This is a genomic window from Nocardia brasiliensis NBRC 14402 (assembly GCF_000308475.2).
In the GTDB taxonomy this organism is placed as follows: domain Bacteria; phylum Actinomycetota; class Actinomycetes; order Mycobacteriales; family Mycobacteriaceae; genus Nocardia; species Nocardia brasiliensis.
The window spans coordinates 401,359-482,160 of the sequence record NZ_BAFT02000110.1 but is presented as its reverse complement, the minus strand read 5'-3'; the positions used below and the strand labels follow the sequence as shown (position 1 = coordinate 482,160).

The window sequence follows — 80,802 nt, the reverse complement described above, 5'->3', positions numbered from 1 at the left end:
GGTGGCGGAGGCGGCGGTGGCTGCTGCTGCTGCGGTGGTGGCGGCTGCTGCTGCTGCTGCGGAGGAGGCGGCTGCTGCTGCGGAGGAGGCGGAGGCGGAGGCGGCGGAACCTGGGCTGGAGCAGGCGCTCCCGTTCCATCCCTGGTCCCACCCCCATCCGACGCCGGCGGCTTGGGCGTCGTCGGCTGCCGCACCAGCACGGGCCCCACTCCACCAACCTGACCACCGGAACCAGCAAAAACCCGCGCCGGAGCGAGCGCCGCCGCCCCGTCCCCATCCGACGCCACCTTCGGACTGGTCAGCACCCCCACCAGCACAGGCCCCACTCCACCAACCTGACCACCGGAACCAGCAAAAACCCGCGCCGGAGCAAGGGCCGCTGCCCCGTCCCTGCCCGACGCCATCTTCGGACCGGTCAGCAACTCCACCAGCACAGGTTCGGCCGAGCCATCATGAAGCCTGAGGCCATCCGCATACCCGAGGACGCCGCTGCCGGCGAGGGCGAAGAGAAGCCCAACGGCGCCAGTCTTTTCCGCGCGCAGTTCTTGCCACGCCAGGTCTGCCCTCGGCGGCAGGTATTCAGCGACCCTGCCGTCGACCAGCCAATTCCCGGATCGCCCACCGCTGACCGCCGGGGACAGGGACTGCGCTTGCCCTCGCACGGAGGCGTGCGATCCCGCGCCGGCAAACACTTCAGCACCCTGCGACACCGCGATGCCCGCCGAGTCACCATGGGTCCAAGCGACCGCCTGCCCCGGCACGACAGTCGACGCACCATGCGTAGCCGGCGTGAACCCCACCACGCCAGGACCACCCCCAACGGACGCACCACAGCTCAACGCCACGGCGCACAGCACCCCCAGCCCAGCGACGTGTCTCGCATGCCGAGTTCGCGCCTGCCGGGACAGTGCACCGACACGCGCAACGACTGGTGCCAACGTCCCCATCGGCCGTGCTCTCGCTAGGCGTACCTCCGCCGTCGCTTCGGTCAAGTGGTGTGCCGGCGGAGTCCGTCCGGCCGCCCCCTGATGCGTGCGGATCACTAGCATCGTAATGCTCTGTGCGCCAACGCGGAGCCAACTCCGGCGCGCCGCTCGCCGGCTGTCGCGCGCCGGGGCGCGGCGCCGGGGCGCGGCGCATGTTCCGCCCCCTGGACGTTCCCAGTGCATACCATCGAGGTAGCCGGTCCACTGCCCGACTCAGACACTGCGAAGAGGACAATACGAACTATGCACCGTAACGGGCCGACCCAGGATATCGACGAGTCCGAGCTCACCGTCTCCGCGCCGAAGGAGCAGGCGGCGGGTGTCACCGCGGTCGCGGTGTCGCTGCGCCGCGCGGTGGAGGAGATGGGCGTGATTCGCACTGCCCGCACTTTGGCACGGGTCAACCAGGTGCACGGCTTCGACTGCCCCGGCTGCGCCTGGCCGGAGCCGACGGGTCATCGCCGTCCGGCCGAGTTCTGTGAGAACGGCGCGAAGGCGGTGGCGGAGGAAGCCACGCTGCGCACGGTCACGCCGGAGTTCTTCGCCGCGCATTCGATCGAGGAGCTGGCGGGCAAGTCGGGGTACTGGCTCGGCCAGCAGGGCCGGTTGACCCATCCGATGGTGTTGCGGCCCGGCGACACTCATTATTCGCCGATCGGGTGGGACGACGCCTACCGGTTGATCGCGGATCAGCTGGGCGCGTTGGCTTCGCCCGACGAGGCCGTCTTCTACACCTCCGGCCGCACCAGCAACGAGGCCGCCTTTCTCTATCAGTTACTGGTCCGCAGCTTCGGCACGAACAATCTGCCGGACTGTTCGAACATGTGCCACGAGTCCTCGGGCGCCGCGCTGACCAGCTCGATCGGTATCGGCAAGGGTTCGGTGTCGATCGATGATTTCGCGGCGGCGGACCTGATCATCGTCGCCGGGCAGAATCCCGGCACCAACCATCCGCGCATGCTGAGCGCGCTGGCGAACGCGAAATCCGAGGGCGCCCGGATCATCGCGATCAACCCGCTGCCCGAGACCGGCTTGCTCGGTTTCCGGGATCCGCAGACCGTCAAGGGTTTCACCACCGGCGTCGCGATCGCCGACGACTTCCTGCAGATCCGCCTGGGCGGTGACATGGCGCTGTTTCAGGCGCTGGGCCGGTTGTTGTTCGAGGCGGAGGACCGCGCCCCGGGCACCGTCGTCGACCGGGGATTCGTCGACGCGCACTGTGCTGGTCTGGCCGAGTACGAAAAGCAGGTTCGCGCCGTCGATTTCGACACCGTGCTCGCCGCCACCGGGCTGAGCCGGGCCGAGATCGACCGCACCGCCAAGTATCTGGCCGAGGCGAAGAACGTCATCATCTGCTGGGCGATGGGCCTGACCCAGCAGTCGCACGGTGTCGCGACCATCGAGGAGGCGACGAATCTGCTGTTGCTGCGCGGGATGATCGGCAAACCGGGCGCGGGAGTCTGCCCGGTGCGCGGGCATTCGAACGTGCAGGGCGACCGCACCATGGGCATCTGGGAGAAGATGCCGGACACCTTCCTCGACGCGCTGGACCGGGAGTTCGGCATCACCAGCCCGCGCAAGCACGGGTGGGACACGGTCGACGCGATCCGCGCCATGCGCGACGGTCGCGCCGCGGTGTTCGTGGGGATGGGCGGCAATTTCGTCTCAGCCACCCCCGATACCGAGGTGACCGAGACCGCCCTGCGCAATTGCGCACTGACGGTACAGATTTCCACCAAACTCAACCGTAGCCATGTCGTGCACGGCCGGACTGCGCTGATCCTGCCGACGCTCGGCCGCACCGACAAGGATCTGCGTGACGGCGTGAAACAGCAGGTGTCGGTGGAGGATTCGATGTCGATGGTGCATCTGTCCACCGGTCGGCTCGATCCGGTGAGCAAGCACCTGCGCAGCGAGATCGCGATCGTCTGCGATCTGGCCCTGACCCTGTTCGGTGCGGATCATCCGGTGCCGTGGGCGCGCTTCCGCAGCGACTACGACACCATCCGCGACGCGATCTCCCGGGTGGTTCCCGGGTGCGCCGACTACAACGCGAAGGTGCGCGCCCGCAACGGGTTCGTCCTACCGCACCCGCCCCGGGACAGCCGCGAATTCCGTACCAGCACCGGCAAAGCCAATTTCGCGGTGAACGAGCTCACCTGGACCCCGGTCCCGGAGGGCAGACTGATCCTGCAGACGCTGCGCAGTCACGACCAGTACAACACCACCATCTACGGCTTGGACGACCGCTACCGGGGCGTGCACGGTGGCCGCAAGGTGGTGCTGGTGCACCCCGAGGACATCGCGGCGCTCGGCTTCGCCGAAGACGAACTGGTGGACGTGATCTCGGAGTGGACCGACGGCACCGAGCGCCGCGTCGAGGGTTTCCGCCTGGTCGGCTATCCGACCCCGCGCGGTAACGCGGCCGCCTACTACCCCGAGACGAATCCGCTTGTGCCACTGGACCATGTCGCGGCGCGGTCGAATACGCCGGTCTCCAAATCGGTCACCATCAGATTGCAGCGTGCCAGTCATGAGTAGAGTCACCGCCCGCCGCCGGACGCGCCGGATCTCGCCGACCGGGGAGATCCAGCGCCCCGACACCCTGGCCGTCGAAGAGCCGCTGGAGATCCGGATCGGCGGCCGGTCACTGACCGTCACCATGCGCACGCCCGGCAACGACGTGGACCTGGTGCACGGATTTCTCTTGAGCGAGGCCATGATCGGCGTCGCCGAGGACATCACGGCGGCCCGCTACTGTTCGGGCACCGACGACGACGGCCGCAACACCTACAACGTCCTCGATCTCACGCTGCGCAATCCGGTCCCGGTGCAGACCCGCAGCTTCCTGACCACCGGCGCCTGCGGGCTCTGCGGGAAGACCGCCCTGGATGAGGTGCGCAAGAACACCCGCTATCCGATCGCCGAGAAGGGCATCGTGGTGGACCCGCACACGCTCGGCGGCATGCCGGAGACGTTGCGCGGCAAGCAATCCCTGTTCGAGGCCACCGGCGGGCTGCACGCGGCGGGCCTGTTCGCCGCCGACGGCACGGTGCTCGCCGTGCGCGAGGACATCGGCAGGCACAACGCGGTGGACAAGGTGATCGGCTGGGCGCTGCGGCAGAATCGGGTCCCCGCCGCCGATCTGGTGCTCATCGTGAGCGGGCGCGCCTCGTTCGAGCTGGTGCAGAAGGCGGTGATGGCGGGCATTCCGATGCTCGGCGCGGTCTCGGCGCCCAGTTCGCTCGCGGTCGACCTGGCCGCCGAGGCAGGGCTCACGCTGGTGGGTTTCCTGCGCGGCGACACGATGAACGTCTACACCCACCCGGATCGGGTCGTCGCCTCGAACGCCACGCCGATGCCGGCCTGAGCACCCTTGCCCGGCCCGAAGGCCGGCTTTACCGTGACAGCTACGTGATCGGAGCGGTTCGGCGGGAACGGAGAGACCGATGCGGATTTCGGTGGAGGGCACGCAGGAGGGGCTGCGCGTGCGGATGCGGTTCGAGCAGTATCGCCGCCGCCTGCTGGCGACTCGAATCATCTTGGTGGTGTTGGCCGTTCAGGGCGCGATCAGCGGACTGTGGGCCACGGTGGCGCCGCACTCCTGGTACACCAGCTTTCCCGGTTTCGGCATGCGGTGGGTCGCGGCGGACGGCCCCTACAACCATCATCTCGCGGCCGATGTCGGCGCGTTCTTCCTCGCCTTGACCGCGGTATCGATTGCCGCGCTGGTGGTCGACGGCACCAGCGTGGCACGGATCGCGGGCCTGGGCTGGCTCTTCTTCAGCGTGCCGCATGTCGTTTATCACCTCTTCCACCAACCCGAGGGGATGAGCACCGTGAGTTTCACGCTGAGCGTGCTCGCCTCGGCCCTGCTGGTGGCGCTCGCCGCGGCCTGCGTACTACTGCCGCCGCGCGGCGATATCCCGATGTCGGATCCGAGCCCGATCAACGTCCGGTTTCCGCGCCGCAAACGCGGTTAAGACGACAACGCCCCACAGCCCGTGCCGGCGCTGTGGGGCGTTTGAACTGTCTATGCGGTCGTGCGCGGGCTCAGCCGCGCCACCGAGGTAGAGCTGTTCGGTCCGCTTAGCCCCGTCAGTCCTTCAGGGCGTCGAGCAGGGCCGCACGCTGCCGCGCGCCGAGCCCACCGATACGACGATCTTCCGGGATCTCGGCTTGGTCCATCAGCTTGGCCGCCTTCACCGGTCCGACACCGGGCAGAGCCTTGATCACCGCGGCGACCTTGGTCTTCTTGACCAGCTCATCGGAGTCGGCCTTCTTCAGCAGATCGGCGACCGAAACCTTGCCCGCCTTCACCTTGCCGATCAGTTCGGAGCGCGCCTTGCGGACCGCTGCCGCTTTGGCCAGCGCCTCAGTGCGCTGCTCCGCGGTCATGGTAGGCAGTGCCATGTCTCCTCCGCTTCCACTCGTCACTCGAACATCTGGTTGACCGGACCGAGTAAACAGCACTTCACCGGCAGCGCAAGGTCGACACACCGGGACCATTTCGGCGGAGTTAGCGATGAGTTTCCTGGACCGGGGCCGTTGAAAGCAGTAATCGAGCGGCACACAACGGGCAAATGGGATGAACAAGGACTCCCGGTCCGCACACCGAAACGGACGTAACACCGCACCCGACCGATGCGACACAATGGACGAAAGCATCAGCGCGGGATCAAGGTTCAACGGCGAACCACGGGAGATCAACGGCGATTTCCGGCTCCGGGCGCGATCGGTTTCCCCGATCGTCACCGTGTCCCGTCAGCGTTGGTGCCGACAAAAGAAGAGCGACTGCGGGGGCAAGCCAAACTTTGGGGGGACTTCGCGACGGGCCGAAGCGCCGTCGCCCGTTCGACGATTGAGCGGATCCATTGCTTGACCGCCCCCGCAGGCGTCGAACGAGGACGAAAGCAGCGGCGTCCACCGTTGGGTTCTGTCCGAATCAAACCATCGTCAGCGCGTGCCCGGCTTCCTACCGTTCACAGCCGTGACCACTCATCTGAGCACTCCGCTCAACGACATCGGCGACGCCACCGCGCAAGCGGTCGCGACCGACCCCGCGAACGCGCTGGTGGTGTTCCGTGCCGCAGGCACCCCGGAAGGCACCGTGGGCAGCACGATCACCGCGCGCCGGCACGTCGTCCGGGTGGACGAACCACCCACGCTCGGCGGCGCGGACACCGCCGCCAATCCCGTCGAGGTCTACCTCGCCGCGCTGATCTCCTGCCAGGTGGTGACCTACCGCTTCTGGGCCCAGCGACTCGGGATCACCGTCGACGAACTCGATATCCAGGCCGAGGGAGACCTCGACGTCCGCGGCTTCTTCGGCTTGGACGACAGCGTCCGCGCCGGCTTCCAGGCCGTCCGGGTGACCGTCCGGATCTCCGGTCCGGAGACGCCGCAGCGCTACGCGCAACTCCAGCGCTCGGTCGACGCGCACTGCCCGGTCCTCGATCTCAGCACCGGCGCCACACCGGTCGAAACCACCCTGATCACCAACTAGCCACCGCGATAACCCAGGAGCATCGATGACAGAGTCGCTCGACCCGTCCGCGACGTGGAGTTTCGAGACCAAGCAGGTCCATGTCGGTCAGGTCCCTGACGGCACGACCAGCGCCCGCGCGCTGCCGATCTACCAGACCACCTCCTACACCTTCCGCGACACCGACCACGCCGCCGCGCTGTTCGGCCTCGCCGAGCCGGGCAACATCTACACCCGGATCATGAACCCCACCCAGGACGCGGTGGAGCAGCGGATCGCGGCGCTCGAGGGTGGCGTCGCGGCGCTGCTGCTCTCGTCCGGGCAGGCGGCGGAGACGCTGGCGATCCTGAATCTGGCGGGCGCGGGTGATCACCTGGTGTCCAGTCCGCGGCTGTACGGCGGCACCTACAACCTCTTCCACTACACGCTGCCCAAGCTCGGCATCGAGGTGTCCTTCGTCGACGACCCGGACGACCTCGAACAGTGGCGCGCCGCGATCCGGCCGAACACCAAGGCGTTCTACGGCGAGACCATCTCGAATCCGCAGAACCACATCTTCGACATCCGCGGCATCGCCGACGTCGCGCATGCCGCGGGCGTTCCGCTCATCGTCGACAACACCGTCGCCACACCGTATTTGATCCAGCCCTTCGCGCATGGTGCCGACATCGTGGTGCACTCGGCGACCAAGTACCTCGGCGGGCACGGCTCGGCCATCGCCGGCGTCATCGTCGACGGCGGCACCTTCGACTGGACCGTCCGGTCCGGCGAGGAGCCGCGTTTCCCCGGCTTCGTGGTGCCCGATCCCAGTTACCACGGTGTGGTGTACGCGGATCTGGGTGCGCCCGCGTTCGCGCTCAAGGCCCGCGTGCAGCTGCTGCGGGATCTGGGCGCGGCGGTCTCGCCGTTCAACGCGTTCCTGATCAGCCAGGGGCTGGAGACGCTGAGCCTGCGCATCGAGCGACACGTGAGCAATGCCCACCAGGTGGCCGAATTCCTCAGCAGCAGGCCGGAAGTCACCTCGGTGTCCTATGCCGGGCTGCCGTCCTCACCGTGGTACGAGCGCGGGAAGACGCTGGCGCCGCGGGGCGCGGGCGCGGTGATCGGATTCGAACTCGCCGGCGGCGTCGACGCGGGCAAACGTTTCGTCGAGGCGCTGACGCTGCACAGCCACGTCGCCAATATCGGCGACGTGCGCTCGCTGGTCATCCACCCGGCCTCCACCACGCACTCCCAGCTGACCCCCGACGAGCAACTCAGCTCCGGCGTCACCCCGGGACTGGTCCGGCTCGCGGTGGGCATCGAGGGAATCGAGGACATCCTCGCCGATCTGCGCGCCGGGTTCGCCGCCGCCGGATAGCGGCAGACACCCTCGGGCGGGATGGGCGAAACCATCCCGCCCGTTGCCGTTTCGTCCGCGCCGACATGCTGCTACGCTGCCGGAATTAGAACACGTTCCAATTCCGCAGGAGTTCAGATGACCGAGCAGATCCGTGATGTCGTCGACCGGTACGTCAAGTTGGTCGGCTCGGGTCCGACCGAAGCCATCGTCGAGCTCTACGCGCCGGAGGCGACCGTCGAAGATCCGGTGGGCGCACCGGTGCGGCACGGGCACGATGCCATCCGCGAGTTCTACGACATCCTCGCGCCCCTGGACCGCGAGACCGAGTTGCGCACCGACTCGGTGCGCGTCGCGGGCAACGAGGTGGCCTTCCAGTTCACGATCATCACGCGCGTCGGCGGCCAGCGCTTCACCATGTCGCCCATCGACTACATGGAATTCGACGAGTCGGGCAAGATCGTGCGCATGCGCGCCTTCTGGAGCCAGGACGACATGGCCATCGAACCGGAGTGACACGCCGCGTTTTTCGGTGCAATCGACCGCGTGGCGTGTTGTTGGCGCGCGGAATCGACTAGGAAGAGTGGGTATCGGGGCCTCCCGTCCGATACCCTCTCATCGAGCTGGGACCCAGCTCTCGGTGAGCGGGCTGCCCGGCGTCTTGCTATTTGTCGAGTTCCGTTCAGCACATCCACTTTTGGAGCCGCATGCCCGACGAACACCCCATCGACGAAGTCGCACAGCTGGCCAGGCGGGTCGAGCGGGCCCGCGGACGGCTGGCCTACCAGTTCGATCCCGCGCTGACCGATGCACTGGCCGAGGACGAGCTGGAGGCCGAGCGCGAGCTGGCCGAACGCATCCGCACGCAGGAGCGCGGCCAGCGGTGGAAGTACGCCCAGGCCGTGTCCGCCGCGGCCGACCGCGCCCGGCAGACCAAGGAGGCCATCGACAAGGCCGACATCCGCGATCTGCTGATGGCGCGCAAGGCCATTGCCGCGCAACGCCGCGAATCCAGCCCGCACGCCCAGCTGGCGTCGCTGTACCGGCACCGGACGTGGTCGCTGCGCGCGCTGGCCGGCGTGGTGATCGCGGGCATGCTGTGGTCGGCGGTCAACGTGCAGCACAACATCGCGCCGGACGGCGCCGGCGACCCGCTGTACTGGTTCAGCTACCTGGTCGAGGCGATGATCAGCGTCTGTCTGGTGATCATCATGGTGGGCACCACCAAGATCACCGAGTGGGGCGTACTGGACAGTCGCACCCAGGTCGTCGCGGCCGAGGTCGCGTTGCTCGCACTGACGGTCGGGCTCAACACCTACCCGCATGTCCGCGACGGCCGCTGGTTCGACGCCGGCGTGCACGCCGTCGCGCCGGTGATGATCGGCGTCGCGCTGCTCACCCACGACGCCGCGAATTCGCGCTACAGCCAAGCGATCGCGCGCGCCACCGAGCACATCCGCGACAACCCCAACACCCCCTGGCCGCGGGCCGAAAGCGGTCTGCTCAACACCGCCCGCGCGTAATCGCACGAGCGCGGCGAAGGCCGCACGCTCCCCGCACGACTGTTCGGCGGGCAAAACTTTGTCGGGCGAGGCACCACTTCGTGAGCGGGGCACAACTGCTCGACCGCGCACCTCTTGCTGAGCGACGCACCTCTTGTTGGGCCAGGCACCACTTGCTGAACGGGCACCTCTTGCTGAGCGCCGCATCACTCGCTGAGCAGCACACCACTCGCTGGCAGTGAGCTACTGCTCGACCGCGCACCACTTCCTCGGCAGCACACCACTTGCCGAGCGACGAACAAGCTCGCTTGACGACGAACCCCATTGCTGGGCCGCACACCACTCGCTGGGCCGCACACCACTCGCTGGGCCAAACACCACTCGCTGGGCCGCACACCACTTGCTCGACCGTGCGCCACTTGCTGAGCGATGCACCGTTTTGGTGAGCCGCGCACGACTGCTGGGCCGCAGCACGACTTGCTGCGCCGCCCACACCGCTCCGCGATCGCACAGCCGCTCCAAACCTCGGCTGCCATCAACCCGCCCAGCTGGAGCACTTGGCCCACCGCGGCGCTCTTCTGCTGCGCCGCACCCCTATTGAGCCTTCGCACCCTCTACGACCCGCCCCAGCAGGTGCGCGAACACAGAACGGGTGCGGCTACGACACTCGGGTTCGGCGGCGCAGCGGCCGCTGGGCACACGCAGCCCACCCGCCGCGCTCGCTAACGCCTGTGCTGCATCGGGACGGGTAAGGGGCGGCGGGGCACCGGCTCGGATACCACGATCGAGGTGGTGGTCTGGCCGAACATGAGGAACCCGTCGAGCAGTTCCTCCAGTTCGCTGATCGACGGGCCGTGCACCTTCAGCAGGAAACAGTCTTCGCCGGTGATCCGGAAACACTCGACCACCTGCGGGGTGTCGCGAGCGGCCGCCACGATCTTGGGCAGTTGGCCGGGCCCGGGCCGGATGCGCACAAGAGCGGTCACCGGCATGCCGAGCGCGGCCGGGTCGACCTCCATCCGGAAGCCGGTGATCACGCCACTCTGCTCCAGGCGCTGTACCCGCTCGGTGACCGCCGGCGCCGACATGCCGACGCGGCGCGCGAGTTCGGACATGGACAGTCGCGGATCGGCGTGCAACTCGTCGAGCAGGCGCACATTCACCTCGTCCAACAGCCGCGCCCGATCGGTGAAGGCGATGTGGCTGTTCTGCCTTGATTTTCCAGACAACTCACGCCATCTTCCTGGATAGTGCCATTCCGGCCGCGGGTATTTCTTCGGAAGATACTCCGCATGACCGAATCGTCGCGGGGCATCGCACAACGCACGGCCCCACGCGTACCCGCCGTGGCCTACTTCGGCATCAGCGCGGTCTTCCACTACCTCGGTCCCGCCTGCGCCGTGCTGCTGTTCGCCCGGGTGGATGTGCTCGGCGTGGCGTGGCTGCGGATCGTCAGCGCCGCACTGGTGTTCGCGATCTGGCGCAGGCCATGGCGGTTGCTCCGGCACGGCACCTCTGAACAGCGACGGGAGCTGTTCGCCCTCGGGATCGTGCTCGCGGCGATGAACGCGACGTTCTATCTCGCCATCGCGCGGCTGCCGCTGGCCACCGTCGGCGCGATCGAATTCCTCGGGCCGATCGTGCTCGCCGCGATCGGTCTGCGCAACGGGCGCAACATGATCGCCCTTGTGCTCGCCGTCGGCGGGGTCGTCGCGCTGACCGATATCCAACTGGCCGGCGCGCCGATCGGATTCGTCTTCGCGTTCGCCAACTGCGCGCTGTTCCTGCTGTACGTGCTGCTCGGCCACCGGATCGCCAACAGCACAGCGGTTTCCGGCCTCGACCAGCTCGCAGCCGCGATGTCGATCGCCGCGGTGGTGGCGATGCCGTTCTGTCTCGGCGCTGCCGTCCCAGCGTTCACCAGTCCCGTGGCATTGCTCGCCGGGATCGGCGTCGGGCTCTGTTCCTCGGTCATTCCTTACGTGACCGATCAGCTCGCCATGGCGCGATTACGCCGCAACACCTTCGCCCTGCTGCTCAGCATCCTGCCCGCGGTCGCGGCGGTGATCGGGATCGTGGTGCTCGCCCAAGTCCCCACCGTCCAGGAACTGGCCGGCATCGCGCTGATCGCCGCGGGCGTCTCGATCCACCGACAACACGACAACGAGGAGAACTGATGGAATACCGCCGATTGGGCAGCACCGGCCTCACCGTGTCCCGGATCTGCCTGGGCATGATGAGCTACGGCGACCCCGCGTCGTGGGCATGGGTGCTCGGCGAAGACGCCGCCGAACCGATCGTCCGGCAGGCGGTCGAGTCCGGGGTGAACTTCTTCGACACCGCGGACATGTACTCCGCGGGAGTCAGCGAATCGATCACCGGGCGGCTGCTGGGCAAGCTGTTCCCGCGCCGCGACGACTACGTGCTGGCCACCAAGGTGTACTTCCCGATGGGTTCCGGACCGAACGACAAAGGCCTGTCCCGCAAGCACATCATGTCCGCCATCGACGCTTCGCTCGACCGGTTGGGGGTCGACCACGTCGACCTGTATCAGATCCACCGCTGGGACGACGAGACGCCGATCGAGGAAACCATGCAGGCCCTTCACGACGTGGTCGCCGCCGGGAAAGCTCGGTATATCGGCGCGTCCAGCATGTTCGCCTGGCAGTTCGCGAAGGCACAGCACGTCGCCGACACGCACGGCTGGACGAAGTTCGTCGCGATGCAGAACCACTACAACCTCGTCTACCGGGAGGAGGAACGCGAAATGCTCCCGCTCTGCCGCGACCAGGGTGTCGGCGTGATCCCCTGGAGTCCGCTCGCCCGCGGACTCCTCACCGGCTCCCGCACCCGCGGCGGCCACCCCACCACCGCCCGCTCCAGCTCCGACCACATCGCCGCAAACATGTACACCGACAACGACTTCGACGTCGTAGACGCGGTCCGCCATGTAGCCGCCGCCCGCGACCTGCCCCCAGCCCAGATCGCCCTCGCCTGGCTCCTCGGCCGCCCCGGCGTCACCGCCCCCATCATCGGCGCCACCAAACCGAACCACCTGAACGACGCCCTCGACGCCGTGCGACTACACCTCACCGAAGCCGAAATCACCACCCTGGAAACCCCCTACCACCCCCACCCAGTGCTCGGCCACCAGTAGCCCGGTCGTCCTGGTACCCGGGGCCGCCACGAGGCGTGGCCGCCCCGGCACCAATTCGCGATGGCGCAGCCACGACAACTCCGGCCACCACTCAGCGTCACGACCCGCTGCCCCCGCTTCCTTTGCGCCGCACCCTTTCTGAGCCTTCGCACCCCCTACGACCTGCCACAGCCGGTGCGCTAACACAGAACGGGTGCGGCTGCGGCACTTGGTTATCGGCCGCGCCGATCCGGTGGTGGCGCAGCGGCTGCTGCGCATGCGCACCCTCCCCGCGCCACCGCACACCGCCTCGTCATCGGAGTCGAGAGGGATCGCCGCCCGCCGTCGCATGCCGCCGCCCGCCGCCGCGCTCGCTGAGCCGCTGCGCTCTTCTGCTGCGTCGCACCCTTTCTGAGCCTTCGCACCCGCTACGGCCTGCCACAGCGGGTGCGGGAACGCAGAGGGGGTGCGGCTGCGGCGGCACAGTGGCCGCTACGCATGCGTGCACCCCTGCCGCCACCGGCTGGTACGCACACTCACCCGCCGCCGAATGCGCCTGCATTCACCGGTGCGGGCGTGGTTGACTCGTCGGGTGATCGAGTACGACGTGTTGCGCGTGTTCTGTGGACCAGGGGGCGGTTTCGGGAACCGGCTCGGGGTGGTGCGGGACGGGGCTGCTGTGGCGGATGTGGCGGCGCGGCAACGCTTTGCCGCGGAGTTGGGGTTCAGTGAGACGGTGTTCGTCGATGACGCCGAGCGCGGGGTCATCGATATCTACACCCCGACGGTGCGCCTCCCCTTCGCCGGGCATCCGTGCGTGGGGACGGCCTGGCTGCTCGGTGCGTCCGAACTCGTGACCGCGGCGGGCGTCGTCGGTGTCCGCTATGACGACGAATTCACCTATATCGCAGCACGATCCGAGTGGGCACCGCCACGGACGTTGCGCCAGTACGGATCCGCGGCCGACGTGGACGCGCTGACCGTGCCCGAGCCGGGTGAATGGATCTACGCTTGGGCATGGCAGGACGAGCAGGCCGGTCACGTGCGCGCCCGCGCCTTCCCCGGCCGTGGTGACGGTATCGATGAGGACGAAGCAACAGGCGCCGCCGCCCTGCTCCTCACCGCCGAACTCGCACGCCCCCTGCATATTTCGCAAGGTCGCGGTTCGATCATCGCGACCGCACCGCAGCCGGGCGGGCTGATCGAAGTCGGTGGACGCGTAACAGCGGAGTAGGACTCAGATCAACCGCTCCACCAGCAGCAGCCCGCCGATCAAAAGCATTGCCACGCCGGAGATTCTGGTGACGATCCGGGCCGCGGTGGGCCGGGCACGCAGCACAGTCCGAGCCAGCATGCCGACGCCCAAGTAGATCACCGCGCAGCTGAGGGTGTGGATCAATCCCAGTGCGCCGATCTGAGCGGCGAGCGGCCAGCTCCCGGTCCGGTCGGTGAACTGCGGCAGCAATGCCACGAAAAGCAACAGCGCCTTGGGATTCAGGCCGCTGATCCCGATGCCGCGCAACAGGCTCGCGCCCCACGGCGCGGGGTTCTGCTCCCCCGCCACTGCGGTGGGTGCGTTCGACGCGGCCAGCGTCGTCCCGCCGAGCCACATCAGATACAGCCCGCCGAACACCGTAAGTGCCGTCAGCACAACCGGATTCCGATCGACGACCGCCGCGACGCCGGTCGCGACCACCACGGTCAGCGCGACATAACCCAGCAGCAGCCCGCCGACCGCGGGCACCACCGACCGCTCCCGCAGGCCCGCGGCGATCGCGTACGCCCAGTCCGCACCGGGAACCAGGATCAGCAGCACCGACACCGTCCAGAACGCGGCGATGTACCCGACAGCCATACCCAACCCTCTCCCTCGAACAGCGACCCCCAGGAAGGATAGGTGCGATCAACGGGGAGGTGATTCCAACTTTTCGCAGGTGAGCCCCAGATTGTGGAAGAATCTTCCGCATGGATCGGATCGACCGGAAGATTATTGCCGAGCTACAGCACGACGGCCGTTTGACGATCACCGAGCTCGCCGCCCGGGTGCGCCTCAGTCTCTCGCCGTGTCACCGCCGGTTGCGGGAGCTGGAGAAGTCGGGGGTGATCCGCGGCTATCGCGCACTGGTCGACGCGGCGGCCGTCGGTTTGACCTTCGAGGCGCTGGTCTTCGTCACGATGCGGCAGGAGGATCGCCCCACCGTCGCCGCGTTCGAGCAGGCGGTCGCGGAGATACCGCATGTGCTGCAAGCACAGCGCCTGTTCGGCGATCCCGATTTCCTGTTGCGCGTCGTAGCCGCGGATCTGCCTGCGTTCCAACAGCTTTACGACGAGCGCCTGGCGACGCTGCCCGGTGTGCAACACCTCACTTCGACCCTGGTGATGAAGCATGTGGTGCACGAGCGACCGGTGCCGCTATGACGGAAACCGCGCTCAGTACCGGCGTTCGTGTTGCTCCACAGCGTCTTTGGCGTCTTTCAACCCCGCACCGGTGAGCTCGCGGTAGCGCTTGATAGCTTGAATCTTCTTGCCCTGCACCAGAAGGTCATCGATCTCGGCCCAGCTGAACGATACGGGACGCGGAGCGACCGGCATCGCGGGGATGGGTTTGGCGGTGGTCAGGTCGGGACGTTCCTGGATCCCCAGATGATCGAGGATCAGATCCAGCTTGACGTGCAGTGCGTCGATCTTCCGCTCGAGGCGGCGGTGGGCGAACATGCTCGAATCGTAGTGTCCGCCGACGGCGGTCAGGAGGCGAGCACCGCGTCGGCGAGATTGTCCGTGGTGTCGAAGGCGGCGACGTCCCCGCCCGCGGCGAGCAGCCGATTCACGCAGCGCGGGCCTGTGACCAGGCGAATCCTGCGGCCGATGTGCTCGGCCCAGGTCCGGGCCTCGAGCAGCACCTGCAGCCCGGCAACGCCGAAGAAGGTCACCTGGGACAGGTCGATGACCACGGTCGAGGCAGCGTTGCCGAGCGCATCGGTCAGCCGGGAGCGGAACAGCTCAGCGGTGTAGAAATCGACCTCACCGGCGAGCGCACACAGTGTCACTGTGTCGCTGGGCGCCGTCAGGGATACGCGCAGCCGGTCCAAGGGGTCGGGCCGATTCGGCACCGTGACTCGACTCGGTGCCCCACCTCGCTTCGGGATGGTCGCGGCTCTCGCCTTGTTGTCGACGAGGAATGATGAAGTAGCGAGTGTGGTCGACATGAGGACCTCGGTCCTGTCGCGCGCGGCAAAGTGAAGTCCGGTTGCCGGCAAGTTTTTCGCCCTGATGCGACGGTGCCATCCCGAGCTGGGCTGTCTACTCAACCCTCAAACCAGATTACCCAGCGACGACTCGCGATAAACCGAAGAAGCCACCGCGACTCGCGGTGGCTTCTCTCGACGGTACGTCCGTACCGAAGGACTAGGCCGACTTCTCCCGGCGCTCGGTGCGCTGCGCCTTGCGCGGCACGATCGTCGGCAGCACGTTCTCGGTGACGGTGTCGGAATCAACGACAACCTTGGCGACGTCGTCGCGGCTGGGGATGTCGTACATGACCGGCAGCAGCACTTCCTCCATGATGGCGCGCAGGCCACGGGCGCCGGTGCCACGCAGGATGGCTTGATCGGCGATCGCCTCGAGCGCGTCGGTGGTGAACTCCAGGTCCACACCGTCCATCTCGAACAACCGGATGTACTGCTTGACCAGAGCGTTCTTCGGCTCGGACAGGATCTTGACGAGCGAATCCTTGTCCAGGTTGGTCACCGACGCGACGACCGGCAGCCGGCCGATGAACTCGGGGATCAGACCGAACTTGATCAGATCCTCCGGCATCACCTCGGCGAAGTGGTCGGTGGTGTCGACCTCGGCCTTGGAGCGCACCTCGGCGCCGAAACCGATGCCGCGGTGGCCGGTCCGGTCGGAGACGATCTTCTCCAGGCCGGCGAACGCGCCCGCCACGATGAAAAGCACGTTGGTGGTGTCGATCTGGATGAACTCCTGGTGCGGGTGCTTGCGGCCGCCCTGCGGCGGCACACTCGCCTGGGTGCCCTCCAGGATCTTCAGCAGCGCCTGCTGCACGCCCTCGCCGGAGACGTCGCGGGTGATCGACGGGTTCTCGCTCTTGCGGGCGATCTTGTCGACCTCGTCGATGTAGATGATGCCGGTCTCGGCGCGCTTCACGTCGTAATCCGCGGCCTGGATCAGCTTCAGCAGGATGTTCTCGACATCCTCACCGACGTAGCCCGCCTCGGTCAGCGCGGTCGCGTCGGCGATGGCGAACGGAACATTGAGCATCTTGGCCAGGGTCTGCGCGAGGTAGGTCTTGCCGCAGCCGGTGGGCCCGAGCATCAGAATGTTCGACTTGGTGAGCTCGACGACCTCGCCGCGACTGTCGCGGCCCTTGTCGCCGGCCTGAATGCGCTTGTAGTGGTTGTACACGGCCACCGCGAGCGTGCGCTTGGCGGTGTCCTGCCCGATGACGTAGTTCTCCAGGAAGTCCCGGATCTCCGCCGGCTTGGGCAGTTCATCGAGCTTGACCTCGCTGGACTCGGCGAGTTCTTCCTCGATGATCTCGTTGCACAGATCGATGCACTCGTCGCAGATGTACACCCCTGGTCCCGCAATGAGCTTCTTGACCTGCTTCTGGCTCTTTCCGCAGAACGAGCATTTCAGCAGATCGCCGCCATCTCCGATGCGCGCCATCTCGTGGGTCCCTACTTCCTTGTCCGCGTGCAACCGTCGTCCAGGTTGCCAGCTATCTGCCGCCTTGCTTGTCGGCACCACGGCGTGGTCGAAAACGCGTCGACCGGTTCCGGTGTGTACGGCAGTGCTGTCAACCGGGAGCAAAGGTCCCTAGGTTGACCGTACCTGGTGTGTGCGATGGAGGTCGACAACTCGAGCATGTTTCTCCGCCGGGTTGTGCGAGTTCTCACGGCACCGGAGCGCGTTCTGTCATTGCGACGGCCTGTTCGAGCTCCGGCCGCTTGTTCATCGACGCCGGAGACCGAAGTGTTTCGGCGCCGACGTCGTCATTGAAGCAGTCCGGCCGGGCCGCATGCCACCTGGCGTGCTTCCCGGCCGGAACTCCGTGGGGTACAGCTATTCGCGCGCGAATCGCCGCCGGGAAACGGCGACACGCGACGAGATCACTTCTGTGCGCTGAGCTTGCGATAGTCGAACACCGTATCAACGATCCCGTATTCCTTGGCCTCTTCGGCGGTGAGAATCTTGTCGCGGTCGGTGTCCTTGCGGATGGTGTCCGCGTCCTTACCGGTGTGCCGGGCCAGCGTGGTCTCCATCAGGCGCCGCATGCGCTCGATTTCGGCGGCCTGGATCTCCAGGTCCGACACCTGACCCTGGATGCCACCCTCCAGCGACGGCTGGTGGATCAGCACGCGGGCGTTGGGCAGGCAGGCGCGCTTGCCCGGGGTGCCGGCCGCGAGCAGCACGGCGGCGGCCGAGGCAGCCTGACCCAGGCAGACGGTCGCGACATCGGCGCGCACGTACTGCATGGTGTCGTAGATGGCCATCAGCGAGGTGAACGAGCCACCGGGCGAGTTGATGTACATGGTGATGTCGCGGTCCGGGTCGAGCGACTCGAGCACGAGCAGCTGCGCCATCACGTCGTTCGCGGAGGCGTCGTCCACCTGCACGCCGAGGAAGATGATGCGCTCCTCGAACAGCTTGTTGTACGGGTTGGACTCTTTGACGCCGAAGCTCGAGTGCTCGATGAACGACGGCAGGATGTAGCGCGACTGCGGGCCCTGCGGCGCCATGCCGCCGAGTGCGCGTGGGTCAAACTGGTTGGCCATCTTGGTCTCCAAAGTCTCTGTGGGTAAGCGGCTGGGGCGTTGGCACCGGCGAAGAGTCGCCGATCGCGCCTAGTTGTCGCTCACGCCGCCGGTCTGGTTCGCGTGGCTGACGACCCGGTCGATGAAGCCGTATTCCAGGGCCTCCTTGGCGGTGAACCAGCGGTCGCGGTCGGCGTCGGCCGTGACCTGCTCCACGGACTTGCCGGTGTGCTGCGCCTGCAGTTCGTTCAGCTCACGCTTGGTGTGCGCGAACTGCTCGGCCATGATCGCGATATCGGCGGCCGAACCACCGATACCGGCCGAGGGCTGGTGCATCATGATCCGTGCGTGCGGCAGGGCCAGGCGCTTGCCCTTGGTGCCCGCGGTGAGCAGGAACTGGCCCATCGAGGCGGCCAGGCCCATGCCGACGGTGCGGATATCGCACTCGGCGAACTGCATGGTGTCGTAGATGGCCATACCGGCGGTCACCGAGCCACCCGGCGAGTTGATGTAGAGCGAAATATCCTTGGTCGGATCCTCCGCCGTGAGCAGCAGGATCTGCGCGCAGATCTTGTTCGCGATGTCGTCGTCGACCTGGGTGCCGAGGAAGATGATGCGCTCGCGAAGCAGGCGCTCGTACACCGAATCACTGAGGTTGAGCCCAGCAGTCGCGGACGTCATAGCGATCCCTGCCTGATTACTTGTCACGGATACCTGCCTTCTCATACCGGCTCGCTGGCCGACGGCCATCTCTGGTTCGTTGTCACAAACATTAACGAAGCAGGGCGGCACCGAACTCCCGGTACCGCCCTACTTCGCTCACAGCGCAACTTCGCGGCGCTCAGCTGCGCTGTGCTCTACTACTCTGCCTTCGCCGCGGCGGTCTCGTCCGACTCGACCTCGACCACGCCGTCGGCGTCGATCTCCGGCGCGGAATCCTCAGGCGCACCGAACATTTCGGCGGTGTCCACGGCGTTGCCCGCGGAGTCGGTCACCTTGACCTTGCCGACCACGCCCGCCAGCGCCTTGCCGCGACGGACGTCGGCGAAGATCGCGCCGAGCTGGCCCGCCTGCTGCACCTGCTGGATGAACTGCTCCGGTGCCAGGCCGTAACGCTGCGACTGGAACAGGATCCGCTCGGTGAGCTCTTCCTGGCCGACCTGGGTGTTGTCCGCCTCGGCGATCGCGTCCAGCAGCAGCTGGGTCTTCACCGACTTCTCGGCGGACTCCTTGGCGTCCTTGTCGAACTCTTCGCGGCTCGAGCCCTGCGCCTCCAGCGCCTCGGCGAGCTTGGCCTCGTCGTGGTCGAAGCCGTGCACCGCGTCGTGGGTGACGGCGTCGATCTCGGCCTTGACGACAGCCTCGGGCAGCGGCACCTCGACCTGCTCCAGCAGGGTCTCGAGCACCTTGTCCCGGATCTCGCCGGCCTGCTGCACCTTCTTGCTGCGCTCCACCCGGGTGCGCAGGTCTTCCTTGAGCTCGTCCAGGGTGTCGAATTCGCTTGCCAGCTGGGCGAAGTCGTCATCGGCGGCGGGCAGCTCGCGCTCCTTCACCGACTGCACGGTGACGGTGATGACGGCTTCCTTGCCCGCGTGCTCACCGGCCACCAGGGTGGAGGTGAACTCCTTGGACTCACCGGAGTTCAGGCCGATGAGCGCCTCGTCGAGGCCCTCGATCAGCTGGCCGGAGCCGACCTCGTGGGACAGGCCGGTGGTGGCCGCCTCGGGCACCTCTTCGCCGTCCACGGTGGCGGACAGGTCGATGGAGACGAAATCGCCGTCCTGCACGGCCCGCTCGACACCGGTCAGGGTGCCGAAGCGCTGGCGCAACGAGAGCAGCTGCTCCTCGATGTCCTCGTCACCGATGGTGAACGCGTCGACGGTCACCTCGATGCCGTCGTAGGCGGGCAGCGTGATCTCCGGGCGCACGTCGACCTCGGCGGTGAAGGCGAGCTCCTCGCCGTCCTCGATCTTGGTGATCTCGATCTCGGGCTGACCGATGACCTTCACCTGACCTGCGGTGACGGCCTCGCTGTAGCGGCCCGGCAGCACGTCGTTGACGACCTGCTCGAGCACCGCGCCGCGGCCCAGGCGGGCCTCGAGCAGCTTGGCCGGCGCCTTGCCGGGACGGAAGCCGGGGATCTTGACCTGCTTGGCCAGTGCCTTGTACGCGCGATCGAAGTCGGGCTTCAGTTCCTCGAAGGGCACCTCGACATTGATCCGGACCCGGGTCGGGCTCAGCTGCTCGACGGTGCTCTTCACGGACATGCTCCTTGTTCGTCGTCTGTTCTGGTTGAGACGCGATCCCCCGTCATCCCGGACATGCTCCGGGACACCGGCACCCGCCGGGTGGCGAGGGACGCGGCGTACGCATCCCGACCAGGTTAGTTGACCGGCCGGGGCGGGCTGCACTCGGCCGGTCGCCCAGCCCCTACTTTCCGATCGACACGGCGTCGGTGACGAAGACCAGCGTTTCGTTCGGCGCGATCCCGCGACCGCCCGCGCCGTAGCCGAGGTCCGGCGGCACGATCAGCAGCCGGCGCGCGCCCTGCTGCACGCCGACCAGGCCCTGGTCCCAGCCTTGGATGACCTGGCCCGCGCCGAGGGTGAGCTGGAACGGCTTGCCGCGGTCGAAGGAGCTGTCCTTCTTCTGCTTGTTGGACCAGGTGATCAGCGCGTAGTTCATGGTCAGCTGCTGGCCCGGCTCGGCGCCGGGCCCGCTGCCCGGGTTCAGGTCCTTGGTGATCAGCTGCTTCGGCGGATCGCAGTTGTCCGGGATGGTGATCGTCGGGGCGGCGCCGAACTCACCGCTCACGGCGATGTCGTTGGCGGTGCATTCCCGGCCTTTGCTCTGCGTCGGGCCCGCGGCGGCCGAGGTGGCGGCCCGCGCGGCCGAGGTGGTGGAGGGAGCGGGCGACGACTTGTCGTCCGAGCCGCACGCGACCAGCGTGCACGCCGCCGCGGTCATGGTGCCGATCGCGATGATCCTGCCGAGTGTCTGCATGCGGCGGACCCTAGACCACACCGGCCCGAATGTCCGAGCCGACATGTCCGAGTCCCCCGCCCACCGTGCCCCCGCGCACTACGCTGGCCGTGAATTCTCTGTGCGGACTTGTGCACACCGTTCAGTTGGGTATCGCGGCTACTGAGGACCCCGAACACGAGGAGAGGCGGCGCATGACCCACATGGCGAGCGCCGGCGGCGACACCGCCGCCGACAATGTCGAAAGCACCGGCGGCGAGACGGTCGCACCGGAGCCGTATCGGCTGGCAGCCGTCGACGGACCACTCGAGCGCGACGAACTCACCTCGATCGACGCGTGGTGGCGGGCCGCGAACTATCTGGCGGTCGGTCAGATCTATCTGATGGCGAATCCGCTGCTGCGCGAGCCGTTGCGGGCCGAGCACGTCAAACCGCGGCTGCTCGGCCATTTCGGCACCGTGCCCGGACTGAATCTGGTGTGGGTGCACGCGAACCGGGCGATCCGGCAACGCGGGTTGGACGCGGTGTTCGTGGCCGGGCCCGGACACGGCGGCCCGGGCCCGAACGCGTGCGCCTGGCTGGAGGGCACGTATTCCGAGCTCTACAGCCATATTCCGCGGGACGGGACCGGCATGGGCGCGCTTTTCGCCCAGTTCTCCTTCCCCGGCGGCGTACCCAGCCATTGCGCGCCGGAGACGCCGGGCTCGTTCCACGAGGGCGGCGAGCTGGGCTACTCGCTGCTGCACGCCTACGGCGCCGCGCTGGACAACCCGGATCTCACGGTGTTCTGCGTGGTGGGCGACGGCGAGGCGGAGACCGGCCCGCTGGCTGCCAGCTGGCATGCCAACAAATTCGTCAATCCGGCGCGCGACGGCGCGGTGCTGCCGATTCTGGCGCTGAACGAATACAAGATCGCGAACCCGACCATTTTGGCGCGCATTCCGGAAGCCGAACTGGTCTCGCTGCTGCGCGGGTACGGATACGACCCGATCGTGGTCGCGGGCAGCGACCCGGCCGCGGTGCATCAGACCATGGCCGCGGCGGTGGACACCTGCATGGAACGCATCGCACAGATCCAACGGGCCGCTCGCGGCGGCGCCGACGGCAGCAGGCCGGTCTGGCCGATGATCGTCCTGCGCACGCCCAAGGGATGGACCTGCCCCCCGGTGGTCGACGGCGACCCCGTCGAGGGCACGTTCCGGGCCCATCAGGTGCCGCTGCCCGGAGCGCGCTCGAATCCCGATCATCGTGCGGTGCTGGAGCAGTGGCTGCGCTCGTATCGTCCCGAGGAGTTGTTCGACGACCACGGCAGACCGGTCTCGGAACTGCTCGATCAGGTGCCCGAGGGTGAGCGGCGCCTGAGTGCGAACCCGATTGCCAACGGCGGCACGCTCGTTCGCGATCTGAACCTGCCGGACTGGCGCGACTTCGGGGTCGAGGTGAGCGCGCCCGGCGCCACGGCGCACGAGGCGACCAGGGTGCTCGGCGGTTGGTTGCGCGAAGTGACCCGGGCCAACCCGGACAACTTCCTCACCTTCGCCCCGGACGAGCTGGCCAGCAATCGATTACAGGACGTCCTCGACGTCACCGGGCGCAACTGGCAGGCCGAAATCGGCAGTCACGACGAGAAACTCGACCGCGCCGGGCGGGTGATCGAGGTGCTGTCCGAGCACATGTGCCAGGGACTGCTGGAGGGCTACCTGCTGACCGGCAGGCACGGGGTGTTCACCTGTTACGAGGCGTTCATCCACATCGTCGACGCGATGTTCAACCAGCACGCCAAATGGCTCGACGCCAGTGCGGCGGTGCCGTGGCGACGGCCCATCGCCAGCCTGAATTACCTTCTCTCCTCGCATGTCTGGCGTCAGGACCACAACGGGTTCACCCATCAGGATCCCGGATTCCTCGATGTGGTGCTCAACAAGAAGCCGTCGATCGTGCGCGTCTACCTGCCGCCGGACGCCAACACGCTGCTGTCCACCTACGACCACTGCCTGCGGTCACGGCACTACGTCAACGTGGTGGTCGCGGGCAAACAGCCACAGGCGGACTGGCTTTCGGTGCACGACGCCGCCGAGCACTGCGCGCGCGGCATCGGCATCTGGGACTGGGCCGGGCACAACGACGAACTCGGCACCGTCCCGGATGTGGTGCTCGCCTGCGCCGGCGACGTGCCGACGCTGGAGACGCTCGCCGCGGCGGCGATCCTGCGGGAACGGTTGCCGGAGTTGCGGATTCGTGTGGTGAACGTGGTCGACCTGATGCGCCTGCAACCACAGGACGAACACCCGCACGGTCTGCCCGACAGCGAGTTCGACACCTTGTTCACCCACGACCGGCCGGTGATCTTCGCCTTCCACGGTTACCCGTGGCTGGTCCACCGGCTCACCTACCGGCGGACCAACCATGCCGGACTGCACGTGCGCGGCTACAAGGAACGCGGCACCACGACGACACCGTTCGACATGGTGATGCTCAACGACCTGGACCGCTACCACCTGGTGATGGACGTGATCGATCGGGTGCCCAGCCTCGGCGAGCGGGCCGCGGGACTGCGCCAGGAGATGGCGGACGCCCGCTGGACGGCACGAGCCTGGACGCGCGAGCACGGCGAGGACATCCCCGGGGTAGCGGACTGGAGTTGGCCGCAGCCGTCGCGGTGACGGGCTGCCAGACACTGCCACCAGGATGAAACTTCCTTGCGCGGGTTCCCGCGACTGGGCGACGATCGCTGCATGCTGCTGACGATCACCTGCACACCGCCGGACGGCGCCGCCTGGCCGGCGACCGACCTGGGGTTCTTGCTGCACAAGAACCCCGACCGGGTCCAGGCGTTCGAGCAGTCGTACGGCACGGCGCACGTCGTCTACCCGCAAGCCACGGCCGAGCGGTGCACCGCCGCCCTGCTGCTGGAGATCGACCCGATCCGTTTGGTGCGCGGACGTTCCCGTGGCACACCGGATTTCAGCCTCGGCCAGTACGTGAACGACCGGCCGTACGCGGCGTCGTCACTGCTGTCGGTGGCCATCGGCGCGGTGTTCCGCACCGCGTTGCACGGCCGCTGCACACTGCGCCCGGAACTGGCGCAGACCGCGCTGCCGCTGCAGCTCGAATTGCCCGCCGTGCCGTGCAAGGGCGGCGCCGAGGTGGCCGAGCGGATGTTCGCGCCGCTGGGCTGGACGGTGACCGCGACTCCCCTGCCACTGGATCCGGCCTTTCCGGACTGGGGCGATTCCCACCATCTGCGGCTGGCGCTGTCCGGCACGATGCGGCTGGCCGACGCACTGTCGCACCTGTACGTGCTGCTGCCGGTTCTCGATGGGGCCAAACACTATTGGCTTGCCGCCGACGAGGTCGACAAGCTGATCCGCGCCGGCGAAGGCTGGCTGGCCGAACACCCCGAACGCGCCTGGATCACCCGCCGATACCTGGTCCGCCGCCAGTCGCTCGTACGAGCCGCACTCGCCCGCCTCGCCGAAGTGGACGAGGTGGAACCGGAAGAGCTCGACGCCGTCGAGGAGGTAGTGAACGAAGGCGCGGACATCGCGGCGACCGAAAGCGCTGCCGCGCAGTGCGAACCGGCACAACATGATTCGGGCGGGTCGGCGTCCGAGGCGACGGGTGAAGCCGCCTCGCGTACACCGTCTTTGGCGGTGGCTCGGCGGGCGGCGGTGATTGCCGCGTTGCATGAGGTCGGGGCCGGTCGGGTGCTCGATCTCGGGTGCGGTGAAGGCGTGTTGTTGCGGGAACTGCTGGCCGACAAGGCCTTCGGGGAGATCGTCGGCGTCGATGTCTCGATGCGGGCGTTGCATATCGCCGAACGTCGCTTGCGGCTGGATCGGCTGCCCGAGCGGGTCGCGTCCCGCTTGACCCTGCGTCAGGGCGCGCTCACCTACACCGATGCCGAGCTGCGCGGCTACGACGCGGCGGTGCTCATGGAGGTCATCGAGCACATCGATCCGCCGCGGCTCAGCGCGCTCGAGCACGCCGTCTTCGCCGCGGCCGCGCCGCGGGCCGTGCTCGTGACGACGCCCAACGCCGAGTTCAATGTGCGTTACGAGAGCTTGCCCGCGGGGAAATTCCGGCATGCCGATCACCGATTCGAGTGGACCCGTGCAGAATTCGAGTCGTGGGCGGCGCGGGTGGCGGCCGCGCACGGTTACGCCGTGCGCTTCGTGCCGATCGGCCCACTCGACCCAGCAGTGGGCGCGCCGACCCAGATGGCAATCTTCACCACATCGATCCAGGAAGGAGCAGCGTGATGACGGAACTCTCGGTGCCCGAACTGTCGCTGGTGGTGTTGATCGGCAGCACCGGCTCGGGCAAGTCGACCTTCGCGCGCAAGCACTTCCGGTCGACCGCGATCGTCTCCTCCGATGCCTGCCGCGGCGTCGTCAGCGACGACGAGAACGACCAGTCGGCCACCGCCGAAGCCTTCGCCCTGCTGCACCACATCGCGGGCATTCGGCTGCGCCGCGGTCTGCGCACCGTGGTCGATGCGACGAATGTCCAGGCCAAGTCGCGGCAGGAACTCATCGCGGTGGCGCGCGCCCACGACGTGCTGCCGGTCGCCATCGTGCTCGATGTCCCGGATTCGGTGTGCCTGCAACGGAATTCGACCCGGCCGGACCGCGCGGGTCTCGGCGCGCACGTCGTTGTCCGGCAGCAGCGCGAGCTGCGCCGCAGCCTGCGCAGCCTGGAACGCGAGGGTTTCCGCAAGGTCTACGTGCTGCGCGGCGCCGCCGAGATCGAGGCCGCGACGATCGTCGACGAGAAGGCGTGGAACGACAAGCGCGAACTCACCGGCCCGTTCGACGTGATCGGCGACGTGCACGGCTGCCGGGGCGAATTGGAAGCGCTGCTCGGCGAACTCGGTTACACCATCGACCGGGACGAGAGCGGACGCGCGGTCGGCGCGCACCATCCGGCGGGCCGGACCGCGGTGTTCGTCGGCGACCTGGTCGACCGCGGGCCCGATACGCCGGGCGTGCTCCGGTTGGTGATGGGCATGGTGGCCGCCGGAACGGCCCTGTGCGTTACCGGCAATCACGAGCACAAGCTGGTCCGCGCCCTCGACGGCAAGCAGGTGCGGGTCGCGCACGGCCTCGCCGAGTCGCTGGCCCAGCTCGACGCCGAGGACGAGGTGTTCCGTAAGGCCGCGCACGAGTTCTGCCGCGGCCTGGTGAGCCACTACGTGCTCGACGGCGGCAAGCTCGTCGTCGCGCACGCCGGGTTGAAGCAGGAGTACCACGGCCGCGCCTCCGGCCGGGTCCGCTCCTTCGCCATGTACGGCGAAACCACCGGTGAGACGGACGAATACGGCTTGCCGGTGCGTTATCCGTGGGCCAACGACTACCGCGGCACGGCCACCGTGCTGTACGGGCACACCCCGGTGCTCGACCTGCAGTGGGTGAACAACACCCTGTGCCTGGACACCGGCGTGGTGTTCGGCGGCAGGCTCTCGGCGTTGCGCTACCCGGAACGCGAGCCGGTCTCGGTTGCCGCGGAACAGGTTTGGTACGAGCCGGTACGGCCGTTGCAGGCCACCACGATCAGCACCGCCGAAGGCGTGGTGCACCGGGATCCCGGCGTGCTCGATCTGGCGGACGTGATCGGCCGCCGGGTCGTACAGACCCGCTACCACGGCCGGGTCGGCGTCCAGGAGGAAAACGCCGGTGCCGCACTGGAAGTGATGAGCCGGTTCGCGCTCGACCCACGCTGGCTGGTGTACCTGCCGCCGACGATGGCGCCGTGCGCGACGTCGGAGCTGGACGGCTACCTCGAACACCCGGACCAGGCCTTCGCGTACTACCGCGCGGAGGGCGTCGACCGGCTCGTGTGCGAGGAGAAGCACATGGGTTCGCGGGCGGTGGTCCTGGTGGCCCGGTCCGCGCAGGCGGCCCGGGACCGCTTCGGCGTCGACGACGGCGGCACCGGCGTGATCTACACCCGCACCGGGCGTCCGTTCTTCGACGACCGGGACCACACCGAAGCCGTGCTCGCGCGGGTCCGTGCGGCCGCCGAGCGTGCCGGGCTCTTCACCGAACTCGAGAGCGAGTGGCTGCTGCTCGACACCGAGCTGATGCCGTGGTCGGCGAAGGCGCTCGGCCTGCTGCGCTCGCAGTACGCGGCGGTCGGGGCGGCGGCGCGCGCCGCGCTCGACGCCGCCGGGGAGGTGCTGGCCGCCGTGACCGCCCGCGGCTTGGACGTGGGCGAACTCGCGCACCGCACCGGCGCGCGCAGGGACGACGCCGCGGCGTTCACCGCCGCATACGGCCGCTACTGCTGGCCGGTGGACGGCACGGCGGGTCTGCGGCTCGCACCGTTTCAGATCCTCGCCGCCGAAGGCGCGAACCACGCAGTGCGCGAGCATGATTGGCACCTGGAACGGATCGACCGGCTGGTCGCCGCCGATCCCGAACTGTGCGCGCCGACCGGGCGCGTGTTCGTCGACCTGAGCGACGAGCACAGTATCGCCGCCGCCACCGCGTGGTGGAGCGAACTGACCACGGCAGGCGGCGAAGGCATGGTGGTCAAGCCGCGCCAGGCGCTGGCGCGTGGTCCGCGAAAGGACGAAGCGACGACGGAAGAAGGCCGGCTGGTCCAGCCCGGCGTGAAATGCCGTGGGCCCGAGTACCTCCGGATCATCTACGGGCCGGAGTACCTGCGCGAGGACAACCTGCGACGGCTACGGACCCGTGGCCTCGGCCGCAAACGCTCGATGGCCTTGCGCGAGTACGCACTCGGGCTAGAGGCTCTCGACCGGCTGGCCGCGGGTGAGCCCCTATGGCGGGTGCACGAGGCGGTTTTCGCGGTGCTCGCGCTGGAGTCCGAACCGGTGGACCCGCGGTTGTGACGTCCCTCACTCGGCGCTGAGCGCGAGGTGTCCGCACCTCGCGTTCCGGCCCCGGACCCCCTTGCACGGGGCAACTGAAACACGTTACCGTGCGAGTTAGCGGGCTGCTTGCAAGTGTTATACAGCGGGCGGCCCGGCGTACTGGACAAGGGAGTCTGACCATGCCCGCAGCGACCCCGGACGGCGCCTCGAGCACCGGCCGCATGCTGGTCGACGACCGCTTCACGGCCGTCGCCGCCAAGTTCTTCGCCATGTTCCGGCGCAGGCGACAGGGCGGTGGCGCGCTCGCGGTCTACCTCGACGGCGAGCCCGTACTGGACATCTGGGCCGGATGGGCCGATCCGGAACGACGCTGGCGCTCGGACACGATGGCGCTGACCTATTCGACGGGCAAAGGCGTCGCCGCGACCGTCGCGCACCGACTCATCGAACGCGGCCTCCTGGACCTCGACGCACCGGTGGCGACCTACTGGCCCGAGTTCGCGGCGAACGGCAAGGACGCCATCACCGTTCGCGACGTCCTGAATCATCGTGCGGGACTGCAACGCATCCGTGGGCTGGTCGACAGCCAGGGCGCCCTGCTGGATGACGACGCCCTGCTCGACCACGACAGTCTGGCCGCGGCGCTGGCCGCGTCCGCGCCGGATCCGTTGCGGCTGCGCGCCTCCGGCTATCACGGCCTCACCTTCGGCACCCTCGTCGCCGAGCTGGCGCAGCGGGCCACCGGGCGTTCGTTCGCCGAAGTCGTGCACGCCGAACTCGCGGAACCGCTGGGCGACAACGACTTCTGGTTCGGCGTCCCGCGCGCCGAACGACACCGGCTCGCCACTCTCTCGCCGCGGCTCACCATCGGCCGGGTCCCGGTGGACCGGCTGATCGCGCCGTTCGGCGCGCTGCGCAGGGTGCAATCCGCGCACAGCGCGATCTACGACGGCTGGGCCGACATGAGCGTCGGCCAGCGGCCCTACGACGCCGTAATGCCCAGTTGGGGCGGCGTTTTCACGGCGCGCTCGCTGGCGCGGATGTACGGCGCGATCGCCAACGACGGCGTGGTCGGCACCCGCCGCCTACTGCGGCCGGAGACCACCCGGATGATCGCGCAGATGCCGCCGAACAGTCGCTTCGACTACGTGCTCGGCGCGCCACCGCACTGGGCGCTCGGTTATCACCGCGGCATCGTCGGCACCAGACTGACCCGAGAAGCATTGGGGCACTTCGGTGTCGGCGGCTCTGGCGCGATCGCCATGCCAGGCGTCGGCGTCTCCGTCGCCTTCGTGACCAATCACCTCGGCTACTCCGGGATGACGCTGGGCGACGCGCGACTCCCCACGCTGTCCGCCCTCGCCAGGCGTGCGGGCGCCCTCGGCAGAGCCACGGCGGCGTTGCGGTCACGCGGCAGGCCGCAGCGGGCTGATCCGGCTCAGTCCTGCACCGACCGGTAGCGCGGTATCGCCGCAAGGATCGATACGACACCGCCTCGCCGCGGTGTGATCCGTGCCCAGCGACACCGCGAGCCGGACGGTGACCGATTCTCGCCAGCCTGAGTACGATCGACCGTATGGAAAGCGGCCCCGACTCCGTCCTCACCCGGCGCGAACCCGCCGAGATCACGGACAAGCGCCTGCTGCGCGGGGCCCGAACCCGGGAGACGGTGCTGCGGCACGCGGTCGACATCGCCTCGCTCGACGGACTGGAGGGCTTGAGCTTCGGTCGGCTCGCGGCCGAGTCCGGCCTGAGCAAGGCGGGCATCCAGACGCTCTTCAAAACGAAAGAAGCCCTGCAACTCGCCGCGATCGACCACGCACGTGACCTGTTCGTCGAGGCGGTGATCGAACCCGCCCGCACGACGCCGCGTGGCCTGCCCCGGCTGCGGGCATTGATCGAATACTGGCTGGCCTACATCGAGGCGCCACTGTTCACCGGCGGCTGCTTCTGGATGGCCGCACTACCGGAACAGGACAGCAGACCCGGCCCGGTGCTCGACGCGCTGCTGCGCGACCGGCACGCCTGGGTCCGCGTGCTCGAACACGAACTGCGGCGCGCGGTGACGGCCCGGGAGATCGCCGAGCTCGACGTGGAACTCGCCGCGTTCCAGATCGATTCGGTTCTCTGCGCCACCAATACCGCGCTCCGCGTCGGCGACACGGCGGCCATGCGCCGCGCGCGCCGCATTGTCGACGGGTTTCTCACCGCCCCCTGACCCACCCGATCCGGTCAAGCCGACTTGTGCGCCACCGCGAAGATGCGGCGGAACGGGAACCATGTGGTGCCGTCGGGCAAGGCCGGGTAGACGACGCGCAGGCGCGGGGCCAGCTCGGTGCGGAATTCGCGCCAGTCCTCGTCGTCCAGCGCGGCCCGGATCGGTCGCAGCGCCGTGCCGGTGACCCACTCCAACACCGGGTCCGGGCCGTGCATGCGCTGGTAGTAAGTGGTTTCCCAGATATCGGCGACGGTGTGCTCGGTGCTGAGCACCGCCGCGTACCTGGCCGGTTCGGGCACCGCGTCCACCCCGCGCAGCATCGCGTCGGCGAGCCGGGACCGCCAGCGCGCCTCGCCGGCCAGCGCGCGGATCTCCCGATGCGACGGCGCGTCGAAGTTGCCGGGGACCTGCATGGCGAACCAGGCGCCGCGCGGCAACTCGGGCAACCACTCGGCGAGCAGCGCGAGATGATCCGGAACCCATTGCAGGACAGCGTTACAGACGACGACGTCGGTTTCCTCGTCCGGCTGCCAGTCGTGCACGTCGAGCACCTTCGCGTCGATCCCGCGCTGTCGCGCGTCGTCCACCATCTCCGGCGCGGAATCGAACGCGTCCAGGCGCGCGTCCGGCCAGCGTTGCGCGAGCGCTTCGGTGAGATTGCCCGGCCCGCACCCGAGATCGACCACGCGCCGCGGCTTTTCGGCGTCGATACGCCCGATCAGCTCGAAGAACGGGCGTGCCCGGTGATCGGCGAAGTCGAGATACTTCTTCGGATCCCACATACGAACCCTCCTCGTTTAGCAGTACGGGCGTACTTAGTACGATTGTACTGTATTGCTTGACAGGCAGATATGCCGAACCCCTATCACCCCCTATCGGCCGCACCGACAACCGGGCGCTGCCCGAGTACCCGGCATTACGGGCGCTTACACCTCACTCGGCCGACCTGCGCGAGTTCGCTGATGTTGTTCCGGGGCAGCATCTTTCGCGATACGCACAGTTGCGGATAACCCCCGGTCACGACGGCCTTTCGGCGTCTCGGTGTGTGGCAGGGTGATCGGCTATGAAGACGATCCTGATCACGGGGGCCACGTCGGGTATCGGACTCGCGGCAGCGCGGCAGATCGCGACAGGGGGCGATCGACTGGTGCTGGTCGGCCGAAATCCGCGCAAACTCGCCGAGTCGGCGACCGAGGTCCGCACCGCCGGGGCAGGTGCGGTCGACACCCTCGAGTGCGACTTCGGCGAACAGGACTCGGTGCGGCGACTCGCCGATGCGGTGCTCTCCCGGTACGACCGGCTCGATGTCCTCGCGAACAACGCAGGCGGCTACCAGAAGGATCGGACCGTCACCAAGGAGGGCGTCGAAAAGACTTTCGCCGTCAATCATCTCGGCGGCTTCCTGCTCACCGAGTTGCTCACTGAACTGATGGTGCGCAGCGCGCCCTCGCGCATCCTGTTCACCTCTTCGGTCCTGCATTTCGGCGCGGGCCTGGATCTCGACGATCTCGCGTTCCGACGCGGGTACTCGGGCGAAAAGGCCTACAGCCGATCGAAACTCGCGAACATCCTGTATGCCCGGGCGCTGGCTCGAACCCTGGAGGGCACCGGGGTGACGGTCAACGCCTTCCACCCCGGGGCGGTGGCCACCGGGATCTGGGATGACATGCCGTGGTTCGGGCAGCCGCTGGTCGCGCTGGCCAAGCGGCTGTTCATGATCACCGCCGAGGAGGGCGGGCAGGCGCTGGCCTACCTCGCCACCGGCACGGAAGTGGCCGGGGTGAGCGGCGCCTACTTCCAGCACAACCGCATCAAGACGCCGTCGCGCCGGGCCCAGGACGAAGTGCTCGGCCAGCGGCTCTACACGGTGAGCGCGAACCTGGTCACCGCCACCGGATAGGTACGCCACACAGTCAACGACAACGTTGTCGAAAGCCTTAGCGACACAAATAGTTTGTCACCGACTGAGCTGTAGAAAGCAGGGACAATGCAGCGTACGCGTTTCGAGTCCATCGGCTCGTATACTCCGGCCACTGTCCGTTCCACCGAAGAACTGATCGCCGGTCTCGCGGTACCGCGGTCGCTGGATCTGGCGCGGATCACCGGAATCGAACAGCGGCGAGTCTACGATTCCCATCCGGACCGCTACGAATCGTCGTTCGAGCTGGCTTTGCGCGCCACCGACGACTGCCTGCGCCATTCCGATTACGCCGCAGGCGATCTGGACATCATCATCTCGGCTTCGATCACCCGCACCCGCGGGAAGGAAATCTTCTGCTACGCACCGGCGTTCGCGCTGATGCTCGGCAACGCCATCGGCGCGACCGAGGCTCGGCACTTCGACGTGTCCAATGCCTGTGCCGGAATGATGACCGGCGTGCTCGTGCTGGACCGGATGATCAAGGCCGGGGTGGTGCGCAACGGCATGGTGGTCAGCGGCGAGCAGATCACCCCGATCGCCGAAACCGCGATGCGCGAGATCAGCCAACCGTACGACCCGCAGTTCGCCGCGCTGACCGTCGGTGACGCGGCGGTCGCGGTGATCCTCGACGACCAGGGCGACGACCACGACGAGATCCACTACGTCGAGTTGATGACCACCGCGGAGGGCGCCGAGCACTGCCTCGGCATGCCGAGCGACCGGTCGGCCGGTATCGCGCTCTACACCGACAACCGCGCCATGCAGAACGAGTCGCGCTACCGCCAGGGCATCGAGCGGATCGACACCTTCCTGCGGGAGAGCGGAAGATCCTGGGAAACCGAGAAATTCGACTACTGGATCCATCACCAGTTCAGTGCTCCGGCGCTCGAATACCTGGGACAGCTCACCGAGGAACACTTCGGCACTCCGATGCCGCAGGCGCTGAATGTGTTGCAGGAGTACGGCAATACGGCGTCGACCTCGCACTTTCTGGTACTGCACGAGTATCTCGCGCGACAGCAGATACCGAAGGGTTCGAAGATCCTGATGATCCCCGCGGCCTCCGGAACCGTTTCCGGCTATCTCGCCGCGACCGTCTCCCGGCTGGAGGCCTGAGTCATGGCGACCACCATCGTCGCGGCGGCGACGAACACCGATCTGGACACCGGCAGCTATTTCGAGCTGGCGACCCGTGCGGCGATGTCCTGCCTGGAGCAGGCCGACGTCTCCGTCGACGAGGTCGGCATGCTGGTCAATACCGGCGTGTTCCGCGATGACAATATTTCCGAGCCCGCGGTCTCGGCGCTCATCCAGAAACGGGTCGGCATCGGACTCGAATACGAGCCGGGCCGGGTCCCCGCCTTCTCCTTCGACCTCATGCACGGCTCCACCGGCCTGCTGCACGCGGTCACCGCCGCCGAATGCTTCCTGTCCACCGGCGAAGTCGAGTACGCGCTGATCCTGGCCGGCGATACCCATCCGTCGCGGCAGCGGTATGTCGCCGGGTTCCCCTACACCACCGGCGCGGCCGCGGTACTGCTCGAAAGCACACCGTTCGCAGCGGGTTTCGGCCACCTGTACACCAGCCGGACCGACGGCGACGTCCCTCCCAGCGCGTGGGTGGCGCTCGGCGAGGCGGGTGCGAACGGCCGCTCCGCCATGCGCGTGCGGCACGGCGACGAGGATCCGCTCACGCTGGCGGCGGCCGCGGTACGCGCCTGTACAGCCGAAGAGGGCATCGACAGCGACGACTTCGCCACGGGCCGGGCCCTGTTGCTCACACCCGCACCCGCGCTGGGGTTCCGGGCGCGCTTGGCCGAAATCCTCGGGCTCGCACCGGAATCACTGGTCGGCGTGCCCACCGAGGTCGGTGACCCGTATTCCGCGGCGCCGGTGCACGCGTACCTGAACGCGCAGGAATCGGGTGTGCTCGCCGCCGCGGAGACAGTGCTGTTCCTGGCCGCCGACGATGCCTCGGCGGCCTGTCTGCCCTACCGGCAGCCGGTACCGGCCTTCGTCGGCCGCGCTGCCGTTACGGAAACCGAAAGCCCTTGACGTTCGGGAGCTTCCACGGTTTTCCACGCATTACCGGCATTCCGGTGGTCTTGTCGCCGCAATGCCGGGACAGGTCAGGGAAGGCAGCCTAGGCTGTTTGCACCGGCTGGATCAACGGGGCATCCGGACATGCCCCTGCTGCGACGACGCATCGATGGTGCCCTTCCACAGTCGGGCACACTCATCGATGAAGGGACTAGGGCATGCAACGGCCGATCTCGGTACAGAACACCCAATGGTCGACCATCGCGGAATCCAGTATCGGCCAGGCCATGGCGGTGCTCGGCGGGTGCAGCACCGTCGGCCTGATCGCGGAGCTGCTCGCCGTGGACGAGACGGCGGTCCGCACCGTGGTGCGCAGGCTGGCCGCGCGGTCCTCGACCCGGGTGGTGATCGACGATCTGGACGCGGTGGAGCGGCGCCCCCGCGAAATCCCCGCGCCCGCCCATCCGGAACTGCGCTGTCGTGCGGCGGAACTGTTGCACAGCAAGGGATTCCCGGCGGCGACGGTGGCCGACCAGCTGGTCGAGGCCGGCGTCGCCGACTACCCGTGGGCGGCCAGGGTGCTGCTCGCCGCCGCCGACGAGGCCTTGGCCAACGATCAGATCGACCGGGCGGCCGACCGGTTGGAACTGGCCTATCGCGCTACCCGGGAGCCGAGCGCCCGCGGTGCGCTCGCGGTCCGGCTGGTCTGCGTCGACTGGCGCGGCAGCCCGTCGAGCCGGACCCGGAATTTCAGCCGGATGCGAGCGGCGCTGCGCGGCGGCCGGGTGCCCGCCGCACAGTTGCCCGCCGCCGTCATGTTCCTGCTCTGGCACGGACAGACCCAGCGCGCGGATCAAGCGCTGGGACAGCTGAGTTCGTGCCCGCACGACGAACCCGCGCCGCAGGCCGAGTTCCTGCGCGCCTGGCTGCGCTTCACCCACCCGCCCTACGTGCCCCGGCACCAGGGTCTGTTCGCCGACGGACACCTACCCGCCGACGACCGATTACCCGAACCCGCACCCGGGACCGTCGAGCCACGAAGACCGACGCAGCCGGACCAGCGGCCACCGCACCTGCTCGGCGCCGAGTTGCTCACCCGGCTGTGCACCACCCATCCGCTCGACGACACCACCACGCTCGCCCAGCGCCTGCTCACCTGTCATCGACTCGCCTCCACCACCGTGGAAACCCTTGCCGCGGCCGTACATTGCCTGATCTACACCGATCGGCTCGATACCGCCGCCGCGTGGTGTGATTCGCTGCTCGCCGAGGCCGAGGCGCGCAAAGCCCCCACCTGGCAGGCGATCTTCGCCGGTCTGCGCGCGGAAACCATGTTGCGCAAAGGCAATCCGCGTGCCGCGGCCAACGAGGCCGCGCTCGCGCTGAATCATGTTCCGGCCGAACATCTCGGCGTGTGGGTCGGGATCCCGATCGCGGTGCGGGTGCGCGCCTTGACGTCCGCGGGCCGACTGGCCGAGGCCGAGGCACAGCTGCGCAGGCCGGTGCCGCGCGCGCTGTTCGAGTCCCGCTTCGGACTGTTGTACCTGCACGCGCACGGCCACTTCCAGCTCGCCACCGGCCAGCCGCGCGAGGCGTTGCGCACCTTCCGGCGCTGCGGTGAGCTGATGCGCCGCTGGCGGATGGACTTCCCGTGGCTGGTGCCGTGGCGCAACGACATCGCCGTCGCGCATCTGGCGCTCGGCGAAGGCCGACATGCCCGCGCCTTCGCCACCCGCCACCTCGACCTGCTCGGCGGTGCGCCGACCCACCGCACCGGCGGCGTCTCGCTGCGTCTGCTCGCCGCGACGGCCGACCGCTATCAGCGGGTCCGGTTACTGCGCGAGGCGACCGCGATCGCGCGGTCCGCCGGCTGCGATCTCGAACTCGCCACGGTCCTCGGCGATCTCGGCGCCGCGCACCGGGCCGTCGGCGATCACGAGAAGGCGCGCACGCTCGTTCGCGAGGCGGTGCGCATCGCCGAAGCCTGCGGCGCCGATCCGCTGCTGCGCGAGCTGCTCGGCGAACGCCAGCCCGCACCCACGGTCTCCCCGCTCACCGCGACACCCACCGGCGTGGCCGCCCTCAGTCCCGCCGAACGCCGCGTCGCCGAGCTCGCCGCCCACGGCAAACGCAACCGCGAGATCGCCGCTGCCCTGGCCATCACCACCAGCACCGTCGAACAACACCTCACCCGCGTCTATCGCAAGCTGGAGATCACCCGCCGCACCGAACTCACCTTCACCCTCAACGCCTCGAACTCGGTGTCGGCGCCCGCCTGACGATGCACGGCCCCGCAATCCTGGCTCAGCGCTGCCGAGCGTCGAGCCAGTCGGGAACGTGCTGTGCGCTGCGTGGAAACATCTCCAGTTCCTGCTGGAACGCGCGTGGGCCGGGTCGATGGTCCCAGTCCGGCTCGTGGTCCCAGTCGTATTCCACGTTGTACTTTCCGTTCACCACGAGGTGGAACCGGGCAGAGGTCCACGTGCCCTGCCATGGCCGGTACATGTCGCGGCGCAGCTCGCTGAAGAAGGTCACCGCTTGCGGGGCCTGCCACTCGATCGACTGACCGAGCACGGTGAGAACCTGCGCCCGCGTCTCCACGTACTCGCCGACCGACCGGAAGTCGATGAACAGCTGCTGCCAGTCGCTCGGCAACCGGTGCAGCAGATGATCGCGGTAACTGCCGAGCACCATCGCGACGAGCTGCATATTGAGCGGTATGAGCTCGGTGATGTCGGTGGCGGTGTTCTTGTACCGCCCCTGCCATTTCGGCAACCGATCCAGCAGCCACTCCGGCGTGTACTCGAGTTCGCGCGGAAACCGCTCGAGTTCTTCGATATACGTCGCCGCATCGACGGCAAACGGCCAGTCCGGCTCGTAATCGGTGTTGTACGAGCGGAAGAACGAGCCGGATGAGTCGATGAGGAACCTGGCCGACAACCATGCGCCGCGTTCGGGATCGCGCTCGTAGTGTGCAACCTTGATGGCGTCCAGCAGCGGCGCCAGCTCGGTCGGCGCCGCAAGCGCGGTCGCCCCACCGTTGTCCGGCAGCACCGTCAGCGACAGTTCGTGGATTTGCCCGCTCGAACGCGCGATCAGATCTATCCGGCGCCAGCCTGTTTCGCCGACCAGGTCGACCAGTCGGTTGCCGAGCTGCTGGGTGAGATCTTCGAGATCACGTCGCGCGTCCCCGGCAGGTGCCGCTCCGCCCGTCGATCGAGCGAGGTGGGCCAGCCAGCCGCGCACCTGGTCGGTGAGGTCGTGCTCGACGCCGTAGACACGTTCGGAGTCCGCCAGCACACGCGTATAAGTGGCGATGGCGTCGTCCATCCGTCCGGCGTCCTCGTACACGCGTGCCAGGCTGTTGCGCATGGCTACCGGATCGGAATGGTCCGGGCCGACGATCCGGCTGTATTCCTCGATCGCCTTGGTGTGCAACGCGATCGACTCATCGAAACGTCCGGCCGCGCCGTAGGCGCGAGCCAGCGTGTAGCGAACCAGGATCGTCTGCGCCTGCGCCGCACCGAACACACGCTCATGCTCGGTCAGCGCCGTCTCGTACGCGGTGACCGCCTCCTCGATTCGCCCGGCCGCGGCGTACGAGCGCGCGATGCTCAACTGCGTTCCGAGAGTGTCGGGGTGGTCCGCCCCCAGCTCGCGACAGCGCATCTGCAGGTTGGTCTCGCGCAACTCGATAGCGCGGCCGAAGCGATCGGCGGACTCGTACGCGTCGGCGAGAAAGTCGTGGTAGCCGACCGGATTGTCATGAGCCGGACCGAAGAACTGTTCACGCGCGGTGAGCACAGCAGCGTCCAAGGGAATGGCGTCATCGACCCGACCCACTTCCCGATAGCAGTTCGCGAGGCAGGTTCGGGTCGTGATGGTGAGGGTGTCCCCGGCGTCGAGCACCCTTTCGCGAGCGGCGAGCGTCGCTTCGAAATGCGTGATGGCACTGTCGATGTCACCGATGGCGTGATAGGTCTGGGCCAGTTCGTGCCGGATCGTCAGGGTTTCCGGATTGTCGGCGCCCTGCGTCTGCTCGGCCCCCGCCAGCAACACTTCGTACAGCATCGCGGTGGTACGATCCGCCATCGGGTTACCGAGCGCGATATCGACGAATTGCTGTGCTGCATAGAGTAATTCGGTATCAGCTTCGACGCGTTGGGCGGCGAGGGCAGCGGTCAGCGTCGCGCGTGCGGTGACCGAATCCGGTTCGGCCGCAATGTCTCGCAGGTCGATTCCGGGGTAACGGTGACCGATCAGCCGCCGCAGTTCACCGTATGCGTCGAGCACCGCCGCGGTGGTGGTGCCCGGTTGTCCGGCAGCTCCGGCCGCCACGGCGGTCGTGATGATGTCGATGGGATGCACGTCTCGGGTTCGAACCTTTCCAGCGATAGCGGTCGGACGCCGCCTCGCTTGCCGATGGCGCGGAACAGATATCGAAATCGTGCGCGTCGCGGCCAGCGGCCTCCCCTGCGCGCCGACTCTAGGTGCGCAAGAGATCGTCCGCAAGACGGCGGCAACCCCGTGCGGCTTCCCGAGTAAGGCCGTCGGCGCGGCTGCGGCCGATCGGCACTCGGCGCCCGTGCGGCGAACGCGGCTGCGCCGTGGAACCCGACGAGTTAGCTGGTGAGATGTCCGCACACCCGGGTGACGTAACCCATGAAAAGCCTCCGCTCATCTGACAAAATGTGCCAGGAGGGCATCGCATGCCATAAAGGTAAGGCCTGTCACATGATCTACCATCGAGTGATGCAGCGCACCGTCGATGGCGATACCGGGGACGGCCCGCCAGACCTGCGGGCCCGCCGCCGAGCCCAGACGCAAGCCGAAATACATTCGGCCATACTGGAACTGGCCATCGAGCACGGCTACGACCGAGTGACCGTGGATGACATCGCGGCCCGCGCGGGGGTGTCGCCGCGGACGTTCTTCCGCTATTTCCCGACCAAGGACAGCGCGATCGCCCACGACCGGTGGGGTTTCGGTCGTGCGATTCGGCGGATGGCCACGACTGCCGCAGGCCGCACGTTGCGCCTGTCCGATATAGAAAGCGTCTACCGCGGCCTCATCCAGGATCTCGTAGACGATCAGCAGGCCACCGACGCCCTCCTGCGTACCCACCGCGTGACAGCCGACTCCGCACAACTGGCCGCGGCGACCTTCGCGGCGTTCGACACGGAAAACCGGGCCGTACTCGAATTGCTGGCCGGGCACACCGATCTCGCCACCCGCTCCCGCGCCCGCCTACTCCTTCTCGTGGCGCAAGGAACCATGACCGCGGCACTGGCCGAATGGACCGACCGCCACGAAGCAGACAAGGCCACACATGCCAGCGCGACCGACCTGCTCGGCATCTACACCCGTCTCGCCGCCGAACTCCGCACCCCCGAAGCCCTGTCGTAGACGCACCGACCCGCGACCCGCATCGATCGGCTAGAAGAAATGGTCGGGGTGACAGGATTTGAACCTGCGACCCTCCGCTCCCAAAGCGGATGCGCTACCAAGCTGCGCTACACCCCGTGTCCCTCGCGGCGGGTGATCGGCCGCCGCCGAGGCTGAATCCTGTGTGGAGCGGGTGACGGGAATCGAACCCGCACCATCAGCTTGGAAGGCTGAGGTTCTACCATTGAACTACACCCGCAGGCATACGACATCTATGGGATCGCCACGATGTCGTGTGCGTTGAGACTGTACCGAACCCGGCTTCACAAATGCCAATCAGCCCCCCGCGCAGTGCGATCACGCGGGTGCCGGGACCGGTGGTCGTCGCAACGCCCCGCAGGAGTCTCGCACGGTACCGCCCCGGTCAGCGCGGGGCGCGCAGAACAGAACTAAATGAAATTAAAAGGGATCCCTTCCTTGAAACTCGGGCGTGTCGGACCGGAAACGGGGAGCATATGGTTCGCGTGACGACTCCTGTCGGGGGGAGCCGTGGCCCACGGGGTGGCCATTTGTCACGCTCGACCGGTCGCGGAGAGGATGCCACCCATGGGGACATCACGACTCGCCGCAAGGGCAGCAGCAGTTTCTTGTCAGCTGCCGCCGACCGCCGAGTGTGCTACTGGCAGGAAAATCCGGCCCAACACCCTTACCGGGTCGAAGACTCGCGCATCCTCGGCTACTCCTCCGGCTACTTCGATGTCGAGGTCCGAAACATGGATCGGCGGCCGGCGAGCCCGGCCCCACGGCATCGAGGCATCGCGAGGGGTCGCGGGGACCCGTTCGGCGTGGCGCTCCAGCGTGTCGCCAGCGCGTCCTGGCGCGACTTCACAGCGAACGAAATCCTGGTGTAACACTGGCGCGACTGCTGCGATCACATACCCGATCGCCATTCGCGAGGGATCGAGAACACGTTGTAAAACAGCGTTTTTCGATGCCGGGTGGCTTGCTAGGATCCTTTTTGCCGGACGGGGGTATCTGGAAAGGGGGCGGTGAGCGTGCACCGAGCGAGGTGGACCCAACCGCGTAGCAGTGCGAAGGATCGGGGTGAAACCGGCACCTGTGCCGGCGCCGTGCCGCAAGGCACCGACGTTACCTGCGTCGGGTGAGTTCGATGTCGATCGATATCGAGCCCCCCGTCGCCGCGATGGCCCGCGCCTGGGCCCGTGCGGTGTGCGCCGAGCCGGGTTCCGGCGCGGCGCCGCAGCAGCTGGAACCGGTACTGATCGAAATCGTCGACCGGCTGCTCACCCTGGCCCGGTCCGAGCCGTTCCCCGTGCCCGAGGCGCGGATGCTCGGCGCCCGGCTCGCCGAGGCGCCGTTCGACCGCATCCGGATGCTCGCGCAGGCCACCCGCTGGCTGCTCGGCTTCCCCTCCGGCGCGCCGGGTTCGCTGGTCGCCACCCGCTGGCCGTTCGTCGCGAGCCAGGCCATCGACAGCTACGCCCAAGCGCTGCAGGAACGCGCGCTGGCACAGCAGGAACAGAATCTTTCCGCGAAGGTGTCGCTGCGGGTCCAGGAGATCGCGGCGCTACAGCATCGGCTCCGGCACGAGGCGACCCACGACGCGCTCACCGACCTCGCCAACCGAACCCTGCTCCAGGATCGGGTCCGGTTGATGTCCACCGACCCGAACCGCGGCGTCGGCCTGCTGCTGATCGACCTCGACCGTTTCAAGCAGATCAACGACGGCTACGGGCACGCGATCGGCGACGAGGTACTCGTCGAACTGGCCAACCGGCTACGCGAGGTGTGCCCGCCCGACACCGTGATCTGCCGGTACGGCGGCGACGAATTCGTGCTCGCCGTGAATCCGCCGCACAACACCCTCGGCGACCTCGCCCATCGGATCGTGGCCGCGCTGCGCGACCCGGTCTGGTCGACGGCCGGCCCGGTCCCGGTCTCGGCGAGCGTCGGCACCGCGTACTGCCCGCCCGGAAGTTCCTGCGATTTCAGTGATCTGCTGCGTCGCGCCGACCGCGCGATGTACTCGGCCAAGACGGCAGGCGGACGTCGCTTCGCCCTCGCCGACGAACCGGAGATCGACACGGCCGTCGCCGGATAGGACGGCCGTGTCTACTCAGTCAGGCTGGCAGGTGGGGCACCAGAACAGGTTTCGGGCCTCCATGACGGCATGGCGACCGGGATGCCGCAGCGGCGGCAGGCGGATACCTCGAGTCACGCGATCGCGCAGAAGACGGCTGCGAATGCGGTCGCATACCGTTCGTTGGTCTGCTCGGTGTTGACGCTGATGGTTGCCGCGGTTCCCGCGCTCGTGGCTATCGCCATCGTGCTGAAGCCAGGAATCCCGCCCGAGTGCCCCCACGCCTGTTTCACTTCGTTCCCGCAGGGCACCTCGAAACGGACCAAGCCGAGTCCGTAGGTCATCTCGGTGAAGGACGGCATCGGCATCGCATCTTCCATCTGCGCGAGTTGCGCTGCCGGTAGCAGTTTGCCGGTGACCAGAGCGGTGAAGAACCGGTTCACGTCGGCGCCAGTAGAGATGATCGCGCCGGCCGCCCCCGTCCATGCCACCTCGGCGTCGGTGGCATCGACCCACTTGTCGTCGATCTTGCGATAGCCCCGCGGGTGCGGATCGCGTAAGCCGGTGTCACCGCGCGACGGAATGTAGCTGTCGCGCATGGCGAGAGGTTCGAAGATGCGGCTGCTGATCTCGGCGGCGAACGGACGGCCCGTGACGTGTTCGATCAGCATCGCCAAGAGCGCATAGTTGGTGTTGGTGTACCGGAACTGCGCTCCGGGCTCGAACTGCGGCGGCATACTCGTCGCGATACGCACCAGGTCGGCCGGTGTGAAATCGCGATAGGCCCTGCCGTCGGTCGTCTGATCGAGTTGCTGAGGCAGCTTCTCGGAGCCGCCTTCGGGGGCAAAGTCCGCAAGGCCACTGGTATGCTGGAGCAATTGGTGCACCGTGATCCGGTCGCCGTCATTGCCGTTGCCATGCACCACGCCCGGCAGATACCGCTCGATCGGAGCCTCGAGATCGACGGAGCCCTCGCCGACGAGTTGCATCACCGCCGTGGCAGCGAAAGTCTTTGTGACGCTGCCGATTCGAATGTGAGCCGCGTCCGCATATGGTGCGCCGGTGGCAAGGTCACCCGCACCGGCGGTGAAGGTGTGCTGTCCGTCCGGTCCACTGATAACTGCCTGCGCGCCGGGCATCCCGGAGCGGACCAGATCGGTCAGTGCGTCGGCAACTCGACTAGACATCGATGCGTCAGCACTCCGATTCGCTGTGCTGTCGGCCGCTGTGTTTTCATCGCAACCCGCCGCGACCAGCATCGCCGCGGTGAAGACGATGTACCGGCCACGCCCCCGAAATATGCCCCAACCCACTCTGTTGAACCTCTTTCCACCAGATGACCGATTTCCTGCTCGATCTGACGGTAGAGGCGGGGTCCATCCATGCCTATCCGGTGACGCCCGGAATTCGCTGTACCCCCAGGGTGGTACTTCTAGGGTTACGAGTGCCGGTGATCGGTCGGCGGAGAGGGCGTGATCAAGCCGCTCTCGTAGACGGCGACGACGACTTGCGCACGGCTGGACAGACCGAGTTTGCCCATGATGCGCTTGACGTGGGTTTTGACGGTTGCTTCGCTGAGTCCCAGGTGCTGCGCAATCTGGGCATTGGTCAGGCCATTGCCGATCAGCCGCGACACCTCGGTCTCGCGAGGAGTGAGAGCGTTCAGTCGAGGGCCGGCGACGGCCCTGGTCCGGTGCCGGTGTGCATAGGTTTCGATCAGTCTGCGCGTGATGGCGGGCGAGAGGAGTACGTCACCGGCGACAATGGCCTGCACGGCGGTGATGATCCGCTGTGTCGGGGTGTCTTTGAGCAGGAATCCGGACGCACCGGACGCGAGCGCTGCGTAGACGTATTCATCGAGGTCGAACGTGGTGAGGACGATTACCTGCGGTCGATCGTCATGCGGAGCAGCCAAAAGCTCTCGGGTGGCCGCGATCCCGTCGAGTACGGGCATCCGGATGTCCATCAGGATCACATCCGGGGAGGTGCGGTTCGCGAGCTCGACGGCCTGGCGACCATCGGCGGCGGCACCCACGATCTCGAATCCGGGTGCGGCACTGAACAGGGTGACCAGACCGGTGCGGATGAACGTTTGGTCGTCAGCGATGAGTACGCGGATGGTCATCGGACCCCGTTCGTCGGCAGTCGCACTTCGACAGCGAACCCGCCACTCGTGCGCGGGCCGGCGGTCAGGACTCCGCCGTAAAGCTCGGCGCGATCACGCATGCCCGAGATACCTCGGGGCACAATGGAGCTCGTCGATGCTCGGCCCGCACGACCGTTGTCGATCACCCGCACCGTCAGCGTGTGCTCGCCGTAGTCGAGGTAGATCCGGGCCACCGCGGGCCCGGCGTGTTTGAGGACGTTCGTGAGCGCTTCCTGCGCGATGCGGTAGGCGCACAAGTCTATTCCCGGCGGCAGGGACCGAGCGCGCCCGGTGCGGATGAGTTCGATGGGCAGACCAGCCGCACGAGTGCGGTCGGCCAGTTCACTCAGCTGCGCCAGTCCCGGTTGCGGGTGGTGGTCCGCAGTATCTCCGGGGTCGGTCCGCAGCACCGCAAGCATCCGTCGCATCTCGGCCAGCGCCTGGCCACCGGAATCTGCGATCGCGGTGAGCGCCGTACGTGCGGCCCGCGGATCGGAATCCAGTACGTACTCGGCAACGCCGGCTTGCAGGGAGATGACCGATATGTGATGGGCGACAATATCGTGCAGCTCCCGCGCGATCCGCGCCCGCTCCTCAGCGGCGGCCTGCGCGGCGCGAAGGTCGGCCCCCTCGGCCCACCGCCGGAACGCGTCGCCCAGTGCCCACGCACCCACGGTCTGCAACACCGCGTTCAGCACATCCGGCCAGCTCAATCCGGCCGCCGTAGGCAGGTAGGCGAACAGCGCGGCGGCTATCGCCAGACCCCAGATGGCCGCTGCAACCCTGGTGGGCCGATGCTGCGCCACGCTGAACATCCCGACCAGCAGGCCGATCCCGTAGAGCGGGAAGTCCCCGCCATGGCCCAACAGGAGATAGGCGACCACCGCACCGCTGATGATCAACATGCATGTCACCGGCGCAAAGCTGCGCACCACGATCGGCGCTGTCGACAATGTCGCCAACATCACCGCCGGCCAACTCATACGATCCGTGGTCGGCATGCCGACCACGGTCAAGGCTGTCAGTGTTACCGCGAGCAGCATGTCGATCAACAGTGGCCGATGATTTGCCAGCACTTGCCTCACGATAGCCATGCCGACGTGTAAGCCACCATCGGCGGAACCTCAGCGAGCCTGACAGGCCGGGCACCAGAACAGATTCCGGCCCTCCATCACCGCATGCGAGATGGGGCTGCCGCACAGGCGACAGGGTTCACCGGCGCGCCGGTAGACGTAGGTACGGGGACGGTCGGCAGCGTACGACGGTGCGCCATGGTCGTGTTCGGGGCGCACCACGTGCATCAGGCCGCGGCGAACGCCGACCTTCATCAACTCGACCAAGTCGAGCCAAACAACGTCCCACTCGGCGCGGGTCAACGACCGGCCGGGGCGATACGGCGAAACATTATGACGGAACAGGACTTCCGCCCGGTAGACGTTGCCGACGCCGGCGACCACCTTCTGATCCATCAGCAGCGCGCCGATCGGCCGCTGCGAACGGTGCATGCGGGCCCAGGCGCGCTCGGGGTCGGCACCACGCCGCAGCGGGTCGGGACCGAGCCGGTCGGTCAACGCCGAAACCTCCGGCGGCAGCAGCACTTCGCAGGCGGTGGGACCGCGCAGGTCGGTGCCGAAGCCGGGCTGCCCGTCGGGCGCGCCGAGCATGCGCATGCGTACCTGCCCGACGGGCTCCCCCATGGGCAGCTCGAAATCGTAGAACTTGCCGTAGAGGCCGAGATGCACGTGCACGACCAGGCCCGAATCGTAGTGGTGCAGCAGGTGTTTGCCCCACGCCTCGGCCTTGGTGAGCAGATGCCCGTCCACCTGCGCGGCGCCGGCGGCGAACTTGCCCTGCGGGCTAGACACGCGCACCACACCGCCCGCGAGCCGCCGCTGGTGCAGCTTCGCGAGACGGTGCAGCGTATGTCCTTCAGGCACAGCCGGTCTGCGTCAGTACGCGGGGACCGCCGGTGCGTCGCCGGACTTCTCGTACTCGGCCAGGATGTCGATGCGACGCTGGTGGCGCTCCTCTTCCGACCACGGGGTCGTGACGAACGCGTCCACGATGGCGAGCGCCTCCTCGGTGGAGTGCATGCGGCCGCCGATACCGGCCAGCTGAGCGTTGTTGTGCTGACGGGCCAGCTTGGCGGTCTCCACGCTCCAGGTCAGCGCGCAGCGGGCGCCGGGCACCTTGTTCGCGGCGATCTGCTCGCCGTTGCCGCTGCCGCCGAACACCAGTCCCAGGCTGCCGGGGTCGGCGACGGTGCGGCGGGCCGCTTCGATGCAGAAGGCCGGGTAGTCGTCCAGCGCGTCGTACTCGAGTGCGCCGCAGTCGACCACCTCGTGGCCCGCCTTTTCCAGATGATCCTTGACAAGATTCTTGAGTTCGAAACCGGCATGGTCGGCACCGAGGTATACGCGCATGGCAGGCATTCTGTCAGGCGGCTCGATTAACACCGGGAGCGGCTGCCGCGAATCGAGAGATACGCCGCGAGCGACCGGCAGACCGAGGTCTGCGCGCCGTCGCGGCACCGCCTGTTCCCAGCAACTGAATAGAGTTCATTTCATGCAGCCGCACGAACCCCAGCCCCCACAGACGGGCCAGCAGGCCGACCCGTATGCCTCGGCCGGGTGGGCGCAGGTCCCGAACACGCCCTACGGCTCCCCGCCGAACCCCGCTCCCTACGGCCCGTACCCGGGCGCGCCGGTACCGCCGCCCCAGCAGCAACCGCGCGGGCTTTCGCCCTACGGCATGCCCGCCCGGCACAGCTGGGAGATCCCGATGCTCGTCGTGATCGTCACGCTGACGGTGATCGCCTACGCGATCGCGGTGCTGCTGCTGGTGACCGGCAGCATCGACCAGTACGTGCTGCTGCTGGTCTTCGCGCCGGTGCTGTTGTGGGTGGGTCGCGGCATCACCTACTCGACCCAGCGGGTCAACGGGGTGCGCATGTCGCCGACCCAGTTCCCCGAGGGGTACCGGATGGTGGCCGAAGCCGCCGCCCGCTTCGGCATGGCCAAGGTGCCCGACGCCTACGTGGTGCTCGGCAACGGGCAGATCAACGCGTTCGCCAGCGGGCACGGCTTCCGCCGCTACGTCGCGGTGTACAGCGACCTGTTCGAGATCGGCGGCGCGGCACGCGAACCCGACGCGCTCGCGTTCATCATCGGGCACGAGGTCGGGCACATCGCGGCGGGCCACACCTCCTACTGGCGCCAGCTCGGCATGTTCCTCGTCCCGTTCCTGCCGTTCCTGGGCAACTCGCTGATCCGCGCGCAGGAGTACACCGCCGACAACCACGGCTATTGCCATCGGCACACCGGCGCGCCCACCGCGATGGCCACGCTGGCCGCCGGCAAATACCTGAACACGCTGGTCGGCTTCGATGAGATGGCCGACCGGGCGGCGCAAGAAAAGGGCTTCTTCGTCTGGGTGGTCAACGCCATGTCCTCGCACCCGGTGCTGACCTGGCGGATGTGGGCGCTGCGCGACCGCAGCAGGCACGGCAAGCTCTGGTTGCGCCCCAGCCCGCCGGCCGCGGCCGCGCCACCGGTCTATCCGAGTTCGTACGGCCAGACTCCGGCGTTCCCACCGAAACCGGTGCAGTAGCGGACGAGTGCCGCGGAACGCTCCGCGGCACTCGCCGAACTACTCAGTCGAACTCGGGCTCCTCGTTGCGCGTGCGCTTGAGCTCGAAGAAGTGCGGGTAGTCGGCCAGCGTCACCGAGGCGTCCCACAGCTTGCCCGCCTGTTCGCCACGCGGGATCCGGGACAGCACCGGGCCGAAGAACGCGGTGCCGTTGATGTGGATCGTCGGCGTGCCGACATCCGGGCCGACCTTGTCCATGCCCGCGTGATGGCTGGCGCGCAGCGCGTCGTCGTAGTCGGTGCTCTCGGCGGCCTGCGCCAGTTCGGCGGGCAGACCCACCTCGGCCAGCGCGTCGGCGATCACCGCGGCCAACGACTCCTTGCGCGAGTCCCGCTCGTATTCGGCGCGCCGGTTGTGGATCCGGGTGCCCATCGCGGTGTAGAGCGGCAACAGCACCTTGTCGCCGTGCTCCTGGGCCGCGGCGATGGCGACACGCACCGGTCCCCAGCCAGTGGCGAGCAGTTCTTTGTACTGCTCGGGCAGGCCCTCTTTGTTCTCGTTCAGCACCGACAGGCTCATCACGTGGAACCGGGCCTCGATGTCGCGGACCTGCTCGACCTCGAGAATCCAGCGGGAGGTGATCCAGCACCAGGGGCACAGTGGATCGAACCAGAAATCGGCAACATCCTTCGCGGAGCCTTTGTCACTCACGGCGGGTCCTCTCGAATCGCAGGCTTATCGGGGCGGTGTCCCCCCAACCGCTACCTCCAGCAACCACGGCGGGCGCCGATTCGTTCCCGCCCGCCGCGGCGTTTTCCGCCGATGCCGTCGCCGGCCCGGTTAGGGTTGATCGCCAGGAGTCCAGTTCCCTCTCGACAAGGAGTCCGCCATGAGCTCGGGGCAGCGGTTTGTCATCGTCGGCGGCGGGCTCGCCGCGGCGAAGCTGGCAGAAGCATTGCGCGCCAACGACTTTCCAGGGTCGGTGACCATGATCGGCGCGGAGGAGCACCTGCCCTACGAGCGACCACCGTTGTCCAAGGAACATCTGCTCGGCAAGAAGGCGCTCGCCGAATTCACCGTCGATCCGGCCCAGTGGTATCGCGACCACAATGTCGATCTGCGGCTCGGCACCACGGTCACCGGCCTGGACCCGGCCGCGAAGACCGTCGAACTGCCGGACGGTTCCACCGTCGCCTACGACAAGCTGGCCCTCGCCACCGGATCGACGCCGCGCACCCTGTCCATCCCCGGCGCCGACGCGCCCAACGTCTACACGCTGCGCACGATCAACGACTCCGACACGTTGATCGAACTCTTCGCCAGCGCCGCGCAACGGATCGTGATCATCGGGGCGGGCTGGATCGGCCTCGAGGTGGCGGCCGCCGCCCGCGCCGCCGGTGTCGAGGTGACCATCGTCGAGACCGCCGAACAGCCACTGCTCGGCGCGCTCGGTCCCGAGATGGGTGCGGTGTTCGCCGAGCTACACCGGTCGCACGGAGTCGACCTCCGGCTCGGCGCGAAGATCAGCGAGATCACCACGCGGGAAGGCATCGCGACCGATCTGGCCACCGGCGTGCAACTCGACGACGGCAGCACCATCGAGGCCGAAGCGGTGCTGGTCGCCGTCGGTGCCAAGCCGAACGTCGAGCTGGCGGAAGCCGCCGGGCTCGCGGTGGACGGGGGCGTGCTGGTCGACGAACATCTGGTCACCAGCGACGCGGACATCGTCGCGGTGGGTGATATCGCCGCGCAGCAGCATCCCGTGCTGAACCGCCGGATTCGGGTGGAGCACTGGGCGAATGCGCTCAACCAGCCCGCCGTCGCGGCCGCGACCATGCTCGGCAAGCAGGCGAGCTACGACCGGCTGCCCTACTTCTTCACCGACCAGTACGACCTGGGCATGGAGTACACCGGTTACGCCGCGCCCGGCGACTACGCGCGGGTGGTGACCCGCGGCGATGTCGCGGGCCGCGAGTTCGTCGCGTTCTGGCTGGACGGGGACGATCGAGTGCTCGCGGGCATGAACGTGAATGTGTGGGACGTGACGGATCGGATCAAGGAACTCATCCTGGATGGCGCCCCGGTCGACCCCGACGCGCTCGCCGACACCTCGAAACCCCTGTGATACGGACACCCGATGAAATACATGTTGCTGAAGACCTACAACACCCCCGCCTACTGCGACACACCGATCAACGAGTGGTCCCCGGAAGAAATCCAGGCGCACATAGACTTTCAGCGCGCCCTCGGCGAGCAACTGGCCAAGTCGGGTGAGCTGGTAGACGCGCAGGGGCTCGCCGGTCCGTCCGAAGCCCGCATCGTCAGCTCCGACGGCCGGTCCGCGCCGATGGTGACCGACGGACCGTTCCCGGAGACGAAAGAGTTCTTGGCCGGGTATTGGATCGTGGATGTGGAAAGCCCGGAGCGGGCCTACGAGATCGCCGCGCAAGCCTCGGCGGCCCCGGGTCCGGGTGGTAAACCGATCGGCGAATACATCGAGGTGCGACCGGTCATGCACGCCCCGGCCACCCCGCAGTGACCAACCGGCGAGCGGTGCCCGACGACACACCGCTCCCGGCGAGGGCCGAGGACCTGTTGCGCGAGTTGGCGCCACAGGTCCTCGGTGCGCTGGTCCGCCGTTTCGGCGATTTCGACACCGCGGAGGACGCGCTGCAGGAGGCCATGCTCGCCGCCGCGACCCAATGGCCGGTCGAGGGGCTGCCGGACAACCCACGCGGCTGGCTGATCCAGGTAGCACAGCGTCGGATGGCCGACGCGGTGCGCGCCGAGGTGGCCCGGCGACGCAGGGAGACAACGGCATTCGAGCGGGCGGTGCCCGACGCCATGCCGGTCGAGCAGGACGACACGCTGGCCATGTTCTTCCTCTGCTGCCATCCGGCGCTGTCCACGGCCAGTGCCGTGGCGCTGACGCTGCGCGCGGTGGGCGGGTTGAGCACGGCCGAGATCGCGCAGGCCTTCCTCTTGCCGGAAACGACGATGGCGCAACGGATCACGCGTGCCAAGAAGAAGCTGGCGACGTTGGACCGGCCGTTCGCCGGGTCGGATACCGCGGAGTGGCACGAGCGGCTCGGCGCGGTGCTGCACGTGCTGTATCTGATCTTCAACGAGGGCAATACCAGCACCTCGGGCCCGGACTTGCACCGAACGGACCTGTCCGGCGAGGCGATTCGGCTCGCCCGCGCCGTGCACCGGCTGCTACCGGCGGATACCGAGGTCACCGGCCTGCTCGCGCTGATGCTGCTGACCGACGCCCGGCGCGCGGCCCGCACCGGCACGCACGGCGAGTTGATCCCGCTCGCCGAGCAGAACCGGGCGCTGTGGGATCGCGCGCAGATCGTCGCGGGTGTCACGCTGACGACGGGCACGCTCGCCGCGGGACTCGACGGGCCGTACCAGATCCAAGCGGCCATCGCGGCGTTGCACGCGCAGGCACGGTCCACCGAGGACACGGACTGGCCCAAGATCCTCACCCTCTACGAACTGCTGGACAAGCTCTCGGACAATCCGGTGGTGACCCTGAATCGAGCGGTCGCGCTGGCGATGGTGCACGGGCCGGCGTCCGGTTTGGAACTCGTCGCCACCCTCGACGACCAGCTCGCCGACAACCATCGGCTCGACGCGGTCCGCGGCCATCTGTACGAGATGGCCGGCGACCCCGCCGCCGCGATCACCGCGTACACCGCGGCCGCGGAACGCACGCACAGTGTCCCGGAGCACCGCTATCTGACGCTGCGCGCCGCCCGGCTGCGGCACGCGTGAGCCGACATGCGCCGCCGCCGAGTGTGGTTCGACCGGCGGGTGGGGGCAGACTGCGAGGGTGACGGATAAGACCAGTGCCGGTGTGCTGCTGTTCCGGCGGACGAACGGCGAGACGATCGAGGTGTTGCTCGGGCACATGGGTGGCCCGTTCTTCGCGCGGAAGGACGACGGCGCGTGGTCCATCCCGAAGGGCGAGTACGAACCGGAGCTGGAGGACGCCAGGGCCGCCGCGAGCCGCGAATTCCACGAGGAGCTCGGGCTTTTCGTGCCACCGGGCGACTGGATCCCGCTCGGTGACGTGCGCTACGGCAGCGGCCGGGGCAAGAAGACCCTCACCGTGTGGGCCGTCGAGTCCGACCTCGACCTCACCGACATGGCGCCGGGCACCTTCGAGATGGAATGGCCGCCCCGCTCCGGCAAGCAGGCCACCTTCCCGGAAATCGACCGCGCCGACTGGTTCGACCTCGCCACCGCGCAGCACAAGCTCGGCACCGGCCAGCGGCCGTACCTGGAACGTCTGCGCGAGCATCTCGCCTAGGGCCTGTCTCGAAGTCGGGCCGAGCCGAACCGTGGAGGCGCCGGATGGGACTTCGCGACAGGGCCTAGGTCCAGGGGTTGCCGGTGATGAGTTCGTAAGCCTCGCGGTACTTCTGGCGGGTGGCCTCGACGATGTCGGCGGGAATCTCCGGACCCGGGTATTCCTTGTTCCACCCGGTCGAAGTGGACCAGTCCCGAACGAACTGCTTGTCGAAGGAACGTTGCGGACGGCCGGGTTCCCACTCGGCCGCGGGCCAGAAGCGGGACGAGTCGGAGGTGAGCACCTCGTCGCCCAGGGTGAGTGTGCTGTCGTCCCAGCCGAACTCGACCTTGGTGTCGGCGACGATCACACCGCGCTCGGCGGCGTGCGCGGCGCCGCGCGTGTAGACGTGCAGGGTCAGCTCGCGGAGCCGCTCGGCGACCTCGCGGCCCTCCTGGTGCACCACGTCGTCGAAGGTGATCGGCTCGTCGTGCCCCTCGGACGCCTTGGTGGTCGGGGTGAAGATCGGCTCGGGCAGCTTGTCGCCCTCGCGCAGCCCCGGCGGCAGCACGACACCGGACACGGCACCGGTCTGCTCGTACTCCTTCAGCCCGGAACCGACCAGGTAGCCGCGGGCGATGCACTCGACCTGCACCATCTTCAACGGCTTGACCCGGATCCCGCGCCCGGCGAACTCGGCGGGCACATCGGTGGCGGAGATCACGTGGTTGGGCACGTCGGTGAAGTAGTCGAACCACCAGTTGGACAGCTGGGTCAGCATCGCGCCCTTGTCCGGGATCGGGGTCGGCAGCACCACGTCGTAGACCGAGACCCGGTCGGACGCGACGAGCAGCAGGGTGTCGCCGTCCTCGTAGAGGTCGCGCACCTTGCCGGCGTGCACATGCTTCACTCCGCAGCTCCATTCCTGGATAGGGTTCTGGAAAAAAGTCCCGCGCGGGCAACCTTACCCAGGTGGCATCGTGGGGAGCGCCCGAGTAGTTCTTCGAACCCGAAGGAGCCTTATGTCCGCACCGAACCTGACTCGTGACCAGGCCATCGAACGCGCCTCGACCGTGTCGGTCGAGAACTATCGCATCGACCTGGACCTGACCGACGGTGCCGGCAAACCGGGCGAACAAACCTTCTTCTCCCGCAGCACGGTCACCTTCACCGCGACGCCGGGCGCGAGCACCTTCATCGACCTGGTCGCCCGCGGTGTGCGCTCGGCGGTGCTCAACGGCACCGCGCTCGATGTCTCCGGCTACGACGAGTCCACCGGTATCACGCTGCCCGATCTCGCCGCGACCAACGAACTGGTGGTGGAGGCCGACTGCGAGTACTCGCACACCGGCGAGGGCCTGCACCGCTTCGTCGACCCGACCGACGACGCCGTCTACCTGTACTCGCAGTTCGAAACCGCCGACGCCAAGCGGATGTTCGCGTGCTTCGACCAGCCCGACCTCAAGGCGACGTTCGACGTGCACGTCACCGCAGCGCCGGACTGGAAGGTCATCTCCAACGGCGCCGTCGTGGAAACCCTTGCGGCAGAACCGGGTAAGCACATCTTCCGCACCACCCCGCGGATGAGCACCTACCTCGTCGCGTTGATCGCGGGCCCCTACGCCCAGTGGACCGACGTCTACACCGACGACCACGGCAGCATCCCGCTCGGCATCTACTGCCGCGCCTCGCTCGCCGAGCACATGGACGCCGAGCGGCTGTTCACCGAGACGAAGCAGGGATTCGGCTTCTACCACAACAACTTCGGCGTACCGTACGCGTTCGGCAAGTACGACCAGCTGTTCGTGCCGGAGTTCAACGCGGGCGCGATGGAGAACGCGGGCGCGGTGACCTTCCTGGAGGACTACGTCTTCCGGTCCAAGGTGACCCGCGCGTCCTACGAGCGCCGGGCCGAGACCGTGCTGCACGAGATGGCGCACATGTGGTTCGGCGACCTGGTCACCATGAAGTGGTGGGACGACCTGTGGCTGAACGAGTCGTTCGCGACTTTCGCGTCGGTGCTGTGCCAGGCCGAGGCGACCGAATACACCAGCGCCTGGACCACTTTCGCGAATGTGGAGAAGTCCTGGGCGTACCGGCAGGACCAGCTGCCCTCCACCCACCCGATCGCCGCGGACATCCCCGACCTCGCCGCGGTCGAGGTGAACTTCGACGGAATCACCTATGCCAAGGGCGCTTCGGTGCTCAAGCAGCTCGTCGCCTACGTCGGACTGGAGCCCTTCCTGTCCGGTCTGCGCGCCTACTTCGCCGAGCACGCCTACGGCAACGCCACCTTCGACGACCTGCTCACCGCGCTCGAAAAGTCTTCCGGCCGTGACCTTTCCACCTGGGGCGCGCAGTGGCTCAAGACCACCGGTCTGAACACCCTGCGTCCCGACTTCGAGGTCGACGCCGAGGGCAAGTTCACCTCGTTCGCGGTGGTCCAGGACGGTGCCACGCCGGGCGCGGGTGAACGCAGGGTGCACCGGCTCGCCGTCGGCGTGTACGACGATCAGGACGGAAAGCTGGTGCGCACCAAGCGCGTCGAGCTCGATCTGGACGCCGCCGAGCGCACCGACGTCCCCGAGCTGGTCGGCGTGCCGAGCGGACAGCTGGTCCTGGTCAACGACGACGATCTGACCTACTGCTCGGTGCGCCTCGACGCGGGTTCGCTGGACGTGCTCATCAACCGGATCGCCGATATCGCCGAACCGCTCCCCCGCACCCTGGCCTGGTCGGCCGCCTGGGAGATGACCAGGCAGGCCGAACTGCGGGCGCGCGACTACCTCGCGCTGGTGCAGCGCGGCGTCGGCGCCGAAACCGAAATCGGTGTGGTGCAACGACTTCTGATGCAAGCCAACCTCGCGCTCAGCAGCTACGCCGACCCGGAATGGGCGGCGAGCACCGGCTGGACCGAGTACGCGGACCGGCTGCTGGAGCTGGCGCGCGAAGCCGCGGCGGGCTCGGATCACCAGCTGGCCTTCGTCAACGCGCTCACCGGCGCCAAGCTGTCGGCTTGGCACACCGAGGTGCTGCGTGAACTGATCGACGGCGATCCGGCCAAGGTCGGGCTGCCCGGCCTCGTGATCGACACGGACCTGCGCTGGCGCATCGTCATCGCGCTCGCCATCGCGGGCGAGATCGACGCCGACGGCCTGGCCACCCCGTTCATCGACCAGGAACTGGCCAACGATCCGACCGCAGCGGGCAAGCGTCAGGCGGCGACGGCGGCGACCGCCCGGCCGATCGCGGAGGTCAAGGCGCAGGCGTGGCGCACGGTGTTCGAGGACGATTCGGTCTCCAACATCACCACGCGCGCGATCGTCGCGGGCTTCGCTCCGGTGGGTCAGGCCGAGTTGCTCGCGCCGTACGTCGAGCGCTACTTCGCCGAGGTCGCGCAGGTGTGGGAGCGTCGCTCCAGCGAGGTCGCGCAGACCGTGGTGGTCGGGCTGTACCCATCCTGGGACGTCAGCGCCGACGCGGTCGCGGCCGCGGACAAGTTCCTCGCCGGTGATCACCCGCCCGCACTGCGCCGCCTGGTCACCGAGGGCAAGGCGGGCGTCGAACGCGCCTTGCGTGCCCGCGCCTTCGACGCGCAGTAGCAGTCGTGGCCCCCGCCCGCCGGGGCGGGGGCCTTCATCATTCAGCTGAACGCGGCGGTGTTGGCGGCGGCCCAGCTCGCGAAGGTGGTGGCGGGGCTGCCGGTGAGATCCGCGACGGCAGTGGTCGGTTCGGGCTGCCAGCCCAGCATCGAGCCGGTCGCGTCCACGTACCACTCGGCCCCGTCCCCCATGCTGCGGGCGAAGATCGCGATCGCCTCCGCACGGGACACCTTTCGTACCGTGAGGGTCCGTCCGAGTGCCGTGCCGATCTGCTGGATGCGCTCGGCGCGGGTGAGCGCCTCCGGCCCGGTCAGCTCATAGGTCCGGCCCGCGTGACCGTCGGAGAGCAGGACCGCCGCGGCGACGCGCGCGATATCGTCCATCGTGATCGGCGTGCTCGCGACCTCGGGGAACGGATCGAGGATCTCGTCGGACGCGCGGATCTGATCTGTCCAGATGGTGGAGTTCTCGATGAAGTCGCCGGTGAACAGGTGCGTCCAGTCCAGACCCGAATTCTCTACGGCCGTGGCGATCGGCGTCCAATGCGCTTCGCCGGAGAGATCCACGATCTGCCCGACGCCCGCCTCCTTCGCCAGTGCCACCACCTCATCGATGGTGTCCAGCAACGGTGCGAGGTACATCCGGTCCACCCCCTCGAAGGCGGCGGGCAGAGTGGACACCCGTCCGAGATAGCCCTCGGCGACTTCGACACCCGGGGGCAGCGCCGCACGCGCCGGGTTGTTGGTGAGCGCTCGCACGTTGTGCGCCCCGGCCGCGACGAGGTGGTCGACGACCTTGCGGCCGATGTTTCCGGTGGCTCCCGTGACAAGAATCTGCATATTCCCAAGGTGCGCGAGCGAGGCCACGACCAACAAGCCCAAGTTCTTGTGCTTGCCGAAAAAAATCGGACCGCGTCTGCGCACCGTGGAGTGGGCAAACGAAACCGGCGCGCACACCCTGCTGAGGTGTGCGCGCCGGAAGAACACGCTCGTGCTTTCGCCGTGCCGCGCCGGCGGTAAGGCTCAGGCGCGGTGGCGGTTTCGGATTGTCAGCGGCCGATGGCGGCGGCCATCACGCGCACCGCCGAAACCAGCCCGTCGATCAGCTGGCCCTGCCGGAACGAGCTGAGCGCGGCGGTGACGCCGAGCTGGCAGACGCGGTCGTTCGCGCGGTCGGCGACCGCGCGGCCGGAGCGCACCTCGATCGCCTTGTCGTTGGGCGAGACCGCGATGAGCACCGAAGCGGGCGCCTCGGGGGTCGAGGGGAAGATCGCATCCGCGCCGGCTGCCGGGTCGGTGCCGAGATCGCCGATGTAGATGTTGAACCGCACCTTGGTCGCGCGGGTCGCCTCGGTGAGCACGTTGTCGATGGCCAGCCGCTCGTCATCGCTGAACGGGGCTTCCTTGAACACGTCACCGGCCTCGTGCACGCCGGACACGCGTCCGCTGCTGGTGACGACGTACCCGTGCGGCAGGTCGGCCTCGACCACCGCGGGCCACTTAGAACTTGCCACTTGCCCGGCCTCCGATCAGCTCCGCCTTGGGGGCGTCGATGGCCGCGTGGTGACCATGCGGCTCCGCATGCCCGCCGTGCGCCTCCTCTGCCCTTTCGTGATGAACCGCCGAGGTCACCTCGTCGGTCGCACTCCACAGCACCGGCGCCGAGGTCCACTGCTGACCGAGGTCGTAGTGGGCCGGCTTCTCACCAGCGAGTGGCTTACCGAGATACGACAATCCGGCGATGGCGCCATAAATCACCAGCGGGATGCCGCCGAAGATCAGCACTGTCTCGAGAATGCTCACAGTCCAACGGTAGACGATGCTGTGTAGTAGTTCGCCTTCTGGTCGTCCCGACCCCGTCGTGTCGAGCGACGACGCGCCGAGGGCGGGCGGTTTGCCCGCCCCCGGCCGCGCGCTCAGCTGCGCGGACCACGGAAGCGGATGCGGAGAGAGATCTCCTCGGGTCCGCAGTACCGCCATACCGCGCGGAGGATCGGCCACGCGGTGCGCGCCGCGAACAGCGCCGCGCTACCTGCCATCGTCGTTTCCAGTCCGTCGTCCGGCCAGCCGTGTCCGGCCAACTGGGTGAACGTCGCGGCCGTGAACGCGCTGCCCGCGACCAACCGGAGGTCGACCTTGGCTCGTCGTGTCAGCGCACGGAAGGTCGCGGGCCGCTCGACGACCATCGGCGCGGGGAGTGGCGCCAACGGCGGCTCGTGACCGCAGCTGTGCTGGTCCTCGGCGTGAGCCCCCGGTTGCGGCTCGGCCGGTGGCAGCGGCACTACCGTGGGGTGCACCTGATCTGGGACGGCGCCGAGGCGCTCGGCGTCGTCCGCGGGATGTCGGTGTGAATTCAGCATCTCTGTGTTGTTCTCCTCGTGTGGCATCCGTGTTCCAGGACCGCGTCAGCCCGCCGAACAACGGACTCGTGAATCTTCAGGGAATGTGACCAGCACACAACCAAGTGCACGTTCGAATTACCGGCGAACCCGATCCGCAAGTTTGTCGGAGTTCGCCCGCCTCGCCGGACCGGAAGGCGATCACGAGCATAACTAAAAACGGCCGGGTTTCAACGTTTGTTTTGAACCGTTCCTACTGGACCGTTCCGAACCCGGAGAGAAGTGTTCCAGCGTTGACCGGATCCGAATTGGACGTGACATCGAGTCCGACTATTCCAACGAGGTGCGGGCTTCAATTGGAATTCCCCAACGATTCCAATTAACTCGTGCTGACAACCTAAGCAAGGCAGCGCGGTCGACTTCAAGACCATTTGGACTGGTCCAAAATTGGCGTTTACCAGTGCTTTTGGAAGCTGGGACCGGGATGGACACATCCAGGACAGCACTGCCGCACACATGTCAGGGTTGTTCCGACCCCTGGTCCGTGGTTCACTGGACGGCGAGTTGAGCGCGGCGATCTCCTCGCGCGCCGACTCCCCCCGGACTCAAACAGGGAATGTGACCGAGAATCGGGGTGAAACCGGTGGGCTTCCGTCCGCAAGCGGAGGTCCACCCTCAGCATTCCGGGCTCGGTCTTATTTATGCCGGATCGTCCGGTTCCATTGAAACTTGAGTGGGAGAATGGTCGGCGGGGAATAATCGGGCACGATTATGATCGGGTGGAAGTATTTCGGGTGGGTGCGATGGGTTTCCCGGGCGGGGTGTTGCGTTTGGGCAGTTGACTGCCGGAGAGAACGTTGCGCTGGGGAGGTGGGCTACCGGAGAGAACGTTGCGTTGGGGTGGTGGGCTGGCTGCCGAAGTTTGCCAGCTCAGTTTGTTGTTCCTGCCGCGGGAGTTACATGGATAGTGCTGGGCGCGTCAGGTGGCCTTCCCCGCTGTAGGCGCAGGTCAGACGCGCGGTGTCTCGTCCCCGCGTGGTCGCCTGGCTGTGGTGCCGTTCTCGAGCGTCCCTCTCGGGGGCGGGTGGGGCGGTCTGCGGGGGCTTTTGGGATCCGCACCAGTTCTCGGACGCACACCAGTTCGTTGGATCGCTACCAGGTCCCGGACTCGCACCAGTTCCTGGAATCTCCACTAGCTCTCGGGATCCCCCACCAGTTCCCGGGATCCCCCACCAGTTCCCGGGATCCCCCACCAGTTCTCGGAATCCGCCCCAGTTCCCGGAATCCGCACCAGTTCTGGGCGATATGAAGGGTTCAGATCCCAAAACTGGTGCAGCTGTGGGGTTTCCGAGTGTCGACCCGCACCAAGCTGTCGCTTGGTACATACCCCACTAGTTGCCCCGCGTTCTCGGCGAGATCCTCTGCGCGCAACAGCACGACCCGAGGCTTCACAGAGCTTCCATACGCTTCACAGCAGCTACAACCCCTGTGAACCGTATCGAAACTCTGTGGACCTCCCACCTATCTGTCGCTTGGTCCAGACAACCCAACCTCCCCCTATCCCACGCCGCTCGAGCCGCAACCACAGCCAGTCGACCACCCCGGAACGAGACACCACGCACCTGACCTGCACCTACAGCCGGGTACGGCACACGAAGCGCCCAGCATGATCCGGGTGCAAACCCGGGAAGGGCTACACATCACTGGTAGCCCACCACACCTAAAACCCATACCGCCCAAACGAACTCGACGCCCCCGCACAACGCGCCAACCTGGGACGGCTACGCCCTCACGGGTAGCCCCCGCACTTAAAACGGGCTGAGCCCAACCAAACTCGGCACATCAGTCCGGCGCGCAACCTGGACGGCCGCACCGGCACGAGAATCGCCACTCCCCAAAACCTCCACCGCCCAACCTGACTCAGCGCACCAGTCGACGCACCCGACCATTGACGTGCAACACCATCACAGGTAGCCGCTACGCCCAAAACGGTCGGCAAGTTCGAAGAATGGCTTCGAGCATCGCATGAGTCGCACCGAGTCGGCGCGGTCCGAGCGACGCCGAGCTGCCCGCAGTCACCGCGGCCCAAGCGACAACGAGGTACCAACCAAGTCACCGCGGCCCGAGCGAGGCCGACCTGCCCAAAAGGCCACCACCCAACCGCTCCACACGCCACACGAACTGGGAAACAACGAGTTTCGCTCACGCGACTCCGGTCTTCCGCCGCTTGACGTCACCACGCAAGCGACACCGTGCCCGACCTGGCACCCACTGCACCACAGGGGGACTCGCCGCTGCCGCCGCAGTCCAAGCCTCGCGAAGCTGCCACCGGAGTCTCCACACGCACACGAACTGGGGCTCAAAGGATTCCTCCCACACGGCTCCTGGCCTGAGCCGCCTGACCCAACGCGCTCGCGATGTCGTCCCCGATCTGGCCAGCACCAGCTGCGCCGCGATCGCGGACTCGCCGCTGCCGACGCGGTCCGAGCCCTGCGAAGCTGCCGCTGGAGTCTCCACATGCCACATGAACAAGGGCACACAGGGGATTCCGCTCATGCAACTCCCGGCCTCGGCCGCCTGACCCACCGGGCCAACTGTGCCGAGCCGGACCTGGCCAGGAACAATTGTGCCGCGGTCGCAGGATTCGCTGGTGCCTGGTCGGGCGCGGTGGGCAAACACGCATCCAGGGGATACACCGGCTCACACCGCGGATCCCATGCCGCGGTCATTGGCGAGAACTCGACACCACCCCGAAAGTTGGCTGCAGCGAACAACTCTCGGGAGCTGAGCGGCAGCACTACCCCGCGCCGCGTGACCTGTTCCACCACCTCGATCACCATCGCGACGACCTCGGCCGTTTCCGGACTCCGGTTGTGTCTACCGCTGCGACGTTCGCCGAGCCGGTCGATCCGCATGAGACGGCCCGCGTCGTCGTGCTCGACCATCGTCACCGCGCTCACCAGCCCGTAACCCGTTCGAGCCGGGACCGCGGACACCCGCCACGCGGCGGCGTACACTGCCGGATGCAAATCGGTGACCGCACGGGTACCCGCAGGCCCCAGATGCACCAACTCCCCACACTCGCCGTAGATCCCGAGCAAGCCCGACTCGGTGAACACGATGTCGCCCGGTCGCACCGCCAGCCGCCGCAGCGCGACCGCCATCACCGGCAACTCGAACCTGATCTCGGCGGGCAACGGCAGGTCGATCGCCTCGAACGCCGCACGCACCAGCCACCCTTGCGACCCCTCATACGGAAACACCAGCCGATCAACCGCCCGCAGCGCCGCCAACCCCGGCACCGCCGCCCGCCCCGCAACCTCGACCAGCCGACTCGCCGCCCCCATCGCCCGCTCGTAAGCTGCGACAACCTGTTCCGTCGAACGTGCCCCCTCCGGCTCTCCCACCAACCCCGAACCCGCTGGCTCTTCCGCCGACCCCGAACTGTGCGGCTCTTCGTTCGACCGCGAACCCTCCAGCCGTTCCGTAGACCACCGCCCTTCACGCTCGTCCGCCGACTTCCAGCCCTCCGGATCGACAGGATGGGGCGGCGCAACGTCGGCATAACTCGGCACGACGTCGGCGGCGCACAGCGCACCCTCAGCAGCGCACGACGCAACGTCGGCGCGGCACAGCGCACCGTCAGCAGCGCACGACGCAACGTCGGCAGGGTCGGAAGCGATGCTCACCGGCCGCAGGGGCCGGTCCGGGAGCTGGCGGTTGGAGTCCGGACGAGCCCCGCTCGGGAGGTCCGGCCTGTGCTGCAGGGGCACCGACGCCCAGGTGATGCGGCGCGTCGTGCGGATTTGATCCGGTTGTACCGGTTGAGGATTCGGGTTGCCGGTGCCGAGCAAGAGTGCCGTGCCGCTGCCTGCATACAGGGCGAGGCCGCCGTCGTGTCGGATGAGAATGTCGCCTGGTTCGGCCTGGTTCAACGGCACCGGCACTCCGGCTTCGGCCTGCTCTCCGGCCCGCGTGTGCAGGGCGATGCCGGCTGCGTCGTATGCCCGGCGCACCAGGCTCGCTGCAGCGGTGTGATCGTCGTGCCGCACACCACTTTCGAGTTCCGCATGCACCATCCGCAAGGCCATGCGTCCCGGTGAGATCCGCACGCCCGAATCCCGCACGGCACTGCCCACCCAGCGGCCGGAGCGGTCAGTCAGCGAGACATCGGTCGCTCTGCGGCCCGGCTGCCACTCCTCCGCCGGGAACGGCTCGTACACCGCAGGCGACAGCAGCGTGATGAACTGCTGGCCGACCGCAGCGAAACCTGTTCGCGGCGTGCATGATCGCGCCAATCCGTGCCATAGACCCGGACGGTCGGGCGTGCCGAGACCGGTGCCCTCCGGCCTACCGTATTCCGGTATCCCACTGATCTGCGTGGTGGCGCTCGCGGATCGCCCAGGTGCGTGGTGGCCCAGGCTTTCCGGCGGGGCCGGTTGCTGCTTGCGCGGTCCGGGCTTGCCTGCCTCCGGATACCTGCGTCTGATCTCCGCGCAGCGCTCGACCGCGAACCGCACCAGCTCGGGCGCGAGGCCGCAGTGCACCAGATACCGTTGCAGGAGTTCAGGTTTGGGGAAACTCAGGTAGTCCGGGGCACCGGCGTAGTTGTACACCGTCTGTTTGCCGGGCCGGCCCGCGCAACGTTTCACGATGTCCGCCCTGGACCGTCCCGAGTCGCGCTGCGCCGCCGCGGTCATTGCCAGGAACTCGACGCGCAGTTCCGGGTAGGCGGCCGCGTCGAGGTCGAGGGTGCAGCCCAATTCGGCGCCGAGCCGCGCCAACTCGGCGCTCAACGCGCCGAAAAGCGGTCAGTGACACCTGAATCCGGACGTAGCGCATGATCGAGCCCCGCGAAACGCCCAGCTCTCCGGACAAGACCGGTCACGTCAACTCCTCAACCTGTGGAACGGGGGAGTTCGCGGGCCGCGAGCCGATCACCTCGATCAGTAACTCCTGGGTCGGGATCCATCACCAGATGGGTTCCCGCCCGACGAGCTTCGCGTGCCCCGCGAACCCCCAAAGCATTGTGGGTGCAGCCCAATTCAGGGACTTCTGCGACGCAGTGCGCTACCAGCCAGTTACGGTTGGCGCGGCCCCCCCACTGCACCAGGGGCTGCCACCAGTCTCCCACTCCGGAACGTTCCTCGGCCACCCTTCGCGAGCAAAAATCACAAATGTGTAACTACGCGCTCAACGAACGCGGCGCTCACCCAGCCAAATGCCGTCGACCAGCGGTTTACCTCCGATGAACGGACCACCGAACTCGGCCCGAAATCGACCAACGGTGTCCAAATGGACAGATATGTTGCACGCCAACGCAAGTATCCGTGCATTGCACACCCTCCCCGACACTGCACACAGTGCAACCTCTTCTGAACCGATCGATCAACACCCCCAGGCTGGACCCCCATACCGAGCACGGCACCCTTATCAGCAACAGCAGAGCGATCGACACTCACGGCAGATACGCGCCCCAGAAGGCTGGACGCTAAGGCTGCAACACCCAGCGGGAAGGCAACCCATCCGCGACGGAACGGCCGCCGAGCACACCTCGGCAGACAGCCCGTATCAAAGCAGTTTGTCGCTGTAATCGACTCCCGTACAACAGATCTCACGCAGAATGCAGATCGATCACAGCACCGAAATCAGCAACGCACTGCGCCCTGGGTCCCCGCCCTCCTTCCTTCTAAAATGCGAGCGACGTCGGGAGAGCAGGCCCTTCTGCGAGCAGACCGCCGTGAACGAGCGTCCCGTCTACGGCACAACCTTCGTCCCATAGGCGGACTGTGTCCACGATCCTGGCCGCCGCACCACGCCGTTCCCGTCAGCCACGCACGCCGCGGCGGCAAATCAGGCTACGTCCGCAGCGTGGGCTGCGGCACCACGCAGTCTGCGTCGGCAACGCACGCTGCGTAGACGGTGCGGGCCACGTCCGCCGCACGGGTTGGAGCCGCAGTGTGGGCCACGGTACCAACGCATTTCGCGTAGAAAACGCAGGCTACGCGGACACTCAGGCACCGTCGCAAATCCAGGCCCCCGCCGAGGGTGCAGGCTGTGGTAGCAACATGACCCTCGCCCCTCGGGCGGAACTCGACCGCGGTGTCGGCTGTGGCCACGGCGGAGGCTGCGGCGGCAACGCGCGCTGAGGTAGCGGGGCAGGTCGCGGCAGCGGTGTGGGCCGCGGCGCCACTGCAATTCGCGTCGGCAATGCACGATGTGTCCACGGTGCGGGGGGCGCCGAGAATGCAGGCGTCGCAAACGGCGACCACGTCGAGGGCGGGGGTTGCGGCGGCAGCATGACCTTCAGCGCAGGGGCGATCTCCGGCGGAAGCGCAGGCCCCGCCGGCGAACCGGACGGCGCCGGCCAGCCGGGCCCCACCTGCTGAACAGACCGCACCCGCGAAGCAAGTTGCGTCGGCACCCCAGGCTGCGGCGGCAGCGTGACCCTTGTCGCAGGGGCGATCTCGGGCAGAAATGCTGACCGCGTCCGCGTGCCAGGTCGCATCGGTGATTGGGGCCCCGCCTGCGGTGCAGACGGCGGCGACGCTCCGGACACCATCCACGATGCAGATCCCGGCGACGCTCCGGGCCCGACCGACAGCGCAGACCGCGGCGGAACTCCCGACCCCATCCACGATGCAGATCCCGGCGACGCTCCGGATCCCACCGACAGCGCAGACGGTAGTGGTGCTCCGGACACCGCGGGTGGCACAGACTGTGGCATCGGTGCGGGCTGGGGCAGCAGAACAGGCGGCGTGGTCTGCGGTCTCGGAGTTGCACCGAGGGCCGCGCGGGCGGCGCGGGCCAGTGCGGTGGCGGTCGGAAAGCGTTCGGCGGCAACCTTTGCCATGCCTCGACGGATTACGGCGTCCATGGCGGGTGGGACCGTCGGCCGCAGTGTGCTGGGGCGCGGCGGCGGGTCGGTCAGTTGGCGGTGGATCACCTCGCCTGTGGTCGCGGCGGGAAATGGGGGTAGACCGGTGAGTGCTTCGAAGAGCACTCCGGTGAGCGCGTAGATATCGGAACCCGCGGTGACGGAGGTGGCCGTGAAACGCTCCGGTGCTCGATAGGCGCAGGCCTCGACGTTGGCTCCGGGCCCGGAATCGGCGGCCGGGTGGGCGATTCCGAAATCGCTGAGGTAGGCGGCACCGCCAGGGGTGAGCAGGATATTGGCCGGTTTCACATCGGCGTGGACCAGCCCGACCGCGTGCGCGGCGTCCAATGCGGCGGCTATCTGCTCGATGACGGACACGGCCTGTTCCGCGGTGACCGGACCGCGCCGCAGCACGGTGTGCAGGTCGGTGCCGTCGATCAAACGCGTCGCGGCGAACAGCACACCGTTGATCACGCCCCAGTCGTGGATCGGGACGATGTACGGCGCGGCGAGCTGTGCGGCGAGCGCGGTCTGCCTGCGAAAGTTGGCCTGGTAGGCCGGATCCAGTGCCACCGCCTCCGACAGGAGTTTGACCGCGACCCGCCTGCCCTGGACAGTGTCGAAAGCCTCGTAGACCTCACCCATCCCGCCCTTGCCCACGAGCGACCGCAGGCGATAGCGCCCGAACCGTGCCCCGGTGCGCCGCCCGAGCGACCGCGGGCGAGCCGCGAAAGGCTGCTCGCCGCCGCCTTTGGCAGCTTGTCTCCGCTCGTTGTTGATCCGGTCGATGATCTCGTAGGCGGGCACCGGGCGACGCTCCGGCTCCGGGCCGAACCCGACGGAATCCGCCTGCACCGAACCGGGTTTCGGTGCCGACGTGATGCCGACCAGCAGCTCGTGCATGTTGCGCGCCTGCGGCCTGCGCCGAGGCAATCTCGGCAGCGGCGGGGTCGAGATGTCGATCAAATCCCTCGCGGTCAACGACGGTTCCCCGGCACCTGCGCCGCGCGTTGCGGATTCGCGTGGCGTTGTCGGCGCACCGGTCTCGTCTCCGTGCGGCGGTTCCACCAGCGCGGCGGCGGCGTTGCCGAACAGGTGGACCAGGGCGGCCGTGGTCAGGATGCCAGCCAGTACCGCCCCCGACACCGGGTAACCGGAGATACCGACCCACCCTCCTGCGGCGGTGCCCATCACCACGCAGACCGTGCATTCCATCGGCACGTCGGTGAGCAGGAGACGCACTCCGCGCATGCTCAACGACGCGAGCCACCAGCCGGTCCACACCAGACCCACAGTCCCGGCGACCGTTCCGGCCGCCACGGAGTCACCGGCATGCGGGACGACCGTCGCGATCGCCGCCACCGCCACACCCACCATCGCCACTGCCGCAGGCGCATTCGCCAGCCGGTGATATGCCGTGCGGCGGTTCCGCTCGACGGCACCCAGCCCCACCATGACCAGCGCGCACAGTAGTGCCACCAGATATGCCACGGTCACCGGCCCGGCCAGCGTCCGATCCGGGCCGGCGAGCGCGTGCAGCACCACGATGATCAGCGCGGCCGACCCGAGCACCGTCAGAACCGAGCTGACCTGCCACGATCGGCGCGCACACCGCGAATCCTCGCGAACCGAACCAACTTTTGCACCAGGCTCCGCCCCCGCGCCCGATGCCGCACTGCGGTCGGCGACCAATTCGTGCGCGTGATCGAGCGCAGGCTGTTTCACTGTGGACGCGGCGCCAGTCCACGTCGGACGCGTCACCGAAGGGCCAGGCTCCGCCGACACCTGCACAGAACTCATCGACGCAGACGCAGAACCCGTTGGCACCGGAGTGACCAACGCTCGCCCTCGACCTGGCCCGACCTGCACAGAACTCGCCGGTGCCGGAACGGGATCCGCCGAATTGTGCACAGCACCACCCGAAACCTGCACAGGAACCGCCGCCACTGGCCGGAAACCCGGCGACAGCTGCGGACTCTGCGGCGACACCGAACCCGGCGGTCCGGGCGCATCGATCGGCGGCAGCTGTGCAGAATCCGACGGCGCCGCAACCTGACTTGTCGGCATTTGCACGGCACTCGGTGGGACCGAATCGGGACACACCGGTACCTGTGCAACAGTCGGCGACACCTGCAGAGGGCCTGCCGACATCGCCACCGAACCGGTCGAACCCTGCCCACGACCCGAAGGCGTCGACAAGGGCGCAGGGCTCGCCGGCACCTGGTCCGGCGGTACCTGGACACGGCCCGGCCACGCGAATGCACCGACAGGCGGAACGTGCGAAGAATTCGGCGGCAGCTGAGAAGGTTTCGGCGGCACCGCGATCAGACTCGCCGCTTCTTGCACAGGGTCGGCCAGCGCCTGAACAGGATTCGGCGACACCTGCACAGGGCTCCCCGACGTCGCGAACGGACCTGTCGGCTCCCGCCCACGTCCCAGCTGTGCCGACACGGGACCGACAACATCCGGTGTAGAACTCAGCAGCTCCGACACCACACTCGCCCGCGTCACAACCGGACTTGCCGACCCGCGCCCCGGCTGCGACGGCGCGGAACTGACCGAACTCGGCAACGCCGACGCACAGTCCATCGTCACCGTCCCTGAGCCCACCTCGCCACCCTCCTGCGCGACTTGGACTTTCACCTTCTTCGGCGCAGGCGGGGTGGGCTTGGCACGTGCCGCGTCGAGTCGCTCCCACAGCGCCAGTACGTGGACGAGCTGGTCGGGGGTGAGTTTGCAGTAGCGGAAGATCGCCTCGACTTGGACGCGGTTGCGGGGCAGCGCGGTGTAGCCGGGTCGCAGCCAGTTGTAGACGGTGCTGCGGGAGATGCCGGCGTAGGAGCTGAGCTGGCCGGGGGTCAGGCCGGATGCGGTATGTGCGGCGCGCAGGATCGCCAAGAACTCCTCGGGGGTTTCCGCTTCGAGCTCGAGGGCATCGAGGGCTTCCCGGACTGCGGTGGACGTCGCCGTGTTCACCGGTCGCGATGCCGATGATCCAGGGCTTCGGGCGATGCGGCGCACCGCCGTCCGGCCGTCGCGCCGACGTTCGTGGATAGCAGACCGTCGATGGTCACGAGCACTCCTCAAGTCCGGCAAGGAGTTCTGCGGGCGGCGGGATCGCGGCCGACCGCGGTACGCGGCGGGCCACGATGCACCGGTCGAGCGAAGCGATCTTCCTGCGTCACGGACTCCACGCTGTGGTTCACGAATACGTCAGTCGAAGGCAGCGCCAATTCTTTCACGGTTCGACCGACCGTATCCAGCCCTATTGACCCGAAGATGCCCCCGCCGAACACAATTCATGTACAACTCGGTCCAAACGAGGGCCCTACCTGCAGGTTCATTTATTATCGCGCACCGTCCACAGAGTTCATTGGACCGTAGATGGACGCGTTTGGAATTCCAACAAATCCATTGTTACCCAGTGATTTTGCAATTGCATTTGCATTCCCACTCGGCTGTGCATACTCGATCGCGACCATCAAGCCCGGTCGTGCAGGGTGACCTGATAACCGTCGGGATCGGCGAAGGTGAAGGTCCGGCCGAACGGCCCGTCGATCGGTGCGGCGACAATCGTATGCCCGTCGGCGACGAGCGCATCGTGGATCGCTTGGACATCCGTGGCGTGCAACCAGATCGCGGCCCCGATGCCGGGCTGCGCCACGGAGGCGAGATCGGTGCCGGGAACGAGGTCGCGGAGTGCGAACGCGATCGGCTTCGTCTCGAAGACGACCGCGTGCGGCGGTCCGGCCGCGGAGCGGACGAGGCCGAGGTACTGCTCGTAAAACGCCTGCGACGCCGCGAGGTCGCGCGCTTGGAGCGAGATGAAGTCGGGGCCGGTGACGGGCATGATGATGCTCCTTCGTTGTGTGTCAGTCTTCTGACACGACTCAACCTATGTCAGAATACTGACATGAGTCAAGACGGGGTCGACCTGCAGACGTCACTGGGCTACCTGTTGAAAGAGGCATCGAGTGCGCTCCGCACGGCGATGGAGGAGGTGCTGCGCCCACTCGGAATGAGCGTGACCCACTACTCCTGCCTCGAGCTGCTGGCGCAACGACCGGGCCTGTCGAACTCCGAACTCGCACGGGGCGCGTTCGTCACCCGGCAGACGATGAACGTGCTGCTCCAAGCTCTGGAACGCGACGGCTACGTGACCAGGCCCGCGGCGGCGCCCGTCGGCAAGGTGCTGCCCACACGGCTCACCCCCCGTGGACGGCGAAGCCTCGAGCAGGCGTCCGCCGCGGTCCGTTCCGTCGAACTCAGAATGCTGGCCGGGCTGAGCGACACCGAGCAGTCAGGCGCGTTCCGGATCTTGCAGAGCATGATCCATTCCCTGCGCGCGGGCGACGCGACGAATCGCTAGACCAGCCAGGCCGCGGCGTTCGGCGGAAGGTGACCGCCGTCGAGCGGGATGCTGGCCAGCAGCACGTCGCCGGGCGGCAATTGGGTCGGCGTGTTCGAGGCGTTCAGCACACAGACCAGTCCACCCGGGCGGCGGAAGGCGAGACAGCCGGGCGGGCTGCCGTACCACTCGATCCGGTCCCCCGCGAACTCCGGCCGCATGCTGCGCAGGTCGATGGCCATCCGATACAGCGACAGGGTGGAACCGAGTTCTTCCAACTGCGCCTCGACCGTCTGGTCCGCCCAGCCGACCGGCATCGGCAACCACGGTGTGCCGGTGGTGAATCCGAACGGCGGCGTGTTGCCCTCCCACGGAATCGGCACCCGGCAACCGTCGCGACCGCGTTCGGTGTGCCCGGACCGCTCCCACGCCGGATCCTGGAGCACTTCGTCCGGCAGATCGTCCACGTTCGGCAGGCCGAGTTCCGCACCGTTGTAGATGAATACGGCTCCGGGCAGGGCGAGTTCGAGCATGATCATCGCGCGGGCCCGTGCCACCCCTTCGGGGCCGCCGCCGTACCGGGTGACCTCACGTTTGATGTCGTGATTGGACAGCGTCCAGGTGGGCACGGCCGCCACCGGAGCGACCGCGGCGAGCGAATTGTCGATCGCGTCGCGCACGCTGTCCGCGTCGAACGTGGTCTCGGCCAGCCGGAAGTTGAACGCCAAGTGCAGTTCGTCGGCGCGGACGTATTCCCCGAACCGGACGTTGTCGTTGACCCACACCTCGCCGATGGACACCGCTTCGGGGTATTCGTCGAGCACCTTGCGAATACGGCGGTGGATCTCGTGCACCGCCGGATTGTTGAAACGCAGATCGTCGTCATCGTTGACGAGCAGCGCGGAGGTGACCTTCGCCATATCCGGCAGGCCTTCCGGCTTGGCCATCCCGTGCGCCACGTCGAGCCGGAAGCCGTCGACGCCGCGGTCCAGCCAGAAGCGCAGCGTCTTCTCGAAATCGGCGGCCACCTCGGGGTTTTCCCAGTTCAGGTCGGGTTGCTCGGACGCGAAGATGTGCAGGTACCACTGGCCGGGCCTGCCGTCGGACTCGCGAACCCTGGTCCAGGCCGGCCCGCCGAAGATGCTCGGCCAGTTGTTCGGCGGTTCGTCACCATTAGGCCCGCGGCCGTCGCGGAAGATATAGCGGGCCCGCTCAGGACTGCCCGGCCCCGCCTCGAGCGCCGCGTGGAACCACGGATGCTCGCTGCTGGTGTGGTTCGGCACCAGGTCCATCGTGATCTTGATCTGGCGGTAGTGCGCCTCGGCGATCAGCTCGTCCATCGCGGCCAAGCCGCCGAACATCGGATCGATATCGCGCGGATCGGCGACGTCGTAGCCACCGTCGGCCATCGGTGACCGCATCACGGGGCACACCCACAGCGCGTCGACGCCCAGCAGTTCCAGATAGCCGAGCTTGTCCCGGATCCCGCCGAGATCACCGACGCCGTCGCCGTCGGAATCCGCGAAGGAACGGGGATATACCTGGTAGAACACGGCCGACCGCCACCATGGTTGGGTGGTGCGATCCACCGTCGCCGGCCCGGCTGGTGTATCAGTCACACAGCCAATAGTGCCAAAGATCTACGGTAAAAACCCTTAGGCGGAGCAGCAATCTCGACTTCGGGCAAATTGCCAGCGAGCGCGCGAACACTCCGGCCAGGACGGGAACTACCTCGGGCCGTAGGGGTGGGCGCGCGAAACGACCTCACCAGGGTGCGTTCATCAGCGAATTCGCCGCCATCTCCAGGTAGTCGAGTAGGGCCTTACGATGCTCGTCGTCGAGCAGCTCGGGTTCGATCTCGGCGACGGCGATTCGCATGCACCGCAGCCACGCGTCGCGCTCGATCGGCCCGATCACGAACGGATGGTGCCGCATCCGCAGCCGCGGATGACCCCGCTCCTCGGAGTAGGTGCGCGGACCGCCCCAGTACTGCTCGAGGAACATGCGCAGCCTGCGTTCCGCGGGGCCGAGATCCTGTTCGGGGTAGAGCGGGCGGAGCACCTCGTCGGCCGCCACCTCGCGGTAGAACGAGGCGACGATCCGCCGGAACGTTTCCGCCCCGCCGACCGCCTCGTAGAACGACGTCGTCGGCTCGCCCGCCGTTGCCGCTGCTGCCTGCTCGCCCGAAGTCATAGACCCTCTCGATTCGCTGGATGCGCCACAACCATTGTGCGGCCTCCCGAGCCCACCGTCACCTTGCCCCCATCCCGGAAGCCGATAACTCCTCAGCTGAGCACCGGCGCCGGCAAGTGCGGCCTGAGCGCTCCGTACTGGGCCTTGAAGCCCGCCCACATGGCCGTTTCCGGCGGTGGAAAATCGCGGAGCGGTGGCTCTTCAGCCACAGTTAACCGGACATTGTTGAAAATCACCGTGCAATGGCCGTCGTTCCATGGTCAACTGAGTGGCAATCTCTGCCGAGCTAACAGCATGATCCTGCCAATCATGAAATTGAGGTCCAGATGAAGCAGCGGCACAGCGCCAGGTCACACGAGGCGCGGACACACCGACAACTCCAGCCCGCCGACGTCCACAATCGTGGGTCGGGGGCTACTCCGCTGCATATCTTGTCCGATCATTATCCGGGCGCGCATCACGGTCATTCCGATCATGCGCACCGCTGCGCACCGCCGCCCAGTGAGACTCCGAGCTGGTTGAAGCGCCGGGTGCTGCTGCTGAACGCCACCTACGAGCCGCTCACCGCCCTGTCCGCGCGCCGCGCGATCGTCCTGCTCATCTGCGACAAAGCCGACACCGTCCACCATGACGCCGAAGGTCCGGTAGTCCATTCCGCCGAATCCGCCGTGACCATTCCCTCGGTGATCCGCCTGCGCAGTTATGTCCACGTGCCGTATCGGGCCCGTGTCCCGATGACCCGCGCCGCCCTCATGCATCGCGACCGCTATCGCTGCGGTTACTGCGGAAGCAAAGCCGAAACCATCGACCATGTGATTCCGCGCAGCCGGGGCGGCGAACACTCCTGGGAGAATTGCGTCGCCAGCTGCGCGCCGTGCAATCACCGCAAGGCCGACAAACTGCTGAGCGAACTGGGGTGGACGTTGCGTTCGCCGCTCGTCTCGCCGAAGGGTCCGCACTGGAGGTTGCTGTCCACGACGGCCGATCTCGACCCGGTCTGGTTGCAGTACCTCGGCGAGGGCGCGGCCTGACCGCCCCGTAATCGGCGAACCCGCCAGTGGCTCACGGGTATTCGTTCACCAGCACGGCCCAGGTGCCAGGCTCGAGCGCCTCGAAGACGTGCGGCAGATCGCCTGGATACGAGGTGTAGTCACCAGGGTGCAATTCGACGGGCTCGTCGGACAGGCCGACCAGAGCGCGGCCGGCCGCGAGCAGGACGTGCTCGACCACGCCCGGCATATGCGGGTCGGAGCTGCGCGCATGCCCCGGCTCGGCGGTCACCCGGAACAGGTCGCGGCGCGAACCCGGCGGACTGGCCGCCAGCAGCGTGGCGCGATAGTCGGAACGTTCGGCGGCCAGCACCGGGCCCTCCCCCGCCCGGATCACCTGGACCCGCGGCCGCGGCGGATCGAGCAGGCGCGAAAACGGCATGTCCAGCGCGACGCACAGTGCCCAGAGGGTCTCGATGCTCGGGTTGCCGGTGCCCGATTCCAATTGCGACAGTGTGGACTTCGCGACCCCGGCGCGGCTCGCGACCTCGGTGAGGGACAACCCGGCCCTGGCGCGTTCGCGTCGCAGCGCGACCGCGATCATCGCCTGCGGCGTCGTCACCGTCGGTTCGTCCTGCGCCATCCCCAACTCCCGTCACGTAGCAGACCGCTCAACAGAAAACCATATTGACGAACCGGACGACCATGTTCACTATAAACAACATGCGTTCGATATGGCGAACACTCGGCCGGGACACGTGCACCGGGATCGCGGCGGTGGTCCTCGCGGTCTGGGTGATCGGCGTCTCGTATGGCGCCACCGCAGTGACCAGTGGCCTACCGGCCTGGTTGCCCATCGCCCTCGGCTTCATGGTGCTGGCGGGCGGCGCCGAGTTCCTGTTCATCGGGATCGTCGCGGCGGGCGGCAGCCCGATCGCGGCCGTACTCGCCGGACTGGTGGTGAATGCCCGGCACCTGCCGTACGGACTGTCGGTGCCGGACGTGGTCGGGACCGGCTGGCGCCGAATGTTCGGCGTGCATCTGATGAACGACGAATCCGTGGCGATGGCTCTGGCCCAACCCGATGCCGAACGTAAGCGTGCGGCCTACTGGGCCACCGGTTTCGGCGTGCTGCTCGCCTGGCCGAGCGGCGCCGCGATCGGCGCGCTGATCGGGTCGGTCGTGCCCGACACCTCGATCCTCGGGCTCGACGCGGTGTTTCCCGCGGTACTGCTCGCGCTGGTCATTCCGTCGCTGGCGGACCGCGCGACGTTGCGCGCAGTGCTGGTCGGTGTGGCTCTGGCCCTGACCAGCGCGCCCTTCCTGCCCGCCGGAATGCCGGTGCTGGTGGCACTTTTGGGCGTGCTGGTAGCGATACCGCGACGAGACGACGAGACACCCGCGCCGGAGCAGGCGGTCACGGTACCCGAACGCACATTCACGAATTCGGAGGCGAAGTGCGAATGATGCTGGTGGCCGGAATGTTCGCGCTGGCCGCGGGCACCTTCGCGTTCCGCTGGGCCGGGCCGGCGTTGCGCGAACGTATTCGCTTCCCCGCGCGAACCGTTCGCGTCCTCGAGGTCGGCGCGGTGGTGCTGCTCGCCGCACTCGTGGCGGTGACCGCACTACCCGCAGGGACCGGTCACCTCGGATTCGCTTTACCCACAGGCGTTCTCGTCGCCGGAGTGCTGGCCTGGCGCAAGTTGCCGATCCTGGTGATCATCCTCGCGGCCGCCGGGACCACCGCGCTGCTACGCTTCCTCGGCGTCGCCTGATCGACGAGATCCGTTGCGCACCCGAGCATTCGGTGCCCCGACTGCTCGGGTACGCGCGATCAGCTCGGAGACAGGGAGATACCGCCGCCGAGGCGACGGGCGACCGAGCCGTAGCGAGCGTCTATGCGCAGCCAGGTGCGGCTGGCCCGGACCCGGACGATCTCGGTGGGCATGATCCGCCGAGAGTCCGCCTTGTCGCCCGAATGCGGGATGAAATCCATTGCGGTGAGCGCGAAGACGACCCGCATCGGAACCTGCACCTGGGTGCCCGCCCCGGACACGGTCAGCACCGTCTGGTCGAGCAGCGAGGCGGGCGGGCCGTGGCTGCTGCCGTGCTCCTTCGCCAACTGCGCCCCTTGCTCGGCCAGTTCGACCAGGGTGCGGGCCGGAACGTCATCGATGTGCGCGAAACCGTCCGGCGGCGGCAGCGCCCCGCGCCAGGCGGAATCCATCGAGTACCCGAGATCGATCGGCAGGCCGGAGCCCAGACCGGTCAACACCAGCTCGGCGTCGACGGTGACATCGTCGACCCCGAGTTCGGCGACCACGGTGCGCACCGCGAGCGTCTCGAAACCCGTTGCCACCCAGGCCGAAACGTACTGCGCCCCGCGGCGGCGGATACGTACCACCGCCGCGGGGTCCAGCCGCACGGACCGAGTCAGGAACGTCGCGAGATTCTCCCGCTCCGCCGGATCGGACACGTGCAACACACGTTGTTCTGACATCACGACTGTGCTGGATCAGTCGTTACGCCATTGCGCGAGATAATCCCGCTCGTCATCGGTGAGCCTGCGCAACCGCTGCGCCTGCATGTCGAACGCGGCGATCTGCGTGGATGCGATCACCGCCGGCGGCGAGTCCGGGGCCGCGGCGGCGGCCCGCACCTCGTAGCCGATGGTGAAGTCGACGGCCCGCAGCTGCTCGATCCACATGGCGATATCGAGCGGGGTGTCCTCGTGCCGCAGCTGACCGCGGTAACGGACCCGCAGGTCGGCGAGGACGCAGCCCGTGCCGAGCGCGGCGGTCGGCCGGCCCGGCTCGAGCAGCCACGGGATGCGCGCTTCCTCCAGCAGGGTCACCATGCGGGCATGGTTCACATGCTGAAAAGCATCCATGTCCGACCACCTGACCTCGACCTGGGTGTGGAAACGCTTGGGCAGCACGGCTTGGCCGCCCTGCGCCTTCCCGTGACCGTTCAACGGACTCGTCACCGTGCTGCTACCTCCGACTGGGCGCCCACCCCGCTCACCATGCTTCGCACCTGCCGCGCTGCAACCGACAGCGTGGCGAGATCGTGGGTTCCGGACTCGAACAACTCCGACAGTGCGGCACGGGCACGCCCGAGCCTGGACTGATTCTTCGACTCCCAGTATGCAATCTTCTCGTCGGCGCTCTCCTCCGGGTCTCCGGCGGAGAGCACGTCCAGGGTCAGCGAGCGCAGCGAGGCGTACATGTCGTCGCGCAGCGCGAGCCTGGCCAGCGAGTGCCAGCGGTCGCCGCGTTCCAGGTGGCTGACCGCCTGCAACAACCAGTCGATCTTGAGGTGCTCGTTCAGCGCGTAGTAGAGCGCGCCGACCTCGTCGCCGTCCCGATCGGTGATATCGGCGATATCCACGATGTCCAGCAGCGGGAACAGGTTGAGCAGCCCGAACACCTCGGTGGCCAGGTCGGTCGGCGCCCCGCGTGCGATCAGCTCGGCCGACTGATCGGTGAGCGTCGAGACGTGGTGCCCGCGCAGCCAGCCCGGCACCTTCGGCGCCAGTTCCTGCACGTCCCGGCAGTACCGGTTGATCTCGGCGCCGACCGCGATCGGCTGCGGCCGGTTGCTCAGGAACCACCGCGACGCCCGGTCCAGCGTGCGCTTGGTCTCCAGTTCCAGCAGGTCACGCACCGATGTGGTGGCGTCGGCCGCCCGGATCCGCGCCCACATCTCCGGCAGGCCGAAGATCTCGGTGGCCGCCGCGAACGCGCGCACCGAGTCGGTGGCGGTGGCGCCGGTCTCCTCGCTCAACCGGTGCGCGTAGGTGATGCCGCCGTAGTCCACCATCTCGTTGACGATCATCGTGGTGAGGATCTCGCGACGCAGCCGGTGCTTCTTGATCGCCGCACCGAACCGGTCGCGCAGCGGCGTCGGGAAGTAGTCCGGCAGCCGGGTGGTGAAGTACGCGCTGTCCGGCAGGTCCGTCTGGAGCAGGTCCGCCTTGAGCGAAAGCTTCACGTGCGCCATCAGATTCGCCAGCTCGGGCGAGGTCAGGCCCACACCCTCCTCGAGCATGCGCTGCATCTGCGCCTCGGAGGGCAGCGCCTCCAGTTCGCGGTCCAGGCCGCGACGCTCTTCGAGATCGTCGATCAGACGCATGTGCACGTTCAGCATCTGCGGCGCGTCGGTGCGCGAGATACCCATCAGGAAGTTCTGCGCCACATTGTCTTCGAGCACGATCTGCGCGACCTCGTCGGTCATCGAGGCGAGCAGCGGGTTGCGATCCGGCTCCGCCAGTTCGCCGCTGCTGACGACACCGTCGAGCAGCACCTTGATGTTGACCTCGTGGTCGGAGCAGTCGACGCCCGCCGAGTTGTCCAGCGCGTCGGTGTTCATCTTGCCGCCGTTGCGGCAGAACTCGATCCGGCCGAGCGCCGTCGCACCCAGGTTGCCGCCCTCGCCGATCACCTTGACGCGCAACTGGTTTCCGTTGACCCGGACCGGATCGTTGGACTTGTCGCCGACGTCGGCATTGGATTCGGTGCTCGACTTGATGTAGGTGCCGATGCCGCCGTTCCACAGCAGCTGCGCCGGAGCGAGCAGGATCGCACGCACCAGCTCGGGCGGCGACAGCGATTCCACATCGTCGCCGAGGCCCAGGGCCTTTCGCGCTTGCGGGCTGATCGGCACCGACTTCACCGTACGGTCCCAGACGCCGCCGCCGGCACTGATCAGCTTGGCGTCGTAATCCGCCCACGACGAGCGCGGCAGCTGGAACATGCGCTGCCGCTCGGCGTAGGACGCCGCCGTGTCGGGGTTCGGGTCCAAGAAGATGTGCCGGTGATCGAACGCGGCGAGCAGGCGGATGTGCTCGGAGAGCAGCATGCCGTTGCCGAACACGTCACCGCTCATGTCACCGATACCGACGACAGTGAAATCCTCTGTCTGCGTGTCGATATCCATCTCCAGGAAGTGGCGCTTGACGCTCTCCCAGGCGCCCTTGGCGGTGATGCCCATCGCCTTGTGGTCGTAGCCCGCCGAACCACCGGAGGCGAACGCGTCGCCGAGCCAGAAGCCGTAGCGCTTGGCCACGTCGTTGGCGATGTCGGAGAAGGTGGCCGTGCCCTTGTCCGCGGCGACGACCAGGTAGGTGTCGTCGCCGTCGCGACGGACCACCCGGGCCGGCGGCAGCACCTTGCCGGTGGCGCGATCGACGTTGTCGGTCACGTCCAGCAGGCCGGAGATGAAGGTCCGGTAGCAGGCGACGCCCTCGGCGCCCAGGGCCTGCCGATCCGCGACCGGATCACCCGTGGCGGCCGGCGGCTGCTTCACCACGAAGCCACCCTTCGCGCCGACCGGGACGATCACCGCGTTCTTCACGGCCTGCGCCTTGACCAGGCCGAGCACCTCGGTGCGGAAATCCTCGAGCCGGTCGGACCAGCGCAACCCGCCGCGCGCGACCGGACCGAACCGCAGGTGCACACCTTCGACCCGGGGCGAGTACACGAAGATCTCGAACTGCGGCCGCGGCTTGGGCAATTCGCTGATCTCGCGCGGCTCGACCTTCATCGACAGGTAGTCGCGCGGCATGCCCTCGGCGTCGGTTACGTAGTAGTTGGTACGCAGCGTCGCCCGGATCAGGTTGAGGATGGCGCGCAGGATGCGGTCGGCATCCAGGCTGACCACCTCGTCGATCCGGCCGCGCACCTGGGTCTCGAGTTCGGCGGCGTGCTCGGCCGAAACGGTGTCCGGGTCGAACCGCGCACCGAACAGGTCGACGAACAGCCGCGCCACATCCGGATAGGTGAGCAGCACCCGGGAGATGTTCGCCTGGCTGTACGGGAAGCCCGCCTGCTGCAGGTATTTCGCGTAGGCCCGCAGGATCGAGACCGCACGCCACGGCAGCCGGGCGCGCAGCACCAGCTCGTTGAGGCCGTCGGCTTCGGCCCGGCCGTACCAGGCCGCCTCGAACGCCTCGGTGAACCGCTCACGCAGGCCGCGCACTTCGGCCTCGAGCACCGCGGCGCGCTTGGACGACTCCAGCAGTTCCGCGTCCAGGTCCCGGTCGAGCGCGCTGCGCAGCAACTCCGGGCGGGCCAGCAGACCGAAGTCGTAGATCCAGCGCTCGCCGCCGCTGCTCGGGTCGCCACCCGGCTGCGGTTCCAGCTCCAGCTGGTAGGGCCGCTCGTCGACGACCTCGACGCCGAGGCTCTGCAAGACCGGCAGCACCTGGCTCAACGAGATGCCCGCGCCCCCGACGTAGAGGGAGAAGCGCCAGCTCCCCGGATCCGAGCCCGCATTGCGGTACAGGTACTGGTCGATGCCGCCGTCGCGCAGGTGCTCGAGCCGGACGATATCGGCCAGCGCGCGGTCGGCTTCGAAATCTTCCTTGTAGGCGTCCGGGAAGGCCACGGCGTAGCGCTGCACCACCGCCGGGTCCAGCATCGTCGAGGTGCTCACCTCGTCGTTCAGGTGGTCTTCCCAGGTGCGGCTCGCCTCGGCGAGCAGGCCCTGGATGCGCAGGCGGTTGGCCTCGGAGGTGTCCGCCGCCGGTGCCGCCGCGTAGCGCGGGGCGCCGTGCTCGGCCGCGGGCATGCGCACGGTGAAATACACACTGGCCAAATCGCTTTCGGCGACCCGGGCGGAGTAGTCGATATCGACACCGCCCAGTTCCCGAACCAGGATCTCCTGCATTTCCAGGCGCACCCGGGTGGTGTACCGGTCACGCGGCAGGTAGACCATGCAGGCCACGAAGCGGCCGTAGCCGTCGGCGCGCAGGAACAACCGCACCTGCCGGCGCAGGCCGATGTTCAGCACCGCCACGGCGGTCTTGCGCATCGTGTCGTCGTCGGAGGAGAACAGCTCGGTGCGCGGGAAGGACTGGATGACCTCGAGCATCGCTTGCCCGGAGAAGGAGTCCAGATCGAACCCGCTCTCCTCGATCACCGAGCGCACGCGCCGCTCGATCACCGGGATGTCGAGCACGTTCTCGTGCACGGCGGTGACCGTGAAAACGCCGATGAACAGGTGCTCGCCGACGATGGTGCCGGACTCGTCGAAATCGGCGACCCCGATGAAGTACGGGTAGACCGAGCGGTGCACGGTGGCCGGGACCAGACCCTGGGTCAGGATCAGCAGCGGCCGGTCGAGCGCGTTGATCGGCACCTGGAAATCGGTGCCGACGTCGGGCCGCAGCACGCCGAGGCAGGTGCCGGGCAACGCGTTGGAGGATTGCTGTTCCTGGTCCGAACTCAGCCGGTAGCGGGCGTACCCGAGCACGGTGAAGTTTCCGCTGGCCAGCCAGCGCAGCAGGTTCGCGGTGTCGATCAGGTCGGTATCCGAGAACGGCGCCTTGCCGGACTTCGCGGCCAACTCCAGGTCCTCGGCCAGCTTGCTCTGGACGTCTTTGATCGCTTCTGTGTCGCCGATGACCTGGCGCACGTCGGCGATCACATTCGGCAGGCCGGATTCGATCCGGCTCAGCTGCGCCCGGCTGGTGGCCGGGTGCAGTTGCAGATGCATCCACGACTCGCGCAGTCCGGCCGTGCCGTTGCCGTCCACCTCGTGCGGGGCGGCTTGTTCGAGGCGTCCGTCCGCGTCGCGCTCGACCTCGAAAATCGGATGGATAACTTCGCTCACGCTCACGCCGAGCCTGCTCAGCGACGCGGTGACCGATTCGACCAGCAGCGACATGTCATCGGTGACGACCTGTACCGCCGCGCCGAGGCCGGAGCTGTCATCCGGGTGGTACACCCGTACTAGTGCCCGGCCGGCCGGACGGTGCATGGCCAATTCCATGTGCCGCCGGAAGATCTGTGTGATGCCGGTGATCGCGCAGTCCACATCGCCAGCGTCGACGTGGCGGAAATACGCCTCCTCGAGGGTCGCCAGTTCGCCGCGCAGTGCCTGCGGCAAACCAGCGGCCCACGCCGCACTGGACAATTCGGACGAGACCGTCATTTTTTCGCCAACTCCTCGGATTCGGTTCCGTAACAAAGCGACGCCGGTCCGAGAGTAGCTGTACGTCGAAGACGCGGGGGTGAAATCCCTTCCAATCCTGGGGTGTTCACCACAACCGCCGTGTTCGCCACGCGATTGCCGATCTCGAACGGATGATCTCGGCACACAGCATCGTTCGGACCCACGAACGTCAGGTGTGCGCGACAGGTGCTTTCCGCGGCGGCAACGGGGCCGAAGCACCTCGGTTCAGCTCGGCCACCACCTCGGCGGTGCGGACCGCCGACTGCTCGAACTGCGCCTTCGCATTCACGTATCCCACCCTAGCGAGATCCGCGCGGGTCGTGTGCGCGGGCCGGTCGCCGTTGTGCCGGATCCGAGACAGTGCGTTGGGAGTACTTTCGGTATCACTCACCGGGGTAGGTGCGCGGCGCACCTACCCCGAGACGACCGGTATCAGTCGCGAGTGAGCTTGCGGTGCGTGACGCGGTGCGGGCGAGCCGCTTCGACGCCGAGGCGCTCGATCTTGTTGGCCTCGTACGCCTCGAAGTTGCCCTCGAACCAGAACCACTTGGCTTCGCTGTCCGAATCGCCCTCCCACGCGAGGATGTGGGTGCAGGTCCGGTCCAGGAACCAGCGGTCGTGCGAGATGACCACGGCACAACCGGGGAACTGCTCGAGCGCGTTCTCCAGCGAGCCGAGCGTTTCCACGTCCAGGTCGTTGGTCGGCTCGTCGAGCAGGATCAGGTTGCCACCCTGCTTGAGGGTCAACGCCAGGTTCAAC

Annotated in this window: 66 protein-coding genes and 2 tRNA genes (1 of these 68 only partly in view); 33 read left to right on the top strand and 35 right to left on the bottom strand. The window is 67.7% G+C overall.

Annotation, left to right across the window (positions count from 1 at the left end):
* Positions 1 to 1,229: 1,229 nt before the first annotated feature.
* The 3 genes from TY25_RS38420 (at position 1,230) to TY25_RS38410 (ending at position 4,969) form a co-directional block, all read left to right on the top strand.
* Positions 1,230 to 3,527, top strand: coding sequence for an FdhF/YdeP family oxidoreductase (locus TY25_RS38420; RefSeq protein WP_042264774.1), 2,298 nt, complete (start codon positions 1,230 to 1,232; stop codon positions 3,525 to 3,527).
* Positions 3,520 to 4,356 (top strand): formate dehydrogenase accessory sulfurtransferase FdhD, encoded by an 837-nt coding sequence (gene fdhD, locus TY25_RS38415; protein WP_042264772.1) that lies wholly within the window; start codon positions 3,520 to 3,522, stop codon positions 4,354 to 4,356. The genes TY25_RS38420 and fdhD overlap by 8 nt, the downstream gene beginning before the upstream one ends.
* Before the next feature lie 79 nt (positions 4,357 to 4,435).
* The gene (locus TY25_RS38410; protein WP_052383475.1) at positions 4,436 to 4,969 is read left to right on the top strand and encodes a hypothetical protein; all 534 of its coding nucleotides are present in this window, start codon (positions 4,436 to 4,438) and stop codon (positions 4,967 to 4,969) included.
* Between the two features lie 115 nt (positions 4,970 to 5,084).
* Here the strand turns inward: TY25_RS38410 and mihF are convergent, their stop codons facing one another.
* On the bottom strand, positions 5,085 to 5,399 hold the full coding sequence (mihF, locus tag TY25_RS38405) for an integration host factor, actinobacterial type (protein ID WP_029895202.1): 315 nt from the start codon (positions 5,397 to 5,399) through the stop codon (positions 5,085 to 5,087).
* Between the two features lie 577 nt (positions 5,400 to 5,976).
* On the opposite strand from mihF, the gene TY25_RS38400 reads away from it, so the two are divergent.
* The 4 genes from TY25_RS38400 (at position 5,977) to TY25_RS38385 (ending at position 9,333) form a co-directional block, all read left to right on the top strand.
* Positions 5,977 to 6,492, top strand: coding sequence for an OsmC family protein (locus TY25_RS38400; RefSeq protein ID WP_172595769.1), 516 nt, complete (start codon positions 5,977 to 5,979; stop codon positions 6,490 to 6,492).
* 25 nt (positions 6,493 to 6,517) lie between these two features.
* On the top strand, positions 6,518 to 7,831 hold the full coding sequence (locus tag TY25_RS38395; RefSeq protein WP_029895205.1) for a bifunctional o-acetylhomoserine/o-acetylserine sulfhydrylase: 1,314 nt from the start codon (positions 6,518 to 6,520) through the stop codon (positions 7,829 to 7,831).
* A 117-nt stretch (positions 7,832 to 7,948) separates the two neighbouring features.
* Positions 7,949 to 8,326: a nuclear transport factor 2 family protein gene (locus TY25_RS38390; protein WP_042264770.1), complete on the top strand. Its 378-nt coding sequence runs from the start codon at positions 7,949 to 7,951 to the stop codon at positions 8,324 to 8,326.
* A gap of 191 nt (positions 8,327 to 8,517) precedes the next feature.
* Entirely contained in the window at positions 8,518 to 9,333 is an 816-nt protein-coding gene (locus TY25_RS38385) for a hypothetical protein (protein ID WP_042264767.1), read from the top strand.
* Between the two features lie 701 nt (positions 9,334 to 10,034).
* Here the strand turns inward: TY25_RS38385 and TY25_RS38380 are convergent.
* Positions 10,035 to 10,541: an Lrp/AsnC family transcriptional regulator gene (locus TY25_RS38380; RefSeq protein WP_172595768.1), complete on the bottom strand. Its 507-nt coding sequence runs from the start codon at positions 10,539 to 10,541 to the stop codon at positions 10,035 to 10,037.
* Between the two features lie 63 nt (positions 10,542 to 10,604).
* On the opposite strand from TY25_RS38380, the gene TY25_RS38375 reads away from it, so the two are divergent.
* The 3 genes from TY25_RS38375 to TY25_RS38365 all read left to right on the top strand — a co-directional run bounded on the left by TY25_RS38375 (position 10,605) and on the right by TY25_RS38365 (position 13,682).
* Positions 10,605 to 11,489 (top strand): EamA family transporter, encoded by an 885-nt coding sequence (locus TY25_RS38375; protein WP_042264763.1) that lies wholly within the window; start codon positions 10,605 to 10,607, stop codon positions 11,487 to 11,489.
* Positions 11,489 to 12,469: an aldo/keto reductase gene (locus tag TY25_RS38370; RefSeq protein ID WP_042264761.1), complete on the top strand. Its 981-nt coding sequence runs from the start codon at positions 11,489 to 11,491 to the stop codon at positions 12,467 to 12,469. The genes TY25_RS38375 and TY25_RS38370 overlap by 1 nt, the downstream gene beginning before the upstream one ends.
* A 571-nt stretch (positions 12,470 to 13,040) precedes the next feature.
* Positions 13,041 to 13,682 (top strand): PhzF family phenazine biosynthesis protein, encoded by a 642-nt coding sequence (locus TY25_RS38365; RefSeq protein WP_042264759.1) that lies wholly within the window; start codon positions 13,041 to 13,043, stop codon positions 13,680 to 13,682.
* A gap of 3 nt (positions 13,683 to 13,685) precedes the next feature.
* On the opposite strand, the gene TY25_RS38360 is transcribed toward TY25_RS38365, so the two are convergent.
* Positions 13,686 to 14,303, bottom strand: a complete 618-nt coding sequence (locus tag TY25_RS38360) for a LysE family translocator (protein ID WP_042264756.1) — start codon at positions 14,301 to 14,303, stop codon at positions 13,686 to 13,688.
* 110 nt (positions 14,304 to 14,413) lie between these two features.
* On the opposite strand from TY25_RS38360, the gene TY25_RS38355 reads away from it, so the two are divergent.
* Positions 14,414 to 14,866, top strand: coding sequence for an Lrp/AsnC family transcriptional regulator (locus TY25_RS38355; RefSeq protein WP_014982585.1), 453 nt, complete (start codon positions 14,414 to 14,416; stop codon positions 14,864 to 14,866).
* 12 nt (positions 14,867 to 14,878) lie between these two features.
* Here TY25_RS38355 and TY25_RS44360 read toward each other — a convergent pair whose 3' ends face one another.
* The 7 genes from TY25_RS44360 to TY25_RS38320 all read right to left on the bottom strand — a co-directional run bounded on the left by TY25_RS44360 (position 14,879) and on the right by TY25_RS38320 (position 21,225).
* Entirely contained in the window at positions 14,879 to 15,163 is a 285-nt protein-coding gene (locus TY25_RS44360; RefSeq protein WP_043673487.1) for a ribosomal protein bL12, read from the bottom strand.
* Positions 15,164 to 15,192: 29 nt separating this feature from the next.
* On the bottom strand, positions 15,193 to 15,654 hold the full coding sequence (locus TY25_RS38345) for an STAS domain-containing protein (protein WP_236639176.1): 462 nt from the start codon (positions 15,652 to 15,654) through the stop codon (positions 15,193 to 15,195).
* A 199-nt stretch (positions 15,655 to 15,853) separates the two neighbouring features.
* Positions 15,854 to 17,134 (bottom strand): ATP-dependent Clp protease ATP-binding subunit ClpX, encoded by a 1,281-nt coding sequence (clpX, locus tag TY25_RS38340; RefSeq protein ID WP_042264750.1) that lies wholly within the window; start codon positions 17,132 to 17,134, stop codon positions 15,854 to 15,856.
* 443 nt (positions 17,135 to 17,577) lie between these two features.
* Positions 17,578 to 18,243, bottom strand: coding sequence for an ATP-dependent Clp protease proteolytic subunit (locus TY25_RS38335; protein WP_014982581.1), 666 nt, complete (start codon positions 18,241 to 18,243; stop codon positions 17,578 to 17,580).
* Positions 18,244 to 18,312: 69 nt separating this feature from the next.
* Positions 18,313 to 18,903: an ATP-dependent Clp protease proteolytic subunit gene (locus TY25_RS38330; protein ID WP_014982580.1), complete on the bottom strand. Its 591-nt coding sequence runs from the start codon at positions 18,901 to 18,903 to the stop codon at positions 18,313 to 18,315.
* 179 nt (positions 18,904 to 19,082) lie between these two features.
* Entirely contained in the window at positions 19,083 to 20,483 is a 1,401-nt protein-coding gene (tig, locus tag TY25_RS38325) for a trigger factor (protein WP_042264952.1), read from the bottom strand.
* Between the two features lie 169 nt (positions 20,484 to 20,652).
* Complete coding sequence (locus TY25_RS38320; RefSeq protein ID WP_042264748.1) at positions 20,653 to 21,225, bottom strand: FKBP-type peptidyl-prolyl cis-trans isomerase; 573 nt, start codon at positions 21,223 to 21,225, stop codon at positions 20,653 to 20,655.
* A 182-nt stretch (positions 21,226 to 21,407) separates the two neighbouring features.
* Here TY25_RS38320 and TY25_RS38315 point away from each other — a divergent pair, with 182 nt between their 5' ends.
* The 5 genes from TY25_RS38315 to TY25_RS38295 all read left to right on the top strand — a co-directional run bounded on the left by TY25_RS38315 (position 21,408) and on the right by TY25_RS38295 (position 30,260).
* A complete protein-coding gene (locus tag TY25_RS38315) occupies positions 21,408 to 23,867 on the top strand; it encodes a phosphoketolase family protein (RefSeq protein WP_370466236.1) in 2,460 nt (819 codons plus the stop codon).
* A gap of 72 nt (positions 23,868 to 23,939) precedes the next feature.
* Positions 23,940 to 25,466, top strand: coding sequence for a 3' terminal RNA ribose 2'-O-methyltransferase Hen1 (locus TY25_RS38310; RefSeq protein WP_042264746.1), 1,527 nt, complete (start codon positions 23,940 to 23,942; stop codon positions 25,464 to 25,466).
* Positions 25,466 to 28,060, top strand: a complete 2,595-nt coding sequence (locus TY25_RS38305) for a polynucleotide kinase-phosphatase (RefSeq protein WP_042264743.1) — start codon at positions 25,466 to 25,468, stop codon at positions 28,058 to 28,060. The genes TY25_RS38310 and TY25_RS38305 overlap by 1 nt, the downstream gene beginning before the upstream one ends.
* A 161-nt stretch (positions 28,061 to 28,221) precedes the next feature.
* The gene (locus TY25_RS38300; protein ID WP_081869370.1) at positions 28,222 to 29,502 is read left to right on the top strand and encodes a serine hydrolase domain-containing protein; all 1,281 of its coding nucleotides are present in this window, start codon (positions 28,222 to 28,224) and stop codon (positions 29,500 to 29,502) included.
* Positions 29,503 to 29,618: 116 nt separating this feature from the next.
* A complete protein-coding gene (locus TY25_RS38295; RefSeq protein WP_042264741.1) occupies positions 29,619 to 30,260 on the top strand; it encodes a TetR/AcrR family transcriptional regulator in 642 nt (213 codons plus the stop codon).
* Between the two features lie 14 nt (positions 30,261 to 30,274).
* Here TY25_RS38295 and TY25_RS38290 read toward each other — a convergent pair whose 3' ends face one another.
* Complete coding sequence (locus TY25_RS38290; protein ID WP_042264739.1) at positions 30,275 to 31,042, bottom strand: trans-aconitate 2-methyltransferase; 768 nt, start codon at positions 31,040 to 31,042, stop codon at positions 30,275 to 30,277.
* Positions 31,043 to 31,323: 281 nt separating this feature from the next.
* Between TY25_RS38290 and TY25_RS38285 the strand changes: the two genes are divergently transcribed.
* The 4 genes from TY25_RS38285 (at position 31,324) to TY25_RS38270 (ending at position 36,500) form a co-directional block, all read left to right on the top strand.
* On the top strand, positions 31,324 to 32,160 hold the full coding sequence (locus TY25_RS38285) for an SDR family oxidoreductase (RefSeq protein ID WP_042264738.1): 837 nt from the start codon (positions 31,324 to 31,326) through the stop codon (positions 32,158 to 32,160).
* 87 nt (positions 32,161 to 32,247) lie between these two features.
* Complete coding sequence (locus TY25_RS38280) at positions 32,248 to 33,297, top strand: 3-oxoacyl-ACP synthase III family protein (RefSeq protein WP_042264736.1); 1,050 nt, start codon at positions 32,248 to 32,250, stop codon at positions 33,295 to 33,297.
* 3 nt (positions 33,298 to 33,300) lie between these two features.
* Positions 33,301 to 34,236, top strand: a complete 936-nt coding sequence (locus TY25_RS38275) for a beta-ketoacyl-[acyl-carrier-protein] synthase family protein (RefSeq protein WP_042264733.1) — start codon at positions 33,301 to 33,303, stop codon at positions 34,234 to 34,236.
* Positions 34,237 to 34,439: 203 nt separating this feature from the next.
* Positions 34,440 to 36,500, top strand: a complete 2,061-nt coding sequence (locus TY25_RS38270; RefSeq protein WP_042264731.1) for a helix-turn-helix transcriptional regulator — start codon at positions 34,440 to 34,442, stop codon at positions 36,498 to 36,500.
* Positions 36,501 to 36,525: 25 nt separating this feature from the next.
* On the opposite strand, the gene TY25_RS41100 is transcribed toward TY25_RS38270, so the two are convergent.
* On the bottom strand, positions 36,526 to 38,589 hold the full coding sequence (locus TY25_RS41100; RefSeq protein ID WP_052383474.1) for a tetratricopeptide repeat protein: 2,064 nt from the start codon (positions 38,587 to 38,589) through the stop codon (positions 36,526 to 36,528).
* A 366-nt stretch (positions 38,590 to 38,955) separates the two neighbouring features.
* Here TY25_RS41100 and TY25_RS41095 point away from each other — a divergent pair, with 366 nt between their 5' ends.
* Positions 38,956 to 39,627 carry a TetR/AcrR family transcriptional regulator gene (locus tag TY25_RS41095; RefSeq protein WP_052383473.1) on the top strand — a complete coding sequence of 224 codons (672 nt, stop codon included), beginning with the start codon at positions 38,956 to 38,958 and terminating at the stop codon, positions 39,625 to 39,627.
* 40 nt (positions 39,628 to 39,667) lie between these two features.
* Here TY25_RS41095 and TY25_RS38255 read toward each other — a convergent pair.
* Positions 39,668 to 39,744: transfer RNA gene (locus TY25_RS38255), tRNA-Pro, on the bottom strand.
* Between the two features lie 47 nt (positions 39,745 to 39,791).
* A tRNA-Gly gene (locus TY25_RS38250) sits at positions 39,792 to 39,865 on the bottom strand.
* Between the two features lie 912 nt (positions 39,866 to 40,777).
* Between TY25_RS38250 and TY25_RS38240 the strand changes: the two genes are divergently transcribed.
* Positions 40,778 to 41,728, top strand: a complete 951-nt coding sequence (locus TY25_RS38240) for a GGDEF domain-containing protein (protein WP_014982562.1) — start codon at positions 40,778 to 40,780, stop codon at positions 41,726 to 41,728.
* A gap of 113 nt (positions 41,729 to 41,841) precedes the next feature.
* On the opposite strand, the gene TY25_RS38235 is transcribed toward TY25_RS38240, so the two are convergent.
* The 5 genes from TY25_RS38235 to TY25_RS38215 form a co-directional block, all read right to left on the bottom strand.
* Positions 41,842 to 43,020 (bottom strand): serine hydrolase domain-containing protein, encoded by a 1,179-nt coding sequence (locus TY25_RS38235; RefSeq protein ID WP_042264730.1) that lies wholly within the window; start codon positions 43,018 to 43,020, stop codon positions 41,842 to 41,844.
* Between the two features lie 125 nt (positions 43,021 to 43,145).
* On the bottom strand, positions 43,146 to 43,832 hold the full coding sequence (locus TY25_RS38230; RefSeq protein ID WP_042264728.1) for a response regulator: 687 nt from the start codon (positions 43,830 to 43,832) through the stop codon (positions 43,146 to 43,148).
* Positions 43,829 to 44,896 (bottom strand): sensor histidine kinase, encoded by a 1,068-nt coding sequence (locus TY25_RS38225; RefSeq protein WP_439650354.1) that lies wholly within the window; start codon positions 44,894 to 44,896, stop codon positions 43,829 to 43,831. The genes TY25_RS38230 and TY25_RS38225 overlap by 4 nt, the downstream gene beginning before the upstream one ends.
* Positions 44,897 to 44,977: 81 nt before the next feature.
* A complete protein-coding gene (locus TY25_RS38220) occupies positions 44,978 to 45,790 on the bottom strand; it encodes an Fpg/Nei family DNA glycosylase (RefSeq protein ID WP_042264726.1) in 813 nt (270 codons plus the stop codon).
* 12 nt (positions 45,791 to 45,802) lie between these two features.
* Entirely contained in the window at positions 45,803 to 46,276 is a 474-nt protein-coding gene (locus tag TY25_RS38215; protein ID WP_014982560.1) for a ribose-5-phosphate isomerase, read from the bottom strand.
* A 142-nt stretch (positions 46,277 to 46,418) separates the two neighbouring features.
* Here TY25_RS38215 and TY25_RS38210 point away from each other — a divergent pair, with 142 nt between their 5' ends.
* Positions 46,419 to 47,462: a M48 family metallopeptidase gene (locus tag TY25_RS38210; protein WP_042264725.1), complete on the top strand. Its 1,044-nt coding sequence runs from the start codon at positions 46,419 to 46,421 to the stop codon at positions 47,460 to 47,462.
* 43 nt (positions 47,463 to 47,505) lie between these two features.
* On the opposite strand, the gene TY25_RS38205 is transcribed toward TY25_RS38210, so the two are convergent.
* The gene (locus tag TY25_RS38205; RefSeq protein WP_042264723.1) at positions 47,506 to 48,153 is read right to left on the bottom strand and encodes a mycothiol-dependent nitroreductase Rv2466c family protein; all 648 of its coding nucleotides are present in this window, start codon (positions 48,151 to 48,153) and stop codon (positions 47,506 to 47,508) included.
* A gap of 178 nt (positions 48,154 to 48,331) precedes the next feature.
* On the opposite strand from TY25_RS38205, the gene TY25_RS38200 reads away from it, so the two are divergent.
* The 4 genes from TY25_RS38200 to TY25_RS38185 are packed head-to-tail and all read left to right on the top strand — an operon-like array spanning position 48,332 to position 51,760.
* Entirely contained in the window at positions 48,332 to 49,567 is a 1,236-nt protein-coding gene (locus TY25_RS38200; RefSeq protein ID WP_042264720.1) for an NAD(P)/FAD-dependent oxidoreductase, read from the top strand.
* Positions 49,568 to 49,579: 12 nt separating this feature from the next.
* Positions 49,580 to 49,981 (top strand): YciI family protein, encoded by a 402-nt coding sequence (locus TY25_RS38195; protein WP_029895273.1) that lies wholly within the window; start codon positions 49,580 to 49,582, stop codon positions 49,979 to 49,981.
* Entirely contained in the window at positions 49,978 to 51,222 is a 1,245-nt protein-coding gene (locus TY25_RS38190; protein WP_042264717.1) for an RNA polymerase sigma factor, read from the top strand. The genes TY25_RS38195 and TY25_RS38190 overlap by 4 nt, the downstream gene beginning before the upstream one ends.
* Positions 51,223 to 51,280: 58 nt before the next feature.
* The gene (locus TY25_RS38185) at positions 51,281 to 51,760 is read left to right on the top strand and encodes an NUDIX hydrolase (protein WP_042264714.1); all 480 of its coding nucleotides are present in this window, start codon (positions 51,281 to 51,283) and stop codon (positions 51,758 to 51,760) included.
* Positions 51,761 to 51,824: 64 nt separating this feature from the next.
* Here the strand turns inward: TY25_RS38185 and TY25_RS38180 are convergent, their stop codons facing one another.
* Positions 51,825 to 52,649, bottom strand: coding sequence for a phosphoribosylaminoimidazolesuccinocarboxamide synthase (locus tag TY25_RS38180; protein WP_042264712.1), 825 nt, complete (start codon positions 52,647 to 52,649; stop codon positions 51,825 to 51,827).
* 112 nt (positions 52,650 to 52,761) lie between these two features.
* Here TY25_RS38180 and pepN point away from each other — a divergent pair, with 112 nt between their 5' ends.
* Positions 52,762 to 55,341 carry an aminopeptidase N gene (gene pepN, locus TY25_RS38175; RefSeq protein ID WP_042264710.1) on the top strand — a complete coding sequence of 860 codons (2,580 nt, stop codon included), beginning with the start codon at positions 52,762 to 52,764 and terminating at the stop codon, positions 55,339 to 55,341.
* Positions 55,342 to 55,382: 41 nt separating this feature from the next.
* On the opposite strand, the gene TY25_RS38170 is transcribed toward pepN, so the two are convergent.
* From TY25_RS38170 to TY25_RS43100, 4 genes are all read right to left on the bottom strand, one after another.
* Positions 55,383 to 56,180, bottom strand: coding sequence for an NAD(P)H-binding protein (locus tag TY25_RS38170; RefSeq protein WP_042264942.1), 798 nt, complete (start codon positions 56,178 to 56,180; stop codon positions 55,383 to 55,385).
* Positions 56,181 to 56,389: 209 nt separating this feature from the next.
* Positions 56,390 to 56,854 (bottom strand): DUF5130 domain-containing protein, encoded by a 465-nt coding sequence (locus TY25_RS38165; protein ID WP_042264708.1) that lies wholly within the window; start codon positions 56,852 to 56,854, stop codon positions 56,390 to 56,392.
* Positions 56,841 to 57,143 (bottom strand): aa3-type cytochrome oxidase subunit CtaJ, encoded by a 303-nt coding sequence (gene ctaJ, locus TY25_RS38160; RefSeq protein WP_029895288.1) that lies wholly within the window; start codon positions 57,141 to 57,143, stop codon positions 56,841 to 56,843. Before ctaJ ends, TY25_RS38165 begins: the two co-directional genes overlap by 14 nt.
* 113 nt (positions 57,144 to 57,256) lie before the next feature.
* Positions 57,257 to 57,547 (bottom strand): hypothetical protein, encoded by a 291-nt coding sequence (locus TY25_RS43100; protein ID WP_146154057.1) that lies wholly within the window; start codon positions 57,545 to 57,547, stop codon positions 57,257 to 57,259.
* A gap of 9 nt (positions 57,548 to 57,556) precedes the next feature.
* On the opposite strand from TY25_RS43100, the gene TY25_RS44545 reads away from it, so the two are divergent.
* Positions 57,557 to 57,691: a hypothetical protein gene (locus TY25_RS44545; RefSeq protein ID WP_256656722.1), complete on the top strand. Its 135-nt coding sequence runs from the start codon at positions 57,557 to 57,559 to the stop codon at positions 57,689 to 57,691.
* Between the two features lie 2,540 nt (positions 57,692 to 60,231).
* On the opposite strand, the gene TY25_RS38150 is transcribed toward TY25_RS44545, so the two are convergent.
* The 3 genes from TY25_RS38150 to TY25_RS38140 all read right to left on the bottom strand — a co-directional run bounded on the left by TY25_RS38150 (position 60,232) and on the right by TY25_RS38140 (position 68,406).
* Complete coding sequence (locus TY25_RS38150) at positions 60,232 to 62,475, bottom strand: C40 family peptidase (protein WP_042264703.1); 2,244 nt, start codon at positions 62,473 to 62,475, stop codon at positions 60,232 to 60,234.
* 1,217 nt (positions 62,476 to 63,692) lie between these two features.
* Positions 63,693 to 66,128 carry a serine/threonine-protein kinase gene (locus TY25_RS41090; protein WP_146154058.1) on the bottom strand — a complete coding sequence of 812 codons (2,436 nt, stop codon included), beginning with the start codon at positions 66,126 to 66,128 and terminating at the stop codon, positions 63,693 to 63,695.
* 1,909 nt (positions 66,129 to 68,037) lie between these two features.
* Positions 68,038 to 68,406 (bottom strand): VOC family protein, encoded by a 369-nt coding sequence (locus tag TY25_RS38140; protein ID WP_042264701.1) that lies wholly within the window; start codon positions 68,404 to 68,406, stop codon positions 68,038 to 68,040.
* A gap of 63 nt (positions 68,407 to 68,469) precedes the next feature.
* On the opposite strand from TY25_RS38140, the gene TY25_RS38135 reads away from it, so the two are divergent.
* Positions 68,470 to 68,925, top strand: a complete 456-nt coding sequence (locus TY25_RS38135; protein ID WP_042264699.1) for a MarR family winged helix-turn-helix transcriptional regulator — start codon at positions 68,470 to 68,472, stop codon at positions 68,923 to 68,925.
* Here the strand turns inward: TY25_RS38135 and TY25_RS38130 are convergent.
* Together TY25_RS38130 and TY25_RS38125 are read right to left on the bottom strand one after the other, a co-directional pair.
* The gene (locus TY25_RS38130; protein WP_370466222.1) at positions 68,922 to 70,523 is read right to left on the bottom strand and encodes a glycoside hydrolase family 13 protein; all 1,602 of its coding nucleotides are present in this window, start codon (positions 70,521 to 70,523) and stop codon (positions 68,922 to 68,924) included. The genes TY25_RS38135 and TY25_RS38130 overlap by 4 nt on opposite strands.
* A 145-nt stretch (positions 70,524 to 70,668) precedes the next feature.
* Positions 70,669 to 71,097: a globin gene (locus TY25_RS38125; protein ID WP_042264695.1), complete on the bottom strand. Its 429-nt coding sequence runs from the start codon at positions 71,095 to 71,097 to the stop codon at positions 70,669 to 70,671.
* 326 nt (positions 71,098 to 71,423) lie between these two features.
* On the opposite strand from TY25_RS38125, the gene TY25_RS38120 reads away from it, so the two are divergent.
* Positions 71,424 to 72,128 (top strand): HNH endonuclease, encoded by a 705-nt coding sequence (locus TY25_RS38120; RefSeq protein ID WP_172595765.1) that lies wholly within the window; start codon positions 71,424 to 71,426, stop codon positions 72,126 to 72,128.
* Positions 72,129 to 72,159: 31 nt separating this feature from the next.
* Here TY25_RS38120 and TY25_RS38115 read toward each other — a convergent pair whose 3' ends face one another.
* Positions 72,160 to 72,729, bottom strand: coding sequence for a helix-turn-helix domain-containing protein (locus TY25_RS38115; RefSeq protein ID WP_042264693.1), 570 nt, complete (start codon positions 72,727 to 72,729; stop codon positions 72,160 to 72,162).
* Positions 72,730 to 72,809: 80 nt separating this feature from the next.
* Here TY25_RS38115 and TY25_RS38110 point away from each other — a divergent pair, with 80 nt between their 5' ends.
* Complete coding sequence (locus tag TY25_RS38110; RefSeq protein WP_042264691.1) at positions 72,810 to 73,553, top strand: AzlC family ABC transporter permease; 744 nt, start codon at positions 72,810 to 72,812, stop codon at positions 73,551 to 73,553.
* A complete protein-coding gene (locus TY25_RS38105) occupies positions 73,550 to 73,861 on the top strand; it encodes an AzlD domain-containing protein (RefSeq protein ID WP_042264689.1) in 312 nt (103 codons plus the stop codon). The genes TY25_RS38110 and TY25_RS38105 overlap by 4 nt, the downstream gene beginning before the upstream one ends.
* 59 nt (positions 73,862 to 73,920) lie before the next feature.
* Here TY25_RS38105 and TY25_RS38100 read toward each other — a convergent pair whose 3' ends face one another.
* The 4 genes from TY25_RS38100 to ettA all read right to left on the bottom strand — a co-directional run.
* Positions 73,921 to 74,586, bottom strand: a complete 666-nt coding sequence (locus TY25_RS38100; protein ID WP_042264687.1) for a DUF8185 domain-containing protein — start codon at positions 74,584 to 74,586, stop codon at positions 73,921 to 73,923.
* A 15-nt stretch (positions 74,587 to 74,601) separates the two neighbouring features.
* A complete protein-coding gene (locus TY25_RS38095) occupies positions 74,602 to 75,060 on the bottom strand; it encodes an acyl-CoA thioesterase (RefSeq protein ID WP_256656734.1) in 459 nt (152 codons plus the stop codon).
* 8 nt (positions 75,061 to 75,068) lie between these two features.
* Positions 75,069 to 80,021, bottom strand: a complete 4,953-nt coding sequence (locus tag TY25_RS38090) for an NAD-glutamate dehydrogenase (RefSeq protein WP_042264684.1) — start codon at positions 80,019 to 80,021, stop codon at positions 75,069 to 75,071.
* 453 nt (positions 80,022 to 80,474) lie between these two features.
* On the bottom strand, positions 80,475 to 80,802 hold the 3' portion of the coding sequence (gene ettA / locus TY25_RS38085) for an energy-dependent translational throttle protein EttA (protein ID WP_014982533.1). Its footprint extends 1,349 nt past the window's final position; the window shows 328 of its 1,677 coding nt (coding positions 1,350-1,677); its start codon lies beyond the right edge, outside the window — the gene reads right to left on this strand; the stop codon is at positions 80,475 to 80,477.

Coding starts and splice junctions, on each gene's coding strand:
- TY25_RS38170 (WP_042264942.1), bottom strand. CDS start 56,180: ATGCAGATTCTTGTCACGGGAGCCACCGGAAACATCGGCCGCAAGGTC.
- TY25_RS38315 (WP_370466236.1), top strand. CDS start 21,408: ATGGCGAGCGCCGGCGGCGACACCGCCGCCGACAATGTCGAAAGCACC.
- TY25_RS38290 (WP_042264739.1), bottom strand. CDS start 31,042: ATGTGGGATCCGAAGAAGTATCTCGACTTCGCCGATCACCGGGCACGC.
- TY25_RS38345 (WP_236639176.1), bottom strand. CDS start 15,654: ATGTCGACCACACTCGCTACTTCATCATTCCTCGTCGACAACAAGGCG.
- TY25_RS38090 (WP_042264684.1), bottom strand. CDS start 80,021: ATGACGGTCTCGTCCGAATTGTCCAGTGCGGCGTGGGCCGCTGGTTTG.
- TY25_RS44360 (WP_043673487.1), bottom strand. CDS start 15,163: ATGTTCGCCCACCGCCGCCTCGAGCGGAAGATCGACGCACTGCACGTC.
- TY25_RS38225 (WP_439650354.1), bottom strand. CDS start 44,896: ATGCTGCTCGCGGTAACACTGACAGCCTTGACCGTGGTCGGCATGCCG.
- TY25_RS38195 (WP_029895273.1), top strand. CDS start 49,580: ATGAAATACATGTTGCTGAAGACCTACAACACCCCCGCCTACTGCGAC.
- TY25_RS38335 (WP_014982581.1), bottom strand. CDS start 18,243: ATGGCCAACCAGTTTGACCCACGCGCACTCGGCGGCATGGCGCCGCAG.
- mihF (WP_029895202.1), bottom strand. CDS start 5,399: ATGGCACTGCCTACCATGACCGCGGAGCAGCGCACTGAGGCGCTGGCC.
- TY25_RS38140 (WP_042264701.1), bottom strand. CDS start 68,406: ATGCCCGTCACCGGCCCCGACTTCATCTCGCTCCAAGCGCGCGACCTC.
- TY25_RS38135 (WP_042264699.1), top strand. CDS start 68,470: ATGAGTCAAGACGGGGTCGACCTGCAGACGTCACTGGGCTACCTGTTG.
- TY25_RS38395 (WP_029895205.1), top strand. CDS start 6,518: ATGACAGAGTCGCTCGACCCGTCCGCGACGTGGAGTTTCGAGACCAAG.
- TY25_RS38300 (WP_081869370.1), top strand. CDS start 28,222: ATGCCCGCAGCGACCCCGGACGGCGCCTCGAGCACCGGCCGCATGCTG.
- TY25_RS38215 (WP_014982560.1), bottom strand. CDS start 46,276: ATGCGCGTATACCTCGGTGCCGACCATGCCGGTTTCGAACTCAAGAAT.
- TY25_RS38200 (WP_042264720.1), top strand. CDS start 48,332: ATGAGCTCGGGGCAGCGGTTTGTCATCGTCGGCGGCGGGCTCGCCGCG.
- TY25_RS38275 (WP_042264733.1), top strand. CDS start 33,301: ATGGCGACCACCATCGTCGCGGCGGCGACGAACACCGATCTGGACACC.
- TY25_RS38390 (WP_042264770.1), top strand. CDS start 7,949: ATGACCGAGCAGATCCGTGATGTCGTCGACCGGTACGTCAAGTTGGTC.
- TY25_RS38240 (WP_014982562.1), top strand. CDS start 40,778: ATGTCGATCGATATCGAGCCCCCCGTCGCCGCGATGGCCCGCGCCTGG.
- TY25_RS38355 (WP_014982585.1), top strand. CDS start 14,414: ATGGATCGGATCGACCGGAAGATTATTGCCGAGCTACAGCACGACGGC.
- TY25_RS38370 (WP_042264761.1), top strand. CDS start 11,489: ATGGAATACCGCCGATTGGGCAGCACCGGCCTCACCGTGTCCCGGATC.
- TY25_RS38120 (WP_172595765.1), top strand. CDS start 71,424: ATGAAGCAGCGGCACAGCGCCAGGTCACACGAGGCGCGGACACACCGA.
- TY25_RS38305 (WP_042264743.1), top strand. CDS start 25,466: ATGACGGAACTCTCGGTGCCCGAACTGTCGCTGGTGGTGTTGATCGGC.
- clpX (WP_042264750.1), bottom strand. CDS start 17,134: ATGGCGCGCATCGGAGATGGCGGCGATCTGCTGAAATGCTCGTTCTGC.
- TY25_RS38110 (WP_042264691.1), top strand. CDS start 72,810: ATGCGTTCGATATGGCGAACACTCGGCCGGGACACGTGCACCGGGATC.
- TY25_RS38270 (WP_042264731.1), top strand. CDS start 34,440: ATGCAACGGCCGATCTCGGTACAGAACACCCAATGGTCGACCATCGCG.
- TY25_RS38230 (WP_042264728.1), bottom strand. CDS start 43,832: ATGACCATCCGCGTACTCATCGCTGACGACCAAACGTTCATCCGCACC.
- pepN (WP_042264710.1), top strand. CDS start 52,762: ATGTCCGCACCGAACCTGACTCGTGACCAGGCCATCGAACGCGCCTCG.
- TY25_RS38375 (WP_042264763.1), top strand. CDS start 10,605: ATGACCGAATCGTCGCGGGGCATCGCACAACGCACGGCCCCACGCGTA.
- TY25_RS38125 (WP_042264695.1), bottom strand. CDS start 71,097: ATGACTTCGGGCGAGCAGGCAGCAGCGGCAACGGCGGGCGAGCCGACG.
- TY25_RS38410 (WP_052383475.1), top strand. CDS start 4,436: ATGCGGATTTCGGTGGAGGGCACGCAGGAGGGGCTGCGCGTGCGGATG.
- TY25_RS38210 (WP_042264725.1), top strand. CDS start 46,419: ATGCAGCCGCACGAACCCCAGCCCCCACAGACGGGCCAGCAGGCCGAC.
- TY25_RS38310 (WP_042264746.1), top strand. CDS start 23,940: ATGCTGCTGACGATCACCTGCACACCGCCGGACGGCGCCGCCTGGCCG.
- TY25_RS41095 (WP_052383473.1), top strand. CDS start 38,956: ATGATCTACCATCGAGTGATGCAGCGCACCGTCGATGGCGATACCGGG.
- TY25_RS38285 (WP_042264738.1), top strand. CDS start 31,324: ATGAAGACGATCCTGATCACGGGGGCCACGTCGGGTATCGGACTCGCG.
- TY25_RS38105 (WP_042264689.1), top strand. CDS start 73,550: ATGATGCTGGTGGCCGGAATGTTCGCGCTGGCCGCGGGCACCTTCGCG.
- TY25_RS38320 (WP_042264748.1), bottom strand. CDS start 21,225: ATGCAGACACTCGGCAGGATCATCGCGATCGGCACCATGACCGCGGCG.
- TY25_RS38420 (WP_042264774.1), top strand. CDS start 1,230: ATGCACCGTAACGGGCCGACCCAGGATATCGACGAGTCCGAGCTCACC.
- TY25_RS38100 (WP_042264687.1), bottom strand. CDS start 74,586: ATGTCAGAACAACGTGTGTTGCACGTGTCCGATCCGGCGGAGCGGGAG.
- TY25_RS38115 (WP_042264693.1), bottom strand. CDS start 72,729: ATGGCGCAGGACGAACCGACGGTGACGACGCCGCAGGCGATGATCGCG.
- TY25_RS38330 (WP_014982580.1), bottom strand. CDS start 18,903: ATGACGTCCGCGACTGCTGGGCTCAACCTCAGTGATTCGGTGTACGAG.
- TY25_RS38385 (WP_042264767.1), top strand. CDS start 8,518: ATGCCCGACGAACACCCCATCGACGAAGTCGCACAGCTGGCCAGGCGG.
- TY25_RS38360 (WP_042264756.1), bottom strand. CDS start 14,303: ATGGCTGTCGGGTACATCGCCGCGTTCTGGACGGTGTCGGTGCTGCTG.
- TY25_RS38280 (WP_042264736.1), top strand. CDS start 32,248: ATGCAGCGTACGCGTTTCGAGTCCATCGGCTCGTATACTCCGGCCACT.
- fdhD (WP_042264772.1), top strand. CDS start 3,520: ATGAGTAGAGTCACCGCCCGCCGCCGGACGCGCCGGATCTCGCCGACC.
- TY25_RS38295 (WP_042264741.1), top strand. CDS start 29,619: ATGGAAAGCGGCCCCGACTCCGTCCTCACCCGGCGCGAACCCGCCGAG.